The sequence below is a fragment of the Lysinibacillus sp. NPDC058147 genome, assembly GCF_042884205.1.
Lineage (GTDB): Bacteria > Bacillota > Bacilli > Bacillales_A > Planococcaceae > Lysinibacillus.
This window is the reverse complement of sequence record NZ_JBHVUJ010000003.1, coordinates 55930-171272: the sequence shown is the minus strand read 5'-3', so window position 1 is coordinate 171272 and position 115343 is coordinate 55930. Positions and strand designations below refer to the sequence as shown.

Annotated in this window: 117 protein-coding genes, 1 pseudogene and 3 riboswitches (1 of these 121 running past the window's edge); of the genes and pseudogenes, 79 read left to right on the top strand and 39 right to left on the bottom strand. The window is 36.3% G+C overall.

Annotation, left to right across the window (positions count from 1 at the left end; translation table 11 throughout):
- The 8 genes from mutS to ACFVT8_RS10335 form a co-directional block, all read left to right on the top strand.
- Positions 1-2139, top strand: partial view of a DNA mismatch repair protein MutS gene (gene mutS / locus ACFVT8_RS10370; protein ID WP_387080139.1) — the 3' portion only. 441 nt of this gene lie to the left of the window's left edge; only the last 2139 of its 2580 coding nucleotides appear in the window; its start codon lies beyond the left edge, outside the window; it ends in the stop codon at positions 2137-2139.
- Positions 2140-2153: 14 nt separating this feature from the next.
- On the top strand, positions 2154-4022 hold the full coding sequence (gene mutL / locus ACFVT8_RS10365) for a DNA mismatch repair endonuclease MutL (protein ID WP_387080141.1): 1869 nt from the start codon (positions 2154-2156) through the stop codon (positions 4020-4022).
- 196 nt (positions 4023-4218) lie between these two features.
- Positions 4219-5865: a glycerol-3-phosphate dehydrogenase/oxidase gene (locus ACFVT8_RS10360; RefSeq protein WP_387080142.1), complete on the top strand. Its 1647-nt coding sequence runs from the start codon at positions 4219-4221 to the stop codon at positions 5863-5865.
- 3 nt (positions 5866-5868) lie between these two features.
- Entirely contained in the window at positions 5869-6783 is a 915-nt protein-coding gene (locus ACFVT8_RS10355; protein ID WP_387080144.1) for an alpha/beta fold hydrolase, read from the top strand.
- Entirely contained in the window at positions 6770-7672 is a 903-nt protein-coding gene (gene miaA / locus ACFVT8_RS10350) for a tRNA (adenosine(37)-N6)-dimethylallyltransferase MiaA (protein ID WP_387080145.1), read from the top strand. The genes ACFVT8_RS10355 and miaA overlap by 14 nt, the downstream gene beginning before the upstream one ends.
- A gap of 90 nt (positions 7673-7762) precedes the next feature.
- A complete protein-coding gene (gene hfq, locus ACFVT8_RS10345) occupies positions 7763-7993 on the top strand; it encodes an RNA chaperone Hfq (protein WP_387080147.1) in 231 nt (76 codons plus the stop codon).
- A gap of 99 nt (positions 7994-8092) precedes the next feature.
- On the top strand, positions 8093-8395 hold the full coding sequence (locus tag ACFVT8_RS10340; RefSeq protein WP_387080149.1) for a rhodanese-like domain-containing protein: 303 nt from the start codon (positions 8093-8095) through the stop codon (positions 8393-8395).
- Between the two features lie 260 nt (positions 8396-8655).
- Positions 8656-9528 carry a DMT family transporter gene (locus ACFVT8_RS10335; RefSeq protein WP_387080151.1) on the top strand — a complete coding sequence of 291 codons (873 nt, stop codon included), beginning with the start codon at positions 8656-8658 and terminating at the stop codon, positions 9526-9528.
- Between the two features lie 211 nt (positions 9529-9739).
- Here ACFVT8_RS10335 and add read toward each other — a convergent pair whose 3' ends face one another.
- Positions 9740-10732: an adenosine deaminase gene (gene add / locus ACFVT8_RS10330; RefSeq protein ID WP_387080153.1), complete on the bottom strand. Its 993-nt coding sequence runs from the start codon at positions 10730-10732 to the stop codon at positions 9740-9742.
- Between the two features lie 65 nt (positions 10733-10797).
- Positions 10798-10896: riboswitch (purine riboswitch) on the bottom strand.
- A 288-nt stretch (positions 10897-11184) separates the two neighbouring features.
- Positions 11185-11362: riboswitch (cobalamin riboswitch) on the top strand.
- A gap of 113 nt (positions 11363-11475) precedes the next feature.
- Between add and cobT the strand changes: the two genes are divergently transcribed.
- Entirely contained in the window at positions 11476-12531 is a 1056-nt protein-coding gene (gene cobT, locus ACFVT8_RS10325) for a nicotinate-nucleotide--dimethylbenzimidazole phosphoribosyltransferase (protein WP_387080155.1), read from the top strand.
- Positions 12532-12638: 107 nt separating this feature from the next.
- On the opposite strand, the gene ACFVT8_RS10320 is transcribed toward cobT, so the two are convergent.
- Complete coding sequence (locus ACFVT8_RS10320; protein ID WP_387080157.1) at positions 12639-13244, bottom strand: trimeric intracellular cation channel family protein; 606 nt, start codon at positions 13242-13244, stop codon at positions 12639-12641.
- A gap of 268 nt (positions 13245-13512) precedes the next feature.
- Between ACFVT8_RS10320 and ACFVT8_RS10315 the strand changes: the two genes are divergently transcribed.
- The 3 genes from ACFVT8_RS10315 (at position 13513) to glnA (ACFVT8_RS10305) (ending at position 16891) form a co-directional block, all read left to right on the top strand.
- Positions 13513-14763, top strand: a complete 1251-nt coding sequence (locus ACFVT8_RS10315; protein WP_387080158.1) for a methionine gamma-lyase family protein — start codon at positions 13513-13515, stop codon at positions 14761-14763.
- Between the two features lie 334 nt (positions 14764-15097).
- On the top strand, positions 15098-15472 hold the full coding sequence (locus tag ACFVT8_RS10310) for a MerR family transcriptional regulator (protein ID WP_387080160.1): 375 nt from the start codon (positions 15098-15100) through the stop codon (positions 15470-15472).
- A gap of 84 nt (positions 15473-15556) precedes the next feature.
- A complete protein-coding gene (gene glnA, locus ACFVT8_RS10305) occupies positions 15557-16891 on the top strand; it encodes a type I glutamate--ammonia ligase (RefSeq protein ID WP_387080162.1) in 1335 nt (444 codons plus the stop codon).
- Positions 16892-17046: 155 nt separating this feature from the next.
- Here glnA (ACFVT8_RS10305) and ACFVT8_RS10300 read toward each other — a convergent pair whose 3' ends face one another.
- Entirely contained in the window at positions 17047-17451 is a 405-nt protein-coding gene (locus ACFVT8_RS10300; protein ID WP_387080164.1) for a CotD family spore coat protein, read from the bottom strand.
- A gap of 598 nt (positions 17452-18049) precedes the next feature.
- Here ACFVT8_RS10300 and ACFVT8_RS10295 point away from each other — a divergent pair.
- Both ACFVT8_RS10295 and ACFVT8_RS10290 read left to right on the top strand, forming a co-directional pair.
- Complete coding sequence (locus tag ACFVT8_RS10295) at positions 18050-19405, top strand: YjiH family protein (RefSeq protein WP_387081491.1); 1356 nt, start codon at positions 18050-18052, stop codon at positions 19403-19405.
- A gap of 184 nt (positions 19406-19589) precedes the next feature.
- Positions 19590-20147: a hypothetical protein gene (locus ACFVT8_RS10290; protein ID WP_387080165.1), complete on the top strand. Its 558-nt coding sequence runs from the start codon at positions 19590-19592 to the stop codon at positions 20145-20147.
- Positions 20148-20354: 207 nt separating this feature from the next.
- On the opposite strand, the gene ACFVT8_RS10285 is transcribed toward ACFVT8_RS10290, so the two are convergent.
- Genes ACFVT8_RS10285 through ACFVT8_RS10275 form a run of 3 tightly spaced genes read right to left on the bottom strand, consistent with a single transcriptional unit; the run spans position 20355 to position 22261 of the window.
- Positions 20355-21032, bottom strand: a complete 678-nt coding sequence (locus ACFVT8_RS10285; protein WP_387080166.1) for a hypothetical protein — start codon at positions 21030-21032, stop codon at positions 20355-20357.
- Positions 21029-21895 (bottom strand): ABC transporter ATP-binding protein, encoded by an 867-nt coding sequence (locus ACFVT8_RS10280; protein WP_387080168.1) that lies wholly within the window; start codon positions 21893-21895, stop codon positions 21029-21031. The genes ACFVT8_RS10285 and ACFVT8_RS10280 overlap by 4 nt, the downstream gene beginning before the upstream one ends.
- Positions 21896-21898: 3 nt before the next feature.
- On the bottom strand, positions 21899-22261 hold the full coding sequence (locus ACFVT8_RS10275; protein WP_387080169.1) for a GntR family transcriptional regulator: 363 nt from the start codon (positions 22259-22261) through the stop codon (positions 21899-21901).
- A 423-nt stretch (positions 22262-22684) separates the two neighbouring features.
- On the opposite strand from ACFVT8_RS10275, the gene queF reads away from it, so the two are divergent.
- The 4 genes from queF to ACFVT8_RS10255 all read left to right on the top strand — a co-directional run bounded on the left by queF (position 22685) and on the right by ACFVT8_RS10255 (position 26970).
- The gene (gene queF / locus ACFVT8_RS10270) at positions 22685-23185 is read left to right on the top strand and encodes a preQ(1) synthase (protein ID WP_049668571.1); all 501 of its coding nucleotides are present in this window, start codon (positions 22685-22687) and stop codon (positions 23183-23185) included.
- Positions 23185-23820, top strand: a complete 636-nt coding sequence (locus ACFVT8_RS10265) for a queuosine precursor transporter (protein WP_387080171.1) — start codon at positions 23185-23187, stop codon at positions 23818-23820. Before queF ends, ACFVT8_RS10265 begins: the two co-directional genes overlap by 1 nt.
- Before the next feature lie 699 nt (positions 23821-24519).
- Complete coding sequence (locus ACFVT8_RS10260) at positions 24520-24771, top strand: phage holin (protein WP_387080173.1); 252 nt, start codon at positions 24520-24522, stop codon at positions 24769-24771.
- Positions 24772-24864: 93 nt separating this feature from the next.
- Positions 24865-26970: a DUF2339 domain-containing protein gene (locus ACFVT8_RS10255; RefSeq protein WP_387080175.1), complete on the top strand. Its 2106-nt coding sequence runs from the start codon at positions 24865-24867 to the stop codon at positions 26968-26970.
- A 43-nt stretch (positions 26971-27013) separates the two neighbouring features.
- Here ACFVT8_RS10255 and ACFVT8_RS10250 read toward each other — a convergent pair whose 3' ends face one another.
- Genes ACFVT8_RS10250 through ACFVT8_RS10240 form a run of 3 tightly spaced genes read right to left on the bottom strand, consistent with a single transcriptional unit; the run spans position 27014 to position 29437 of the window.
- Positions 27014-28552 (bottom strand): DUF7305 domain-containing protein, encoded by a 1539-nt coding sequence (locus ACFVT8_RS10250; RefSeq protein ID WP_387080177.1) that lies wholly within the window; start codon positions 28550-28552, stop codon positions 27014-27016.
- Entirely contained in the window at positions 28552-28980 is a 429-nt protein-coding gene (locus tag ACFVT8_RS10245; RefSeq protein WP_387080179.1) for a PulJ/GspJ family protein, read from the bottom strand. Before ACFVT8_RS10245 ends, ACFVT8_RS10250 begins: the two co-directional genes overlap by 1 nt.
- Positions 28981-28984: 4 nt before the next feature.
- Positions 28985-29437: a prepilin-type N-terminal cleavage/methylation domain-containing protein gene (locus tag ACFVT8_RS10240; protein WP_387080181.1), complete on the bottom strand. Its 453-nt coding sequence runs from the start codon at positions 29435-29437 to the stop codon at positions 28985-28987.
- A 318-nt stretch (positions 29438-29755) separates the two neighbouring features.
- Between ACFVT8_RS10240 and ACFVT8_RS10235 the strand changes: the two genes are divergently transcribed.
- The 10 genes from ACFVT8_RS10235 to ACFVT8_RS10190 all read left to right on the top strand — a co-directional run bounded on the left by ACFVT8_RS10235 (position 29756) and on the right by ACFVT8_RS10190 (position 39581).
- Positions 29756-31078 carry a VanW family protein gene (locus tag ACFVT8_RS10235; protein ID WP_387080183.1) on the top strand — a complete coding sequence of 441 codons (1323 nt, stop codon included), beginning with the start codon at positions 29756-29758 and terminating at the stop codon, positions 31076-31078.
- Between the two features lie 18 nt (positions 31079-31096).
- Entirely contained in the window at positions 31097-32767 is a 1671-nt protein-coding gene (locus ACFVT8_RS10230) for a GspE/PulE family protein (protein ID WP_387080184.1), read from the top strand.
- Positions 32768-32779: 12 nt separating this feature from the next.
- Positions 32780-33826: a type IV pilus twitching motility protein PilT gene (locus ACFVT8_RS10225; protein WP_387080186.1), complete on the top strand. Its 1047-nt coding sequence runs from the start codon at positions 32780-32782 to the stop codon at positions 33824-33826.
- Entirely contained in the window at positions 33823-35028 is a 1206-nt protein-coding gene (locus ACFVT8_RS10220; RefSeq protein WP_387080188.1) for a type II secretion system F family protein, read from the top strand. The genes ACFVT8_RS10225 and ACFVT8_RS10220 overlap by 4 nt, the downstream gene beginning before the upstream one ends.
- 93 nt (positions 35029-35121) lie before the next feature.
- The gene (locus tag ACFVT8_RS10215) at positions 35122-35583 is read left to right on the top strand and encodes a prepilin-type N-terminal cleavage/methylation domain-containing protein (RefSeq protein WP_387080190.1); all 462 of its coding nucleotides are present in this window, start codon (positions 35122-35124) and stop codon (positions 35581-35583) included.
- A gap of 122 nt (positions 35584-35705) precedes the next feature.
- Positions 35706-36680 carry a type IV pilus biogenesis protein PilM gene (gene pilM / locus ACFVT8_RS10210; protein ID WP_387080192.1) on the top strand — a complete coding sequence of 325 codons (975 nt, stop codon included), beginning with the start codon at positions 35706-35708 and terminating at the stop codon, positions 36678-36680.
- Positions 36677-37276 (top strand): PilN domain-containing protein, encoded by a 600-nt coding sequence (locus tag ACFVT8_RS10205; protein ID WP_387080193.1) that lies wholly within the window; start codon positions 36677-36679, stop codon positions 37274-37276. Before pilM ends, ACFVT8_RS10205 begins: the two co-directional genes overlap by 4 nt.
- Positions 37269-37958: a hypothetical protein gene (locus ACFVT8_RS10200; protein ID WP_387080195.1), complete on the top strand. Its 690-nt coding sequence runs from the start codon at positions 37269-37271 to the stop codon at positions 37956-37958. Before ACFVT8_RS10205 ends, ACFVT8_RS10200 begins: the two co-directional genes overlap by 8 nt.
- A gap of 59 nt (positions 37959-38017) precedes the next feature.
- The gene (locus tag ACFVT8_RS10195; RefSeq protein ID WP_387080197.1) at positions 38018-38770 is read left to right on the top strand and encodes a prepilin peptidase; all 753 of its coding nucleotides are present in this window, start codon (positions 38018-38020) and stop codon (positions 38768-38770) included.
- 88 nt (positions 38771-38858) lie between these two features.
- Complete coding sequence (locus tag ACFVT8_RS10190) at positions 38859-39581, top strand: gamma-glutamyl-gamma-aminobutyrate hydrolase family protein (RefSeq protein WP_387080198.1); 723 nt, start codon at positions 38859-38861, stop codon at positions 39579-39581.
- A gap of 174 nt (positions 39582-39755) precedes the next feature.
- On the opposite strand, the gene lexA is transcribed toward ACFVT8_RS10190, so the two are convergent.
- Entirely contained in the window at positions 39756-40373 is a 618-nt protein-coding gene (gene lexA, locus ACFVT8_RS10185; RefSeq protein ID WP_053483178.1) for a transcriptional repressor LexA, read from the bottom strand.
- Positions 40374-40536: 163 nt separating this feature from the next.
- Between lexA and yneA the strand changes: the two genes are divergently transcribed.
- Together yneA and ACFVT8_RS10175 are read left to right on the top strand one after the other, a co-directional pair.
- Positions 40537-40851: a cell division suppressor protein YneA gene (gene yneA / locus ACFVT8_RS10180; RefSeq protein ID WP_387080200.1), complete on the top strand. Its 315-nt coding sequence runs from the start codon at positions 40537-40539 to the stop codon at positions 40849-40851.
- Positions 40848-41525: a YneB family resolvase-like protein gene (locus ACFVT8_RS10175; protein ID WP_387080202.1), complete on the top strand. Its 678-nt coding sequence runs from the start codon at positions 40848-40850 to the stop codon at positions 41523-41525. Before yneA ends, ACFVT8_RS10175 begins: the two co-directional genes overlap by 4 nt.
- A 375-nt stretch (positions 41526-41900) precedes the next feature.
- Here ACFVT8_RS10175 and ACFVT8_RS10170 read toward each other — a convergent pair whose 3' ends face one another.
- Positions 41901-42413 (bottom strand): GNAT family N-acetyltransferase, encoded by a 513-nt coding sequence (locus ACFVT8_RS10170; protein ID WP_387080204.1) that lies wholly within the window; start codon positions 42411-42413, stop codon positions 41901-41903.
- Between the two features lie 209 nt (positions 42414-42622).
- Here ACFVT8_RS10170 and ACFVT8_RS10165 point away from each other — a divergent pair, with 209 nt between their 5' ends.
- Together ACFVT8_RS10165 and tkt are read left to right on the top strand one after the other, a co-directional pair.
- Positions 42623-42856 carry a DUF896 domain-containing protein gene (locus ACFVT8_RS10165; RefSeq protein ID WP_387080206.1) on the top strand — a complete coding sequence of 78 codons (234 nt, stop codon included), beginning with the start codon at positions 42623-42625 and terminating at the stop codon, positions 42854-42856.
- Positions 42857-42982: 126 nt separating this feature from the next.
- Entirely contained in the window at positions 42983-44977 is a 1995-nt protein-coding gene (gene tkt, locus ACFVT8_RS10160; RefSeq protein ID WP_387080208.1) for a transketolase, read from the top strand.
- A gap of 30 nt (positions 44978-45007) precedes the next feature.
- On the opposite strand, the gene ACFVT8_RS10155 is transcribed toward tkt, so the two are convergent.
- Positions 45008-45355 carry a hypothetical protein gene (locus tag ACFVT8_RS10155; RefSeq protein ID WP_387080209.1) on the bottom strand — a complete coding sequence of 116 codons (348 nt, stop codon included), beginning with the start codon at positions 45353-45355 and terminating at the stop codon, positions 45008-45010.
- Between the two features lie 188 nt (positions 45356-45543).
- On the opposite strand from ACFVT8_RS10155, the gene ACFVT8_RS10150 reads away from it, so the two are divergent.
- The gene (locus tag ACFVT8_RS10150; RefSeq protein WP_387080211.1) at positions 45544-46203 is read left to right on the top strand and encodes an HAD family hydrolase; all 660 of its coding nucleotides are present in this window, start codon (positions 45544-45546) and stop codon (positions 46201-46203) included.
- Between the two features lie 138 nt (positions 46204-46341).
- On the opposite strand, the gene ACFVT8_RS10145 is transcribed toward ACFVT8_RS10150, so the two are convergent.
- The 6 genes from ACFVT8_RS10145 to ACFVT8_RS10120 all read right to left on the bottom strand — a co-directional run bounded on the left by ACFVT8_RS10145 (position 46342) and on the right by ACFVT8_RS10120 (position 51142).
- A complete protein-coding gene (locus tag ACFVT8_RS10145; protein WP_387080213.1) occupies positions 46342-46974 on the bottom strand; it encodes a response regulator transcription factor in 633 nt (210 codons plus the stop codon).
- Positions 46949-47986: a sensor histidine kinase gene (locus ACFVT8_RS10140; protein WP_387080215.1), complete on the bottom strand. Its 1038-nt coding sequence runs from the start codon at positions 47984-47986 to the stop codon at positions 46949-46951. Before ACFVT8_RS10140 ends, ACFVT8_RS10145 begins: the two co-directional genes overlap by 26 nt.
- A complete protein-coding gene (gene liaF / locus ACFVT8_RS10135; RefSeq protein ID WP_387080217.1) occupies positions 47983-48666 on the bottom strand; it encodes a cell wall-active antibiotics response protein LiaF in 684 nt (227 codons plus the stop codon). The genes ACFVT8_RS10140 and liaF overlap by 4 nt, the downstream gene beginning before the upstream one ends.
- A 603-nt stretch (positions 48667-49269) precedes the next feature.
- Complete coding sequence (locus ACFVT8_RS10130; RefSeq protein ID WP_387224269.1) at positions 49270-49455, bottom strand: alpha/beta fold hydrolase; 186 nt, start codon at positions 49453-49455, stop codon at positions 49270-49272.
- 679 nt (positions 49456-50134) lie between these two features.
- Positions 50135-50773, bottom strand: coding sequence for a PspA/IM30 family protein (locus ACFVT8_RS10125; protein ID WP_387080219.1), 639 nt, complete (start codon positions 50771-50773; stop codon positions 50135-50137).
- Positions 50774-50788: 15 nt separating this feature from the next.
- Entirely contained in the window at positions 50789-51142 is a 354-nt protein-coding gene (locus ACFVT8_RS10120) for a lmo0954 family membrane protein (protein ID WP_387080221.1), read from the bottom strand.
- A 284-nt stretch (positions 51143-51426) separates the two neighbouring features.
- Between ACFVT8_RS10120 and sirA the strand changes: the two genes are divergently transcribed.
- The 3 genes from sirA to ACFVT8_RS10105 all read left to right on the top strand — a co-directional run bounded on the left by sirA (position 51427) and on the right by ACFVT8_RS10105 (position 52865).
- Positions 51427-51852: a sporulation inhibitor of replication protein SirA gene (sirA, locus tag ACFVT8_RS10115; RefSeq protein ID WP_053483154.1), complete on the top strand. Its 426-nt coding sequence runs from the start codon at positions 51427-51429 to the stop codon at positions 51850-51852.
- 102 nt (positions 51853-51954) lie between these two features.
- A complete protein-coding gene (locus ACFVT8_RS10110; protein WP_387080223.1) occupies positions 51955-52173 on the top strand; it encodes a YneF family protein in 219 nt (72 codons plus the stop codon).
- A 188-nt stretch (positions 52174-52361) separates the two neighbouring features.
- Positions 52362-52865: an S-ribosylhomocysteine lyase gene (locus tag ACFVT8_RS10105; RefSeq protein ID WP_387080225.1), complete on the top strand. Its 504-nt coding sequence runs from the start codon at positions 52362-52364 to the stop codon at positions 52863-52865.
- 460 nt (positions 52866-53325) lie between these two features.
- Here ACFVT8_RS10105 and ACFVT8_RS10100 read toward each other — a convergent pair whose 3' ends face one another.
- On the bottom strand, positions 53326-54297 hold the full coding sequence (locus tag ACFVT8_RS10100) for an alpha/beta hydrolase (protein ID WP_387080227.1): 972 nt from the start codon (positions 54295-54297) through the stop codon (positions 53326-53328).
- A 247-nt stretch (positions 54298-54544) separates the two neighbouring features.
- On the opposite strand from ACFVT8_RS10100, the gene ACFVT8_RS10095 reads away from it, so the two are divergent.
- From ACFVT8_RS10095 to ACFVT8_RS10070, 6 genes are all read left to right on the top strand, one after another.
- Positions 54545-55729 carry an acetyl-CoA C-acetyltransferase gene (locus tag ACFVT8_RS10095; RefSeq protein WP_387080229.1) on the top strand — a complete coding sequence of 395 codons (1185 nt, stop codon included), beginning with the start codon at positions 54545-54547 and terminating at the stop codon, positions 55727-55729.
- A gap of 22 nt (positions 55730-55751) precedes the next feature.
- On the top strand, positions 55752-56018 hold the full coding sequence (locus ACFVT8_RS10090) for a YqkE family protein (RefSeq protein WP_132363177.1): 267 nt from the start codon (positions 55752-55754) through the stop codon (positions 56016-56018).
- 336 nt (positions 56019-56354) lie between these two features.
- Complete coding sequence (locus tag ACFVT8_RS10085) at positions 56355-56858, top strand: GNAT family N-acetyltransferase (RefSeq protein ID WP_387080231.1); 504 nt, start codon at positions 56355-56357, stop codon at positions 56856-56858.
- Between the two features lie 318 nt (positions 56859-57176).
- Positions 57177-57671, top strand: coding sequence for a DUF6584 family protein (locus tag ACFVT8_RS10080; protein WP_387081494.1), 495 nt, complete (start codon positions 57177-57179; stop codon positions 57669-57671).
- 170 nt (positions 57672-57841) lie between these two features.
- Positions 57842-58324 (top strand): SMI1/KNR4 family protein, encoded by a 483-nt coding sequence (locus ACFVT8_RS10075; RefSeq protein WP_387080233.1) that lies wholly within the window; start codon positions 57842-57844, stop codon positions 58322-58324.
- A 316-nt stretch (positions 58325-58640) separates the two neighbouring features.
- On the top strand, positions 58641-59312 hold the full coding sequence (locus tag ACFVT8_RS10070) for a hypothetical protein (protein WP_387080234.1): 672 nt from the start codon (positions 58641-58643) through the stop codon (positions 59310-59312).
- Positions 59313-59475: 163 nt separating this feature from the next.
- Here ACFVT8_RS10070 and ACFVT8_RS10065 read toward each other — a convergent pair whose 3' ends face one another.
- Both ACFVT8_RS10065 and ACFVT8_RS10060 read right to left on the bottom strand, forming a co-directional pair.
- The gene (locus ACFVT8_RS10065) at positions 59476-60258 is read right to left on the bottom strand and encodes an MBL fold metallo-hydrolase (RefSeq protein WP_387080236.1); all 783 of its coding nucleotides are present in this window, start codon (positions 60256-60258) and stop codon (positions 59476-59478) included.
- Positions 60259-60412: 154 nt separating this feature from the next.
- Positions 60413-61018 carry an aspartyl-tRNA synthetase gene (locus ACFVT8_RS10060; protein WP_387080238.1) on the bottom strand — a complete coding sequence of 202 codons (606 nt, stop codon included), beginning with the start codon at positions 61016-61018 and terminating at the stop codon, positions 60413-60415.
- Positions 61019-61021: 3 nt separating this feature from the next.
- Here ACFVT8_RS10060 and ACFVT8_RS10055 point away from each other — a divergent pair.
- Positions 61022-61279: pseudogene (locus tag ACFVT8_RS10055) on the top strand (anti sigma factor C-terminal domain-containing protein); the annotation flags it as partial.
- Positions 61280-61368: 89 nt separating this feature from the next.
- Here ACFVT8_RS10055 and ACFVT8_RS10050 read toward each other — a convergent pair.
- Together ACFVT8_RS10050 and ACFVT8_RS10045 are read right to left on the bottom strand one after the other, a co-directional pair.
- On the bottom strand, positions 61369-61839 hold the full coding sequence (locus ACFVT8_RS10050) for a VanZ family protein (protein ID WP_387080240.1): 471 nt from the start codon (positions 61837-61839) through the stop codon (positions 61369-61371).
- A complete protein-coding gene (locus ACFVT8_RS10045) occupies positions 61836-62735 on the bottom strand; it encodes an aldo/keto reductase (protein ID WP_387080241.1) in 900 nt (299 codons plus the stop codon). Before ACFVT8_RS10045 ends, ACFVT8_RS10050 begins: the two co-directional genes overlap by 4 nt.
- A 76-nt stretch (positions 62736-62811) precedes the next feature.
- Here ACFVT8_RS10045 and ACFVT8_RS10040 point away from each other — a divergent pair, with 76 nt between their 5' ends.
- Positions 62812-63348 carry an NUDIX domain-containing protein gene (locus ACFVT8_RS10040; RefSeq protein ID WP_387080243.1) on the top strand — a complete coding sequence of 179 codons (537 nt, stop codon included), beginning with the start codon at positions 62812-62814 and terminating at the stop codon, positions 63346-63348.
- A 73-nt stretch (positions 63349-63421) separates the two neighbouring features.
- A complete protein-coding gene (locus ACFVT8_RS10035; protein WP_387080245.1) occupies positions 63422-63934 on the top strand; it encodes a hypothetical protein in 513 nt (170 codons plus the stop codon).
- 20 nt (positions 63935-63954) lie between these two features.
- On the opposite strand, the gene ACFVT8_RS10030 is transcribed toward ACFVT8_RS10035, so the two are convergent.
- Complete coding sequence (locus tag ACFVT8_RS10030; RefSeq protein WP_387224263.1) at positions 63955-64185, bottom strand: hypothetical protein; 231 nt, start codon at positions 64183-64185, stop codon at positions 63955-63957.
- 137 nt (positions 64186-64322) lie between these two features.
- Between ACFVT8_RS10030 and fur the strand changes: the two genes are divergently transcribed.
- From fur to ACFVT8_RS09980, 10 genes are all read left to right on the top strand, one after another.
- The gene (gene fur / locus ACFVT8_RS10025; RefSeq protein WP_370046075.1) at positions 64323-64787 is read left to right on the top strand and encodes a ferric iron uptake transcriptional regulator; all 465 of its coding nucleotides are present in this window, start codon (positions 64323-64325) and stop codon (positions 64785-64787) included.
- A gap of 167 nt (positions 64788-64954) precedes the next feature.
- Positions 64955-65857, top strand: coding sequence for a site-specific tyrosine recombinase XerD (xerD, locus tag ACFVT8_RS10020; protein WP_387080248.1), 903 nt, complete (start codon positions 64955-64957; stop codon positions 65855-65857).
- An 82-nt stretch (positions 65858-65939) separates the two neighbouring features.
- Positions 65940-67121, top strand: a complete 1182-nt coding sequence (gene deoB, locus ACFVT8_RS10015) for a phosphopentomutase (RefSeq protein ID WP_387080249.1) — start codon at positions 65940-65942, stop codon at positions 67119-67121.
- A gap of 14 nt (positions 67122-67135) precedes the next feature.
- Positions 67136-68386, top strand: a complete 1251-nt coding sequence (locus ACFVT8_RS10010) for a thymidine phosphorylase (RefSeq protein WP_387080250.1) — start codon at positions 67136-67138, stop codon at positions 68384-68386.
- Positions 68387-68961: 575 nt separating this feature from the next.
- A complete protein-coding gene (gene spoIIAA / locus ACFVT8_RS10005) occupies positions 68962-69315 on the top strand; it encodes an anti-sigma F factor antagonist (RefSeq protein ID WP_387080252.1) in 354 nt (117 codons plus the stop codon).
- Entirely contained in the window at positions 69308-69748 is a 441-nt protein-coding gene (gene spoIIAB / locus ACFVT8_RS10000) for an anti-sigma F factor (protein ID WP_387080253.1), read from the top strand. The genes spoIIAA and spoIIAB overlap by 8 nt, the downstream gene beginning before the upstream one ends.
- A 10-nt stretch (positions 69749-69758) precedes the next feature.
- Positions 69759-70550, top strand: a complete 792-nt coding sequence (gene sigF / locus ACFVT8_RS09995) for an RNA polymerase sporulation sigma factor SigF (protein ID WP_053483127.1) — start codon at positions 69759-69761, stop codon at positions 70548-70550.
- Between the two features lie 15 nt (positions 70551-70565).
- On the top strand, positions 70566-72008 hold the full coding sequence (locus ACFVT8_RS09990) for a spore germination protein (RefSeq protein WP_387080255.1): 1443 nt from the start codon (positions 70566-70568) through the stop codon (positions 72006-72008).
- A 251-nt stretch (positions 72009-72259) separates the two neighbouring features.
- Positions 72260-73579 carry a diaminopimelate decarboxylase gene (gene lysA, locus ACFVT8_RS09985; RefSeq protein ID WP_387080257.1) on the top strand — a complete coding sequence of 440 codons (1320 nt, stop codon included), beginning with the start codon at positions 72260-72262 and terminating at the stop codon, positions 73577-73579.
- A 199-nt stretch (positions 73580-73778) separates the two neighbouring features.
- The gene (locus ACFVT8_RS09980; RefSeq protein WP_387080259.1) at positions 73779-74153 is read left to right on the top strand and encodes a GNAT family N-acetyltransferase; all 375 of its coding nucleotides are present in this window, start codon (positions 73779-73781) and stop codon (positions 74151-74153) included.
- On the opposite strand, the gene ACFVT8_RS09975 is transcribed toward ACFVT8_RS09980, so the two are convergent.
- The gene (locus ACFVT8_RS09975) at positions 74147-74653 is read right to left on the bottom strand and encodes a DUF309 domain-containing protein (protein ID WP_387080261.1); all 507 of its coding nucleotides are present in this window, start codon (positions 74651-74653) and stop codon (positions 74147-74149) included. The genes ACFVT8_RS09980 and ACFVT8_RS09975 overlap by 7 nt on opposite strands.
- 55 nt (positions 74654-74708) lie before the next feature.
- Between ACFVT8_RS09975 and ACFVT8_RS09970 the strand changes: the two genes are divergently transcribed.
- From ACFVT8_RS09970 to ccsB, 7 genes are all read left to right on the top strand, one after another.
- Complete coding sequence (locus tag ACFVT8_RS09970) at positions 74709-75488, top strand: segregation/condensation protein A (RefSeq protein ID WP_387080263.1); 780 nt, start codon at positions 74709-74711, stop codon at positions 75486-75488.
- Complete coding sequence (gene scpB / locus ACFVT8_RS09965; RefSeq protein ID WP_387081496.1) at positions 75460-76053, top strand: SMC-Scp complex subunit ScpB; 594 nt, start codon at positions 75460-75462, stop codon at positions 76051-76053. Before ACFVT8_RS09970 ends, scpB begins: the two co-directional genes overlap by 29 nt.
- 78 nt (positions 76054-76131) lie before the next feature.
- The gene (locus ACFVT8_RS09960) at positions 76132-77202 is read left to right on the top strand and encodes a D-alanyl-D-alanine carboxypeptidase family protein (RefSeq protein WP_387080265.1); all 1071 of its coding nucleotides are present in this window, start codon (positions 76132-76134) and stop codon (positions 77200-77202) included.
- Between the two features lie 479 nt (positions 77203-77681).
- A complete protein-coding gene (locus ACFVT8_RS09955) occupies positions 77682-78413 on the top strand; it encodes a pseudouridine synthase (protein WP_132363137.1) in 732 nt (243 codons plus the stop codon).
- A 349-nt stretch (positions 78414-78762) separates the two neighbouring features.
- Positions 78763-79296 carry a thiol-disulfide oxidoreductase ResA gene (gene resA, locus ACFVT8_RS09950; RefSeq protein WP_387080267.1) on the top strand — a complete coding sequence of 178 codons (534 nt, stop codon included), beginning with the start codon at positions 78763-78765 and terminating at the stop codon, positions 79294-79296.
- A 13-nt stretch (positions 79297-79309) separates the two neighbouring features.
- Positions 79310-80974 carry a cytochrome c biogenesis protein ResB gene (resB, locus tag ACFVT8_RS09945; RefSeq protein ID WP_387080269.1) on the top strand — a complete coding sequence of 555 codons (1665 nt, stop codon included), beginning with the start codon at positions 79310-79312 and terminating at the stop codon, positions 80972-80974.
- Complete coding sequence (gene ccsB / locus ACFVT8_RS09940) at positions 80971-82158, top strand: c-type cytochrome biogenesis protein CcsB (protein WP_387080270.1); 1188 nt, start codon at positions 80971-80973, stop codon at positions 82156-82158. The genes resB and ccsB overlap by 4 nt, the downstream gene beginning before the upstream one ends.
- Before the next feature lie 97 nt (positions 82159-82255).
- On the opposite strand, the gene ACFVT8_RS09935 is transcribed toward ccsB, so the two are convergent.
- Positions 82256-82414 (bottom strand): hypothetical protein, encoded by a 159-nt coding sequence (locus ACFVT8_RS09935; protein WP_387080272.1) that lies wholly within the window; start codon positions 82412-82414, stop codon positions 82256-82258.
- Between the two features lie 216 nt (positions 82415-82630).
- Here ACFVT8_RS09935 and ACFVT8_RS09930 point away from each other — a divergent pair, with 216 nt between their 5' ends.
- From ACFVT8_RS09930 to ACFVT8_RS09905, 6 genes are all read left to right on the top strand, one after another.
- Positions 82631-83347 carry a response regulator transcription factor gene (locus ACFVT8_RS09930; RefSeq protein ID WP_049668637.1) on the top strand — a complete coding sequence of 239 codons (717 nt, stop codon included), beginning with the start codon at positions 82631-82633 and terminating at the stop codon, positions 83345-83347.
- Positions 83340-85115, top strand: a complete 1776-nt coding sequence (locus ACFVT8_RS09925; RefSeq protein WP_387080273.1) for an ATP-binding protein — start codon at positions 83340-83342, stop codon at positions 85113-85115. The genes ACFVT8_RS09930 and ACFVT8_RS09925 overlap by 8 nt, the downstream gene beginning before the upstream one ends.
- 83 nt (positions 85116-85198) lie before the next feature.
- On the top strand, positions 85199-85732 hold the full coding sequence (gene sigX, locus ACFVT8_RS09920) for an RNA polymerase sigma factor SigX (protein WP_387080275.1): 534 nt from the start codon (positions 85199-85201) through the stop codon (positions 85730-85732).
- Positions 85729-87033, top strand: a complete 1305-nt coding sequence (locus tag ACFVT8_RS09915) for an RNA polymerase subunit sigma (RefSeq protein ID WP_387080277.1) — start codon at positions 85729-85731, stop codon at positions 87031-87033. The genes sigX and ACFVT8_RS09915 overlap by 4 nt, the downstream gene beginning before the upstream one ends.
- Positions 87034-87348: 315 nt before the next feature.
- Positions 87349-87546: riboswitch (FMN riboswitch) on the top strand.
- 220 nt (positions 87547-87766) lie between these two features.
- Positions 87767-88354: an ECF transporter S component gene (locus ACFVT8_RS09910; protein ID WP_387080279.1), complete on the top strand. Its 588-nt coding sequence runs from the start codon at positions 87767-87769 to the stop codon at positions 88352-88354.
- Between the two features lie 153 nt (positions 88355-88507).
- Positions 88508-89854: a sodium-dependent transporter gene (locus ACFVT8_RS09905; protein WP_387080281.1), complete on the top strand. Its 1347-nt coding sequence runs from the start codon at positions 88508-88510 to the stop codon at positions 89852-89854.
- Positions 89855-89919: 65 nt separating this feature from the next.
- Here the strand turns inward: ACFVT8_RS09905 and ACFVT8_RS09900 are convergent, their stop codons facing one another.
- The 4 genes from ACFVT8_RS09900 to ACFVT8_RS09885 form a co-directional block, all read right to left on the bottom strand.
- The gene (locus ACFVT8_RS09900; protein ID WP_387080283.1) at positions 89920-90306 is read right to left on the bottom strand and encodes an STAS domain-containing protein; all 387 of its coding nucleotides are present in this window, start codon (positions 90304-90306) and stop codon (positions 89920-89922) included.
- A gap of 210 nt (positions 90307-90516) precedes the next feature.
- Complete coding sequence (locus ACFVT8_RS09895; protein WP_387080285.1) at positions 90517-92211, bottom strand: methyl-accepting chemotaxis protein; 1695 nt, start codon at positions 92209-92211, stop codon at positions 90517-90519.
- A 27-nt stretch (positions 92212-92238) separates the two neighbouring features.
- Positions 92239-92661 (bottom strand): ATP-binding protein, encoded by a 423-nt coding sequence (locus ACFVT8_RS09890; protein ID WP_387080287.1) that lies wholly within the window; start codon positions 92659-92661, stop codon positions 92239-92241.
- Positions 92662-92664: 3 nt separating this feature from the next.
- Positions 92665-93795, bottom strand: a complete 1131-nt coding sequence (locus ACFVT8_RS09885; RefSeq protein ID WP_387080289.1) for a SpoIIE family protein phosphatase — start codon at positions 93793-93795, stop codon at positions 92665-92667.
- A gap of 459 nt (positions 93796-94254) precedes the next feature.
- Here ACFVT8_RS09885 and glnA (ACFVT8_RS09880) point away from each other — a divergent pair, with 459 nt between their 5' ends.
- Positions 94255-95589 (top strand): type I glutamate--ammonia ligase, encoded by a 1335-nt coding sequence (gene glnA / locus ACFVT8_RS09880; protein ID WP_387080290.1) that lies wholly within the window; start codon positions 94255-94257, stop codon positions 95587-95589.
- 108 nt (positions 95590-95697) lie between these two features.
- On the opposite strand, the gene ACFVT8_RS09875 is transcribed toward glnA (ACFVT8_RS09880), so the two are convergent.
- Positions 95698-96819 (bottom strand): hypothetical protein, encoded by a 1122-nt coding sequence (locus ACFVT8_RS09875; protein WP_387080292.1) that lies wholly within the window; start codon positions 96817-96819, stop codon positions 95698-95700.
- Positions 96820-96945: 126 nt separating this feature from the next.
- Positions 96946-97425: a hypothetical protein gene (locus ACFVT8_RS09870; protein WP_387080294.1), complete on the bottom strand. Its 480-nt coding sequence runs from the start codon at positions 97423-97425 to the stop codon at positions 96946-96948.
- A 403-nt stretch (positions 97426-97828) separates the two neighbouring features.
- On the opposite strand from ACFVT8_RS09870, the gene ACFVT8_RS09865 reads away from it, so the two are divergent.
- Entirely contained in the window at positions 97829-98005 is a 177-nt protein-coding gene (locus ACFVT8_RS09865; protein ID WP_387080296.1) for a sporulation protein Cse60, read from the top strand.
- 22 nt (positions 98006-98027) lie between these two features.
- The gene (locus ACFVT8_RS09860) at positions 98028-98237 is read left to right on the top strand and encodes a hypothetical protein (RefSeq protein ID WP_387080298.1); all 210 of its coding nucleotides are present in this window, start codon (positions 98028-98030) and stop codon (positions 98235-98237) included.
- Positions 98238-98376: 139 nt separating this feature from the next.
- On the opposite strand, the gene ACFVT8_RS09855 is transcribed toward ACFVT8_RS09860, so the two are convergent.
- Positions 98377-98763, bottom strand: a complete 387-nt coding sequence (locus ACFVT8_RS09855) for an NUDIX hydrolase (RefSeq protein ID WP_387080300.1) — start codon at positions 98761-98763, stop codon at positions 98377-98379.
- A 291-nt stretch (positions 98764-99054) separates the two neighbouring features.
- Here ACFVT8_RS09855 and ACFVT8_RS09850 point away from each other — a divergent pair, with 291 nt between their 5' ends.
- Positions 99055-99918, top strand: coding sequence for an AraC family transcriptional regulator (locus ACFVT8_RS09850; protein ID WP_387080302.1), 864 nt, complete (start codon positions 99055-99057; stop codon positions 99916-99918).
- A 173-nt stretch (positions 99919-100091) separates the two neighbouring features.
- Positions 100092-100715 (top strand): HAD family hydrolase, encoded by a 624-nt coding sequence (locus tag ACFVT8_RS09845; RefSeq protein ID WP_387080304.1) that lies wholly within the window; start codon positions 100092-100094, stop codon positions 100713-100715.
- A 189-nt stretch (positions 100716-100904) separates the two neighbouring features.
- On the opposite strand, the gene ACFVT8_RS09840 is transcribed toward ACFVT8_RS09845, so the two are convergent.
- A complete protein-coding gene (locus tag ACFVT8_RS09840) occupies positions 100905-101429 on the bottom strand; it encodes a GNAT family N-acetyltransferase (protein WP_387081498.1) in 525 nt (174 codons plus the stop codon).
- 473 nt (positions 101430-101902) lie between these two features.
- Here ACFVT8_RS09840 and ACFVT8_RS09835 point away from each other — a divergent pair, with 473 nt between their 5' ends.
- Both ACFVT8_RS09835 and ACFVT8_RS09830 read left to right on the top strand, forming a co-directional pair.
- On the top strand, positions 101903-102673 hold the full coding sequence (locus ACFVT8_RS09835) for a GNAT family N-acetyltransferase (protein WP_387080305.1): 771 nt from the start codon (positions 101903-101905) through the stop codon (positions 102671-102673).
- A gap of 418 nt (positions 102674-103091) precedes the next feature.
- Positions 103092-105446 (top strand): M13-type metalloendopeptidase, encoded by a 2355-nt coding sequence (locus ACFVT8_RS09830; RefSeq protein WP_387080307.1) that lies wholly within the window; start codon positions 103092-103094, stop codon positions 105444-105446.
- A gap of 223 nt (positions 105447-105669) precedes the next feature.
- Here ACFVT8_RS09830 and ACFVT8_RS09825 read toward each other — a convergent pair whose 3' ends face one another.
- Positions 105670-105933: a Parvovirus coat protein VP1-like protein gene (locus ACFVT8_RS09825; RefSeq protein ID WP_387224260.1), complete on the bottom strand. Its 264-nt coding sequence runs from the start codon at positions 105931-105933 to the stop codon at positions 105670-105672.
- Positions 105934-106153: 220 nt separating this feature from the next.
- Here ACFVT8_RS09825 and ACFVT8_RS09820 point away from each other — a divergent pair, with 220 nt between their 5' ends.
- Complete coding sequence (locus tag ACFVT8_RS09820) at positions 106154-107200, top strand: DUF418 domain-containing protein (protein WP_387080310.1); 1047 nt, start codon at positions 106154-106156, stop codon at positions 107198-107200.
- A 506-nt stretch (positions 107201-107706) separates the two neighbouring features.
- Here the strand turns inward: ACFVT8_RS09820 and ACFVT8_RS09815 are convergent.
- From ACFVT8_RS09815 to ACFVT8_RS09800, 4 genes are all read right to left on the bottom strand, one after another.
- Positions 107707-107931, bottom strand: coding sequence for a DUF3923 family protein (locus ACFVT8_RS09815; RefSeq protein WP_387080311.1), 225 nt, complete (start codon positions 107929-107931; stop codon positions 107707-107709).
- 197 nt (positions 107932-108128) lie between these two features.
- Positions 108129-109850, bottom strand: a complete 1722-nt coding sequence (locus ACFVT8_RS09810) for an ABC transporter ATP-binding protein (protein ID WP_387080312.1) — start codon at positions 109848-109850, stop codon at positions 108129-108131.
- Positions 109851-110047: 197 nt separating this feature from the next.
- Positions 110048-110167, bottom strand: coding sequence for a class III lanthipeptide (locus ACFVT8_RS09805; RefSeq protein WP_387080314.1), 120 nt, complete (start codon positions 110165-110167; stop codon positions 110048-110050).
- Between the two features lie 186 nt (positions 110168-110353).
- Positions 110354-110497, bottom strand: a complete 144-nt coding sequence (locus tag ACFVT8_RS09800) for a class III lanthipeptide (RefSeq protein WP_387080316.1) — start codon at positions 110495-110497, stop codon at positions 110354-110356.
- 1090 nt (positions 110498-111587) lie between these two features.
- Between ACFVT8_RS09800 and ACFVT8_RS09795 the strand changes: the two genes are divergently transcribed.
- The 3 genes from ACFVT8_RS09795 to ACFVT8_RS09785 all read left to right on the top strand — a co-directional run bounded on the left by ACFVT8_RS09795 (position 111588) and on the right by ACFVT8_RS09785 (position 115194).
- On the top strand, positions 111588-112244 hold the full coding sequence (locus ACFVT8_RS09795) for a trypsin-like serine peptidase (protein WP_387080317.1): 657 nt from the start codon (positions 111588-111590) through the stop codon (positions 112242-112244).
- A gap of 20 nt (positions 112245-112264) precedes the next feature.
- Positions 112265-114886: a class III lanthionine synthetase LanKC gene (gene lanKC / locus ACFVT8_RS09790; protein WP_387080319.1), complete on the top strand. Its 2622-nt coding sequence runs from the start codon at positions 112265-112267 to the stop codon at positions 114884-114886.
- A 185-nt stretch (positions 114887-115071) separates the two neighbouring features.
- Positions 115072-115194: a class III lanthipeptide gene (locus ACFVT8_RS09785; RefSeq protein ID WP_387080321.1), complete on the top strand. Its 123-nt coding sequence runs from the start codon at positions 115072-115074 to the stop codon at positions 115192-115194.
- Positions 115195-115343 lie beyond the last annotated feature (149 nt).

Here is a 115343-nt window from a genome sequence, read left to right as displayed (position 1 = left end):
GGTGAAGCAGTAGCCTCCTCGATTGAGGGCGACGGTAAAGCACTTTTATTACAAATGCAGGCATATGGTATTCGTGAATTAATTGTAACGGAAAGTTTGCAACTTCTATTAGCAGAGCATGCAGTAAACGCAGGTATCGTCCTTTCTATTGAAACAGATGGAATGACGTTGGATAAAGCTGCACACTATTTAGAAGCGGTGCCAAATGATTTACAGATTGCTTGCCTTCGTTTGCTAGCTTATATCGATAAAACACAGATGCGTTCATTATCACATATTCAAGCATTTACCTATAATGAAATGAAAAACTATTTACGCATTGACTCTAGCTCTAAACGTAATTTAGAACTTATTCAATCTATTCGCGGAGGCGATCAAAAGGGTACACTCTTATGGTTGTTAGATGATACTGTGACTGCAATGGGAGGGCGAAAGTTAAAGCAATGGTTACACCAACCTCTTGCTTCACGTTCTGCCATTGAAGAAAGACTAGCAAACGTCACTGATTTATTAGAAGAATACTTTGTAAGAACAGAGCTTCAATCCTCTTTAAAACAAGTATATGATTTAGAGCGTTTAGCTGGGCGAGTAGCTTTTGGTAATGTTGGTGGACGAGATTTGGCGCAGTTACGTGATTCATTACGTCAAGTACCTGCCATTCAGCAGCAATTACTTGGTTCCAATAAAGAAACTTTGAAAAAACTAGGCGCAGCACTTGATACGTGTGCGGATGTAGAGGCGCTATTAGCTCGTGCTATTACAGATAATCCGCCAATTACGATTAAAGAGGGCGACGTCATTCGCGATGGTTATGACGAGCGCTTAGATGAACTACGCTATGCTTCTCGTAATGGGAAGGATTGGATAGCACAGCTAGAGCAAGAGGAACGGACGAAAACAGGCATTAAAAACTTAAAAATCGGCTACAATCGAATTTTCGGTTATTATATTGAAATTACGAAATCGAATATCCATTTAGCTGATTTAACCCGCTATGAACGTAAACAAACTTTGGCCAATGCCGAGCGTTATATTACACAGGAGCTTAAAGAAAAAGAAGCATTAATTTTAAATGCTGAGGAAGAAAGTTTAACGTTAGAGTACAACTTATTTGTGGCAATACGTGATGAATTAAAGGTATTTATTCCACGTGTCCAAGCGTTAGCGGCAAGTATTAGTGAGCTAGATGTGCTAGTAAGCTTTGCAAGTGTTTCAGAGAAATATCGTTTTACAAAGCCGGAGTTCCATGCCGGACGTTCGCTAGAAATTATTGAAGGGCGCCATCCGGTTGTTGAAAAAATGCTTAATAAGCAAATGTATGTACCAAACGATTGTGTACTTGAGGAAAATAACAATATGATGCTTATTACAGGTCCGAATATGTCCGGTAAAAGTACGTATATGCGTCAAGTTGCACTAATTGTTGTCATGGCGCAAATGGGCTGTTATGTGCCTGCTGAAAAAGCTAGATTACCAATTACAGATCAGATCTTTACACGCATTGGTGCAGCGGATGATTTAGCTGCGGGGCAATCAACTTTTATGGTGGAGATGCTAGAATCTCAGCACGCGATTACGCATGCTACAAAAAATAGTTTAATGCTGTTTGACGAAATTGGTCGTGGGACATCTACTTATGATGGTATGAGTCTTGCTCAATCCATGATGGAATACATTCATGACAAAATTGGAGCAAATACACTGTTTTCAACTCACTATCATGAATTAACGGCACTTGAAACGGAGCTTCCTCGACTACAAAATGTACATGTATCTGCTACTGAAAAAAATGGCACAGTTGTCTTTTTGCATAAGGTGAAAAAGGGCGCTGCCGATAAATCTTACGGAATTCATGTAGCACAGCTTGCACAATTGCCAGAGGAAATTTTAACGAGAGCACAAGTGCTACTTGAAAACTTCGAGGCAGGAAAAGAAGACGGAAACAAAGTAGCAGTAGTACAAGAAGTTGTTGAAAAGCCTGTGCAAATGTCACTATTTACGGAGGAAGAACCAGTCTCTCCGGCAGAGTCAGAGGTACTTAAAAACCTAGAAAAAGTAAATATTCTGGGCACTTCACCAATGCAAGCGATGAATATTTTATACGAACTACAGCAGCAACTAGTAAACGCAAAAAAGTAAAGGAGTGATGCGCTATGGGAAAAATACAAATTATGGACGAGTGGCTGTCCAATAAAATCGCGGCAGGGGAAGTAGTTGAAAGACCAGCCTCTGTAGTTAAAGAGCTTGTTGAAAACGCCATTGATGCAGGAAGTACGTCCATTGATGTTTTTCTACTAGAAGCGGGCCTCACTTCAATTCAAGTCATTGATAATGGTAGTGGTATGGATGAAGAGGATGCATTAATATCATACTCTCGCCATGCGACAAGTAAAATTCATCAGGAGCATGATTTATTTCGAATTCGTACACTTGGCTTCCGTGGTGAGGCATTAGCTTCCATTGCATCAGTGTCAAAAATGACACTCATTACATCAAATGGAGAATCAGGAACGTATTTAGAGCTTGAGGGTGGGCATGTTGCAACACATAAACCTGGCCCTTTGCGCAAGGGAACGGATATTACAGTGGCACAGCTATTTTTCAATACACCTGCTCGATTAAAATATATGAAAACTATACAGACCGAGCTAGGACATACCATTGATTTGATGAACCGTCTTGCACTCGGAAATCCACAAATTGCGTTTAGATTACTGCATAACGGCCAGCAATTGTTACAAACAAATGGACGAGGTGACGTACAGCAAGTATTAGCTGCTATTTACGGTGTGCATAATGCTAAGAAAATGGTGGCATTCAATGGAGAGTCACATGATTATAAAATTTCCGGCTTCGTATCACTACCTGAGGTAACTCGTGCTTCCAAAAACTATATGTCGTTGTTTGTGAACGGTCGCTGGGTGAAGCATTATTTAGTACAAAAAGTGATTGTAGATGCTTATCATACGTATTTGCCTATTGAGCGTTTTCCAATTGTAGCGCTCTATATAGAGGGAGATCCTTATTTAACAGATGTCAATGTTCATCCTGCAAAGCATCAAGTACGTTTAAGTAAAGAGCCTGAGCTACTTAAGCTAATTGAGGAAACGATACGTGAGAAAATCCGCCATGTCATTCGAGTACCACAGATGGAAAAGAAGGAGAAAGTGGTAAAGCCTGCGACGGAGCAATTAAATATATGGAGACCAGCACCAAAGCTTGATGTGGAGAAAATGAATGCCATTGTAGAAAAGCTTTACGATGTGCAAACTGTTCAAGAGTCGAATACATTAGAGCCTATAATGCCAGAACCTGAATCCGTTCCTACTGCGATTGAAGAGAGCTGGCAACCGACACCGATGATAGAAGTAAATCCTCCTGAAGAAGTAACACAAGAGGAGCCGGTAGAAATTCTAGAGGATGAGCCAGCTAAAGAACCATTCCCTGCGCTTGAAGTGGTAGGGCAGATTCACGGGACGTATATTGTTGCACAAATGGAGGATGGCTTTTATTTAATCGATCAGCACGCAGCGCAGGAGCGTATTAAATATGAATTTTTCCGTGAAAAGGTTGGTCAGGTGAACCCAAATGAGCGTCAGGCTTTATTGCTTCCATTGACCTTCCATTATGCTGCTGACGAGGCTCTTATATTAAGAGAAAATAGACATGAATTAGAAGCTGTTGGCGTATTTTTAGAGGAATTTGGACAGGCTTCATTTGTCGTGAGAGAGCATCCTAGCTGGTTCCCTAAAGGGGAAGAACAGGAAATTATTGAGGACTTAATTGAACAGGTGCTGACAACCAAAAAAGCAGACGTCAAAAAATTACGTGAGGCGGCAGCGATTATGATGAGCTGTAAAAAGTCGATAAAGGCCAATCATTATTTAACGAAAGAACAAATGGATATATTACTGCGAGATTTACGTAATGCAGACAATCCATTTACGTGCCCACACGGACGTCCAGTACTTATTCATTTTACAACGTATGAAGTGGAAAAAATGTTTAAACGAGTAATGTAGTTGTAAAGACTAACAATTTATTATAAGAATTAAATCAAGAGCAACATGAACAGTCCATGCTGCATAAAAGGAAATTAGAACATAATACAAATGAAGTTAAAGTTTCTATGCATAAAGTTATTGTTAGTTATACAGGCTAGCATACGCAATAGAGGTTAAACGTATTTTCAAATTATAGTTAATGGGGGAGAAAGATATGTTTTCATTTGAGCATCGTCCTAAAATTATGCAGTTTTTAGAGCAATATAGCTTTGACGTTTTAGTCATTGGTGGTGGCATCACTGGTGCGGGTATTGCACTTGATGCAGCATCTAGAGGGCTATCAGTCGCTTTAATTGAGAAGCAGGATTTTTCTGCTGGCACATCAAGCCGTTCAACAAAGCTTATTCATGGGGGACTTCGTTATTTAAAGCAACTTGAAGTAGGTGTAGTAGCTGAGGTTGGGCGTGAGCGTGAAATTGTTTATGACAATGCTGTTCACGTGACAACGCCTGAAAAGATGCTACTACCATTATATAAGAAGGGCTCACTTGGACCATTTACAACATCAATGGCACTGAAGGTATATGATCGATTAGCAGGTGTTAAAAAGCATGAACGTAGAACAATGTTAAACGCTCAGGAAACGGCAGCGTTAGAGCCTTTACTCAATCGAGATGAGCTTATTGGTGGTGGCTATTACGTTGAATATCGTACAGATGATGCCCGTCTAACAATTGAAGTGCTGAAAAAAGCTGTGGAATATGGAGCGCTTTGTTTAAATTATGCGGAGATGACAGAATTTTTATATGAGAAAAAAAAGCTTGTTGGGGCACAAGTGAAGGATCATGTTACAGGGAAAACGATCGAAGTACAGGCTGCGCAAATCGTTAATGCAACTGGACCTTGGGTGGACGAGGTTCGCCAAAAGGATAAAGTAGTAGACAAAAAACAATTGCGTCTCACTAAAGGGGTCCATATTGTCCTTGACCAAAAGGATTTTCCATTACGGCAAGCAGTATACTTTGATATAGTGGATGGGCGTATGGCCTTTGCAATTCCACGTGATGGTAAAGCCTATATAGGGACAACAGATACAGTTTACGAGGGAGACCCTGTACATCCTGTCGCTACACAAGAGGACGTTGATTATTTAATTGCTGCTGCAAAAACTGTCTTTCCAACTGCAAATATTTCAAGAGATACGATTGAATCGTCGTGGGCAGGTGTGCGCCCACTTATTTTTGAAAAAGGGAAGGATCCATCAGAAATTTCACGTAAAGATGAGATTTGGACGGCTCCGAGTGGACTAATGACGATCGCTGGCGGCAAACTAACGGGTTACCGTCAAATGGCAGAAACAATCGTTGATAAAATTGTAAAAAACCATAAATATAAGCACGCAAGTCCATGTGTAACACGTGAGTTATCACTTTCTGGTGCAAAAGGCATTAATGCCATCAATTTCACTGATTATAGTACTTATAAAGCTAAAGAGGGCGTTCAGTATGGTCTTAATTATGATGAAGCAAAACAGCTTGTACAAAAATATGGTACGAATGTTGATGCATTATACAACCAGGTGAAATATTTGTATGAGCACGGAAGTACGATGCCCCTGGCCCTACATGCAATGCTGCTTTATGGCATAGAAGCGGAAATGGTGTACACACCAAGCGATTTCTTTATTCGTCGAACAGGCTTATTATACTTCGATATTGATGCGGTAAAACGATATAAACAGCAGGTCATTCAAGTTATGCAAAAACATTTTAACTATACAGAGTCACAAAGATATACTTATGTAACTCAACTAGAGCAAGCAATTTTAGATGCAACAAATTTTGCGGAGGAAGGAGTGTAGGCAATGCGTTATATTGAAATGTCAGATGGCCATTTTCTATTTACTCGAACATTAAAGCCATCGAATAAATGTATTGGTCATATTCATATTCTGCATGGTATGGCGGAGCATAGTGGACGTTATGTGAAATTTGCCAATAGCCTAAATGAAGCTGGCTATGCAGTGACAATGCATGATCATCGAGGGCATGGAGAAACAGCAGCATATAATGGTACACTAGGTTTTTTTGCTGAAGAAAATGGGTTTGATCGAGTTGTAGAGGATACACATGAAGTAGTTACAATATTGCATGAACAATTTTCAGATGTACCTTTGATTTTATTTGGTCATAGTATGGGATCGTTCATTACTAGAAGATATATTCAATTATACAGCGATAAAGTGGATAATGTGATTCTTTGTGGAACAGGAAACGTTACAGCATTGCACACGATGGGGAATTTAGTAGCAAAAGTATTGGCCAAACAGCTTGGTAAAGATACAGAGAGCAAGTTGTTAAATAAGCTGAGCTTTGGCAGCTTTAATAAACAGTTCCCAAATTCAAAGACTGCGTATGACTGGTTATGTTCAGTAGAGGATGAGGTGGAAAAATATATAGATGATCCATATTGCGGCTTTATCCCTACTAATCAATTTTTTGTGGATTTAACAACTGGTTTTATGTCGTTAAATCGTAAAACAGAGATAGCAAAAACAAAAAAAGACTTACCTATATTATTGATAAGTGGTAGCAAGGATCCAGTCGGAGAACAAGGCCAAGGTGTATACACTGTAGCACAACAATTGGCAGAAGCGGGTATACAGGATGTAACGGTCTACTTATTTGAGGATAAGCGCCATGAAATCCTAAACGAAGACAATCAAGAGGCAGTCTATCAAGTTTTATTACGGTGGTTAGAAAAATATGATACAAGATAAAATACAGCAAGCAGAGGTCGTAGCAATCGTAGGGCCAACTGCTTCTGGGAAAACGGCACTAAGTATTGAGTTAGCAAAAAAATATAATGGCGAAATCATCAACGGTGACTCGATGCAAATCTATCGAGGCTTAGATATTGGTACAGCCAAAATTACAGAAGAAGAGATGGAGAAGGTACCCCATCATTTACTGAGCTTCAAAGAGGCCACAGAGTCCTTTTCAGTAGCGGACTATCAAAAATTAGTGCGAGCAAAAATTGCAGAAATTCAAGCGCGTGGCAAGCTACCGATTATCGTAGGGGGCTCGGGTTTATATGTGCAGGCAGTACTCTTTGATTTTCAATTTACAGAGGAGCAGGTAGATGAGGGGGCACGAAAAGCCTATTATGAAGAACTGGAGAAATTAGGTCCAGAGGCAATGCATGCTAAGCTTAAAAAACTTGATCCACAAACAGCTGAGACAATTCATCCAAATAATACTCGCCGTGTTATACGCGCGTTAGAGATGATTGAGCTTAGTGGCGTTTCAAAGGCATCCGAAGCACACAATCGTGGAGAAGTTCCACTTTACAATCATGTGATTTTAGGGCTTGGGCAAAATATGTCACGCGAAATGCTATACGATCGTATTAATCTTCGTGTTGATATAATGATGGAAAAGGGGCTTTTAGAAGAGGTAAAAGGCTTATGGCAGCAAAATATACGAGGTGTGCAGTCAATTCAAGCAATCGGCTATAAAGAATTATATGATTACCTAGATGGAAAATGCTCTTTAGAAGAAGCCATTGACAGTTTAAAGCAAAATTCTCGCCGCTATGCGAAAAGACAACTAACATACTTCCGAAACAAAATGGATGTATATTTTGTTAATAATGGCGAAATACTTTAATTAATTTCTAAAAATTACTAATTGCCAAATTGGTAGAACATGCTACTATAGGAATGAAGAGGTAGAAAGAGAGTATAAGGAGGCATTTTGATGAAATCAATTAACTTGCAAGATACATTCTTAAACCATCTACGTAAAAACAATGTTTTTGTAACTGTGTTTTTATTAAATGGATTTCAGTTAAAAGGAACTGTGAAATCCTATGATAATTTTACAGTATTATTACTAGATGCTGATAGCAAGCAACACCTTATTTACAAACATGCTATTTCTACATTTGTTCCAGTAAAGCAAGTAGATTTTTTAGAGACAGAAGAATAGAAACATTAGAGTAAAACAGTTAGTGTTCATGACACTAGCTGTTTTTTTGCCGACAGGCTATAATGTAAGAGGAAATCGACATATTGGAGGACTACACATATGAAAACTATGGATACAACAGAAATATTAGAACTATTAGATGCGAACGAAGATCTATACATTATTGATGTTCGTGAAGATAATGAGGTAGCACAAGGCATGATCCCAGGCGCTCAACATATTGCTCTTGGGACAATCCCTGAGCGCGTAGGTGAATTAGATGCTTCTAAGCCTTACATTATCGTTTGTAAGGCAGGCGGTCGTTCAGCAAATGCTTGTGCATACCTTGAAGCTCAAGGTTTTGACGTAACAAACCTTGAAGGCGGCATGCTTGCTTATGATGGAGAGCTAGAATTTAAATAATTATCGATTAAAACCCTCGTTTAGGCGAGGGTTTTTCTTATACAATCGCGTTGATAGATTGATGCAATCATAATTAATTTGGTAGTATATGTTATAATCACAACGTACAAGGAGGGATTAGTATGTATCGAACAATAGCACCCCCAACAATGTCTTTACAGTAGAATCTGCTGTTTGGGCATTCAATAAAGACTTGCTAATTCTCAATAGATTCTACTGTATATCGAAGACTATATACATGTAGAAAGTAGGAATTAGAAATGAGCGGAAAATTATCTTTTATTTTATCAATGATTATTTTTGGAGCTGTCGGTGTTTTTGCAAAATACATTAAGTTGCCTTCAAGTGAAATTGCCTTTTGGATGAGTCTTATCGGCTCTTGTTTTTTACTTTTGATTTTCCTTTTTAAAAAAGAAAGATTCACAAAAGCAACTATTTTGCAAAATAAATGGCCATTGATACTTTCGAGTTTTACCTTATGTGGCAATTGGATTTTCCTTTTCCAAGCGTACAAGGAAACAACCATCGCAAATGCAGCTCTAAGCTACTATTTTGCTCCAGTACTAGTAATTTGTTTGTCACCTATAGTTTTGAAAGAGAAAATATTATTAAGAAAAATTTTTTATGTTTGTGTTGCTCTTGTAGGACTGTATTTTATCGTTCAAAGTCAAACTACCGAAACGAGCGAACATTATATCGGTATTGTCTACGGCCTTATTGCAGCTTGCTTCTATACAGTAGTAACATTCACCAATAAGTATATTCGTGGATTAAAAGAGCCTGATAATACAATCATTCAACTTACTTTAGCAGCGTTACTCCTTGCTCTTTATCTTTTAGGGACAAATGGATTCCAAGTAATGCAAATCGATATAAAATCAATTAGTTTACTTCTGGCATTGGGCATTGTCCATGCTGGGATCGGCTTCTATCTGTTCTTTTGGGGAATGCGTCATCTAAAAGGGCAAAGTATAGCTATTTTAAGCTATATTGATCCACTGACATCATTAGTGATTTCGACAATGATTATAGGTGAAAAAATGGCGACCCTACAAGTACTAGGCGCTATCCTTTTACTCGGCGCAACATTCCTGAGTGAAATAGATAAAACAAAATTGATATCACAGCAATAAACGGGCAGAAAGCTCCCGAAAGCCTTTTTGGCCTTTGGGAGCTTTTAGCAAAGGGGAATAGAATTAGTTTTATCGTCTAAAGTCCGTTTTAATATTTCATACGCTTTTGAAGAAAGCATTCTATTTATCTTATTTTCTTCAATTTTGGGAAACAGTTTGTAACCTGAATATACTAACGATAGGCATAATTTGTTGCTAAGTCTATTTTTCTTTAATATTGTGCCAAGCACCATTCTTTAGTTTCTTGGTCGGCAAAGGATGCTTCTACACTATTTAAATAAATTTGTCGATAATCTTCTTCACTTAGATTAAATTCATTGTTAACTAAATGGATTTCTTTTGCCATTGTAGTATCTGATACTGTTCTGTTATCCGTATTAAATGTCACTTTTATTCCATCTTTATGAAACTTATAAATAGGATGTTCAGAATAATGATGAACAGCTTTCGTTTGGACATTACTTGTTGGACACATTTCAAGCACTACCTGTCTTTCTTTTACAATCTTATATGCCTCGGCACAATCTTTAATAAATACTCCGTGTCCTATTCTTTCAGCACCCAACAGTTCAACAGCCTCTAGAACGTTTTTACCAATTCCTGTTTCACCGGCATGAATAGTGACTCTGTAGCCATATTCTTTGGCTAAAGCGATTGGATCTACAAATTTTTCACAAAAGCCTTCTTCTTCAGATGCACATAGGTCAATTGCCACTACACCTTCTCCAAGGAACTTTTTCCCCTTTTCAACCACCTCGAATGCACTTTCAACAGACATCGTCCTCATGCAAGACAGGATTATATTTCCCTTTATTTCGTAACGGCTTTCAGCGTCCCTCATACCATCTATAACAGCTTGAATAACTTCTTCAACACTAAGACCTTGTAGTGTGTGAAGTAACGGGGCAAATCTGACTTCTAAATATTTCACATTTTCTCTTGCTGCATTCTCAAATAGCTCAAAAGTAATTCTTCTTAAGTTCTCCTTAGACTGCATTACTAAATTAGGAAGAGAAAATCTTTTTAAATATTCATCAAGGGATTCACATTCTAACGGAGCAATCAGCTCCTTTTGTAGTTCATCCTTATCAAAAGTAGGTAACTGAATGCCTTCCTTCTGTGCAATATCGATAATAGTTTCAGCCCTAAGGCTTCCGTCCAAATGACAGTGTAGTTCAATTTTTGGCAATGCTAAAAAGTTCATTATTGACCTCCTGAAATAAATGTTTAGATTAAAATACAAAAAAATTCCTGACCACAAAGAAAATACAAGTATTGTACTTTCTTCGTAATCAGGAATTTCGGTTCCTGGTAGAGACCCCCAAACCATATTATTGGGGTTATACGAAATATTATTGTTTTCATTTACGATTTTTAATATGATAATAGAAAAATTTCGGGTTGTCAACATGATCTATAAGGATATTCAGGATGTCTTGTAATCTAACAATTTCTACTACCACTTCTCGAATGAAAATTTTTTAGATATAGAAATGATTGATATCCAAAATTCTCTTTGCCAGAAGATGTTTAAAATTAATTGTGGCAATAGATGTACTTCAGTTCCGTATCAGTTTATAACTCATATCATTGGAAAGAAATATACAATTTCACTAATATATTGACACAAAAAACACTTTGTCGTAGATTTAAAGTAATTGCATAAAAGCATTAGGTGCCCATTGCGGGAGAATAGGGAATAAAGTGAAAAGCTTTAGCGGTCCCACCACTGTAAAAAGGGAGTTTCATAGAGAATGCCACTAGCATCGTTCTGGGAAGGTTCTATGAAATGTTGAAATTGAGCCAGGAGACCTGCCTATCTGCTTCGGTTATATAGACGATGGAAAAGTCTGTAGTTTATTTGTTATGGAATAAACTACAGGCTTTTTATTTTTTCTCTAAATCATTCTTCGAGTAACAAGGGCAAAAAAGAAAGGGGAAATTTTCATGCAATTATTACAACAAACGATTCAAAACATTCAAAGTGCTGACAATAAAATGATGGAGAAGGCAAGGGAACGCATAGATGCACTTTGCAAACCTCCTGGAAGCTTGGGCAAACTGGAGGCACTTGCTGTACAACTATCCGGAATAACAGGAGACCTATTTCCTGCGATTGATAATAAAGCGATAATTGTCTGTGCAGCAGATCATGGTGTTTGTGATGAAGGGGTAACACCTAATCCACAAAATGTGACGGTCTTTCAAACATTAAATTTTCCTAGAGGAGGAACAGGAGTCTGTGCTATCGCAAAAATTACAGATGCTAAAATTGTCACAGTAGACGTTGGTGTAAAAGAAGATATTCCACATGATGCTGGTGTTATCATAAAAAAAATTAAATATGGAACGGACAATATGGCAAAAGGTCCTGCTATGTCAAGGGAAGAAGCCATTCAATCCATTGAAGTAGGAATTGAGGTAGCAACGGAAGAAATCAAAAAAGGAATCAATGTACTCGGGACAGGTGAAATGGGGATTGGTAATACGACTCCAAGTGCTGCAATATTATCGGTTCTTCACGAATGTCATCCAAATGAAGTGACAGGCTTTGGTGCAGGAGTAGGACCAGGGGGGATAGCACATAAAGTAGAAGTCATTTACAATGCTATTGCATTAAATAAACCAAATCGTGATGATGCTATTGATATTCTTGCAAAGGTCGGTGGATTAGAAATAGGCGCTATGGCTGGAGTGATACTTGCCGCAGCTGCACATCGTAAACCGGTTGTTATTGATGGCTTTATTTCTACTATTGCTGCACTTATTGCATACGAACTCGAACCCAACGTAAAAGACTATATCATTCCATCTCATGCCTCTGAAGAACCAGGTGCAAAAATTGCTGCTGAAATGCTCGGAGTTGAACCAATGCTACAGATGAATATGCGATTAGGAGAGGGCTCTGGTGCAGCTTTAGCCTTTCCTATTTTGGACGCAGCTTGCTCTATGATGAAAAATATGGCTACTTTAGAAGAAGCTATGTTGCTGTTGAAAAATTAACTTTAGTCGCTGCTGTGGATGCACGGAGTTTGAGATAAATAAGGAATTTATAAATTCGAAACAAGCCCAAATCTGATATTTGGGCTTGTTATTATGCAGCAGTATAGCTATGCTCGATTCAACCTCCGCAACGGTAAACGCCATTTCTTCATATATGAAAGTATTCTTAATACTGTGATCACACCAAATAATACATATAAAAAGAGATCCCCTGAAAATTGTTGAAGTCCGATGATAAGCCCGGCTAGTGCTGCCCAAACACCATAGACTTCATCACGGAGGACTAATGGTTGTCGTCTAGCTAATAAATCACGAACAATTCCACCACCAGATCCTGTTAAGACAGCAGCTACAATAACGGCACTAATAGGCATATCAAGCTTGACTGCATAAAGGGCACCCTGAATTGCAAATGCCGATAACCCAATAGCGTCAGTGAAATTGCCCCAGCGATGCCAATGCTGAATAAGTCGGTGTGGAAATAAGAAAAAAATTGTTATGGCTGCAATGGCAATTTGGAACATCATATCCTGCCCCCACAGTGTTGTTACAGGTAAACCTATAAGTAAGTTTCGTATAGCTCCACCACCGAAAGCAGTTACGATACCGAGTATATATACACCGAATATATCGTATTCTTCCTCCATTGCAATTATTGCCCCGGAAATAGCGAAGGCAATTGTTCCAATAATACTAAAAAACTCCCAAGCCAACCCTGTCACCCCTTATGTGAATAAATCATTTCATGTTGTTGGAGAATACATACTAGAAAACATTAAAGTCTCCTTTTTGTATCTAAAAGTTTTTACATAGTAAAGCATTGACTTGCGATTTTGAATTATCAGATATCAAATATCTTATTATAGCAGAATTAAATAGATTTTAGTTTGAATTAAGTTTAGCGCCTAATGCAATTTTTGCAGGCAAGCTCACAAATTGTTAAGATAAGATTTGAACAAATGTGAAATGGAGAAGAACATAATGACTTTTACAACCAATTTATCGGAAGAAACGCTAGCATTAGCTGCTAAAATAGAGGAAAAGGTACGCCCTTTTCATGCAAGGGTAGAAGAAATGGCGTTCTTCAATCAACAAAAAGTGCTTGCTGCTTTTCGAAAGAATCAAGTAAGTGACTATCATCTGCACCCGTCTAATGGTTATGGCTATGATGATGAGGGGCGTGACAACCTAGAACGAGTGTATGCAGAGGTCTTTGGAGCGGAGGCTGCTATTGTACGTCCGCAAATTATTTCCGGTACACATGCAATCACACTTAGCTTATTCGGAGTGCTTCGTCCTGGTGATGAGTTACTTTATATTTCAGGTCAGCCGTACGATACATTGCAATCAATAGTCGATGGTGGCGATAAGGATACTGGCTCGTTAAAAGATTATAAAATCGGTTATAGCCATGTGGATTTAATCGATAATCAAGCAATTGATTGGGAAGGTGTTGCAGCCGCAATTACACCAAACACTAAAATGATTGCTATTCAACGTTCGAAGGGTTATGCAACACGCCCATCATTTACTATTTCACAAATTACAGAAATGTGTATGAAAATTCGTGAATTAGCACCGAATGCAGTTATTTTCGTTGATAATTGCTACGGTGAATTTGTTGAGGCACAGGAACCGACAGAGGTTGGAGCTGATTTAATGGCAGGTTCACTCATTAAAAATCCTGGTGGAGGCTTAGCAAAAATTGGTGGTTATATTGCGGGGCGTGCAGATTTAGTAGAAAAATGTGCTTATCGTATGACATCACCAGGTATTGGTGCTGAAGCAGGAGCAACATTAAATACGCTTGGTGACTTCTATCAAGGATTTTTCCTTGCACCACATGTTGTATCGCAAGCGTTAAAAGGTGCCATTTTCACAGCTGCTATGCTAGAGGAAATTGGCATGAATACATCACCAAGCTTTGATGCTAATCGTACGGATTTAATCCAATCGGTTTCTTTCCAAACCGCGGAACAAATGATTGCTTTTTGTCGTGAAATTCAAGCGAACTCACCAATTAATGCGCATTATGCACCAGAGCCAGCGTATATGCCTGGTTATGAGGATGATGTCATCATGGCAGCCGGAACATTTATTCAAGGTTCAAGTATCGAGCTTACAGCAGACGGTCCTATTCGTCCGCCATTTACAGCATTTATTCAAGGTGGTTTAACATACGAGCACGTAAAATTTGCTATTTGTAGTGCTGTTCAAAAAATCCAAAAATAAATAAAGGAAAACTATTCAAAACTTCCATTTTGAATAGTTTTTTTATTTATGGATGAAAAATTGAAGATACATTTGTTAAAACGTATCCCATTTATATAAGTTGATTGGAGTGGAGACTTGGCGACTCCTTGGGGATTAGCGGCTCATCGGACGCCCCCAGGAAAGCGCCAAGTCGGAACGGAAATCAACCCCGCGTTAGGATCATAAACATAGTTTTTTACAATTTTTCGTCAGTTCAAAAAAATTATTTTCTTTCATGTTAGGAAACCTTACATGAGTGGTTGACAGTGTAATTTTTTCGTTATATTATTAGCAGGTATTGGAGGGGACTTAAATGAGTCGTGAAATTAGACGAACTATGCCGTTATTATCTATGAATATCGTAATGCAATTGACCGAGCTTTCGGCACGTCAGATTCGTTATTATGAAGAACACCATTTAATTGAGCCGCACCGAACAGAAGGCAACCGTCGAATGTTTTCGTTAAATGACGTCGATGCATTGCTGGAAATTAAAGATTACTTGGAACAGGGCATGAACATGGCAAAAATTAAAAAGCTGTTTGCTAAAAAGAATGAGCCTGTTTCATCAGATGAACCTAATTTAAGCGACTCAGAATTACGTCGCATCATGCGTGAGGAAATGCTTCAAGCGCAGCGCATGCAAAAATCATCCATCCGTCGTGGGGATTTATCTCGATTCTATTAATAAAAAGCAACATCATTAATTACTTAATTAATAGGGTAGGGTAATGATAAAAAAGCTAGACATTTTATAGGAGTGTGGAAAACTGTGGGTAAATACACAAAAGAGGACATTAAACGTCTAATCGAGGAAAAAAACGTAAGCTTTATACGTCTACAATTTACGGATATTCTTGGCACAATCAAAAATGTTGAGATTCCTGTAAGTCAATTGGACAAAGCTCTAGAAAATAAAATGATGTTTGATGGCTCATCTATTGAGGGCTTCGTACGTATCGAAGAATCAGATATGTATTTATATCCTGACTTGGATACTTTCGTAGTGTTCCCTTGGACTTCTGAAAAAGGGAAAGTAGCACGTTTCATCTGTGATGTATTCACTGCTAAAGGCGAGCCGTTTGCTGGTGACCCACGAAACAATTTAAAACGTATCCTAAAGAAAATGGAAGACATGGGCTTCACAAGCTTCAATTTAGGGCCTGAGCCAGAATTCTTCTTATTTAAATTAGATGCAAAAGGTGAACCGACACTAGAAGTAAATGACCACGGTGGTTACTTCGACTTAGCACCAACTGATCTTGGCGAAAACTGCCGTCGTGATATCGTATTAGAGCTAGAAGAAATGGGCTTCGAAATTGAAGCATCTCACCATGAGGTAGCTCCTGGACAACACGAAATTGACTTTAAATATGCAGACGCAATCACAGCTTGTGACAATATTCAAACGTTCAAATTAGTTGTTAAAACAATTGCTCGTAAACACGGTCTACATGCTACATTTATGCCAAAACCATTATTCGGTGAAGCTGGCTCTGGTATGCACTTCAACGTTTCATTATTTAAAGGTAAAGAAAATGCATTCTACGATGAATCTACTGAACTAGGACTTTCTGAAACAGCAATGCAATTCATGGCAGGTGTACTTGCACACGTTCAAGGCTTCACAGCTGTGACAAACCCAACAGTTAACTCTTATAAACGTCTTGTACCGGGTTATGAAGCACCATGTTATGTTGCGTGGTCAGCTCAAAACCGTTCACCACTTATCCGTATCCCATCAGCACGTGGTCTTTCAACTCGTGTAGAAGTACGTTCTGTGGACCCATCTGCTAATCCGTATTTAGCGATGGCTGTTATTTTAGAAGCTGGACTTGAAGGTATTCGCCGCGACTTAACACCACCAGCTGCTATTAACCGTAACATCTATGTGATGTCTGATGAAGAGCGTAAAGCGAATGGAATCGCAAACTTACCAGCAGCACTTGATGATGCTTTAGTATTACTTGCTCAAGATGAAGTAGCGCAAGCAGCTTTAGGTGAGCATATCTATGCAAACTTTAAAGAGGCAAAAGAAATCGAGTTTGACATGTATCGTACAACGGTACACCAATGGGAACGCGATCAATATTTGAAAATGTACTAAAAATATTAACCGAGCACCTAGTAAAGGTGCTCGGTTTTTCTTTTGAAATTAAGAGTTTAATAGCAAATGATAGAAATTAGACATTTTCATAAGAAAGTGCTTTTAAATATAAAAAATAGAAGCGATGAGGCATTTTTAACCTCATCGCATATTTTTTAATAGCCCATATGATGATGACCCATATGATGATGGTCCATGTGATGGTGATGGTGTCCCATATGGTGGTGATGATGATGCGGCATATGGCAAGGATCAGGTGGCATTTCACAAAGTGTGTGAGTTTCGCAACATTCATTCACTACACACTCAGTGCAAGGGAAATGATACTGATGATCAATTATATGTTTATTAACTGTTGTTACATGTGCTGGCTGTACATGTGGTACAACTGTATGGATGTAGTTAGTGCGTACATATTCCTCTGGCGGACAACAATGTGGTGGCTCAAATTGAGTTGGACAATGTTGTGGTGGACAACAATGTGGACCTTTTGCATGATGATGGTGATGCATATGCTGCATGTGATGCATATGCTGCATATGATGCATATGTCTTTCCATGATAAAACCTCCTGTTTTGATAAGTTGTGGTTCATAATTAACATATGAGATAAAAGACAATCTGGTCTATTTGTATGCCTATTAAGGGCTGGTTAAATCTCTTAGGCAATCAAAATAGGTATGATTCATGGAGAGTTTCACCAAATTTCAACTTCTTTTAGACTTCAGCAACTGTAAAATTGAGCTTTGTTGAAAGGGAATGGTGCAAAGAAGAAATGCAGATAATATTAGCAGAGAATAATAATATTATTAAAATTTTTGATTGAATAAAAATACATTTTGTTGTAGAATTAATCGGTATGTTGTTGGTTTACGATAGTTTTTAAATTCATAAAAATGAATGATAGTGATTATTCTAAAAGATTTAATGCATAGAATTTTGCATTGCGGATGTTAATGATAAAAAGTAGTGTTTGGGCATTCCTTTATTACTTTTTTAAGGGATGTTTTTTATTTTGTCCTTCATTAACTGCTCGTAAATGCCAGATTGATGAATGAAACTCTTTATACTGATATACATTTCTTGGTGGTTTTACAGTACCTAACAAGCTTGATGTATAAAACTTCGAAAAAACCTAAAGAAATGAGGCTTTAAATGATGAAAAAATATCCTTCTTCTACATACTTTTTCTTCATAATTCCGTCTCTTATTGGTGTCCTATTATTCATGACACCGGTCTTAACGGAAGATGGATGGAAAGTTCCAATAGCTATTTTAGCAAATTTGTTAGCAGGCTTAGTTGCTCCTATTATTAGTTATTTTACTATAATCATGTTTGCGATTTCGGCAATTGGTTCACTCATTGCCAAATTTATTCCGCGAAATAATACAAAAGAGCCTAGTATTTTAGATACATTATTTTATGTAAATTGGTTCTGGACAATTATAAGAGTCATTGGTTTAGTATTTGCCTCAATGGTTGTCTTTAATTTTGGACCATCTGCGATTAATAATGAAAATACTGGTGGATTATTAATGAATCCAGACGGTGGTTTAGTAACATTTTTATTTACGATTTTCTTATTTGCAGGCTTGTTATTACCATTTTTAACAAACTTCGGGTTACTTGAATTTTTCGGAACGATGATGGTAAAAATCATGCGTCCTCTTTTTAAAAGCCCAGGTCGTTCGTCGGTTGATGCACTTACATCGTGGGTTGGCGATGGAACAATTGGTGTTCTTATGACGAGTAAGCAATATGAAATGGGGAACTACACGAAAAAAGAGTCTGCCATTATTGCAACGAGTTTCTCTGTAGTATCCATTACATTCTGTATCGTAGTATTAGATACAGTGCATTTATCACGCTATTTTATTCCATATTATTTAACGGTTGTCCTTTGTGGTCTTGTGTTAGCGGTTATTATGCCACGGATTTTTCCACTTGCTAACAAAGAAGATACTTATATCGACGGTACACCAGTAGATTTATCACGTGAGGAATTACCAGAAGGCTATAATTCGGTGTCCCACGGCTTAGAAAATGCTTTAGCTGTTGCGCATGCCAATCGTGATCCACGTCAATTTTTGAAGGATGGATTTAGAAATGTCTTGGATTTATGGGTTGGTGTAGCACCGGTCGTTATGGCATTTGGTACGGTTGCTTTAATGCTTGCTGAATTCACTAATATTTTTGCATTTTTAGGAAAGCCATTTGAACCAATTTTAGCTGTGCTTGGTTTACCAGAAGCAGCTGAGGCAGCGCAAACGATGGTTGTTGGCTTTGCGGACATGTTCTTACCTTCAATTTTAGGAGCAGGAATTGAAGCTGAAACGACGCGATTTGTGATTGCAGTTGTTTCTGTGACACAGCTTATTTATATGTCTGAGGTCGGTGGGCTTATTTTAGGTACAAAAATTCCACTGAAATTTTTAGATCTAGTTGTTATTTTCTTAATTCGTACGATTATTTCACTCCCAATCGCAGCATTAGTTGCACATTTACTATTTTAGAACTTATAAAGCGATTGTTCGTATTTATTAATGCGACAATTGCTTTTTTCTTTATCTAAATTCGTATGTTATAAGAGAATATCCATTGCAAAAATGCTAATTGACTTTCCTTATGATGAAAAAATGATACATAAATTCATTGAGTTGGGAAAAACTACACTTAAAGTGATACTGAGGTGATAAAATGGATAGAATTTTTTCTCTCTGCTTAAGTTCCTGTTATTTGTTATTTTCTCAACCAAGTGATGCCTATATCAATGATTCGCCCAGTTCTTATGAAGAAATTTATCCTGAAATAGGCTATAAAACGGTTGAAACAGCTGCCTCCGATTTTGAACGGCACTATCATCAAGGGCTAAAGCTACCACTTCGAGTACCGCCTATTAGTTTTACACATCATTTTGGTCGGTTTAATAATCTTGATGGTGACATGAATGATTTTTTTGAAGTTACATTTATTAATAATCAACTTCCTGAGCATCATTATAAAATAACGGTTCGGCCTGTTCAATTTAAATACCCATCTAAAAAGGAAAATATAGTAAAGATATTCGAATTGAAAAATGGAACGACTTCAATTTATATGGAAATATCAGGTTTCAATGTACTTGCTTTTGAAAGAGAAGAATGGCAATATATGTTGTGGATTGACAAGAGAGTTTCAAATAAGGTGACACCTGAAGTTTTAGTCGACATTGCCAATTCCATTGATTATACAATGCAAGAGGATGAACGTGGATAATAAAAAATGCCAAGACCTTTAACTTCTTTCAGCGGGTGTCCAAACCCCGCTGAAAGAAGTTAAAGCCTCCGGCGGGTGTCACGGAATCGGAAAGGAGCGCTTTGTGCAAGCACGAAGCCTATTCCGGACGCAATTATGCCAAGGCATAATTGATTGAGATCTTGGCATCAATTTTTTAGAAAGCACCCCAAATATCCATAGCTTGAATTAGGCGGGATTGACCGAAGCATTTCGAATTGCCATTGTTATGATAGAGTAAAGTAATACACTGAAAACAAATAAACTACTTAATAGAGTAAAGGTAGATATATTTGATAGTAGGTCAAACAAAGAAGAATACCACTTGAAGATGATTGTAACAATTGGAATTAAGCCAAGTAACCCTATAAAACTGTATCCGCCAATAGTTCCTAAGCGATAAAAGACAACATTCAATAAAAGGCCAGCTGTTAGGAAGAAGAGCAGTATAACAGTATCTAAAGTCATCATTTGTAAAAATGATGGGGAATTATTAATAAGTAAAATAGGATGGATAATGAATATGTTAGAAATGTAAGTCATTATTTTATGTGCACTAGCAATAATGAATGCCCCTACTAAGCTCCAACAGATGAAAAAGAGCCCCACATTAAACATATATTGCAAGCGACTTAAACCAAGCTTTAAAAAATAGGGTAAGGTTTTATTTAGTAGTTTTGCCGCCATATTACCGTAAAAAATATAGACAGGTATTGAAACAGAGAGTGCAATGAACATATTTTGTCCAAAGAAATTATCTAAGAATACCGTAAATAGGATGATTGAAAATAAAATACACCAAAAAGTTATAATTCGTTTTTTATAGCTTTGAATTAATACATAAAAGCTTCCTTGTATTGTATTCATTTTATAGTCCTCGCTTTCTGTTGTTTACTTAAATACACCAACATCTCCTGTAACGACACACCTTCAAGTGTAATATTCTGTCCTTTAATAGGTTGACCATTAGAGTAGACAATTGCAGTTAACTCCTGCATAAATATATGTTTATAGATAACCTCTAGGTCAGTAATTGCCTGCTCAACATCGGAAGCACTACCTTTTACTGCAACAATATGCTTATGCCATTCATCAGCCGTTTTTTGGAGTAGCAATTGTCCCTCATGTAGAATAAGTATCTCCTCGAACAGATCACTTGCCTCATCAATTAGGTGTGTTGATAAAATAAACAATCTCGGATTGTCAGTTTGCTGTTCAATTAATAAATCATAAAATGTATTTCGAGCAGCAACATCAAGTCCAATGTAAGGCTCATCAAAAATCGTAATCGCTGTATTACTCGCAAAGCCTGTGATAATACCTAACGCAGACACCATACCTTTTGATAAACTACGAACTTTATCTTTTGGATTTAGAGCAAAAACTTCTAATAGCTCCATTGCAAGATTCTCATCCCATTTAGGATAAAAGAAGCTATTCGCCTTTAACGTTTGTGCAATGGTCATTTCCTCTTGAAAGTTTCCGCTCTCTGCAACAAAACAAATGTCACGTAAAGTGGCAGGTTCATTGAAAACATTTTCTCCATTCACAGAGATGTTCCCATTGGTTGTAGAGATTAGTCCGGATAATAAATTTAAGAATGTTGTTTTGCCAGCGCCATTATGTCCCAGAAAACCAACGATCTTTGGTCCTTCAATGGTAAATGTGATATTTTTTAAAGCTTCCTTGTGTTTATATGATTTACTAACATTTTTCACTTCAATTTTCATACGTTAACCCCTTTGTAACATATTTTGTAATTCTACATCTGAAATACCTAATCTTATTGCTTCTTTCTTCAATGGCTCTATATGTTGTTGGAAAAAAGCTTCCTTGCGCTCTGCAATTAATATCCCACGCGCATCAGTACTGACAAACATCCCGACGCCGCGTTTTTTATAAATTACGCCTTTGTCCACTAATTCGTTCACACCCTTCCCAGCTGTTGCAGGATTAATTTGATATTCTTTTGCAAATTCATTTGTGGATGGAATGCGATCTTCGGGTTGTAGCTGTCCATCTAGAATTGCATCCTCTATTCGTTCACGAATTTGCTGGAAAATGGGCTTTTCATTATTTAAAGAATGGATCGTCATCCACCTCCTTGGTCAATTGGTTAATTACTCATGTAACTAACTATATAACGACAGGATTTTTTTGTCAATTATTTTGATGTGAAAAAATTAGTGTACAGAACAAATAAAGTTGTAGGGGATATTATTTCATCCGAAGCTTTAGCGCGTGGGAACCGTAAATTTTAAGGTATTTCAAACCCTTTTCAAAAGCAATAAAAGGTGCATAATGTTTTTAATTCCAGCTCTATATAAAAAATAGTTGACTGAATGTATTCATTAAGTTAGTATAACTAACGAATAAGAAAGAGGTTCATAGCGCATACCCTCTATAAAAAACTATGGATGACGTCATTTACGCCATATCCCCAAAAATGCGGATATGGCTATTTTTTTTTATTAGGTTTAATGCGTAATGGACTTCTCTCAACTTGAGGAGGAAATTTTATGGCAGGAAGAAATGAAGAACAAGGCTTGCAGGATTTAACACTCCTTGGCAACCAAAATACAAAATATTTATTTGAATACTCACCAGAGATACTTGAAGCGGTCGATAACTTACATACGAAAAATGACTTTTTTGTAAAATTTAATTGCCCAGAATTCACAAGTCTATGCCCAATGACAGGGCAGCCTGATTTTGCGACAATGTATATTTCTTTTATTCCGGATAAAAAGCTAGTAGAGAGTAAATCTTTAAAGCTCTATCTATTTAGCTTCCGTAATCACGGGGACTTTCATGAGGATTGTGTCAACATCATCATGAATGATTTGATTAAGCTGATCGAGCCACGCTATATTGAAGTATGGGGCAAGTTTACACCGCGTGGAGGCTTATCCATTGATCCTTGGTGTAATTATGGTCGCCCAGGCACGAAATATGAAAAAATGGCAGAGCATCGTTTGATGAACCATGATATGTATCCCGAAAAGGTGGATAATCGCTGATGCTTTACTATTTAAATGGATTGTTTGTTGGCTTTTTAATTTTAGCGAATGTTTTAGCTGTTAAAGTGTTTAGTATAGGTGAATGGATGATGCTTCCGGCTGCTGCGATTTTAATTATTTTCACGTATCCTCTTATTGATGTAATTTGTGAAGTATATGGCAAAGAAGCGGGTGGCCGCACGGTAAGAACAGGGCTTATTGCACAAGTGTTTGCGGCATGCTTTATTGCAATTGCCATTGCACTACCACCTGCACAAGCATTTGTTCATCAGCAGGAATTTGAGACAATTCTCGGCGGCAGTATGCGTGTCATTATTGCAAGTCTTGTAGCCTATACGGTCAGTGTTAATTTGGATGTAGTGATATTTAATAAATTTAAGGAAAAGCATGGGAGCGGTAAGCTTTGGCTTCGAAACAATGCTTCTACGATGTTAAGCCAACTCATCGATACTGCCTTATTTATTTCAATAGCCTTTTATGGAATAATGCCAATTAAAGTGTTATTGACATTATTTATAACACAGTATTTATTTAAATTTTTTGCGTCCATTATAGCAACTCCACTTGTTTACGGGCTAGTTTTCGTTGCGCGAAGATTTGATAAACGTAAAGGCTTTGAACCATCTCATTACTGAGATGATTCAAAGTGATGAAAAATAAAAATGGGGATATTAGAAATGTTGTGGCCTTACTTTTCTTTGTTGTTGCTTATGCTTAGCAACTCTCCGCTTTGCTTTCGCAGGAAAGTAACCAGTCGGAACGAACTCCCTAGTTTTGCCAAAGAGCTATACTTTATTTCATTAACATAATAGATTTTCAACAACACGAAGCCATCTCATTGGAGATGGCTTTTTAATACGTGCTTTCCCAATCAAATACGCTCTATAAGGTAAGAACGAAATGATTTTTATAAAGAACATACAGATAATCAAGCTCGAAATAGCGTGAGTACTTGAAAAAGGTAGAAGGAATTTGCGCTGTATATGGGACTAGATATTCTTGAAAAAGTCAATGAACAAATATACCGAATGAGCTAGCATCGCCCTCAAAACATTCCACTCATACACCATCTCAATCACCCATTTATACTCAAGTTTGAAGGCATCAATCAACAAGATACATTCTAACTATTTATGAGTAAAGCACTCGTAGTAAAACCTATTGATATATAGATTTTGGGAGAGATGCCCATGGCTCTTCTACGGAAGTTGATGGAACTCTCACAATGCGAATATAGGAATCTCTCTTATTCCACGTTAATTGCTCCATTTTTGCATATGTGCCATGTAACGGCGAGCATATACTGTGGATGAGAAGGGAGGAGGTGAACATTTATGAGAATTAACTGGATGATCCGTTTTCAGCATAAACCATTTTTATTTGCGCTATTTTCGTTGATTTTGTTACTCGCACAGCAAGTAGCAACTATGTTTGGCTATGACATAACGAGTGCAATGAGTGAGCAGGCAACGCACATCTTAAATACCGTATTATCCATTTTCGTTTTAATAGGGGTTGTAGTAGATCCAACTACACGGGGAACCAGTGATAGTGAACGTGCTTTAATGTATCGAAGACCTAGATAAACGGTGGGTAAAAATAAATCAAAAGTGTAATTTTACAATAAGGATAAATATGTTATAATGTTAAAAAATTGATAATGTAGGGAGGATGATTGGATGTCGCTTGAAATGGAGCGGAGGGTTGCCATGCTCGAGCAGGAAATGATGGATTTACGGCATGAGTTAGAGGGCTTAAAGCGTCAACAATCTGTTGATAAAACAAGTACATTGAACGCCAGAAAATCCATTATTGAACAATCAACGCCAAAACTAGCGCAAAACCTAAAGCCAGATTCAAACTTGGAACCAAAGCCAAAAACAATGCCAGCTCCAGAAAAAAAGAAGGAGCCACAGCGAACATTGGAAGAGCGTATTATGTGGGCACTTCCAAAATTATTTATGGTAATTTTAGTGATGGGGGTGCTTTGGGGTCTTAAACTTGTTAGTGATTATGGCTATTTATCGAATGAGGTTAAAATCATCCTCGCCTTTGCATTGTCGCTAGCCTTAGCAGCAATAGCTTATGTGCTGGAGCGTAAAAAAATAGGGTCATCAGCCATCACAATTTCATTATACGGTGGGGCATTTATTGTTGGGATATTAACAACAGCCGCAGGTGCGATATTGTATGAAGTTATAGGTTTAACGATGGCGCTTGTTATTGCCGTCGTTTATATCGGATACGGTATTGCTATTAGCTATTTAAAGAAAAACGAAGTACTAACAATATTCGTAGCGTTTACCTCATTATTACTACCTTATTTACTAGAATATATGGATTTTAGTCCAATAATTATTTTAATATATGTTGTAGTTCTATTTACGATGCTACAATTTGTCATTCATCAACACAAGCAGAAATTAGCTCTCTATATAGCAACCTTTTTCTCAGAGCTAGCTGTCAGCATTATAGCGTTTATGAACCATGACAATCGAGTTGTTTTTGCGATAGGTTTCCTAGTTGTTCTAACTATTTTTTACACGAGTTGGTGCCGTTTATATAATGCAGAGTCTAAACTGAAATATATTCATGTCGGACTCCAATTTAGCCTAGGAGCTTTTAGTTTATTGCTCTTGAACTTTATTATTAGTCCAATTGAATATAGCGAAGCACTATTACTCATATTAGTTTGCTTGTTTGCAGCTTTAGCGGGTTATGGCTATAAGCAAAAATGGCAGGAGGCATTTGATAGTGCCGTAACACTCGCATTTATTACACTATGTAATACGCTATTAGTTATGAACTTTCCAGAGAAAGTGGATCATTTGCTAATCCCGTTCATCACCTTTGCAGGCGTTATGATGAGTTTACGTTTACGAATTAGTTTGATGAAGGTTGTCAGCTCATTTTCCTTTATGATCACACTCGCGTTAAGTTTTATCATTCATGAGCCAACACCACTTTTCAGCATAGATCATGCTAGTTTGATCATGCCGGGAATATATCTCCTGATTATATATCTATACGCAAGACGTCCAAAAGAGACACTGACTGTATTTGAAAAGTTAATGAAAGATCTATATGTGATTGACTTTTTAGCAGTAATAACAACTGGTTATTTCTTAGCCTATATCGGAAAGCTGGATGGAACATACTTTGCAGGTGCTGGTAATATTCTACATCTAATGTGCATCATCCTCGCTTTACTTTTCGCGGGATCACTTTTAGTACCGACAAAATATAAAGGGCGTGCATTAACGCCGGTCCTTAGTGTCTTTTTCATTCTTTTCACACTAATGATTGAAATTATTCCGTATAATATGCAAGGTGACGACTGGTTAAATATAGTAACGAGAATAGTATATATCGCTGTTATCGTAGCAATTGTGATTGATTTACTGATGAATGGGCGCATTTATCAAATCTATCAAGAACAAATAGAGAAACTTTTGAACCCGATTGTAAGTGCAGGCATTGTTCTTACTATGATCTCTGTTTGGGGTCTCATATCCCAACTTTCCTATAATAGTTTGCTTGATTGGAAACTAAGCATTGCCTTCTCAACAATTACACTATTCCTAACAGCGAGTATTTCACTGTGGATTAGCACTGTACGCAACTTACGAACAGTACGCTTGACAGGTTTTATCATCTTAGTCATTGCGTTTATTAAACTTATATTCTTTGATTTGTCAGCACTAGACTTATTAATACGAGCAGTCTTGTTTATCACGATTGGTGGAATAGGGTTGCTGTTGTCGGGTAGGTTGTTGAGGAAATGATAGAAAAGAGATTCCAATGTAGTGTTGGAATCTCTTTTTATTATTATTGTTCTAATAACTCATTTTCTTTAATTAATTTATTTGCATCTCCGATTACTGTATGACCTGAAGAAGGCGGGGTAATAGTGCTTTCGGTAAATGTAACTGAGGTACCCCCATTAGCTTTTAAATTATCGCAAATAATAGCTCCTTTAATGTGAGCACCTTCCTCTAATGTTACTTTAGCATTGGGTGCAACTATGTGTTGACCATTTGCATTAGTACCTCCTTTAAATGTTACTTTATTTGCACCAGTATAAATATTGCCGGTTATCCCAACACCACCAGTAAAAGTTAAGTCAGCTTGTTTAGAATACAATGAAGCTGCAGTTTGGGTTTCATTAGCGATAGTAATGGGGAAGGAACCATTGTAAAAGAAATTTATTTGATTAGCATCTCCATTTTTATTTAAGGATCCCTTTAAATTAAACGTATTATTTATATATATATTTAGTTTTCCAGTCCCGATAATTTTTATATGACCTTGCAAAATATTTAAATCCTCAATATAAAGATTTTTATCGGTATCACCAACATTTATTGTTAGTGTATTGTTCTGATCAACTTTGAATTGTTTAAAATGAGTGTCTTCTGTTAATTGCAATGTATAGTTATTAGTCAGCCAATTATCAGCTAAAAAGTTCCCGTTATTTATAATTAAAGTTTTATTCCCTTGGCTATTGGAAATTTCTTTATTTGGCGGTGTCGGTATTTCAGATAATTGTTGAAACTTTTCCTCGGGAAATGGAGGAAGGATTGTTGTCCCTGGATAGCTACTGCTATGAGTTAGCTTTTCATTTAGATTTCCCATCCAAGAAGGGTACTGAAAATTCCCACTTGGGGCACCAACAGTACCTGTAATAGAAGAACCACCATCTAATGATATTATTCCGATATCAGTCGCCACATTACCGTTAATCGTTGCACTTCCTGTTAATGTTATGTCACCTTTTGTTTGCACAGCGAATTCAGGTGTGAAAGTACCAATATTATCATCATCATTGTTGTTGGTCGTTTTTTCAATATCAAGTATGAAATCAATAGTTTGTTTTAACTCTCTGTTTTGAGAAGGAGATTCTTCAAAATATCCAATTGAGCTAATAGAATAACGTAAATATTCTTTAGGGTCTTTTTGCAAAGTCACTTTTGCAATAGGTATTTTACCAAGCTGCTTTTCAAAATTATTAAAAATGGTGGGCTTTGGTTTTAAAAGTTGATCCATAAGAGTTAAAACATTTGTCTCATATAACTCTTTAAACTTTTCGTATGTTTTTTCCTTTATAGGTAAACTATTATATTGTTCTTTCGCTAATTGATAAGCTTCATTTGCCTTTTCTAACAATATAGCTTTTTCGTAATTAATACCTGCTTCAGCAATATAAAAAATTGATTGATCTTCTCGTTCATGTTTAGAGATTTTAAGGGTATTTGTTGATACTACAAGCAAACCCAACCCTAAAATTGTTACTAAAATAATCGCTAAGAATACCAATGGGAATGTAAAACCATCTTCATTTAAACATTTATCTTTTAATTTCTGCATTAATCACCACTCCTAAAGAATAACTGTGTAGAAATTCTGTGGCCGTTTTTGTTCTCTATATTAAAAGTGATTGAATTAGAATTATCAATTAGGGTGAAAACCTTAATATTTGTTGCAATCACTTCGTTGTTACGGCTCACGGTATTGTTTTCATTATTGAATGAATAGGTATATTGAACGGAGTTGTCTTCGTTTTTAAATGTTGAAATTTTTGAATCGTATGTAATCGTTCTTCTCATATCTTTCGTAAGGAGCTTTAAAACGTAGGACAATTCTTTAAGCTGTTCATTATTGGAAAGCTGTTTGTTGTTTGTTTCGCTACTAGATACAAGAATGTTCATAAGAATTGTGGAAACGATGCCTAAAATAACAATAACGGCAAGTACTTCAACAAGTGTTAAACCACGATTATTGATTATTATCCTCATTAGCTCACTCCCTACTGTAAATATTCTCCATTGTACTTTTTAAAACATCACCCTTATAAACATTAATGATTATGCTATCTAGTAATTCAAATTGGCAATGGCGTTTAATAGTTAACTCAAAACGTACATCATTTTGCTGTTTTTCAAAAGTCCAAATTGTAGAAAATCCAATATCATCTTTGTTTCCGCAGGAAGCGGTTTGAGGTGGGCCATCACTTTTATAATTTAAGCTTGAGGCTAATTGTTCCTCAGTTTTCCCCTTTATTTTTTTAAATACATTTTCCATTTCAGTTTGGGCTAGATAAGTAGAATCGATTATTGTACTTGAGGTTTTGGAAGTTTTGTTTGATTGAATAAAGAGACCATAGAATGACAGCAGTATTATTGTAATTAAAATAAGGGAAGCGAATACTTCAATTAATGTAAATCCTTTGTCGTTTTTTATTGTTTTTTTCAATAATATTGCTCCTTTCAATATGTTTTTTCATATTTAAAGTAACGAATTATTATTTCCACCTATTATATAGTGAAAATGGTGTAATTCATATTACCTATTAAAGAGTATATATATTGATGATACTACATTATAACTATTGAAAAGTAGTCTATTTTTCGAATATTTTCCAAAAAACAGGGAAAGTTTTTATTTATATTGGGATAAAAGTAGTGTAAAAAAATATAAAATGTAGTATCCTGTATTTCAAGGTGAGTACATAGTTATAATTCATTGATTCATTTGAAATTATTTAGATTTAGAAAAGGGAGGGGCAGGCTTGTGAAAAGATTCATAACATTAGCGATTTTATTGATTGGTACTGTAATAATTGTTGCGGTCTGTCTGCCGAATTTTATATTAAATGGCACCGTTTTTGCTAAGGGAGAGATAGAGGGTTCGACGATTGGTGGAATCGAAATTGAAGGTATAAAACTTGCGAGTTTAGAATTGACCTTACAATCAGCGGTTACAGATTGGCAAGAGACAGAAATGGAAGTTAGTGGTGAAGGAAATGTTACAACCATTGATTCTAAGCAAATTACTTTTGATATTGAGGCTGCGATTGCTCAATTTGAAAGCCAGACAAAAAAGCCTTGGTATGCATTTTGGCAAAAGGAAAAAATCGTACATATTCCAATCCCAGTAACTCTTAGTGATTCAGTTACTCAAAAAATTGAGTCTGTTGCTGTTTGGGAAACAGATAAAACGCTGAATAATATAACAATGCAGGCTAGTTACTTGAGAAATCATGAAGTTGAAGCAGTCATTAATAATGAGTTTGAGGCAACAGAAGAAAGAATCGCTTTTCAAATTGCTGATATACCATCAGAAGTACAAGGGATTTCTAAAATAATATCGTCATTAAATGAAGTAATGATAGGTCCTGATCAATCTATGTCGATGCTTACTTTATTGGGAGAAAACGCAGATGAAGTAAATAAAGATGGCTTAGATTTTGTAGCATCGATGCTGTATAGTGTACTACTTCAAACAGATTATGAAATTCTAGAAAGGCACTCACAGCAAGTCATACCTTCGTACTTACAACAAGGTATTGAAGCAGATGTAAACCCTTTATTAGGAAAAGATCTCCAGTTTATTAATAAGTCAAATAAACCTGGGAAACTGAAAACAACGCTTGAGGGAAATAAATTAAAAATAGAAATCTTTGCACCGACAAAGGACAAGGATATTACAGTTCGTGTAAGCAAAGATAAAATTGTTAAACCTCGTATTATTTATCGCTATACGGATGATTTAAAGGTAGGTCGAGAGCGTGTAGAGCAAGAAGGTCAAGAAGGTGTTCGTATTGAGGTTTACCGTTCAATTGTAGAGAATGGTGCAACGAAAGAACAATTAGTAAGCAAAGATTACTATGCACCGCAAAATCGGATAGTGACTCGCTCGTCGAAAGAGCCTGTTCCTGTGACGGCTCCAACACCAAAAGACGGGACATCAGATCCAGATTTACAAATGGATTTAAATGGCGATGGTTTACCCGATACTGAAACATCTTCGGTCAATTCTACACAAAAAGATGGACCTGAAATTGTCTATGGCTACTATGACAAGGGTGGTAATTTCGTACAAACAAGTCCTTAATGAATGGGGGGATAACATATGGTAGCGAAGGCAGGACGTAAACGTTTAGGAGATTTACTTGTTGAATCAGGCGTAATTACAGTAGAACAATTGGATTACGCATTAAAAACAAAAATGAAAAATGAGAAGTTAGGGGATTTTCTTATTAAAGAAAATTTCTTAACAGAGCAACAACTTATTGAAGTACTAGAATTTCAGCTTGGTATTCCACATATTAGCTTAAATCAATTTTCTATAAGTCCTGAATTATTGCAATTAATTCCAGCAGAGCTTGCGAAGCGGACAAATATTATGCCAATTCGTAAAGAGAAAAATAAATTATTTATCGCAATGGAAGATCCTATGGATTATTTTGCAATAGAGGAAGTACGAATGACGACCGGCTGTCAAATAGAGACGAGTATCGCAGCTAAAGATGATTTATATCGCACGATTACAAAATACTATGATTTACAGGAATCTATGGATGCAGCGCTGTTAGATATAGGCGCAACGGTGGCTGATACCCAGGAAGAAATCGAAAATGAAGATTCTCCGATTGTTCGATTAGTGAATCAGATCATAGCGAATGGCGTTGCACAGCGAGCAAGTGATATTCATTTTGACCCACAAGAAACGGAACTACGTGTTCGTTATCGAGTAGACGGTGTCCTTCGTACGGAACGATCATTGCCAAAGCATATGCAAAATGTTGTGCTTGCTCGTATAAAAATTATGGGTAACTTAAACATTACTGAAAACCGTATTCCACAGGATGGTCGTATTAAGACTAATGTTAATTTCAGACCTGTAGATATTCGATTAGCAACATTGCCAACCGTCTATGGGGAAAAGGTCGTTATGCGGATTTTAGATTTAACTAATGCGGCAAATGATATTGAAAAACTAGGCTTAAGTGTGTGCAATGAAACTCTTTTCCGCAAAATGATTGCTCATCCAAATGGCATTATGCTTATCACGGGCCCAACAGGCTCAGGGAAATCCTCCACTTTATACGCTGCTCTTACTCATCTAAATGAGGAGGGCGTTAACATTATTACAGTAGAGGACCCTGTTGAGTATCAATTAGATGGCATCAATCAGATCCAAGTAAAGGAAGAGGTTGGTTTAACTTTTGCAGTCGGATTACGTTCGATTTTACGACAGGATCCTGACATTGTAATGATTGGAGAAATTCGTGATCTTGAAACGGCACAAATTGCGGTTCGAGCTTCATTAACAGGACATTTGGTATTAAGTACATTACATACAAATAATGCAGTAGAATCCATTTCACGCTTACATGATATGGGGATTGAACCCTTTCTTTTGTCCTCATCACTCATAGGAATTATGGCACAACGACTAGTACGAAAAGTCTGTCGAGATTGTGCAGAACCATATGTATTTACTACACGTGAACTTGAAATACTAGAGGAGAATGGTATAGAGGGTGTAACTCATGGTAGGAAAGGGCGCGGATGCCCCGCTTGTAATCATACTGGTTATCGTGGACGTATGGCTATTCATGAAATTTTACCGGTCGATCGACAAGTAAAAGATATGATTTTAAGCCGCATGGGGGATATGGTTTTACAAGATTATATGAAGCAAAAGGGTTATCACACATTATTAGTAGATGGTCTTTTAAAGGTCGTAGCTGGACAAACGACCACATCAGAAATTTTACGCGTGGCAAGCGCAGACTAGGATGTGACAAGGATGACAGCATATTCAATTATAGAATTATTAACACGAGCATTTGAAGAAAAAGCATCAGATTTGCATTTAACAAAAGGCATTCCACCTGTCTATCGCATTCATGGAAAGCTCGAACAATATGGATCGATTCCATTAGAAACAGAAGACTTGAAAGACATGGTAAAAGATATTCTTCCAGCTCATAAAAAGCAAGAATTTGAAGAAAAAGGTGAAATTGATTTTAACTTTTCATTACCCGGAAAATGTCGATTTCGTGTGAATTCATATCATCAACGCAATGAGGTAACGATTGCAGCTCGCTTAATTGAAGCACAAATACCATCAATAGAATCACTAAATATGCCACAGGTTCTATATAAGCTTGCTGAAAAACCACAAGGATTGATTTTAGTAACAGGTCCTACCGGTTCCGGTAAATCGACTACGTTAGCAGCAATGATCGATCATATAAACGAGACACGTTCGAAGCATATTATTACGTTGGAGGATCCAATCGAATATTTGCATAAGCATAAAAAATCAATGATTAATCAACGTGAAGTTGGTGTAGATACAATGAGCTTTACAAATGGTCTCCGTGCTTCTTTACGTCAGGATCCCGATATTATTTTAGTAGGTGAGATGCGAGACTATGAAACGATTTCAACAGCCATAACTGCTGCTGAAACGGGACATTTAGTGATGGCAACACTTCATACAAGCAGTGCAGCAACAACAATTGATCGCATTATTGATGTATTTCCACCACATCAGCAAAATCAAATTCGTGTGCAACTTGCGAATGTACTACAAGGTATTATTTCACAGCGATTATTTGTACGTAAAGATGTAAAAGGGCGAATCGCTGCAACAGAAATTTTAGTACAAGCACCTTCTATTTCAAACTTGATTCGTAACGAAAAAATTCATCAGATCCCAAGCGTTATGCAGACGAGTAAAGCGCTTGGTATGCACACATTAGAGTCATCAATGCAGCATTTAATCGCAACAGGCAAAATTGCTCTAGATGATGCAAGACCATATATGAACGCTGGTGATTATAGTTGACGGTATTTCGTTATAGCGGCCGTACAAAAACAGGTGCTCCAAAAAAGGGCATAATAGATGCACCAAATAGAAAGGTCGCCATTGAGAAACTTCGTACACAGGGCATTAATGCACGAGAACTTCAGAAATCCAACAGTATTTTACATAAGGATGTATCTTTCGGAAAAAAGGTGAAACACCAAGATTTCGTTATTTACTGTCGACAATATGCGACTTTAATTCGTGCAGGCGTATCAGTTGTTGAGGCTACACACATTTTGGGTGAACAAACAAAAAGTAAACTATTAAAACGAGCATTAAGGCAGGTAGAAGAAGATATACGTAATGGTACATCATTTTCAGATGCAGCAGCTAAGCATCCGAAAGTATTTCCAGTACTATTTGTGAACATGATGCGTGCTGGTGAGGCGACAGGAAGTATTGATGATACATTAGATCGCTTAGCTGGGACACTTGAAAAACAGTACAAAATCAAGAAAAAAATACAATCAACTATGATTTATCCAGCATTATTATCATTTTTAACAGTAGTTGTTGGGATGTTTTTAATGGTTTTTATCGTACCAACATTTATGGAAGCTTTTAAAGATATGGATTTGGAAATGCCGTTAATTACAGTCATTGTTGTGGGGATTAGTGATTGGCTCATCGAATTTTGGTACTTTGTTATTTTAGCATTTATTGTGATAGTAGTTGGGTTTCACTTTTTCTATAAGAAAAATAAAGAGTTTCATTTTACAGTTAATGTGTTTCTACTGAGAATGCCGATATTTGGCCAGCTTTTACAAAAAGATGTGATAGCCCGAATGACTCGGACATTATCAACGCTTTTTAGTAGCTCTGTGCCAATTCTACAGGCACTTACCATTGTTGAAAAAGTTGCTGGTAATCCTGTTATTGGAAAAATTGTTTTAGAGGCTCGTGATAATTTGGAAAAGGGTGGCACATTATCTGAGCCACTCGAAAAAAGCTGGCTCTTTCCACCACTTGTGACTCAGATGACCTCCATAGGTGAGAAAACAGGTTCACTAGATTATATGCTAGAGAAAATCGCTGACTTTTATGAGGAAGAAGTAGATCGTGCAGTCGATACACTGAAATCTTTAGTCGAGCCCCTTATGATCATCGTGCTCGCTTTTGTTGTCGGTATTATCGTAGCGGCTATTTTCCTGCCTATGTTCCAATTATATGAAAATATGTAATTTTATAATTATTAATATTAGTAGATTTATTTAAGTCTTAAGGAAGTTCGTGTTATTACACTTCAAATAAAAAATATAAGGGGGAAACCTACTATGTTTAAAAAATTAGTAAACAAAAAACGACTAAACAATGAGAAAGGTTTAACATTAATCGAGCTTTTAGCGGTAATTGTAATTCTTGCAATTATAGCAGCGATCGCAATTCCTGCGATTGGTAATATCATTAATAAATCTAAAGACCGAGCTATTCTAGCAGAAGCTTCAAACATTCTTGCAGGAGCGAAAATTGCTTATGCTGATGGGGTTTGTGATGGTGATAAAAAAGCGTGTAATCAAACAACATTAAAAGATTTTGTAGAAGGTATTAAATTGCCAGATGGAACTTTAGTGACTTATAGCGAAACAAACAAAGTATGGACAATCGCTTATCCAAGATTTTTAGAATTAAAATTAAAAGAGTTTAAAATTGATGGATCAATAACTGAAAACGATTTAAATAAAAAATTAACAAAAGCAGGAGGAAGTGAAGAAGGAAGTGAAGGAGGAAGTAATTAAAGAATCTGCAGATTAATCAGTCCTCCCAACCCATTCAGAAACGTTAAAATCTAACGTTTCTGGCTGGGAAATGGATGACTAATTAAGAAGATTCTTTGAATAAGATAAGGAGGTCTTTTCACATGTTTAGGAGAAAGAAAAAATCGCATGTTTCAATTGAATTAAAGGATTATGTGCTCCGTGCGATTGTGGCGAAAGGACCAGAGCCTAGTCAGTGGGAGGGGTTTGAATATCCTCTAGTGGCGGGCATCGTTGAAAATGCGACAATTATGGATGAAGTAGCACTTTTTGAAATTATAAAAGAACAGGTAGTGAAATGGACGGGGAAAAAACAGCCTGTACGTATGTTTGTACCTGATACGACGGTGCTTTTAAAAAATTTTGAGCATCCGAAAGATATTGAGGCAACTGAATTGCGTGGTTATGCAGAAATGGAGTTAGGACATTCCATTCATTTACCTTTCCAAGAACCACTGATTGATGTTTATGATTCTGATCCTGAGGATGGCAAAGCAATACTATTTGCAGCACCTTCGGAGGAAATAACGAAAATGGTTGGCATGGTGCTAGATGTTTCTTTAGATCCTGAAGCTGTAGACATTCGGGCATTATGTAATATTCGACTATTAGAGCATATGGCATTATTAGCTCAGGACAAAACCTATTTAATTGCTGATTGGTCAATAAATGAACTCTCCATTAGTATATTTTCGCAAGGACAGGTTGAATTTTTACGTTATCAATCGATTGAAACTAATTTATCGCAATGGCAGGGCAAACAAGAAGATGAATTTAGCTATCGATTTGAATATAGTGACAAAGCCGATGATTATCATATGGTGGTAATGGACCAAGTTTTAGAAATTGATCGGATGATGAATTTCTTTAAGTTTTCTTTACATAAAGGTGAAAAGTCAGTAGATGAAATCATCATTCTGGGTGATAACCCACAGTTAACACCCATTGGTAATTTATTAGCCTCTAATTTAGCGACACCTTTGACAATTGTTGATGGCGCAAAAATAGCGAAGTTTTTTCCGGCTTTTAAAAAGGAATTTTCAACGCTACTTGGCTTAGCTTTAAAGGAGGTTAAATGATGGTACCAGATATTAACCTTTTACCACAGCTAGAAAAAAGAGCAGATGCTCCAAAGCTCATCTATAGTTTGCTAATCCTAGTAGTTGGTATTGTCGTTACATATTTTGTATTTTTATTTTTTACGGCGAAAAGTGATCTCTCAATGCTACTTACTGAAGAAGAGTCTTTAACGACACAGGTTGACCAATTACAGCAAGAGCTGGATGCAAAACAAAGTGTCAATCAAGGGTCATTGGAGGAGTCGATGCATTTTGTGCAGAATGTTTCATATCCAGTTACACCATTAATGGAAGAAGCGCAAAAATTATTACCAGCCTATTCGTATCTACGTAGCTATGAATTTGGGCCAGATATAATTAACATTACGGTTGACTTTGAATCAATGCCTGACATTTCAAAATATGTAGAAAAGCTTTTAGCTAGTCATTACTTTACAGATACACAAATCAACTCGATTTCTAACTTTTATGTGCAAGTTGGTGAACAAAAGGAGCTAACACCGAAGCAAAAGTTTAAAGAAATTCCTCGTTACTCGGTGTCAATTACAGCGACCATTAATCAAATGTACTTGGCAGGAGGTAGCGCTCGTGAATAAGTTAACAAGTAGTAAAAAATCATCTATTATGCTATTAATAGCTTTAATAGCTGCTATTTTATTTGCTTTATATTACTATTTACTTTTACCTAAAATGAATGAAGTCGAATCGAAAGAAAGCAATGTGAAACAACTTCAACAACAAATTACTAGTTTAAAAGGGCAGCTAGCCAAGGTAGATAAAAAGCAAGGAGTACCAACCTCAAATCTTTTAGCGATGAGACAGAAACTACCGGAAACAAGAGCGGTTGAAAAGATTGTTTTAGATTTGGCTGAGATGGAAGAAGTAACAGGGACACGTATTGAATCAATGGAATTTAACAATGATGATACATCTGTAGCACAATCAGATGTATCTGATCCGAACATGCTTGAAAAAGCTGATGCAGAAGTAAATGGAAAGCAAGAGAATGAGGAGAAGAAACCTCCCATTTCTTCTATTGCGAAGGAATCTCTCCCTGATAATTTAAAATTAATTACCTTTAACTTGGATGTCGCTGCTTTAGATAATAAGTCTCTAGAAAGCTTTTTAAAAGAAATTGAACAATTAGAGCGCGTGATGAAAACTGATGCCATTAATTTAACTAAACCAGGTGAACAGGATCAGTTAGAGAAGGACGCCGATTTAACTTTAAAAGCTACCATACAAATAACGACGTTCTATTATGAAGGACAACAATAATCTAAATGGCGCGCATACTTCAAATGTATGGGCGTCTATTAGTATAGGAGGACATAAAAATGGAAATCGCTTATACAATTACAGTTTTAATAGTTGGTCTCGTTCTTGGCTCTTTTTATAATGTAGTTGGCCTACGTGTACCACTGAAAGAATCCATTGTTCATCCGCCCTCGCATTGCACTTCTTGTAAGCGACAGTTGAGGGCGCTTGATTTGGTGCCTGTTTTGTCTTATGTATTTTTAGGTGGAAAATGCCGTAGCTGTGGACAAAAAATTTCTTGGATTTATCCACTGATGGAACTTATAACAGGTGTATTATTTGCCTTTGCCTATTGGAAATTAGGCTTTAGTGCAGAATTTTTCGTAGCGCTATTATTAATTTCATTATTAGTCATTATTGTTGTATCGGATTTTGCGTATATGCTTATTCCCGATAAGGTGCTATTATTCTTTTTACCATTGCTAGTTTTTGGACGCGTGATATCTCCCTTGTCTCCGTGGTGGGATAGTATAGTAGGTGCTGTCGCAGGCTTTGGCATATTATATTGTATAGCTGTTCTATCAAGAGGTGGAATGGGTGGTGGCGATATTAAATTATTCTTTTTACTTGGTCTCGTACTCGGCACAATACATGCCATTTTGACGCTATTTTTAGCTGCTGTGATTGGTATGATTGTTGGGATCGTTGTGTTAAAGGTACGCGAGCAGGGAAGAAAAACGCCTATACCATTCGGACCATTTATTGCTTTAGCAGCTATTATTATCTATTTCTATGGGGATGCGTTGATGGATTGGTATTTCGGGTTTTGGTAATTAATCATTTAAGGAGTCCTTTAATGATTAATAGTTTTCTGGCTTTTACAGGCAGTTAATGCAAGATAAAGATCATGGAGGGGATAAGATGAAACCAATTATCGGTATAACGGCTTTTGCAGAGGATGATTTGTCCTCAAGACTAAATGCTGCTTATAGCAAAAGTATAATTGAAGCAGGGGGTGTTCCACTTATAATTCCACTTGGAGTTGAAGAAGATGTAGCACAAATTTTATCGTTGACGGACGGATTATTACTATCGGGTGGCTACGATGTACATCCGTTCCTCTTTGACGCAGAACCTACACCCAAATTAGGGAAGGTTCATCCTGAACGAGATTCAGTGGAGCTTGCTTTAATTAACGCGGCCTATATTCGGAAAATGCCGATTCTTGGAATTTGTCGTGGGCTTCAAATACTAAATGTTGCGTTTGGAGGCACAGTGTATCAGGATATTGAGAGCGAGTACCATAGTAAAAAATTAATAAAGCATGTGCAACAAGCGGCAAGAGGAGTTACTACACATCATGTTAATCTAACACCTGATACATTATTAAAAACAATTATTGAGGAAGAAAAAATTGCTGTGAATTCATTTCATCATCAGGCAATAAACGTAGTAGCAGAAAAGTTGAAAGTGATAGCAAAATCAAACGATGGTATCATTGAAGCTGTAGTGCATGATGATTTACCATTTTGTCTAGCAGTACAATGGCATCCTGAAGAGCTAGCCATCGCAGGAGATGAAGTGTCAAAGAAACTATTTGCTGCATTTATAAATGCAAGTTTGAAATTTAAGGTAGAGACATAAAATTTTATAAGCTTAGATTTTTTTAACCGAGGGCAAGTGCTAAATGTTAAGAATCCATTATAAAGTGGGTTCTTTTTTAGTGAATAAAATGGAACTTAAAAGATAAGAAAAAAGAGGGATATGCTCCTTTGTGAACATAATATCCTCTTTTTATATTTTAATATTAAGATACTTTTAATGTACACGACGATAAAGACCTACAACTTGCCCCAAAATAGAAACTTGGTCTACGATAATTGGCTCCATTGTTGAGTTTTCAGGCTGTAAACGGAAATGATTTTTTTCCTTGAAGAAACGCTTTACCGTTGCTTCATCTTCTTCAGTCATTGCTACGACAATATCACCATTATCAGCAGTTGCTTTTTGTTTAACAATAACTAAATCTCCGTCTAAAATACCAGCTTCAATCATTGACTCACCCATAATTTCTAGCATAAATAATTGATCTTCACTAGTACCATAAGTATCTGGTAGTGGGAAATATTCATCGATATTTTCAATAGCAGTTATCGGAGAACCTGCAGTAACCTTTCCGACAAGTGGGACATGTATAACATGTTGCTTTTGAATAGAATCCTCTGGCTCTAGAATTTCAATGGCACGTGGTTTAGTTGGATCGCGTCGAATTAAGCCTTTTTGCTCTAAACGAGATAAATGTCCATGAACTGTTGAGCTTGAAGCAAGTCCAACTGCTTCACCAATCTCACGTACAGATGGTGGATACCCCTTTGCGCGCACTTCTTCTTTAATGAATTCTAATATGGCCTCTTGTCTTTTCGAAACTTTTTTCATGATTGCTCACCTCTTTTTTTCTAATGATTCTACTTATTAGTAGTATAACAGAATGCGAACACTTAAGCAAACATAGGTTCGAAAAGTGTTTGACAAAAACATTTGTTCGCACTATGATAAGAACATATATTCCGAACAAACATTCTAAAAAGGGGTTTTAAACATGAACTGGTTAAAGAAAAATCCACATATTACAATTTTATTGGGAGCTTGTTTACTTTTTGCAGCATACCTTTTTATAACAGATCCAGGCGATGTAACATACACAGAAATTGAAATCGCACATGGTGATAGCTTATGGTCGTTAGCTGATCAATACCGTGGTAAAATGAAAACGGATGAATGGATTAAGCTAGTAAAAACAGAAAATGAATTATCGAACGTACAAATTATTGCAGGTAGATCCCTAGTTATTCCAGTAGTGGGTGGCCAACCTAATTCTATAAATTCAATTGAAATTGCGAGAAACGAAAAATGATAATTAAACAACAATCGGCTGTTGTCTATTGCCGTGTGAGTACAGAAAAAGAGACACAAAGTTCCTCATTAGAGCGTCAACAGGAGGAGTTGATGCGCTATGCTAAAGAACAGGGCTATGAAGTCAAAAATGTTTTTAAGGACAAGCATAGTGGCTATGATGTGGAACGTGAAGGTTTACTAGAAATGCTCGATTTCATAAAAGAAAAAGAAATAGAAGCATTATTCGTGCAGGATGAAACACGTTTAGGACGCGGAAATGCTCGAATGGCAGTATTGCATTTATTGCAGAAAACTGAAACTGATGTTTTTTCTATGCGAGACGAGGGACCTTTACAATTAAATGAAATGGATACGATGTTGCTAGAAATTTTAGCAATTGTTGAGGAGTACCAGCGCAGAATTCATAATGCTAAAATACGCCGTGGAATGCGTCGTGCCGTTGAAAATGGCTATCGTCCTGAAAATAATTTATCCAATCGTGGGAATCCAAACGGTCAAGAACGTAAAGATGTACCTGTAGAAGAAATTGTAAAGCTACGTAATCGAGGCTTCACCTTTGAGGAAATTGCCATGACTCTAAGAGGTCTAGGCTTTGATGTAAGCAAAGCTACTGTCCATAGGAGATATCGGGAACATCAAGAGAGAAGCGAACAAAATAAAGTGACGTTTTAATCAGTGGGAGTTTTGCCGGCCCGCTGATTTTTTATTTTAATGGATCTTGAAGTATTGTCGAAGTGACGGATAGAACCTGATCGATGAAAAGAATGAATAACAAAATCCATTTACCATGTTGCTTGGATATAGCACTGTATCCAGTGGAAAATAAAAAATAAGAGAAGTAGCGAATTCTACCTCTCTTCCTCATAAATTCTCTATATGTTAAAAAACATTTATATCATCTATAACTGTTACTATGTTTTCATATTAATTAGAGCTAATTCGTTATCCCTGGTATATTGATAATGCTACACCCAATTCATATTCACTAAATTGGAGATACAATAATACAGCGGTCTTTTTCATATGAATCTCTCCTCTGAAAGTATCCTATGCCCATTCTTCTTCTAAGACAGAATAGTAGTATTCATCCCACCACTCATCTCCATGGGGTATACATTTTTTGAAATAACCCTCGCGTCTCATGCCGATTTTCTCCATCACTCGATAGGATGGGATATTTTCTGGTTGGCATGTTGCAATAATTCTATGAAGTTTCATTTCTTTAAATCCGTAGTCCAGTACAGCCCTAGCTGCTTCAGAGGCATATCCATTATTGAAATAGTTCGGATTTAACACCCAACCAATCTCATACGTATGGTCACCAAAATATTGGTGGAAAACAATATGACCAATAACAATATTTTCACTTTGTAAAATAATAGGGAAGTATTTTGCTTTTTCATCGCTATTTTCTGAAACAAACTTTTTTGCTTGCTCCTCATTAAAAACGTCCTCTGGAAGATACTTCATCACATTTGGATTTGAAGTATATTCATAGATAGCTTGCCAATCTTGAACCTCGAATTTTCTTATTAATAGTCTGTTCGTTTTGATAAACAATTCATTTTCCTCCAAGCATAAATCGATTGTAGTTTTGGAACCCTATAAATCAGTTATACACTTCTAGCATCTGAAAGTCATGTAATTTATGGTATTTATTTCAAAAATATTTGATTACTAGAAAGGTTGGTATAACTGCATTATTAGGGAATACATGCTATACTTTGCATACCATATTCATTAAGATATGTATTGAAAGGTGTGTAATTATGTTATCAAAAGAAAAAATTAACCGAATCAATGAACTTTCTGCTAAGGCTAAAAGTGGTTCATTAACAGAGGCAGAAGCTAAGGAGCGATCAGCGCTTCGTAAAGAATATCTAGATACATTTAGAGCGACGATGCGAGATACAATTGAAAACGTAAAAGTGATAGATGCTGAAGGAAATGATGTAACACCAGACAAGGTTAAACAAGCGAAAAAAAATAAATTTCTCAATTAATGTGACACATTTCTATAAAGTATGTTATTAATCGTAAATAGTATAACAAAACCATTGTTTTCTGAAGCAATGTTGACTAAACTGTAAAAGAAGAATATATAGGACGAGAAAGGATGTCACAAAATAATGACTCAACATGCGGATCAACTAGCGATTAATGCTATCCGAACTTTGTCAATCGATGCAATTGAAAAAGCAAACTCAGGTCACCCAGGTTTACCGATGGGGGCGGCGCCAATGGCTTATACGCTTTGGACAAAACAACTTCGCCATAATCCGGCTAATCCAAAATGGTATAACCGCGACCGTTTTGTACTTTCTGCAGGTCATGGCTCTATGCTTCTATACAGCCTACTTCATCTAGGTGGCTACGGCTTACCAATGGAGGAAATTCAAAACTTCCGTCAATGGGATTCATTAACTCCAGGACATCCTGAATATGGTCATACAGTTGGGGTAGAGGCAACAACAGGTCCTCTAGGTCAAGGTATTGCTATGACAGTTGGTATGGCAATGGCTGAACGCCATTTAGCAGCTACTTACAATAAACCAGGACATGACATCGTTGATCACTATACGTTTGCACTTTGTGGCGATGGCGATTTAATGGAAGGTGTGGCAGCTGAAGCTATTTCTTTAGCAGGTCATTTAAAACTTGAAAAGTTAATCGTTTTATACGATTCAAACGATATTTCTTTAGATGGTGATTTAGAAAAATCATTCTCGGAAAATGTTCAAAAACGTTTCGAATCTTATGGCTGGAACTATTTAAAAGTTGCAGATGGTACAGATGTTGCAGCAATTAACGTAGCTATCGAAGAAGCTAAAAAATCAACTGGCAAACCAACACTTATCGAAGTGAAAACTGTTATCGGTTTTGGTTCACCAAACAAATCAGGTAAAGCAGCTTCTCACGGTGCACCACTTGGTCAAGATGAGGTTGTTTTAACTAAAGCATCTTATGAATGGGCACACGAGCCATTCCAAATTCCTGCTGAAGTGTATGATACATTTGCTGCAGCAGCTAATATTCAAGGGGCACAGCCTGAAGAAGCTTGGAATGCTAAGTTTGAAGCATATAAGAAAGAGTTCCCAGAATTAGCAGCACAATTTGAAAATGCGATGAATGGTCAATTACCAGAGGATTTCGCTTCAGAATTACCAGTTTATGAAGTAGGTAAATCAGTAGCTACTCGTTCTTCTTCTGGAGATGCAATCAATGCAATTGCGAAGAAAACACCTTCATTCTTCGGTGGTTCAGCTGACCTTGCTGGCTCAAATAAAACAACAATGAAAGACGCTGGAGATTTCTCTGCAGACGATTATGCTGGACGTAATATTTGGTTCGGTGTACGTGAGTTTGCAATGGGTGCTGCTATGAACGGTATGGCACTTCACGGTGGTCTTAACGTATTCGGTGGTACATTCTTCGTATTCTCTGATTATGTTCGTCCAGCTGTACGTCTTTCTGCACTAATGGGTCTTCCTGTTACTTATGTATTTACACATGATTCTATTGCTGTAGGTGAAGATGGTCCAACACATGAACCAATCGAACACCTTGCATCTTTACGTGCAATGCCAAATTTATCGGTTGTTCGACCAGCTGATGCAAATGAATCAGCAGTTGCATGGGAGCTAGCAGTAGCATCTGAAAAAACACCAACTGTTTTAGTATTATCTCGTCAAAACTTACCTGTGCTTGACGCATCTATTGATACAGTACGTGAAGGTGTTACTAAAGGTGCTTATACAGTATCTCCTGCTACAAAAGAAGTGGCAGATGCCATTTTAATTGCAACAGGTTCTGAGGTTTCACTTGCAGTTGAAGCACAAAAAGCATTAAAAGCAGATGGTGTGGATGTGGCAGTTGTTTCAATGCCTTCTATGGATCGCTTTGAAAAACAAGACGCAGCTTACAAAGAATCTGTTCTTCCAAAAGCTGTAACAAAACGTCTTGCAATCGAAATGGGTGCATCATTCGGCTGGCATAAATACACTGGTTTTGAAGGGGACGTTCTTGCGATTGACAAGTTCGGCGCTTCTGCACCAGGTGAATTAGTGATGGAAAAATACGGATTCACAGTAGAAAATGTTGTAGCGAAGGTTAAAGCTCTATAATTTATTAAATACCGCAATACTCAGTGGGGGTTAAATCCCCTCCGAGTGTTGCGGTATTTTTTCGCGTTTTGAGGACTTCACTAAAGAAATCCAAACAGCTATACAATGAATGAGCAGCATAATGACAAAACAGTAAAAGCCCTTAGTACTTCCTTCAATGTTTAGCTCATCAGCTATAATGCCACTAAACCAAAGAAGCTGACCTGTGATAAGTACTGAGAGGCTAGCAAAAAGTAAACAAAACCAAATAGATACTTTTTTTACAATCACAATAATGAGTAGTAAAACAGCAAAAAGTAGGGTAGCTTCAAAAATAGGATCAAGAAGTGAAAACGTATTTTCATTTGCGAAATGCTTATAAGTAAATTGAGTATCCACACAACCCCTCCTTAAAAATAATAACGTTTTTGGTAATAAAAGGTTTCTTTAGGATTTACTTAGTATTAATTTCCATTTGGTATACAATGATAAGTGTAGGCATTGAATTAGAAATGTTGAGGGGTATTTTGGTTCTGTAGTAAATCAATCAAATCTATAAAGGAATAACAGTAAAAGGAGTGCAAGTAATGAAAAAATATAGCGTAGTTTTATTTGATTTAGACGGCACATTATCCGATCCTAAAATGGGGATAACGAAATCTGTTCAATATGCTTTACAAAAAATTGGCATAGTTGAGGAAGATCTAGATCAGCTTGAAACGTTTATTGGGCCGCCACTGCAAGTATCATTTCGAGAAATATATGGATTGAATGATGTTCAAATACAGCAAGCGATTGCCTATTATCGTGAACGTTTTATCCAAAGTGGCATGTATGAGAATAAATTGTATCAAAATATATCTTCATTATTAGAATGTTTACAGAAGGATGGATATCAGTTAGCGATAGCTACATCGAAGCCCACTGTATTTGCAGAACAAATTTTACAATATTTCAACCTTGAGCATTTTTTTGACTTTGTAGCAGGTAGTAATTTAGATGGTACTCGGTCAGCTAAAGGAGAAGTTATTACATTTGCACGTGAACACTTTAGGGAAGTGAATATTGATCAATTTATAATGATAGGAGATCGTAAATACGATATTATTGGGGCACATGAAAATCAAATTGATTCTATAGGTGTTACTTATGGCTATGGCTCACTAGAAGAATTAACGGAAGCACAAGCAACATACATAGTGAACAGTGTAAACGAGCTGCAAGAATTTTTTAATAGATTAGATTAAAAAATACGAAACTGCATTGGAAAATGCAGTTTCGTATTTTTGGGAAAACAGGTAGAATCGCTGATAAGCCGGGTAGAATCGCTGATAAAAGGGCGAAAATCGCTGATAACCCGGATAAAATCACTGATAAATCAAATCTTACTTCGCAAGCCCGTTTTGAAAAGCGTAGACAACGGCTTGTGTGCGATCTTGAACATCGAGCTTCGCTAAAATATTGCTGACATGTGTTTTTACGGTTTTTAATGCAATGTATAAGTCATCGGCAATTTCCTGATTGGCTTTACCTTTAGCCATGAGCAATAATACTTCCATTTCACGCTCAGTGAGTTGCTCATAAAGTGGGGTACTATTGCCGTGGCGCATGCGATGCATCATTTTTGATGTTACTTCTGGCTCTAAAACAGTTTCGCCACCCATTGTTTTACGAATGGCATCGGCAATTTGCTTCGCATTGGACGTTTTTAAAATATAGCTGACTGCACCAGCCTCTAATGCGGGGTAAACTTTATCATCATCTAAAAAACTTGTTACCATCATAATTTTTGCTTCTGGCCATGCTGTTAAAATTTCAGCTGTCGCTTCAGCTCCTGTCATGACTGGCATTACATTGTCCATTAAAATAATGTCAGGACGCAGCTCAAGAGCACGTTCCACTGCCTCTTTACCATTTTCAGCTTCACCTACAACAGTGATATCTGGTTGTGCTGACAAATAGGCAGAAACACCGATTCGCACCATTTCGTGATCATCCACTATTAACACTTGAATCATTTACTTCAACCTCCTTTTGTAGCGGAATTTTAACCTCTACAATTGTACCTTCTCCAGGTACTGACACAATTTTATACGTACAGCCAATCTCTACAGCGCGTTCGGCAATATTTTGTAAGCCATAAGAAGTAGATTTATCTGCTTCGACATCAAAGCCGAGACCATTGTCCTGAATACGTAAAATAGCTAAATCATCGCGCGCAACGAGCAGTAATTCAACTTCACTCGCTTTGGCATGGCGTAGCGTATTCGATAACGCCTCTTGTGCAATACGGAATAAATGATCCTCCTCCGCTTTGGATAACGCCATTTCCTCAAGCTCATATTCAATATGAAAAAATACTTTTTGCTGCAGCTCAATAATTAACTCCTCAAGACCTTGTGCCAACGTTTTATTATGCAGAGCTACTGGACGTAAATGCAATAATAATGCGCGCATTTCAAGCTGTGCCTGTTGCACAATTTTTTCGACCTGCTTTAAGCTTGTAGCATTTTCATCGGTTTCCGTTAATGCGGAAAGTAACATCGAAGCGGCGAATAATTGCTGCGATACAGAGTCATGGAGCTCACGAGCAAGGCGTTGACGTTCAGCAATAATTCGCTCTTGAATAATTTTATCGTTAGCTTCAGCACGTTCATTGGATAAGCGCTGTAAGCTTTTTCGTTGAGTATCAATTAGCTCACTAGTTTGAACTAAAGCTTTTTTCAAAGGCTTTGGTAAAGGCTGTTTTTTTGGTAATACAAAATCAGGTTCAACTAACTGTTTCACGATGCGGGTTGCCTGAGCTTCCCTTGCACGGGCAGTCATACTAATCCAACTTGCAATCAGTAAACTAATTGCAAAAAGAGTGATAACAATAAAACCACCGAGTGGGATATTATTATAATTCTGCTGCCATAATGGCTCCCATGTTTTCTCGTTTGGCTCGCCCCAAACAGCGACAAGGAGACCGAATGTAGCACTCATCAACATAAAAAGTAAAGTAAATATTCTTGAGATAAAGGCAATCATTTACGTAGCACCTCCAAGTCCCCAAGCCATGTTGCAACATGTATGACAAGTGTACGCTTGGCATCCTCGGGGTTTCCATCTGAGAAACTTACACTTTCATTGAGTAAACGTTGTGGCCCAACATGCAGGCATTTTAATTCACCGAACAATGTCGTATAGTGTAAGCGGAAAGGAATTTCATATGGGATATAAATTTGTACCTTACCAATGCCTTGTCGAATCGTAATGAGACTTGTGCCGGCAGGTAAAATTGTTTGTGTTGTGTCAATCGTAATGTCGCCTGCAAGTCGCTGAATTTGTACATCTTGCCATTTATAGGCTTCTAATGGTGCGGGCATTGTACCGATTAATTCGTTTTTCGTAGTAGGAAGCTTTTCGAAAAGTTCCAAACCAACAACTTTGGCTTGGTTTTCTCTTTGCAAGTATTGATAAAGCATATATAAGAGAATGATGACGATAAATAAGCGTAAACTCCACATCGTAAAGAGTGCGATCGAGATAAAGAAAATTCCTGTCCATTTAAAGAAACGATTTTTTTTCGAGAAACTTAAATAAAGAAGTCCTGCCCCAATCAATAGACAAAAGGCGCCACCGTTATTAAAAATTGTAAGCTCCACAAAAACGAGTAAAAAGAAGCACAGTACCCCAAAAGTGAGCTTATTAGTTGTGAAATTTTGCATGAGGGTCACCCTTCTTTCTACAAATTGATGAGAGAAGACGAACTTCTCCTAAAATAAAAGTGTTTAATTATCTTCAAGCATTTTTTTGATTGTGTCATTCATTACCGTTGAATCCAGTGCATTTGGATAGTGAGCAGAGTGCTCAGTGATAAATTCCTTACCATTTGGAGCATCAAATAGCTAATAATATTGCTTTGCTAATTCATAATTCGTCTGTTTATCATATTTACCTTGTATAAAATAAACGGGTATATCTATACTTTTTACAGAATCAAAAAAATTAGTAAGAATGATTTCTTTTTTTAGCTCTTGGCTTTTAATAAGGCTAAATTGTGGCCCTGAAATAAATGCTTTATACAGATCCTGTAAAGAGTAATCAGGGGAAGTGAAACCCCCTTTTATCAATTCAAAGAGATTTACTTTCTTAATCGTATCATCAAAATAATTCATGCTTTTATATTGATTGATAAGATCGCTAAATTGATCCTCATCTTTTGCTAAATAAGGTCCTTTTCCTATATCTTCTAAAATTCGAAGTGTTTTTTTATCTCCATAGCTATAGCTTCACTCTGTAACCAATTGTATCCAAGTTCTTGGCCTTTACTAGTATTGGTTAATTGAGAAATTCCTAGGTAGGCATGGAACTTTCTTAGGATAATTAGAAACTAATTGAGTTCCAATGACTGTACCGAAGGACTGACCAATGACAAATATTTTTTCCTGTTGATAGTGTTCTCTAATATAATCCACTATTATATTAGCATCTTCTGTAAATTGAGAAAGGGTCAGTATAGTATTCGTTATTTTTTTGATCCGGAGGCTTTAACTTCTTTCAGCGGATGTTTGGACACCCGTTGAAAAGTGATTTAAAATCGCATTCATCTCACCACCTATTGAGGTGGGAGACTTCTGTACCTGTCGCTACGCTTTCGGTACAAAAGAGATTTGCTGAAAGAAGTTAAAACTTTTTCAGGAACCTCTTTGATCATAATAAACTGCTACGCAATTCTGGGTTACTTCAGGATACAATGTTCGCGCACTTATGCCGTAGGGAAATGGTGACCCCAGCCCACCATGTAAGAATAAACAAAATGGTTTCTCCTTATCTTTTCCTTCCACTAATATATATTGTTTATCTCCATTTACATTGATTTCCTTTAACTCGCTAATACCACCATTTTCGATGATTTCAGCACTTTTTTGTTTTATTTTGTGCTATGAAGCGATAACCTAATAACATGAATATAAGTAATGTTAGAATAATCAAAGCAAAAAGACATATTTAATCATAGGATTAAACCACTTTCTGTTTACTATTATTTTCATTATTACAATTTCCTTTATCTCTTTTTGGTCACCTTCAATAAGTGCAAAGTTTTTTCTTCAAAGAAATGGGATGCTTCAATAATTGAGGCATCCCTTATTTCCTTTATTATAACATGTTATTTTTTTCAATTAGCAGTTACTATTATTTATTTTCAATTAGCAGTGGTGCGTTATCTTCTGCTGCATTTTTTTCTAGTTGTGCAAGACGAGACTCGAAAGATGTTACTTCATGGTCTTTGTCGATTTGGTAAGCCAGCTTATCGATATACGATTCTAAATCTTCAAAGTTGGTTTTATTGTTTTTAGCAATCATACCGTCCATTTGATGGTGAGCGCGTGTGACGTTTTCTTTACCCATAAGTTGTAATTGACGCACTTTCATATCTTTAATTTTGTGTTTCATCGTTTCAAATTTGCGTTCAAGCTCGAAGTATTCACGTGTACTAGCTTCGATACTAGCTTGTAATGTATTGTTACGTGCTGTGTAAGCAGCAACTTCATCAGAAGCAAAATCGATTAAATCTTGCTCACCGCTAGTAGTAGCTAATGTTAGTTGTGCCTCACGTTTAGCTAGTAATTCTGCATTTTGTTTAAATTCCTGCTCTAGTTTTTCTTTTAACTGACCTTGACGCTCTAATAATTTTCCAGTTTGCTCTGTTTGTTTTTCTGCTTCACGAATGTATTGGTTTAACATCGCAATTGGATTTTTTTGTTCCTTCTTATCAAATAACTGATGTAAATCTGCCTCTATTGTATATTTAAAACGTTGAAATAAGTTCATGTAAATTCGCTCCTTTTATTTTGTTAAGTTTGACCATTCTTTTTCAAAGTTTGTAAATGGATCTTCTTCTTTAGCCTCAATTGTTGGGATTTTTACATCTTCGCCATTCCATTTTTTATAGATAACATAGATGACAGCGATTGCTGCTAAACCAACCATTGCTGGGACATTAGATATTGCTGATAGAACACCAATCAGACCCACTGTAAACCAAAAGATTTTGCCAAATGACGATTTACTTGAAGTGTAGAAGTGCATTCCGAGTGCTACAAACAACCCAGAAAATAGTAGACCTGCTAGCGGTCCTGTTAAAGCAAGTGCAACACACCCTGCGATAAAGCCTCCTATTAGTAGAAAAAATTTTCTCATATGTTTTAGCTCCTTTCGTTGATACCTTTATATTACCTATTAGAAAGCTTTGCTAAAACGGACTGGAAATTGATTTTACTCTAGGTCTTGAGGCTGAGGATATTCTAAGTACTATAAAAGAAGCTCAAAGTTGTAAAAACTTAATTAGTCATAAAGCATTTGATAGAACCGAAAGTAGAAAGTTTTCGACAAAAATAGAAGATGAATACTTCCTTCGTTTGACAAATTAAAGAGTTTGGATGAGCTATACTTATGAAAAAGAAATGAGCGAAGGAGGATTTCTAGTGAGAACCTATTCCATATATAAAATAAAAGAAGAGCATTTAACGTTTATTTTCGGCAGAGAGCGTAAGTTATTAGAAATGATGCAGGGCTGTGAAGACGCTAACGAGAAATCCTTAAAAGAGCTTGCATATATATGTGAAACCGTACGCTTCGATGAGATTGCTACGATGCTTGAGGCGCAACTAGATTCCAAATATGCACATTTAGAGAGAGCTCGTAATGCTTTATTTTTAGAACATCCGATAAAAGGAAAAATGGCTATTTATTTAGTGGAACGCAAAATTTGTGTCTATTGTGAGGGATCACGAATGCTTGATTTGGATCTATTCCAAATGCTTGCAAAGATGAGCGAGCGCTTTATTGCATTTAATAAACAAGATAATGAGTGTGGATGGCTAAAACCTATGAAGTATACAATGCATTAGGAAATTTCACTACAATATATAGTAACACGCTAATATTTGGTGTATAATGGAGCGTGGAGAGTTTTTTTCTCGGTATATATTGTAGTGGAGGAGGTTGGTTGTATGCCTACATGGGGCTGGATTATTATTGTAATTATCGCATTAGCAGCGGGCGCAGCACTTGGTTTCTTTTTAGCTCGTCAAGCTATGATGAAATATTTAAAAGAAAACCCACCAATTAACGAACAAATGATTCGTATGATGATGGCGCAAATGGGTCGTACGCCGTCTGAAAAGCAAGTACGTCAAATGATGACACAAATGAATAAATTCCAAAAATAATTGGAATTTTTAAAGAGCAACTAGTCCAAGCCAGGGCTAGTTGTTTTTTATTTTTTGCAAACATTAACTGAAATAAGTTATAGCCTCCGGTGCAATTTACGCCAAGGCAAAATTGGTCGTTGTTGATTTTTTAGAATTATTTAAATATTTTTTAAAAATCATATAATTCTATCGGAAAACTCGTTATAATGGAAATATTCAATATAAAGGAGTTGTGTGCATTGCAGAAAGAAAAAACAAATGTTGAAAGCTTTGATTTAGATCATACGAAAGTAAAAGCGCCATATGTACGTTTAGCAGGTGTTAAAACAGGAAAAAATGGCGATGAAGTGTACAAATACGATATTCGTTTTAAACAGCCAAATAAAGAGCATATGGAAATGCCTGCATTACATTCCTTAGAGCATTTATCGGCAGACATTATTCGCAATTACTCTGATCATATTGTTGATTTCAGTCCAATGGGATGCCAAACTGGCTTCTATGTATCGCTAATAAATCACAATGATTATGAAGACTTATTAAATATTTTGGAAAATACATTTACAGATGTAACAAAGGCCACTGCAGTACCTGCGTGCAATGAGGTACAATGCGGCTGGGCAGCTAGCCATAGTCTAGAAGGTGCACAAGCGTTAGCTAAAGAATTTTTAGCAAAACGTGATGAATGGCATATCGTTTTTGCAGAATAAAAGTTTTAATAAACCTTGCGTGAATGAACTGCACTCCAATTGTTAGACACCTTCTAACAATGGAGTGCAGTTCAGTTCAGTTCAGTATTGCAAGGTTTTTCATTGTGTCTATGATTTTAATATGACACCTTTATTTCATTGAAAAATAAAATGGTTAAGGAAATTATTTTGAAGCTATGGAGCTTAAAATGAGGGTGAATTCCATCCTAGGCTACTCGCTTTCCTTCTTTTACTTATGATGCCGCTAACATGTCAGAAGGTACATGTTATGTGAATTGGTTGATTGGAGTGGAAACTGGGCGGCTCATCTGTGACGCCCCCAGGAAGTTTTGCTCTGTGCAAAGCGAAGCGACAGCAACAACAAAACGCCTAGTCGGAACGGAAATCAACCCCTCGTTTGCAGAAGAACTATATTTTATTTAAATGACACTTATTGACACATTAGGGTTTTTCATTTGCTCTAAAAATGAAAAGGAATGACATTAGACGAAGAAGAATCACGATTAATTTTTTGATAAATGAAATTTTCTAAAAAGTCATGGATTAAATCCTCATATTCAGCCATATTTTCATTAAAGGACTGTGCATGAGCACCTTTATCAAATAGCTTCAGCTTCTTAGGGCCGGTTTTTTTATTGTATAAATCCAGTGACATAGAAGCAGGGATAAATGTGTCAGGAATACTATGGATAAAGAGCACAGGCTTTTCAATATTTGTTACAGCCTCAGAAGGTGTTACACTTTTAAAGGAATACCCGTCTCGTAAGCGGACAAAAAAATCTGCAAAACGAATTGGGATAATTGAGCCGTATTTAAATTCTGTCTTCGCAATTTGTTTCAGCAGCATTGAAAAATCAGAAAACGCACAATCAGAAATATAGAAATCTGCACCATCCTCTACAGTTCCTGCATATAGTAGCATTGTTGCGGCACCCATCGATTCACCGTGAATACCAAGAATGGCGTCTTCCCCAATCATTGCCTTTATAGTTTTGACTACTGCGTCAAGATCATTTTTTTCATAATAGCCGTAGCTAGTCGTTTTTCCACCTGTCTCCCCATGTCTACGATGATCAAAAATAACTGAATTGTAGCCAAGTCGTTCAAAAAGTCGGGCATATTTGACGGAGTTGATTTTATTTTCTGTTACGCCATGGCAAATAATGATGGTATTATTTGTTTCCAATGGCTGAAACATAATGCCGCGGATCGTATAGTCATTAGGAGAGTCAATATTTAATTCACATTTTAAATTTTTATTGTACCAAGCTTCGTCAAAACGTTTAGCAGTTGTTTCGCGTTCACGAACAAATTCGGGATCCTTTTGCTTAATGTACATTAATTTATTGGAGAGCGCGAAGCCGAATAGACCAGTTGCTGCTGCGGCAATCGTCGTTGTTATACCTGAAAATAAAAGCATTTTCTTTTTCATTATTAGCACCTCCACGTCCTGTTTCTTTTGTTGTCTAGGCATACGATTCGTATGTATGCACTTTTCTTATTTGTAATGTTCCCAACTGAGATTGTTTAAAACACGTCAACATTTTACAATATCTTTGGCAAAACCGCGATTATTTCTATTATCGAAAATCGTCAAAATATTTGTTAAAATAGATATATCTGCTAGTAGCATATGCATGCAGTGTTCATTTTTGAACGGTGAAAAGGGGAGAATGTTTATGAAGAAAGAGGTAGTAATAGTAAGTGCTGTACGAACAGCTATTGGTTCATTCCAAGGAACTTTAAAGGACGTACCAGCGACAAAATTAGGGAGTATTGTTATAAAAGATGCATTAGCACGTGCTGGTGTAGCAGGTGAACAAGTCGACGAAGTCATTATGGGGAATGTCTTATCGGCTGGACTTGGTCAAAATCCAGCTCGTCAAGCAGCAATTGCAGCAGGCTTACCACATGAAGTATCTGCGTTAACGATTAATAAAGTTTGTGGCTCAGGTCTAAAAGCAGTTCACTTAGCGACACAAGCTATTTTAGCAGGTGATGCGGATATTATCGTTGCAGGTGGCTTTGAAAATATGAGCCAAGCTCCGTATGTCTTAAAAAATGCACGTGAAGGCTTCCGCATGGGGGATCAAAAAGTAGTCGATACGATGATTCATGACGGATTATGGTGTGCATTCAATGACTATCATATGGGCGTAACAGCTGAAAATTTATGTGATGCCTATGAGATTTCCCGAGAGGAACAAGATGCCTTTGCAGCACGTTCACAACAACGTGCAGAAGCGGCAATGGCAACAGGGAAGTTTAACGAGGAAATCGTAGCGGTGGAAATTCCTCAACGCAAGGGAGATCCTATTATTTTTGATAAAGATGAATTCCCGCGTCAAGGCGTTACAGCAGAGTCACTATCAAAACTACGTCCTGCCTTTAAAAAGGATGGCTCCGTAACAGCAGCAAACGCATCAGGCATTAACGATGGCGCAGCGGCTGTCGTTGTCATGTCGAAAGAAAAAGCGGACGAGTTAGGCATTCGACCAATGGCACTCATTGCAGCGAATGCAAGTGCGGGTGTTGACCCAGCTATTATGGGAACTGGCCCAGTAACGGCCGTAAAGAAAGCATTGGCAAAGGCTGATGTGACGTTAGATAATATAGATTTAATTGAAGCAAATGAAGCTTTTGCAGCTCAATCTATTGCTGTAGATCGCGAACTAGGCTTTAATCATGATAAACTAAATGTGAACGGGGGCGCAATTGCTCTTGGTCACCCAATTGGTGCAAGTGGAGCACGTATTTTAGTAACGCTTTTACATGAGATGGAAAAGCTTGATGCAAAAACAGGTCTCGCAACATTATGTATCGGTGGTGGGCAAGGCGTAGCAACAGTGGTCAAGCGCCCTTGAAGTGAATAAGAAGGTGAATGCAATGGGAAAGAAACGAAAACAACAGCAACGCGTGGATAGTAGCGTTACAGCTAGTCTACCAAAGCAGGAGGCAGTTACATTAGCCGATCAGCTAGGCGGTGACGTGCTTGCCAAATTAAAAGCTGCCAAGCAAGATTTAACAGCGAAAGAGCAGGCCGCAGAAGAAGAGCGCCAAGCAAAGCTGGCCTTTGAGCGCAAACAACGCGAAAAAAACAAATCGTTTGAAGAACTACTAAACGAATACGGCGACAAAGGCTCAAAATTCTAAAGAGAAACAGTGAATCCAAATGCGGATTCACTGTTTTTATGTTTTATTGGAAAGATTTCGAGATTTATCGGAACAATTTTATGTTTTATCGGAAAGATTCTAAGATTCATCGGAATGATATTTGTTTTTGTTGGAAAAATAGTTGTGAAGGAATTTATTTACATTATATTCCTCTAATGATAAAATTAATCACCTTTAAATACAAGGATAAAATTAATCACCTTTAAATACAAGGATAAAAGTGGCTATCCTTTATTTAAAAATAAAAAACGGGAGACGCTGCCAATACATATATCTCTTAATAGTTTAGTTATAATCTATGATAGGAGAGAAAAAATGATTGAATTAAGTACTAAAAGATTAAGATTAATCCCATTACATGCAAAGTATTTAGACTTACTAATTCATGAAGAGAAAACATTGGAAATAGAGTTGTCAGTAAGTAGTAAAGAAGTTTATCTTGATGAGGAACTAAGACAAGCTTTGAAGTTTAGACTAGCAAAAGTATTAGATGATGAACAAAATTATTTTTGGCATACAAATTGGTTAATCGTATCGAAAGAAACAAATAGTATTGTTGGTGGCATAATGCTAAAAGGTCTACCGAATGAGCAGGGCGATGTCGTAATCGGGTACTATACATTTCCACTATATCAGGGAAAGGGATACATGACGGAAGCTGTTAGGATGATGAAAGATTGGTTACTACGTCAATCTAACGTTAAGTATGTAATGGCCGATACTGATAAAAATAATATTGCCTCACATAAAGTATTACAAAAAGCAGGGGCAATTTTATATTCAGAATCTGAAGAACTATATTTTTGGAGATTCGAATAAGATGATAAAAAAACAAAGGGAACACTTTAAATTTTTTTAAAAATCAAGAGTCAAAGTAAGACACTTAATAGATGAGTGTCCTATATATGATAATAAGTAATTTTTAAGCTGAACTAATTTTAATATAGTTCAGCTTTTATTTGTGTTTATTGAATGAGGAAAAAATTACATATATAAAACAAGACCATACATTGTTAAGATTTGATAGGTCAAGTATTCTATGGAAAAAATAGAGCGGGAGCGTTTCTCCAACTAACCAAGCAGTATACTATTGAAAAAAATAAGAGTAAAGAATTAGGACATAAGGGGGTGTTTATTATTGAAGAGAAAATTTCAAAGACTTTAAAACGCATAGAAGAGGATATTAAAAATGATGATTTGGGGAAAGCGAGGGATAGATTACACGGGTTAATATCAACCTTTCCAAATGAAATAGAACTCCGTAAAAAGTTGGGAGACATTTATTTCGAGTTAAAATATCCTGCAATGGCTGGTCGATACTGGTATTTAGAAGAGAATAAGACTCCAATAATGGTACATGCATGTATTGAATTTGAAAAATCTATGGGAAATGACATTGATAATATAGCAAGAGCATTAAAGTATAAAGGTGATATTGAACTTTTAAAAGGACTTGAATTAGATCCAGCACTTTTATTTATCAATAAAGTAAAAGAAAAATTAGTAGAGGAACCAGATGCTTCAATAGAGGGTGAACATAAATGGATTATTTTTGGTTGTCTTTCAATAATAATTTTAATAGTTATTTTTGCAGTAGTTGGAGTTTATACATTTTTTAAATGGATATTTTAAATTAAAATAATTTTTCATTATAGGATAATAGAAAGAAATTTTTTCTCACAAGGTGTAATAGCTGAAAAGTGAGGCAGTATTTGACGAACTTTTTAAAAGGATAATGAAAAAGAAATTTAATTATAGTGTTAGTTAAAGAAAAATATTTCTAATTGTATGGAGGAGTCATGTTGGTTAACGTAGTAATTACAAATGCTAAAGAAATGATTCAAAGGTCTGGAACATCCACTAGGATAGCGACAGTTGGAGAAATAAATGACCTAAATGAAAAACTAGATATTAAACTTCCGGAATGGTTGATAGAATTAATGACTATGGTAGAAGTGTGTGATAGTGAATTGGTAGTTCCTTTAGATGAAGAAGCTGAATTACGAATAGAATTCTTGAATCCAAAGTGTATTATTCAAGAATGTTTATTAGCTGTTCCTGGATGTGAAGTACATAAAAATGGTTATATTTGTATTGGATTAGAAATAGGTATGGGAAATCCTTACGCAATAAATATACATGAAGGAAATAATCCTCCTGTCTATTTATTAAATCATGAATATGGTGAAGAGACTGAGATGATAATTGAAAATAAACTAACTATAGTAGAGAAATTATCCGACCTTTTCCTAGTTGCGACCATAAAAAGTAAAATTGTTGAATAGCACTTTTAAGACTTTTTAATTTATGTGATGACGAGCGAGGATAGGTATGGAGTAATACATCAAGAAGTATGCCCAGGGTTATGATTTGATAGGTAAAGTTTTTATGGAATGAAATTGGAAGTTTCCCTCCAACAATTGAAGAATTTTTTTACTGACTGAGCAGGTTAGTGATAGAATTACTCTTTACTTATTGGCTATGTTATTCAAAACTGTTGTTATTTGAATTTAACGAACGAATTTTCTACAGTAATCTTAGATGAAGAAGTATAACTGCTTATTATTCAATTAAAGGGCGGCTTTTTCGTGGGAGGATAAAATGATGATTTTAAGGGATATGGATTTATGTAATGCTGACAACAGGGCCTATATAAAGAAAGGACTGTTTTTTAGTTTTCAATGTCGAGGAATTGTGAAATTATTTTTACTGAATCTCTCGAAATATGTAACAGAAGATGTGAAAAAAATTAATTTTTATTGTGATGAGAACGCCTCACAATATAAAATCACTTTTCACGTCGACGGATTTTTAGACGTAACAGTTCCTTATGATGTACCAGCATTTTTTAAGTTACAGGAACAACAGAAAAAGGAAGAAGCGCTCGAGCTTTTATTGCAATCTCTTCTATTTGTTGCTAGTGAAAAACAGTGGAATCCGCAGCCATTTTATCAAGCATATGAAGAAGTTAAAAAGCAGAATTATCGTTGTTTATATACGTGGAAAAAGACGAAAGCAAGTCCAAATCGAAAATACAAGGCGAAGGTCGAATGTGAACTTACAACAACAGAGGCGGTTGTAAAATTAATTGTTTTAAACAAGGAGCAGACTTTAAAAGAAGTTATTGTCACGACTACTGAATCAGATGAAGCCCTATTTGATATGTATTTAGGTGAAATAAAGTGGGTGAGTTCCTCTGAAGTACGATTATATCGAAAATATACGCGCAATCCAGAATCGAATTATGCGTATATTCAATTATCACAAGAATAAAACGACGCGATTATTTAATAAATTCAAGTCCCCTTGGATTTTTATATTAAAATTTCTATATAATAATAAGGGAATTCCCATCTTTCTGCGTCGGTTAATCCGATACGATTCTACACATGCTTGCTACTTAAGCTTGCCTGCCCCTTTCGTTCAATAAGAACCGTTAAAACTGTACGCTAAAGCCATCAAATTTATGGATTCCTGTACCAAATTTAGTAAGTTTATTTTCATTCAAAAACTTAACTGCAATTTTTACTTCGTTTAAAATTTTTGGTTCAAGTCCTAAAGTATTATGTGAACCGTAAACCATTGAAACGTTTGGTATCTCTGCAATTTTTTTTAATGAATTAACTAAATCAACAGGGCTTGTTGAAGGATAAAAAGCATAGATAGGGGTTTCATCATATAGTAAATCCCCTGTAAACAAATAACCGTTTGTTTCATCAAAAACACAAATATGACCAGGAGAATGTCCAGGAGTATGATAGATGACTAATTTTCTATTACCCAACTCAATTACATCGCCATCAACTAACAAATCTGTAGGTTCCCCTTGAAATGGTTGATATGTGTCTGGATTAAATGTATTTGGAGTAGGTAATATTATATCTCTACTAATATCTTTTCGAATTTGCTCTATTGACAAACCTTTTATTCCATTCACTAACCAATCTTTATCTCCCTCATGAACATAGATCCTTTCAAATTCTCCATGACTTCCGATATGATCTGCGTGGACATGAGTAGTGATGACCTCAATCGGAAAGGTAGTCAATTGGTCAGTAATTCTCTTAATATTATCAATTCCAAGACCAGTATCAATTAGTACCGCTTTTTGATTACCCAATAATAAAAATGAATGTACCTTCTCCCAATGTCCATATTCACTAATTGAGTAAGTATTCCCATCAATCTGTTGCACAGTAAACCACGAATCTTTAATCATTCATTACCTCCAAAAAATTATTTTACTTCCTTATAGTATAACCCAGTATCCTTTTGCCACTTTAAGAGCTGCTTATGCAACTCAAGCCTCTGCTAGTTACAATGAACGCCCTCTGTATATCTAGAGCGGATAAACATCTATATTCAAAAGTTATTTATAAATCAATTTCATCTAGCACTTCTTTGGTGGTTTTATTAATTAATTTGATTGTTCCTTCTTCTAGAGCAGTGCCACTTTCAAAGTACCAAATATACAATCCTTTCAATTGATATTCTTCTACGACTTTAGTAGGTAACATTTCTAAATTTAGTATTGTAGCATTTTTATCATCAAGTTGAAGAAGTCGGTCATCGCCATCTTTAATTAATCCAAATATTAGATTTTCACCATGTCCTTTATAACCGTTTAATTTTTCATAATTTCTGTTATGATCCATAGGCCCCCAAGTAAGGAATTCCGCTTTCCATCCCCAAAGTCCTTTTCGTACATACGTAGCTCCTAGATTATTTTTATCTTTTATGAAAAAGAAAAGAGCATTACTGTTTATTTTATAGGCTGGAATTAACGCTAAATCTTTTTCAACGGCAAATATAGCTTCTTGAGGTACTGAATAGGAACTAGATTTTTCGGAAACTAACCATATAACAGTAATAAAAATTACGATTACTGCAAATGCGATACCTGTTTTTTTGTTTAAAGTCACTTGAACACCTCGCTTATTTACCATTATTTTACCACGAAAGTCTATTCCTCTCTTCAACTACCATCTTCTTCACCAAAGGATACATATAATGGATTTATTGATGCGCTCAAAAAATATGATGATAGAGGTAGTAATGAAACTATTCAAGAGTTTTTAAATTCGAATAAAAATAAAAAGTGGGATGAAGTGGAAATGTTAGGGGTAATGCTGACGGGCCAAACGCAAAATTTTAAAGCCTTATAAATTCAAAGTTTTGTTCGTGGAGCTTCAGTAGGCGCCACTACACAAATCGTACCTTATATTAAGCCAGAAAAATAACGAGTAGAGATTTTAGAATTACACAAATAAAGCTGAACTAATATCAAAATTAGTTCAGCTTAAAAATAATGCAATTATAATGTTGCACATTAAAGCGCCCTTTGTCTTTTAAAAATTTTCCTCATCAACACGACAATCCCAATAAAAACAATCGCTCCAGCTGTATCCAAAATAACATCCTGTCCGCTCATCGTACGTCCGGGTGTAAAGCTTTGACGAAACTCATCAAGCATTGCAATAAGAGCTGTTCCGGCAATAGCGACACCTGCGGCGAATCGACGTTTTCCCCATGCAAAGAAAATACCAAGTGCGATACAGCCGAATCCAACAAAATGTGTTAATTTCCGAATTAAAAATTCTACAAACTTAAAGTAACCACGTTCTTCCACAGAAACAACTGTGTCCCAATAAGGAATTTTTAAAACAGATAATTGCTTTTCAAACGGTTTATTTGCTAATACTTGCTCCAATTCAGGAATAAGAGATTGTTGTTCATAGGTCATACTAGAGGAGATTGCAAGTACTATTAAAAATGTTATTAAGATAATCCATTTTTTCATCGGTGCTCCATATATTGATCGGCTCTTGTTAGCTCTTTTACTGCTTTAAAATCTGTTAACGAATCCATTTTTTCATAGGCAGCGAGTGTTTGCGCAAGCTGTTCCTGTGAGCTTGCACCAATCACTGTTGAGGCTATAGTAGATTCCTTTAAATTAAAGGCGATTGCTAGTGCATGTAAATCGTCATAATGTGAAGATAAGCCTGTTAATACTGCTGTTAATTCGTCTACTGTATATGTGTTATAGCCATTGACACGCTGTAAACGTTCTTTCCAGTTATTTGTTAGAAAACCCTTTGAAACAGTCCCACGGGTTACTACGGAAGCCCCTTCATTGGTAATAAAGTCGAACCATTCTTCTGGACGACGGTCTAAAGCACTATATTGCATCATGACACTTTTTGCAGAGCTTGCTGGTAAAAAACGCTTTAGTACATTTGGTCGAATAGAGGAAATACCATATTCTCGAATCAATCCATCCTTTTTCAAATCTTCAAAAGTGTCGATAATGCCATCCCAATCGTCCTCAATAGTCCCACCGTGTAACTGATAAACATCAATATAGTCAGTTCCTAGTCGTTTTAAGCTAGCGTGTAGAGCTTTCTTTATATAAGACGGAGATGCATCCCAATGCCAACCTTCTATACCCTCTGTCCATCGATTTCCAACTTTTGTAGCGACTATAACATCCTGACGTCGCTTCCCTAAAATAGCACCAATAATTTCTTCGTTTGCCCCATAATCATATAAATCTGCTGTATCGATGTAATTAATACCAGCATCTAATGCCATATCGACGATCTCAGCAGCTTTTTTCTTATCTGTCGAAAGAGACATGCCCCCTAAACTAATTTCTGAAATAAACAATTCACTTGAGCCAAGCTGTCTTTTTTTCATGCCAATGTCCTCCTTCGATTTCTCTACTTGTAATGGTACAATGAACATATCTGAAGAACAAGCGAGGTTATAGTCAATGAAAAAGTTTGAAGAAAAAACGACAAAGACTACATCCATTTATGACGGGAAAATTGTAAAACTACAGGTTGATGATGTCACTTTACCGAATGGTAATGTTGCAAAACGAGAAATTATAAAGCATCCAGGCGCAGTTGCAGTTATTGCTGTTACCGATGAAGGCAAGTTAGTATTAGTAGAGCAATATCGCAAAGCTTTAGAACGTTCAATTATTGAAATTCCAGCTGGTAAGCTTGAACCTGGTGAGGAGCCAATAGTGACGGCGCGCCGAGAATTAGAGGAAGAAACAGGTTACGGTGCGCAAAGCTTAACTTATTTACAAGCGTTTGCAACATCTCCGGGCTTCGCAGATGAGATCATCCATCTATTTGTGGCAAAAGATTTATATAAAATAGAAAACAAAGCTGATCTAGATGAGGATGAATTTGTCGAATTATTAGAAGTTTCGTTGGAAGAAGCGGGGCAAATGGTTGCAGATGAGCGTATATTTGACGCCAAGACAGCGTTTGCAGTACTTTGGCTTGCGGCACAATAAGAAAATAATCTTTAGCATAATAGAAGCGGACGAGCATAAGCTGTACAAACCTTGATAGAAAAGGAGCATGTTTATGTCTCGTACGGTGTCTATATTTTATCACGCTTCCATAATTGCTGTTAGTTTCGTTTGTGGCGTTATCTTATTTCATATTATCGGTGGGCCGAATGCAGAGCCTTTTATTTCATTTATAGAGCCTCGTTTAACAAATGGGGACAGGCATTCTCTATTTCGTTTAGTATTACCTGTTGCTGTTTCAATAGCTCTTGTACTATTGCTGGCAACACATAGTGTCTTGAAAGTTATAGTACGTGTAACAGTAGCGATACGTGCTACCTTTTTTGGCTTTAGCTCGGTTTTTTTATTACAAAAGCTTGAAGCTTTCTGGGTTTATACGATTTGGTGGTTTCCATTTCAGCTCATCTATTGTATATTGTTGCTAAACCTATGCAATTTACTCGTACCAGCTTGGTCAAAGAGAAAAATCGGGAAAATGATAGATGGTCGGACAATTTTGTTGAATTTTATCGCATTTTTCATCATAATAGTGGCTGAGTTTATTGTGATTTCTTATGTATTAAATTGATTGAAACAATTCATGGAAATTTAAATTCTTTCAGCGGGTGTCCAAACATCTGTACCTGTAGCTACGCTTTCGGTACAAAAAACATCCGCTGAAATAGAGGAACTCAGTCTAAGAACGCCACGTCCTGTGGCAACGACTGAGTGACCAACATCATGCTGTGTTGCTGTCGCTTCGCTTTCGCACAGACAAAAACACGTTGCTGACGCTGCGTTAGCACTACGCTTTCGCGCAAAAAACATCTGTTGGCCCAAAGCCTCCGGACGCAATTATGCCGAGGCATAATTGATCATCAGGTAAAAACATACAAAAGCATATTCGAAATCTATTCATTATCTTGTAATAGGATTTACTCCTTTGGTATAATGGAAAGAGTTTAGGGGGGCGTCACATGGAAAGCCGAATTGATCGTATAAAAAAACAGTTGCATAGTGCTAGTTATAAGCTGACGCCGCAGCGAGAAGCAACAGTTGCTGTACTGCTTGAGCACGAGGAAGACCACCTAAGTGCAGAAGATGTTTACCTTTTAGTAAAAGAAAAGGCACCAGAAATTGGTCTTGCTACTGTCTATAGAACATTAGAGTTACTAACTGAGCTCAAAATTGTCGACAAAATCAACTTTGGCGATGGCGTTTCGCGCTATGATCTACGCCAAGAAGGAGCTGCGCATTTCCACCATCATCTTGTTTGTATCGAATGTGGTGCGGTTGATGAAATTCAGGAAGATTTACTTGAAGATGTGGAAGCCGTTGTTGAAAGACGTTGGAACTTTATCATAAAGGATCACCGACTAACTTTCCACGGCATTTGCTGGCGCTGTCATGATAAAAACGACGAATTGAATGAAGAAAAATAACAAGAAGCTGTCTGTTTTAATCTTAAGTATAGATTGAATCGGGCAGTTTTTTGTTTTATACAAAATTAGTATTTTAGTGTAATAGCTAAACGAATAGGGGGGCGTTTTAGCACAATTCCAATAGCCGTGATAAAATAGAGAATAATTGACAGTAAGGGGGCGCTGTGATGAATGAATTTCAATATGCAATAGAGGATTATATCCATTTTATCCAAGTAGAACGACAATTATCTGATAATACATTAGCATCTTATCGCCGAGACTTAGAAAATTACGTGAATTTTTTGCGGGAAGTGGAGGGAATGTCTGATTTTCGTAAAGTGGAAAGGACAACCATTTTACGTCATTTAGAGCAGTTACGTATGCAAGGAAAGACAAGTCGTACTGTTGCCCGCCATATTTCCTCCATTCGTAGTTTCCATCAATTTTTACTCCGAGAAAAGCGAGCAGAAACAGATCCGACAGTTCATTTAGAAATGCCGATCATTGAGCAGAAGTTACCAAATGTCCTCTCTATTGAAGAAATTGAAGCTTTATTAGCGGCACCAAACCGCAGCAAACCACAGGGTATTCGGGATGTGGCAATGCTAGAGCTATTATATGGGTCAGGGATGCGTATTAGTGAGCTGATTGCATTGGATTTAGCAGATATTCACCTAACAATGGGCTTTGTACGGGTTTTTGGTAAGGGAGGCAAGGAGCGTATTATTCCTCTTGGAAAAAGCGCCCTTTCTGCATTAAGTACTTATTTAGATGGCGCACGGTGTCAATTACAAGGAAAATATCCAAAAACAGAAGCATTTTTTATCAATCAAAGAGGAAAACGTTTAACAAGGCAAGGATGTTGGAAATTAATGAAGGAGCACGCTTTAAAAGCAGGCATTCAACATGAATTAACGCCACATACATTACGTCATTCCTTTGCAACACATTTAGTGGAGAACGGTGCGGACTTACGAGCAGTACAGGAGATGCTTGGACATGCCGATATTTCCACAACACAAATTTATACCCATATTAGTAAATCTCGACTATCAGAGGTTTATAAGCAATTTCATCCACGTGCTTAAAATTATTTGTTAGTCGGAGGTCTGACCTTTATTTTTCGCTGTTTTTTGGTAAAATAGAGACATGAGATTAGGAGGCAAAATTATGAATAAACCATTTAATAAAATCCATGTAGTAGTATTGGACTCAGTTGGAATTGGTGAAGCTCCAGATGCAGCGAATTTTGGAGATGTAGGTTCACATACTCTTGGACATATCGCTGAAAAAATGAATGGGCTTACAATGCCACATATGGAGTCTTTCGGCTTAGCAAACATTGAATCATTACAAGGTATGAAGGCTACTGACGAACCAAAAGCATACTACGGAAAAATGCAAGAAGCATCTGTTGGTAAAGATACTATGACAGGGCACTGGGAAATCATGGGTTTGAATATCGATAAACCGTTTAAGGTGTATCCAGAGGGATTCCCTGCTGAGCTTATTGCCGAGCTTGAAAAACGTACAGGTCGCAAAGTCCTTTGCAATAAACCTGCAAGTGGAACACAAGTAATTGAGGATTTTGGCAAGGAGCATATGGAGACAGGAGCGATTATTGTCTATACATCTGCTGACCCTGTTTTGCAAATTGCTGCACATGAGGAAATTATTCCATTAGACGAATTATATAAAATTTGTGAAATTGCTCGTGAGCTAACATTACAACCAGAATATTTAGTTGGCCGTGTTATTGCTCGACCATTTATCGGTACGCCAGGTAACTTCACACGTACATCTAATCGTCATGACTATGCGTTAAAGCCATTTGGTCGTACAACGATGAATGTCTTAAAGGATGCAGGCTTAGATGTTATCGCAATCGGAAAAATCTCTGATATTTTCAACGGTGAAGGCGTTACAGATGCAGTACGTACGAAAAATAATAAGGATGGTATGGATAAGTTTGCAGAGGTAGTGCGTCGTGATTTCCATGGTATAAGCTTCTTAAACTTAGTGGACTTTGATGCGAATTTTGGACACCGTCGTGACCCTCTAGGTTATGGTAACGCACTTCAAGAATTTGATACACGTTTACCTGAAATTACTGAGGCAATGACAGAAGAGGATCTACTAATCATTACAGCGGACCACGGTAACGACCCAACATTCCCAGGGACAGACCATACACGTGAATATGTACCGTTAATTGTCTATTCACCACGTTTTAACGGTGGTAGTGAACTAGCACTTCGTGAAACTTTTGCAGATATTGCAGCGACAGTTGCTGAAAACTTCAAAGTAGAAGCACCAGAGTTTGGTAAAAGCTTCTTAAATGATCTAAAGTAAGGGGGATTTTCGATATGAATATGGCGCAGCTATTTGAAAAGAAGAAGCAAGGCAAGGAGCTAACACAGGCTGAAATTCAGTATTTTGTAGAGGGTTACACTACTGGTGCAATTCCTGATTATCAAGCAAGCTCCCTACTAATGGCAATCCGTTTATTGGGTATGACATACGATGAAACATTTTATTTAACAAAAGCAATGATAGAATCTGGAGATGTTATTGATTTATCTTCTATCGAAGGTTTTAAAATTGATAAACACTCAACAGGCGGTGTAGGCGATAAAGTTACACTAATTGTTACTCCGATAATCGCTGCACTAGATATTCCAGTGGCGAAATTTAGTGGTAAGGGTCTAGGCATTACAGGTGGTACAATTGATAAATTAGAATCGATTCGTGGCTTTAAAACAGAGCTTTCATCACAAGAATTTATCGACAATGTCAATAAATATAAAATTGCAGTTGCTGGTCAAACAGGCAATCTTGTACCAGCTGACAAAAAATTATATGCATTGCGAGATGTGACGGGTACTGTCGATTCTACACCTCTTATTGCCGCGTCTATCATGAGTAAGAAAATAGCAAGTGGTGCAGATGGCATTGTACTTGATGTCAAATGTGGCTCAGGTGCATTTATGAAAACAGAAGAAGAAGCGCAAGTTTTAGCTGATACGATGACTGCAATCGGTGAAAAGCTAGGGCGTAAAGTAGTTGCGCATATTAGTGATATGGATAATCCACTTGGGAAAATGATTGGTAATAAGCTTGAAGTAGTAGAAGCATTTGCTCTATTAAGTGGACGTATGGACGAAACGCATGAGGATCTTCTAGAGGAATGTATTATTATCTCTTCACTTATGTACCAAGTTGCAGCAGGAGTAAATGAGACTGAAGCAACAGCAGCTGTTAAACGAGTATTAGAGGATGGTTCGGCTGCAACAAAATTTGAGGAATTTATCGTAGCGCAGGGTGGCGATGTAGCAGATATCCTACAAAAAGACACAGCTAATAAAGTTGCTGTCAAAGCACCAATGGAAGGCACTGTAGGGACGATTAATGCATTATTAATCGGAGAAGCAAGCGTTGGTCTTGGGGCAGGTCGATTAACAAAAGAATCTGAGCTTGATTATGATGCTGGTATTCAATTGATTGCTAAAAAAGGCGACCATGTTCGTGCTGACGAGACGATTGCTTATTTATATTCAAATCGTCAAATCGATGAGGAAACAATCGAAAAAGTACAAAAGGCTTATACAATTGCCTAAATTATACGAAGCGAGAACTCTCTTTAACAAAGAGGGTTCTCGCTTTTTTTAGTTCTATGGAAAGGCGGAGAGTCTAAGTGGCGGAAGGAGGGGTCAGAGCGACGCGACGGAAAGAAGTCAGAGTGACGGAAGGAAGAGTCAGAACGACAGAAAGAAGGGTCAGAGCGACGGAAGGAAGAGTCAGAACGACAGAAAGAAGGGTCAAAGCGACGGAAGGAAAAGCCAGAGCGACGGAAAGAAGTCGATGCGACGGATTGAAGGGTCAAAACGACGGATAGAAAAGCCAAATCGACGGATAGAACCGACAAAGTCGCGGATAGAGCAGCCAAAATCGTGGATAGAACCGTCAAATTGACGGAACGAAGAGCCAAAGTTTTGCCGGCCTTTAGCATAATAATTATTGTGAAAAGTGCCAGTCGTGTTTAAAAAATGTTGATTTATCCCATACTGAATTTAACCTAAAAAGCTATAAGTATGTCGATTTGCCACTATTTCGGAAGACTTTGCACTAGTTCTGTCAGGCGCAAGGAATCACCACATTGAATGTGGAATTGCACGAGGAGGAGGCGATATTCATGCATTTTCAATTAGAGATGGTAACAAGAGAGACAGTAGTTATACGTTTGTTTGGGGAGCTCGATCATCATGCAGTAGAGCAAATTCGAGCTAAAATTTCTACAGCAATTTTTCAAGGCACTGTATCGACCATCATTTGGAACTTAGAGGGGCTTTCTTTTATGGATAGCTCAGGTGTAGGTTTAGTGCTTGGTCGGATGCGTGAGTTAGAGGCAGTCGCTGGACGAACAATTTTATTGAATCCATCGCCGACAATGCGAAAAGTATTTCAATTTTCAGGTTTAGGGCCGTGGATGATGGATGCAACTGAAGAAGAAGCGATTGATCGAGTTAGGGGGATTGTAAATGGATAACGAAATGACATTAACTTTTTTAGCACTTAGTGAAAATGAGGCCTTAGCGCGTGTAGCGGTGACAGGTTTTATCGCACAATTAGATCCAACAATTGATGAGCTATCCGAATTTAAAACGGTTGTCTCAGAGGCTGTTTCTAATGCCATTATTCACGGTTATGAAGAGGATGGTAAAGGCGTTGTTACAGTTCATGCAAAACGTGAAGATGATATTGTAACGGTGTCTGTTATGGATAAAGGTATTGGTATCGAGGATGTAAGCCAGGCAATGGAGCCGTTATTTACGACGAAAAGTGCAATGGAACGTTCAGGTATGGGCTTTACTATTATGGATAGTTTTTCAGATCAATTGACCGTAATGTCCAAATGGCAACAAGGTACAACTGTCACGTTTACGAAGAAATTTTACTCGGTTCGCACACCGGTAATGTGAGGCTGCAATTTTGAAGCCACTAGAACAGTCGTCCGATAAGCTATTGTCACAGGGAGAAATGCGAGATTTAATTGCACGTGCACAGCAGGGCGATCATGAGGCTCGTAAACGAATGATTGAAGGGAATACGAGGCTTGTGTGGTCTATCGTCCAACGCTTTACAAGCAGGGGCGTGGAGCTCGAGGATTTATTTCAAATTGGCTGCATAGGGCTCATGAAGTCTGTGGATAAATTCGATCTTACGTATGATGTTAAATTTTCGACATATGCGGTACCAATGATCATTGGAGAAATTCAACGATTTCTAAGGGATGATGGTATGGTGAAGGTTAGCCGATCTATTCGTGAGCTTAATTTTAAAATTCGTCATGCAACTGATGAATTCATTAAAAAAAATGAGCATCCACCAACCATTCATGAATTAGCACAGGTTCTTGGAGTCACGTCTGAGGAAATTGTAACTGCTTCTGATGCATTAAGAGATCCTGCTTCCTTGCATGAACAATTGTATGAGAGTGAAGGGGATTCTATTACTTTAATGGATCAGATGAAGGACGAAAAATCTGAACAGCCATTTGACTATATACCATTAAAAGAAGTGCTCACAAGACTTGAGCCAAGAGAGCAATCAATTATTTATTTACGATATTTCTCAGATTGTACCCAAACTGAAATTGCCAACAGGTTAGGCATATCACAAGTTCAGGTATCACGATTAGAGAAAAAAATTCTTGCCCAATTAAAAAATTGGATGGCAACAAGTGCCACAGTAGAAGAGGAAGAAGTAAAAAAAGACATTTAAGAAAATGGTGACAGCATGACAGAAAAACTATTTAACAGCTTAGAAGAAGCCGAAAATTTTCTTAAAGAACAATTTGGTGACGGCGAATCATTTGACGTTAGTATTAAGCATGTATTTGTCAAAGATTTGCCGGTTCTTTGCGCATATATAAGCGGACTTGTTGATGGCATAGTATTAACTCAATTACTCTCTAACATGTTGCCTGATGAGGACATTGATATTGATGATGAAAAGGAGTATTTTGAAGCCTATTTCAATTACCAAGGCCGTTCAGAGGAAACCAAACGTGAAGCCATTTTATTATCAATATTAAGTGGACAAGTAGCCTTTATAACTAAAAGTGGTTATGGCTATGTTGCTGAGATTCGAAGTTATCCAGGACGTACCCCTGCGGAGCCTGACAATGAAAAGGTTATTCGTGGATCCAGGGACGGTTTTATAGAAGGTATTTCACAAAATGTTGCTTTGATTCGTCGGCGAATTCGCAATAGTAATTTACGTTTCGAGCTACATAAAATATCCGAAATCGGTCAAACGGATGTCGCGCTAGCGTTTATAAAGGGTATTGCGAGTGAGGAAACGCTCGATAAATTGCGACAGCGCATTAAAGAAATTAATCATGATGGCTTGACTATGACAGATAAATCACTAGAGGAATGGCTGTTTAAACAGAAGTTTCATCCAGTTCCTTTTGTACGTTATACGGAACGACCAGATATTACCGCAGCGCATTTACTTGAGGGACATATAGCCATTGTTGTCGATACGTCTCCTTCTGTCATTATTGTGCCAGCAACGGCCTTTCATTTACTGCAGCATGCTGAGGAGTATAGACAGGCCCCAATGGTCGGAACGTTCGTTCGTTTTATGCGCTATTTTGGAGCGATTATGGGTTTGTTATTATTGCCATTGTGGTATTTATTTGCAACTCATGGGATACATTTACCGGATGAGTTATCTTTTTTAGGGGCGAAGAAAAAATCGCATATCCCACTTTTACTACAAGTACTTATTGGAGATGTAGGGATAGAGTTTTTGAGGATGGCCGCCATTCATACCCCATCTCCATTATCCACTGCGATGGGGTTAGTTGCCGGTGTAATTATTGGTCAAATTGCTATTGATGTTGGGGTATTCTCGCCAGAAGTAGTGTTATATACAGCCATTTCAGCTATTCTGACCTTTATTATTCCTTCTTATGAGCTGGGTATCTCCATTAAAATCTTTAGACTACTATTGTTAATAATGACTGGAATTTGGGGAGTTAATGGGTTATTTATCGGGATTTTTATATTATTTACGTATTTATGTTCATTACGTCCGATGCAAGCGCCATATTTATGGCCACTTATTCCGTTCTTTCCAACAGCGATGCTTCGCGTACTTATCCGTTTCCCAATGACAGCAGATGCATTAAGACCTTATGTAGTCGATTCTGAACATCGAAAAAGATCATAAGAGCCGTTGCACTCGTTTTTTTCATGTGATAAAGTTCACATATAGTATTTTGTGATTTTTGCGAAAATTGTCTTCATTCATCAAAAGGTTCACCACGATAAGTGGGCATATATGTGATATTAGCCCTCGTGTATTGTTCGAACCCTTGTTGAATGAAGCAATACCTTTAAAAATAGTAGCAATACTACATTTTATAATTGAGGTGCAATTTTTATCACAAGATGGAACGATGTGAAAAGGGAGAGATGCACATGCATTTATATGGAACACAAGCGATTTCTGAAGATGGTCATTTAACGATTGGACAGGTAGATACATTAGAGCTTGCAAAAGAGTATGGTACACCCTTATTTGTGTATGATACGGCGCTTATTCGTAAGCGTGCACGCGGCTTTATTGATACGTTTAAAAAACTAGGTGTAAAAGCAGAAGTAGCTTATGCTTCTAAAGCATTTGCATGTGTAGCTGTGTACCAATTAGCGGCAGAAGAAAATCTATCTTTAGACGTTGTCTCTGGTGGAGAATTATTTACAGCTTTAAAAGCTGGATTCCCTGCTGAGCGTATTCATTTCCATGGTAATAATAAGAGCATTGCTGAATTAGAATTAGCCTTTGACTCGAAAATCGGTTGTATTGTTGTAGATAACTTCTATGAAATTCAACTTTTACAAGAAATCTCTGAACGCCGTCAACAAAAAATGCGTATTTTACTACGTGTCACACCAGGTGTCGAGGCACATACGCATGATTTTATTACGACCGGTCAAGCGGATTCTAAATTTGGCTTCGACTTAAATAATGGTCAAGCAGATGAAGCTTTCCTACAAACTTTTAACCATGAATTCCTAGATCTTCTAGGATTACACTGCCATATTGGCTCTCAAATTTTTGACACAGCGGGCTTTGGCTTAGCAGGAGAAAAACTAATTGATAAAATTTCTGATTGGAACAAGACTCACGATTTTACGTGTACTGTGTTAAACTTAGGAGGGGGCTTCGGAATTCGTTATACTGAGGAAGATGCACCGCTTGAGCCACAAGTATATGTAGAGGATATGATTACAGTTGTAAAGAACAAAGCGACTGTACTTGGACTAACAATGCCAGAAATTTGGATTGAACCAGGGCGTTCACTTGTAGGCGATGCAGGGACATCACTTTATACTATTGGTTCACAAAAAACAGTGCCTAATGTTCGTAAATATATTGCTGTCGATGGTGGAATGAGTGATAATATCCGTCCGGCATTGTATGATGCGAAGTACGAGGCGGTCATTGCGAGTAAAGCAAATGAATCAAAAAATGAAACATATACAGTGGCTGGTAAACTTTGTGAATCGGGCGATAAATTAATTATTGATGCTAAGCTTCAAGAAGCAGCTTCTGGTGATGTGCTTGCAATCTTCTGTACTGGTGCGTATGGATATTCTATGGCGAGTAACTATAATCGTGTACCACGACCAGCAGTTGTATTTATAGAAAATGGCAAACATCAATTAGCAATTCGACGCGAAAGTTATGAAGATATTGTACAAAACGATCTCCCGCTAACGTTAAAAAAGGGTGAGTAAATATGAGAAAAAACAAATGGGTATTACTGGCGTCCATTTCAACTTTTGTTTTGTTGTGGGGCGTTTTATATTGGGTATTGGCGTCTAAAGGTATTCTCGGACCTGGTTCGTAAGACAGAAATTGACTTGCGGTAAAAGTACAAATCGTGTAGGATAGTCAAAGATTATGTACAGCTAGAAAAAGAGGGAATAGACAAATATGTTAATTCGATATAAGAAAGCTTTCGAGAAAATAGCAATGGGGCTACTCTCGTTTATGCCTAACGAAAAAGACATAAAAAAGCTCACAGAGACAATCAACTCCTATGAAAATAATGATAATTGGGTTTTATATTTATGGAAAAAGAACGATGAGTATGTTGGCATTGTTGGACTTGTAACAGACAGTAATAATATAGCTACGATTCAACATGTTTCCGTTGTCCCATCTTATAGAGGTGAAGGTGTTGCGAAGGAAATGCTACAGGAAGTAGCAGAACTTGGCCGGTACGAAAGTGTGCGTGCAACGGAGGAAACGCGTAATTTTGTTCAGAAATGTATAAATTGTATCGATGAAGAAGCAGACGATCATTGACGTCTGCTTTTTCTTTGTTTGCTTTCTTGACGTTCTGCAAGAATATGTGAGCGATCTCGAAGCATATGTTTATGAAGAAGATAGTTAGAGCTACTTGATGGTAAAAGCTGAATGCGAGCAAATACTAATTCCTCCAATTTGGGTGAAAGAGAAAGTTGAAATGCTTGAAAGGACTTGCCTATTTGGATAGCAGAAAGTGTATCTGTTAGTTGTGTTAATAGTATTTTATAGTCGATTTCGTCAAAAAAAATGTGCCCTTTATTATATTGAAAATTATGGAGTGCTTTTTCTAAGATTCGCGTAGCGCCAATATAATTGTCACGTCGATAATGATATAAACCTGTTGCGAGCTGTACGTATCCAACGAGAGGGTGCTTTTTATCACCTGGAGCAATATCCTTCCAGTATTCCTCAAGGACTTCATGGCATTCAAAAAAATCTTGATTACCATTGAAAAAAGCACAGTAGTCGATAAATAAAGTATGATGCTGTGGATGCATTTTGGGCTCCTTTCTACTATACTAAAAGAACATAGAATCTCAGGGTGGTAAAACAATGTCTTATGAAGTAAAATTAGAAGCCTTTTCAGGGCCTCTTGATTTATTATTGCATTTAATTCACAGATTGGAAATTGATATTTATGATATCCCAATGGCTGAAATTACTCAACAATATATCGACCATATACATGCTATGCAGGTACTGGAGTTAAATGAGGCTAGTGAATATTTAGTGATGGCTGCAACATTATTGGCCATTAAAAGTCGTATGCTCCTGCCAATTCATGAAGGTGAGCTTGAAGATGCCGAATTAGAAGTCGACGGTCCAGACCCTCGTGAAGAACTGGTGCAACGTTTAATAGAGTATAAGAAATATAAAGAAGCAGCAAGTAGCCTACAAGAGCTTGAAACAGATCGGGCACAGGTATTTTCACGGCCACCAGCCGATTTATCTGAGTTAGCATCAGATGAGCAAATGGCGTTATTTGATTTGAATGTCAACATCTATGACATGCTGGGGGCCTTTCAAAAACTGATGCGTCGAAAAAAATTAAAAAAACCATTAAAGACAACTGTAGCGAGACAGGAACGCTCAGTGAAAGATCAAATGCGTTCGGTTGTCGATTCATTACTATCTACAGGTGGACGTGCATCATTTTCCGAGCTTTTTCCCTATGAAGATAAGCCAACGCTTATTCTGACGTTTTTATCCATTCTGGAATTGATGAAACGTCAGATAGTCATCGTAGAGCAAGATGGTAACTTTGAAGAATTAACAGTTACATTACAGAAGGAGGAATGGGATGATGACGAAAACAATGATGCTACAGAGTAGAATAGAAGCCTTATTATTTGTCGTTGGAGACGACGGCTTAACTATTAAACAATTGTCACAACTTTTAGCTGAACCTGAAGAGTTAATCGTACAGAAAATGGAAGTATTGAAAACAACATATGAAGAAGATTTAGCTAGAGGCCTTACTATAAAAGAAATAGCAGGAGTTTATCAGCTAATAACAAAATCTGAACTAGCAGATACTATTCAAAGATTAGTAGAAAATCCAACTGTTCAATCATTATCGCAAGCCTCGCTTGAGGTATTGGCTATTGTGGCATACAAACAGCCAATTACACGTGTAGCAATTGAAGATTTACGCGGTGTGAAATGTGAAAGACCTATACAAACACTCGCTTCGAGAGGATTAATTAAGGAAGTTGGTCGCTCAGAAGGGACAGGACGTGCAATCTTATATGGTACAACAAAAGAATTTTTAAACTACTTTGGTTTAAATAATATAGAAGAAATGCCGCCTCTACCTGAAGATGAACTAATTGAAACAGAGCAAGAAACAGATTTATTTATGACGAAATTCCAAGAAACCTTTAGTGGAGTAAAGTAAATAAGTAAGGCATAATGCTTTGCTTTAAACATAAATATATTCTATATTTTCCTATTACTTTTAATAAGGAGTGGCTCGTTGCTTCGGTTAGTACGTTTAATATTGTTCATGATAGTTGTGGTAATGTTAATGCTTCCTCAAACCAGTTTAGCACGTGGTGGTAGCGGATATGCTGTTTTAGATGGTGATACAGGCCGTGTTTTATTCGAATCGAATAGTGATGCACGGTTACCAATTGCTAGCTTAACAAAAATTTGGACAGCACTCGTTGCAATCGAAAATAGCAATCTTCAAGATGAAGTGGTTATTTCACCGAGAGCTGCGACGGCTGAGGGCTCATCAATTTACTTGCAGGCAGGGGAAAAAGTTACGGTAGAAACACTGTTATATGGTTTGATGCTACGGTCAGGAAACGATGCAGCAACAGCTTTAGCAGAGCATGCTGGTGGATCGGTTGAAGGGTTTGTCAAGTTAATGAATGAGCGGGCTGTTGTTGCTGGTCTCACAAATACAGTATTTATGAACCCGTCTGGCTTGCACCATGATGAGCATTTATCGTCAGCAAGGGATACTGCTGAAATGTTGAGGATTGCTCTTCAAAATAAAACTTTCAAGAAGATTGCCTCCACAGTTCTATATCGTGCCAATACTGAAAACGGGATGTTATGGGAAAATAAGCACCGCTTATTACGAGAAGGGTCAGAGGTTGCCATCGAAATAGGTGATGAGTCCCGACTACCAGTTAATGCATTAAAATCAGCAAAAGGTTCAGCATTCGCTGGAAAAACAGGCTTTACAAAGGTGGCTGGTCGGACACTTGCAACTGCCTTCCAAAAGGACGGGCAAACATGTATTGTCGTCACTTTGAATGAATCCGATGACTGGAATGTACATCGGGGGTTAGCGAACAAGGTTTGGCAAGATTATAGTCTTGAAACTGTAGTAAAAGAAGGTAAATACAAGGTCAATAAAAATCTATCCATTCGTTTAGAGCAACCAATTCGTTTGCAATTAAATAAAGAAGAAAAAGAAAGTGTAAGGCAAGTTTTGCATGTTTCTCGAAAACGTAAGGAAGGTGTACTATCCCTCTTTATCGGTGAAGAGCGTATCTATGCAGTGCCAGTAAAAGTTGAATCAGCGGATCGTTAAAAGCGATTCGCTGATTTTTTGCATTTTGAAAGGTGGATGTCGATATAATTCAGAAGTTGGGCGATAAAACATGAAAGTTTATCTATAAAAATTAAAGTTGGGTGATAAAACGTAAAATTGTTTCGATAAAATTTAAAAGTTGGAAGATATTTTGTTAATACGTATGTCACACCTTCGTGACTAACGACGTGTCGCTGCCCTATCCGGACGCTCCCAGTAAAGCTCCCAACCGGAACAGAAATCAACCTCACGATCTAGAGAGGATCTTTAAAATTCAAGTGCGAATTATCCAGAAACTAGTTGATGAAACTATTTCAAATCATTTAATTATTTATCCATAATTAGTTTTTCTTTAATAATGTATAAAAGTATGACATAATTTTCACAGATTAGCGGGAAAAATAACCTTATTCATAATGTGCGAATGAGGTTTAATACTTGGTGTCAAACCAAGGTGAATGAAAATTAGAGGTGAAAGAATGGAAAGATTACAAAAGGTCATTGCGTATGCTGGTGTGGCGTCTAGACGTAAGGCAGAACAATTGATTGTAGAAGGTAAAGTTAAAGTAAACGGTGTCGTAGTACGTGAGTTAGGTACAAAGGTTTCCAATTCAGATACGATAGAAGTAGAAGGCGTGAAGCTTGAGAAAGAGGATAAGGTTTATTATTTACTATATAAACCACGTGGAACAATTTCAGCTGTAACAGACGACAAAGGACGCAAAACTGTCACAGATTTGTTTAAGCATATCCCGCAACGAATTTTCCCAGTTGGCCGTCTAGACTACGATACATCTGGCTTATTGCTATTGACAAATGATGGTGAATTTTCTTATATGCTGACGCATCCGAAGTTTAAAATCGATAAAACATATATTGCTCGTGTTAAAGGTGTTCCAACGATTGAAGGTTTAAAAAAGCTTCAACGAGGAATTAAATTAGAAGATGGCAAAACAGCTCCTGCAATGGTTAGCATGACTTCATTTGATGAAAAAGCAGGTAAGGCAATCTGTGAAATTACGATCCACGAAGGGAGAAATCGTCAAGTGCGTCGCATGTTCGAGGCGATCGGTACTCCTGTTGTTAAACTAAAACGTGAACGCTTTGCCTTTTTAGATTTATTCGGACTAGCTCCTGGGGAATATCGTGAACTAACGAAGCATGAAGTGAAGCAATTGCGAGTGTTAGCGGAGACAGGAAAAATCGGATAAATGAGCATTTTCTAATAGAAAGTGAAATACTTCTATGTGCAATAGTAATGTATTCACTTTCTTATTAGTGAAATCGTTCATAAATCATTCATAATTATTAGCTAAGCCTTTGTGTATCATTTTGCTATAATAGGTAAGAATGACTCACCTAGATTAGTTTCAACCGGATGAAATCGGTTTCATCATTTATCAGGTGGTGTTTGACGCATAAGTGAATGACAAATATAAAATTTGACAATCATAAATGTTGTAAATCAAATGGTAAATTCTATACATATGAATGTTTGTATGAAAAGCCTTAGCGTCAATAGGAGTAACTCTAAGCCGTAATTGATAGGGGGATATTAACTTGGAAAAAAAGAAAAAACGTCTTGTCATTCGTACCATTATTTTGGCAGTCTTAGTCTTAGCTATTGGTTACACGGTATACGGAACAGCGACAAAGGATAAGGTAGAGTTATTAGCAGTAGGCTCTCAAGCACCAGACTTCACGTTAGTAGATTTAAACGGCGAGAAACATAAGTTATCTGATTATAAAGGGCAGGGAGTGTTTTTGAACTTCTGGGGAACTTGGTGTAAGCCGTGTGAAAAGGAAATGCCTGCAATGGACCGTCAGTATAAAGTTTTTAAAGATCAGGGTGTACAAACATTGGCGGTTAATATTGCACAAACAGATTTTGAAGTACAGAATTTTGTCGATAGACACGAATTAACGTTCCCAGTAGTTATTGACAAAACGAAAAGTGTAATGACTGCTTACAATGTAGGTAATTTACCTGCAACTCTCCTTATTGACCCAGATGGTAAAGTAGCCAAAATTATTACTGGTGAATTGACGGAGGGAAAAATTGCTTCGTACATGGAAATAGTGAAACCGAAATAAGGAGTAAATGACTATGGAAAACATCATTTGTGCTTGTGGTCATAGTAACCCATATGGCACGAAGCTTTGTGAGAAATGTGGTCGTCCTTTAACTGAGGAAGGTAAACAAACAAAAGTTGTTGATATGCGTTACGATGGTACGGCGATTCGATCAAAAACGTATAATAAAACAGTTATCGATAAAATTTGGAATTTCTTCTCGAATGTAAAAGTGGGTATTGCCCTAATTATTATCACGTTGGTCTCTGCGTCAATCGGAACAATATTACCGCAAGAGATGTATGTTAATGCCCCGGAACCTAGTAAAGCGGAGTATTATGAGAAAGTGTATGGATTCTTTGGCAAACTCTATAATAGTTTAGGACTTTCAGATTTGTATAGCACTTGGTGGTTCCAAATTTTAGTGGGTATGCTTGCGATATCCATTATTGTTGCGAGTTTAGACCGTGGGTTACCGTTGCATAAGTCTCTAAAAAATCAACGCGTTAAACGTCATGAAAGTTTCATGAAGCGTCAACGTATCGTTGCGGAAGGACAAGTGTCAAACCCTGATGAAACGCTAGATAAAGTTGAGCAAAAAATGACTGAATTAAAATATCACGTTCGTCGTGATGGAAGTGCGCTGTTAGCAGAGCGCGGTCGTTTTGCTCGGTACGGCCCATACATAAACCATGTCGGTCTCATTATCTTTTTAGCAGGTGTTATGTTGCGCTTAGTACCTGGTTTTTATGTAGATGAGACAATTTGGATCCGCGAAGGTGAGACACGAGCTATACCGGGGATGGATGGCTATTTTATTAAAAATAATAAATTCATTTTGGAAACCCATGGCGATAAGCCTCAGGACCAGCAAACAAACCAAGGTGTAAATGTTATGGCGAAAAACTATCAAACAGACATCACACTATACAAACAACCTGAGGGAGCTCTTCCTGGGGATATAGACAATCTTGAAAAATTGAGAGATTACTCTATTCGTGTCAATCACCCGTTAAAAGAAAGCGGTTTTGCGCTTTATCAAATGAATTATCGTCTTAATGAATTGAGACAGATGAATTTTGACTTAGTAAATAAAGCAACGGAAGATGATTCACTAGGTCAAATTGAAATTGATTTAACGAATCCTAAAAAAGAATATGATTTAGGAAATGGTTCTTCCGTACAGATTCTTGTTTATACACCGGATTTTTCTGGTTTTGAAAATGGTGAACCGCAGACAAAAACATCAATACCGAATAATCCAGCATTTTTATTTAGAATGACAACACCAGAAACGCCAAAAGGTGAAGTAAGCTTTGTAGAAATCAGGAAGCCACCACTTGAACCACTTGGTGAAAACAAATATAGAATGAAATTCGCAGCAGCAGAGATGCGTAATTCATCAAACTTTACAATTCGTAAGGATAGTACGGTACCAATTTTATTTGTAGGCGGTATTATTTTCATGATTGGTGTAGTAATTGGCTCGTATTGGAACCACCGCCGTTTATGGTTACAGGTGGAGCCGGATGGTCGAGTATTGCTTGCAGCCCATGTGAATAAAAATATGTTCAGTATGAAAAAGGATTTAGATATAGTTACTACATTTGCTGGTCTACCACCATATGAAGATCAGTTAGATAAGTCAGAGGATGTCAAGAATCCCGCAAAGGAAAAGGAAGGTGACAACACCTTATGAGTTTGATTGACATAAGTGGAAACCTATTATTTGTAGCATTCGTAGCCTACCTAGTTGCAACTTTATTATTTGGTGGTTCAATAAAGCAATCGAATGCAACAGGCAAAAATACCGAGAAATGGGGCAAAGTGGCGATTATTGTAACGATTATTGGCCTACTTTCACAGCTTGGTTATTTTATCACTCGTTGGATTTATGCAGGGCATGCACCTGTTAGTAATATGTTTGAATTTACGACTGCGTTCGGAATGTTCATTGTTGGGGCATTCGTTTTAATTTATTTTATTTATCGCGTGACAGCTCTAGGCTTAGTGGCATTACCTGTGGCGTTATTAATAATTGCCTATGCATCGATGTTCCCGAAAGAGGTTAGTCCTTTAGTGCCGTCTTTACAAAGTTACTGGTTAACAATTCATGTTATTACAGCTGCTTTAGGGCAATCAATTTTAGCGATTAGTGCGGTAGCAGGACTAATTTATTTATTAAAAGTAGTTGATTTAAAGAAGCCTTCTAAACAACGTTTCTGGTTAGAAGCAGTAATGTTTTTCCTTGTAGTAGTCGTTGGTTTCGTAGTTGCTACATCCGTATTTAATTTGATGGATTACGATTCAACATATACTTATGTTGATAAAGAGGGTAATGAACGTCAAATTGAATACAATATGCCGCCATTATTTGGTATGAATGAATATAAGGCAGTGGAAGAGCATGGCATGTCTCCGTTAGTAGAGATGCCAGCACTCATTAATGCGAAGAAATTAACAACCGTTGTGTGGTCATTATTAATAGGGTCTGTTTTATACTTATTAATTCGATTAATTGCACGACGTCGAATTAGTGCAATTTTCCAACCTTTTGTCAAACGAGTAAATTTACAATTAGTTGATGAAATTGGTTATCGCTCAGTAATAATTGGTTTCCCAGTATTTACGTTAGGTGCTCTAATCTTTGCAATGATTTGGGCACAACTTGCGTGGAGTCGTTTCTGGGGATGGGATCCAAAGGAAGTGTGGGCACTTATTACATGGTTATTCTATGCAGCATTCCTACACTTACGTTTATCAAAAGGCTGGGAAGGCGAAAAATCTGCATGGTTAGCATTAATTGGTTTTGGAATAATATTATTTAACTTAATTGCTGTTAACTTGATTCTTGCAGGTTTACACTCATACGCATCAGCGTAAACTAATTAACTTCTTTCAGCAAATGTCTTTTGTAGCGAAAGCAAAGCGTCAGCTACAGAAGTCTCCCACCTTTATAGGTGGTTAGCTGAATGCGAATTTAAGTTGCAATTTCAGGGAATGTCCAAACACCTGTACCTGTCGCTACGCTTTTGGTATAGAAAAAAATTGCTGAAATAAAGGAACTCAGTCTAAGAACGCCACGTCCTGTGGCAACGACTGAGTGACCAACATCCTGTTGCTGCCGCTGCGTTAACACTACGCTTTCGCACAGAAAACATTTGTTGGCCTAAAGCCTCCAGACGCAATTATGCCTCGGCATAATTGATTTTGAGCACATATGAGATTTTTACGTCGCTAGTATTGGAAAGAAGAGCCTTCTTGCTGTGGCAAGAAGGCTTTCTTTTCTTTTCAATATGTGCTGTACCATGTACAATGGTAGGTAGAGAAAGATTAGAAGAGAGGGATCGTTAAAGTGTCAGAAAATATTTCAGTATTAGTTGTAGATGACGAGGATCGTATTCGACGCTTATTAAAAATGTATTTGGAGCGAGAAGGGTACCTTGTTGACGAAGCAGAAAATGGTGAACAAGCGATCGAAAAATCTTTAGAAAAAGAGTATCACTGTATTTTATTAGATATTATGATGCCTGAAAAAGACGGGCTTGAAGTTTGTGCGGAAATCCGTGAACGAGCAGCAACACCAATTATTTTATTAACTGCAAAAGGCGAGGAAGCGAATCGCGTACAAGGCTTTGAGCTTGGAGCAGATGATTATATTGTAAAACCATTTAGTCCTCGTGAGGTTGTGTTACGTGTGAAGGCTATATTACGCCGTTCACAAGCATTCTCACCTTCGACAAATGCTTCTTCTTCAAAAGATTTAGTTGTTTTCCAACATCTAATGATCGATCATGATGCGCACCGTGTAACAGCAGAAGGGATTGAAGTTAATTTAACGCCTAAAGAGTATGAATTGCTTTATTTCCTAGCTAAATCACCAGACAAAGTATTTGACCGTGAACAATTACTAAAAGAAGTTTGGCATTATGATTTCTTTGGTGACTTACGTACAGTTGACACACATGTTAAACGTTTACGTGAAAAGCTCAATCGTGTCTCTGAAAACGCTGCAAAAATGATTGTTACTGTATGGGGCGTTGGCTACAAATTTGAGGTTGTCAATGAATAGAATATGGAATAGTGTTGTCGGGAAGCTATGGGTAACCATATTGCTTCTCGTTTCATTTGTATTATTTGTTTTCACGGTTTTAATGCTTGAGTTTCTTCAGAATTACCATATGCAACAAGCAGAAAGCTCTTTGCGTCAAACCGCAGCAACGGTTGCAAGTATAGTAGATGATAATGAAACAGCAGAGTCGACTTTGGAATTATTAAAAGATATTTTACCTGAAAGTACAAATGCACTTATTGCTATTAACCATGACAGAGTTTCTTTTGCTATGCAGGAAGGTGTTAATAAAACAGAAATCCAGGATATGATTTTAGCTAATAAATCGCTCCAAGAAGTTTTTCAATCAGATGAACCGATTATTAAGGAAATGATGATGCCGTCTTCCACAGACGAAGAAAAAATGGAGTCGTATGTTGTTCTAGGTTTCCCACTAAATGTGGAAAATGCAGTACACGGGGCTGTCTTTATTTATCAAAGCCCAGATGCGGTGCATAAAACATCGAAAGAAACAACGAAAATTGTCTTTTTATCTGCATTCATTGCCTTTGTGCTGACGACATTTTTTGCGTTTTTCCTTTCTTCACGTATTACCTCACCATTACGTAAAATGCGAGAGTTAGCGTTTGAAATTTCTAAAGGGAATTTTGAAGCGAAGATGCCGACTACACAAAATGATGAAATAGGCCAGCTTGCAGTTGCCTTTAATCAAATGGGCCGTCAATTGAAGCACAATCTAGAAGTAATTAATCAAGAAAATGAACAGCTTTCAAATATTTTAACATCGATGACAGATGCGGTTATTACGTTTAATCGTGATCGTACAATATTATTAAGTAATCCTCCAGCGGACCGTTTAATGCAAAAATGGTTCGTCAATAAAGGCTCACAAAGTGCAAAACCAATTCCGCCAGAACTTTATCATATGCTTGATCATGTACTGATGTTTGAGGATAAGCTTGAAGAAGAAATTGAGATGGATGGAAATTACTATACGTTTACGATTAGCCCTCTTTATAGTGAGGAATCAATACGTGGAGCGGTTGCGGTTATTCGTGATATGACGGAGCAGCATCGCTTAGAAAAACTGCGTTCAGACTTTATTGCCAATGTGTCTCATGAGCTTCGAACGCCAATTTCGATGCTCCAAGGTTATTCAGAGGCATTAATGGATGATGATTTTATTCAGGATCAAGAAGAACGTAATGAGATTACAAAAATTATTTATGATGAATCGAAGCGTATGGGACGCCTCGTAACAGATTTATTAGACCTTGCGCGTATGGAATCGGGGCATATGACACTTTACAAGGATGAACTCCCAATCAATTCAACATTTGAACGTATTACGCAAAAATTTGCACAGGTTGCAAAAGAGAAACATGTTCGTCTGATATTTGACAGTGAATTTAATGACGAAGCTACGATTAGTATAGATGAGGATCGGATTGAACAAGTACTAACGAATTTAGTTGATAATGCTCTCCGTCATACTGATAAAGGCTCAGTAACAGTGAAGGTTGAGCAGGAGCCAACCTTTGCTAAGATATCTGTTCAGGATACAGGGCATGGTATTCCGCATGAGGACTTACCATATGTTTTTGAACGTTTCTATAAAGCAGATAAGGCACGTACGCGTTCTAAGGGCGGAACTGGCCTAGGTTTAGCTATTGCTAGAAACATTGTCAAGGCACATTCAGGTAATATTATGGTAGATAGTGTGCTGAAAGAGGGGACTACCTTCACGTTTTATTTACCATTCGATTAATACTATTAAATAGTGGTATTAATTGGATGTAACTTCTGTATACATTTAGACGACAAATATAAATAGAACGGGGGTGGAGTGCTTTGAATGACTCCGTGTTCCATCGTTTATACGATGCATATCATCAAGACGTGTTCCAGTTTCTTATTTATTTAGTAAAAAACCGTACACTTGCTGAGGATTTAGCGCATGAGGTTTATGTTCGCGTATTGCGCTCATATGATCAGTTCGCAGGAAATAGCAGTGAAAAGACATGGCTTTTTGCTATTGCTAAAAATGTCGCTATTGATCATTTTAGAAAGCAGGCTGTACGCCAAAAACATTCACTTGATTTTTTTGACTGGGAAACGGAACAGTTACATTCAACCACACCATCACCGGAAGATGTATTGCAGGCCAGTGATGAATTTATGCAGGTGCAAACAGCACTTGAACACTGTACAGGTGACCAAAAAATGGTCATTATTATGCGTTACTTTCAAGATTTATCGATTGCAGAAACAGCGCAAATACTAGATTGGACAGAAGCGAAGGTAAAAACCACTCAGCATCGAGCCATTAAATTTTTAAGGCAACAGCTACAACAGGTTAGAGAACAGGAGGCGAAACGGCAATGACACATAATCAATTTGATGATGACCAACTTGAACATGTATTGAATAATGCCCCTAAGCTTTCTGACCGCCGTTCGAAAGAAGATATATTAAATCGATTATTGGCAGATGCTCGCTTGCAGGATAATGTCCATCTTCAAGAAGCTATACAACAACCAATAGATGGTGAAATAACACCGCAAGAGCAACAACACAGTATGTATACGCAGCAAGAAAGTACCGAGACAGCAACAACAAAAAAGAAAGTTCGTAAATGGCCAATCTTTATGAGTGTTGCAGCTGTTTTTGCTTTAACAGTACTTACTGGCTCTATGTTCATGAATCATAATGATGTAAAAATAGACCAGGCTAATGCTCCTGAACGTTCTCAATATTCAACATTGCAGGATGATCGTGCAGCAAAAAGCTCAGTCGAACATGATAAAATTATGGAATCCAACATAGTAGCAGACCATTCCCAGATCATGTCTCTACGATCATCTGTTTATGAGGAAGATTTAACAGATGCAGTAGTGTTCCATATTGGTTTGGCCAATCGTGATAAGAAAAGCATACCGATGACGTATATCATTCCTAATGAACGAGTTGCTACTGATTTTGCGAAGAAAAAGCCCACAACACTACAGATGTATGAAAAGTATGCGCCAAAAATTGATGAGGAAGCCAATGGTTTTACTAACTTTCATCCATATGAAGGAGAATTAAAGGAAAAGGGCGATAAACTAGTTCATGTATTGCCAAAGAAAAATGACTATGATGTCGCTTCTGCAGATACTGACGAATATTTAGGGACGTTACAGGATACATTCTCAGACACGGAGTATAAGGATATTGAGTTCGAAAATCCTGATGGTACCGCCTACGAGTTTTCCAAGGAAGAAGATCCAAGTAAGCCTATGGCATTAACAAGCTCAAATCATTTTAATTATTATTTATATAGAGATGAGAATGGGATCGAATATTTATCACCTGATTCTCGTAAATCTTTTTCTACTGTAACAGAAGCTCTTTCTGTTATGCGAAATAATAATGATGGTGCATACGTTCCTGTCGTACCGGAAAATATAACATACACTGTAAAAGAGGTAGCAGAAGGCGTTATTGTTACATTTGATGAACCACTTGATTTAACAACTATGGATGCAGTTCGTGCAACTCAATTAATTGAAGCTATGATGCTCACTGCTGCTAGCTTTGATAAACAAGTACGTCTAGACAATGTTGTACAGGAGAGCTGGGAAGGATTTGATTTAAAAAATTTCTTGCCAAAGCCTGTAGGAGCCAATAAACGATATATGCCGTAAAAAAGCATAACAACAAATAGACAAACGAAACTTATAGAATATTTTGGAGCATTCTCGCCGATGTATGTGCGTGAATGCTCTTGACATTTTATAACACCAATAACAAAGAAGTTAAGGGAAGGTTAAATTGTCTGATTGGTGAACACTAATATGCAGTCAGATTGCGGAAAACCTCTACTGATTACACTTTCATATTATAAAGAAGTTAATCGAGTATCTGTAAAACATACGAGTTTAATCGGATTTTTTTAAGCAAAGCTATTTACTTTTCTCTAATAATTCATTATAGTAAGGCTATGAAATAAAAAAATATTGATTCATCTTCGGGGCAGGGTGAAAATCCCGACCGGCGGTAATAGAGTTGTAAATCGCTAATGTTTCCTTTAAGTCATATTAGCTCGTATGATTTACTAAATGCTCTTCAGCCCGCGACCTGTGCAAATATTTTTTTGCATGGCTGACTTGGTGCGATTCCAAGGCCGACAGTTAAAGTCTGGATGGGAGAAGATGGAGGTACGATCGTCATTTATTGTTATGAATTTAGCTATGCACGAGCGTTTTTCGCTGTGGCTTCACACAGCGTATGCTCAAAAATAGTTAATTAATGGCGTTCTTTAATCATGCCTATTCTCCCTTGTGCTCTTTTGCATAAGGGTTTTTTCATGATAATAATTGATTTGGTCGTAACCTTTCTTCTTGCGAGATTGAATCAGCAAAGAGGAGAGAGTTTTCTATGAAGAAAAATGTTAAACTTCAATCGTTTATTACGATTGGTATGCTGAGCAGTATTTCGTTTTTATTAATGCTTTTTAATTTCCCTATTCCGCCGTTTCCAGCGTTTTTGGAAGTGGACTTCAGTGATATGCCAGCATTACTTGCGGCAATCACAATGGGACCTGTAGCCGGTATTTTAGTAGAGTTCTTTAAAAATGTGTTGGACTGGATTTTCTCAGGTACGCCAACGGGAGTACCAGTAGGGCATATCGCAAACTTTGTAACAGGTATTTTATTTATTTTACCAGTGAGCTTTGTTTTTAATCGTGTCAAAACAGTTAAAGGCCTTATCGGAGGTTTAGCTGCTGGAACAATCATAATGGCAGTAGGTATGAGCGTTCTTAACTATGCAGTATTTTTACCTATGTACACTTACTTTTTAGGTATGGAGCCTGTTGTAGGTGATTCACTATATAAAATGATCGTAGCTGGTATATTGCCATTTAACATTGTGAAAGGTATTTTAATTACTATCATCATGGCATTACTGTTCACAACAATGCGTAAATGGATTAATCATCAGCGTTCCATGTATTTAACAAAATAATTGAAATGAAACCTCGAGCTGTTAAATGCTCGAGGTTTTTTGATATAAGTTGGATAATATTGTGCAAAAGTAACATATAGAATTAATCTAGTCGGGTTTACTATTTTAATGTAGAATAAGGAAGAGCTTAGAATGTTAGAGGAGTTTGAAGAGATGAGTGAAAAAAAGAGTCAGTGGTCTAGTAAACTAGGCTTTATTTTAGCGTCGGCAGGAGCGGCGATCGGTCTAGGGGCAATTTGGAAGCTTCCATATGTTACTGGACAAAGTGGTGGGGGAGCGTTTTTCCTTATTTTTGTTCTATTTACATTGTTGATTGGTTTACCGATGTTATTATCAGAATATGTTTTAGGTCGTGGTACACAGTCTGAAGCTGTGACTGCCTATAAAAAAATTGCACCTACGAAAACAGGCTGGGCTTGGGTTGGTCGTATGGGTGTACTCGGTTGTTTTTTATTGTTAAGTTTTTATAGTGTTGTGGGAGGTTGGATTTTTATCTATAGTGGCCTTGGTGTGACTGGGGCTGTTATTGATCCTGCCGTTGATCCTAGTGAACTATTTGGAAAGATTGTAGGAAAACCTTGGATTACATTGCTAGGTTTAGGATTGTTTACGCTAGTAAATGTACTAGTCATTTCACTTGGTGTGCAAAATGGTATAGAAAAGGCTAATAAGTGGATGATGCCTTTATTATTTATAATGTTTATTGTGCTTGTTGTGCGGGCTTTAACATTAGATGGAGCAATGGAGGGGGTTAAATTCTTCTTGTGGCCGGACTTCTCCAATATAACTGGAAAGGCTATATTAGAAGCGTTGGGGCAGTCCTTCTTTGGCTTAGCGGTAGGATTTTCTTGTCTTGTGACGTACAGCTCTTATTTAAAGAAAGATGTGAGCTTACCGAATTCTGCGGGCTCCGTTGTTCTTCTCACTGTGCTTGTATCGTTCTTAGCAGGATTGGCAATTTTCCCTGTTGTATTTGCTTTTAATTTAGAACCTGCATCTGGACCAGGCTTACTATTCATGGTTCTGCCAACAGCATTTAGCCAAATGCCCTTTGGTGAAATTTTCTTAGCGATGTTTTTAATATTATTTTTATTTGCAACGCTAACCTCTTCGTTTAGTTTATATGAAATTATTGTAGCGGCATTTATGGAGAAAGGGCATATGTCTCGTCCAGCATTGACAATGCTACTAGGCGTAGTAGTATTTGTAGCGGCGATTCCTGCGGCTCTTTCATCTAGTACATTAGCGGACGTATCAATCTTTGGAAAAACAATTTTTGATGCAACTGACTTTTTAGTATCTAATTTAATGCTTCCGTTAGGTAATTTATTGATTGCTATCTTTATTGCGTATGTAGTTGATAAAGAATTTGTGAAGAGGGAATTATTGATAGGAAGTCAAATGGGGCAGGGGTTCTATTCAACATATCATCTATTGATGTTAATAGTAGTACCACTTGTCATTATCGTTGTGTTCGTAAATATGCTTTTACAATATTAAAAAGAGAAGGTTGCGTTCCGTTTTATAGGAATGCAACCTATTTTAATGATGGGGGCAACAATAGGTTAATATTCGCTAAGCGATAGCTCACCTAGCCAGCCTTCTTTAATGATTTGTCTCGCTTTTTCTTCGCTTTTTGTAATAGGGAATACTTTATCGACTTGAGAAATAGCAAACAAGTTGCGAATGAAATCATCGACGACAATAATGGCGATTTTCTTTTCTTTTACAGATACTTTCTTTGCGAAATTGACAATCATGCCAAAGCCGGTACTATCAATGTTTGTAACCTTTTGCATATCGATAATGTATCCATGCTTTGTTTCCAGGCTTAATGATTGAAGCTCTTTTTTTATCTCTTCAATCATCCCATATTCTAAATCGCCAGTAAACGCAATCAAAATATAATCAGCCTTTGTGTCAATATCCATCGCAATTTTTTTTTGATTCATACTATAGTGCCTCCATTTTCTTTTTCGTGTTAGGGGATTCTAATTGTTAAGAGAAAATCAAACAAAAAACATTTGTACCTGCCGCTTCACTTACGGTACATAAAACATTTGTACCTGCCGTTTCACTTACGGTACATAAAACATTTGTACCTGCCGCTTCACTTACGGTACATAAAACATTTGTATCTGCCGTTTTGCTATTGATAGAAGTTAAAACTTGAATTTATTTACTTCATTTTGTAATTTATCAGCAATTGATGCTAATTCCTCTGAACTTTGTGTAATTTCTGCAACTGTTGCATATTGTTCCTCTGATGTTGCGGCGATTTCCTCTGTTGCTGCGGCGGAATCTTCAATGATATGAGAAATATCTTTAATGGCTTGTTGAACACCTAAGGAGTTGTTGTTTACATGCGTAAATGCAGCCTTCATTTGCTCAACGCCTTTTTCTGTTTCTTCAACCTTTTCAACAATTTCCTTTAAAGCCGTTCCTCCTTTATTGATAATTGTTACTTGCTCCTCTACAGCTAGTAAATTACTTTCCATTGTGCGAACTGTCACAGAGGTTTCAGCCTGAATATCTTTAATGAGATTTGTGATTTGTCCTGATGCTAAGCTTGATTGTTCGGCTAGCTGGCGTACCTCTGATGCAACAACGGCAAACCCTTTTCCTTGTTCACCTGCCCGTGCTGCTTCGATTGCTGCATTGAGGGCGAGTAGATTTGTTTGCTCCGCAATACCCGTAATAACAGTAATGATGCCACCGATTTCTTCAGAGCGTTTACCTAGTTTTTGGATAGAATCTGTCGCATAAGACACTGTTTGCGTGACGTCGCTTAAATGTTTAATAGCCTCATTAATGGCCTCTTCACCTTTACGTGCAATTTGGGTTGATTCTATAGCGCTATTCAACGTACCCTCGGCCTTTTGTAAACTGCTCGATACTTCTTCGAGCGTTTTTTGCATCATGGACACTATTTGTTCGGCCTGATCAGATTGAGTCGTAGTGCCGACTGCAATTTCATTCATCGTAAGTGCGATTTGGCTAGAAGCCTCGCTTGTTTGGTGCGATGATTCTGCTAATGAGTGTGATGAGTTAGCTATTTGGTTAGCGCTACCGGCTACGATTGTCATCGTCTCTGTTAAACGATTTTTCATATCACTAAAGGCATTTGCTAAAACAGCAATCTCATCTTTACCTTTTGGGTTTAATAACTTTACATTTAAATTTAAATCTGCTAATTCTTTAGCATTTGTACTTAAAATATTAATAGGTCTGATGATTTGTCGCTGTAAAAACCAACTAATTCCAGCGATTATTAATATGGCAATTCCTAAGGAAATCACTACATTTTCTAATGCAGACTTTGAAGCAATGCTTATATATGGAGCGGTAGGTACAGCTGTTGCCCATACGCCAATAACATCTCCTTGGCTATTTAAAATTGGGTCATAGGCTCCTTGATGCATACTCCCCAAGACATTTGCTGATCCGATAAAACGTTTTTTTTCTCCTAATACAACTTTCGCAACTTCGTCAGAAACCTTTGTATTTAATGCACGTTCTCCATTCTCGACTATATTTGTACTAATGCGAGTATCGTTTTGGAAGATAGAAACGACATTTCCGTTTGTTAGCTCTCCGACTTTATCAGCTACCTCGAAATTGTCTACCATTTTGACGTCACCTTTATACAATTGATTGTTTTTAATGGACCATTCTCCAGGGAATTTAGCATCTAAATATTCATAGCCCAATTGAATATCAGATAAAAGCTTCGTATCTGCGCTTTCTAAAAGATTTTTTTTGGCAACATAAAAATTTATTCCTGCTAAAAGTGTAGTAAGTAGCAAAATACACCCGAATATTAACAGGCTCATTTTTTTTCGGATTGACACCTTCATGAAAACTCCTCCAATTTTACGTTAACTTTATACATGAATCTTTTTTGAAATACCAACTAAAAATTTCGTTTCAGAAATATTTTCAAACCAAATATGGTCTACCATATTTTTAATAAAAAATAAACCTCGTCCCCGATCTGAATAATCCAGTTCATTTAAATCAAATTGTAGAGCTTTATTCCAATCCTTTTCAGCGATTCCTTTCGCTTCATCAGTAACTGTTATTTTTACTTCTTCATTAGAATGGGATACTTGTACTTGAATAGCCTTTTCGGAATATGGATCATTCTTCTTCACGGCTTCCACAGCATTTATAACTAATTCATGTACGACAAATCGTATTTCTTTTTTAAAAGGTAAATTATATACATTTGTAAAATTCTCTATAACTTGATCTACATAAGCTATAGCTTGTGTATCAGGATTTACATTGAGCATGAATTCCATCATCAATCACCGACCCTGTAATGTAATTGTTATTGAAACTACTGTTATATCATCGTTGTGATAATTATCGGATAAATCGTATTTTTGGGAAAATTTTTGCAAGGCATAGCCATTACCGTGTGATGCATAGGAATGGAAAAAATCCATATCAACAACTTGTTGATCATTTATTGTCAATAACCCATCCGTATAAAGTATTATGCGATGCCATCCAGATAAAGATATCGTTTTTTTATTGATAGGAATGGTCGGGAATAGCCCTAATATTGGTGTATTTGCTTGGAGGAACACCGTCTCTCCGTATTTTCCAAATAAGAAACCAGATGGATGAGCTGCATTAACATAGTGTATAGTGCCGTTTTTCGTATCTATTAGTATGTAGATAGCTGTCATTAAAAAACGGTCCATATCTTCATCAGAAAATAACTCGTAAATTTGGCGGTTAAGTTCTTGGATTACGAAAACTGGATCAATTAATTTCGTAATCATTCCTTTTAACAAAGATCTAATGGACATTGTGACGAGCGATGCGGCAATGCCATGCCCCATTGCGTCGTAAAGAAGAATGGCAGTTAAATGTTCATTAATCTTAAACCAGCAGTACATGTCACCTCCTAATGTGTTGGAAGTAACATAAAGTCCATCGATCTGAATATGCTCAAGATTCAATGGAGCAGATAGTGCATTTTTTTGAAATTTCTTCGCGACAATTAAATCTTTTTGAATAATACTTTCTTGCTGCTTTCGTAGCTTGGTTTCCTTTTGGTATTTAAGGGCCACCTGAATCCGAGTTTTAAATTGAGTGAAATCAAATGGTTTTAAAATAAAGTCGAAAATCCCGGCTTCAAAAACCCTATCAATTGTAATGCTTTTTTCGTAAGTAGTAGAAAGGAGGATAGGGGCATCGATCCAGTTTTTTAGTTCGTCAATTTGTTGACAAATGTTCTCGCAATTTTTAAGCGTCATTTTTGCATCGAGAATAATTAATTCCAGTTCTTCTTTCAAAGAATCTGATAAATATTTCATTGCTGCGTCAGTTGTTGTAAAGCAATGAATATTTTTGATGTCGATACGATGAAAATATTTTTGCAGACGTAATACATCATTACTTACGCTGCCAATAATTAATACTGACATGCTTCTTACATTCACCGCCTTATGTATCTTTAACAGAAGATAAAGCCTCGGTCGCAATTACGCCAAGGTAAAATTGTTATAATAATTTCCGACTATTATATATACGCCCTATTTACTTATCTGATGAATAAAATAGAAATTCTAATTTGCTATAAATTTACCAATAAATATGACATTATACAAGACTAATGTGATATAAAATATGGAAATAAAGTTCTTGCTTTATGCAATAAAGTCAAAAAATTTTTAGTTAAACTACCGTGTAATGAGTCTAAAGACCTTAACTGATGGATGGAAAGGAAGAAGAGGCTCTATCCATCTGAAAAAAAGAATAATATATTCTAAAAAATGCATGTAATAAAAGCTTACATAGATATTGTGTTTTGCATCCGTTTAATGTATTTTAAAAACAGTTACAAAAGAATTGTGTTAATTAAAATGACATTGGAGTGGTGAAAAATGAAACGTTATTCAAAAGAAGATATTAATCGCCGTGTTAAGGAAGAAAATGTGAAATTTATTCGCCTACAATTTACTGATATATTAGGAACGATAAAAAACGTTGAAGTACCAGTTAGCCAATTAGAAAAAGCATTGGACAATAAAATTATGTTCGATGGTTCATCAATTGAAGGTTTTGTACGCATTGAGGAATCAGATATGTACTTGAGCCCTGACCGTGATACTTTCGTCATTTTCCCTTGGACTGCTGAAAAAGGTAAAGTGGCTCGTTTTATCTGTGATATTGTTAGACCAGATGGTACACCATTTGAAGGTGATCCACGCTCCAATCTGAAGAGGGTATTAAAGGAGATGGAGGAATTAGGTTTTAGCTCATTTAATTTAGGACCAGAGCCAGAATTTTTCTTATTTAAGTTAGATGAAAAGGGGCATCCGACACTTGAGTTAAATGATAGTGGAGGGTATTTTGATTTAGCCCCAACTGACTTAGGAGAGAACTGTCGACGTGATATCGTATTAGAGTTAGAAGAAATGGGCTTTGAAATTGAGGCATCACATCATGAGGTTGCACCTGGTCAACATGAAATCGACTTTAAGTATGCAAGTGCGGTCGAAGCATGTGATAATATTCAAACGTTTAAGCTTGTTGTAAGAACGATAGCTGCACAGCATGGGCTGCACGCTACCTTCATGCCAAAGCCACTATTTGGTGTTAACGGTTCTGGCATGCATTTCAACTTATCATTATTTGAAGGGGATAAAAATGCGTTTTATGATGAGCGTGCAGAATTGCAATTAAGCCAAACAGCGCGTAGCTTTATGGCAGGAATATTAAAACATGTACACGGTTTTACTGCTGTCACGAACCCACTTGTTAATTCCTATAAACGATTAGTGCCTGGCTATGAGGCTCCTTGCTATGTAGCATGGTCTGCACAAAACCGATCGCCACTTATTCGAATTCCAGCTTCAAGAGGGTTATCAACACGTATTGAGCTACGTTCTGTCGATCCAGCAGCGAATCCTTATTTAGCGATGGCAGTTATTTTAGCATCTGGGCTCGATGGCATTCGCAAAGATCTCACACCGCCAGATGCTGTAGATCGCAATATTTATAAAATGTCACGAGCGGAACGTGAATTGAATAATATCGATAGCCTACCATCGTCATTGGAATACGCACTCCTTGAATTAGAAATGGATCCTATCGTTCGTGAAGCGCTTGGAGATCATATCGTTGAAAAATTTAGAGCTGCTAAAGAAATAGAATGGAATAAATACCGTACACGTGTCCATAACTGGGAGCGGGAAGAATATTTGAAAATGTATTAGAAGGGGAGTGTTGGGGCTTTAGTGCTCCGACACTTTTTTGATCTAAAATGCGAGGAATTGAGTGTCAAAAAGAAGGCTATCCCTATTTTTCATTGATAGGGATAGCCATTAATTTGTTAGCTCACTTTGGATAATTAATTTGCTTTTACGTTTTTCATCTGAAAAGTCCTGATTAATAATATAGATATTATTATAAGCTGAAAGCCTATAAAAGTTAGGAGTTTTGAATTCTCCATTTATTTCCCTGTCTTCAACTAGTAAATTATTCTTTACCTTAAATTTTCTCATACCTTCATCATTATAAGAAAAAAACACTTGATTATTAAAATCTGTATAATGAGAATGTACAGTTAACACATCCGAAAGAACTTCTTGGGTATGTTTATTAGAAATATTATAAAAAAGAAGCTTTTGGTCATCCTTTGAAGATACATTAGGGTCATTAAAGGTTAGATAAATAAATTGTTGGTCATTTAGCAAACTTGCCCAACCAATGTATTCATAGTTAGTTTTTATTTCTTCTATTTCTTTACTTTCTACATCATATAAATACAGGTAACCATAATTATTTTTTCTATCAGTAAATAATATTTTTCCATCCTTTGAAGATAAATGCATATTCATAAATGTATAGGTATTTAAATCAAATATACTTTCGGTTTCATTTGTTTTTAAATTCTTTAGCATAACTTCCGCTTTTTCAACTTTTCTATCCGATTTAATCCAAGCTGCATAGTCCCCAATTAGGACAGGAAAGTCATTAAAAACATTTTCTTCATTTTCTTTTGTCAACGGTTGAATTTTTTTCGTCTTTAAATTCATAAAGTATGGGTTCAACTGCCATCCACTTTCGTCGGCATCTACCCAAATTAACCAATTATCATTTAATTCAATACCTTGAACAGAGGGCATTTTAAACTTACTGTTAAATATGGTTGTGTATTTTTGGGTCTTTCGATTGTATTGAAAAATTTTATTATCGAGACGAGAAGGGCTCTCATGATCTACACTCATATAAATATAGTCAGCATTCCCCCTAAAGGAGGTAATATCAGTAAAAGGTACGTCTACTGTTTTATTGAAATCCTTATCGATTATTTGGTAATAATCCGAACTTTTAGGTTTAGTTATGTAACTATTAGTAGGTACATTATTATATACGGCTTTAAAAACAATGAATAGGAGTATAGCGGCACATGATAGTATTATTGTTCTCTCTATTATTTTCAAGTGAATCTCTCCATTTGAACTACGATATTTTTATAGACTGTGTTCATGTTTAATGTTGTTTTTTTATAATTTTTAGAGAAAGGGTTTCCTGATCATATTTCAACTTAATGTAGTTCATAAATGTCGCTATATGGATAAATATTTAGCATAATCATTAAACTGAGATAAATAATTCTTTAAATTATTACCCACTTCTTTCAAATCACCATATATTTTTTGGTCTGCTAAATAGAAAGCATCCGATAAGTAATGCATTTCAACCTCTATCCACTTATTATTTTCCTCTAACTGTAAATGTTCAATTAATCGAAATAACATTGAAAAAACGTCTGATACGTTTTTAGTTGAAAGAAAATATTCGTTTAGCAGTCCGAGTAATATCTTAGTAGGAAGGTCGTTAGTATATAAACCTCCATTGAACACTTTTAATTTCGAACAGACATCAATGGTTTTTTCCTGTGAAGACAATGATATTTCAATTACTTCATACGGTGGATTATCAAGGCGTTCAATAACATTATCCGCCCATTTAATTACATCCTGAACAGTATAAAGACCTATTAAAACCCCTAATCTATATACTTCCGCCGTTACTTTTATATCCATACTAAAACTCCTTCTTTAGCAGAACCAGCTAAACATTAAATTTAGAGACAGACGAAGAATTTCAAAGGTATCTGTCATCTTGAACACAATAGTAGTAAGCAAAAACTCTTTAATATTGTGTTTTGTACTTTCGTTTCTACGACTATCAACAAATAATAACCAAGTAAGATACTTAGTTGCAACACCTCAAGGGTTTCATCTTAATGCTGAACCTAAGAATTTGCTTAGCTTTCCTCCAATCATCTCATGTTTAAAAAGGGATTTGAAGTATATATTTCCAAATATTATTGTATAATTTTCGCGTGGTCTAACCTACTTCTATTGCGTTCTCAGCCACTACCGAAAATATTTTGTGACAAATACTTCCTATTAATCTATGATTAGAAGAAAAGGAGGAAAATGTATGACGCAAGCAACTCAAGTAGTGACAATCCAAAATAATGATATTGTACAATTTGAAAATGATATTAATAACGCTCTATTAGATTTAAGCGAGTATTTAATAGTGGATATTAAATACAATACGTTATATATAGGGGAGCATACAGTTATACATTCCGCTTTAATTATTTATAAATGATTGATTCTGAGGGGGAAATAACTTGTCAAAAATATATTGGGTATCAATTGCTAAAAGAACGGATGAATCTGAAGTAGAGCAGAATGTCATTGAAAAAATATTTGCGAAGAAATCTGAACTAAAGGATTTTTTAGAACAAGAAGGCTATTGTAAGGCAGCCAAAAATCAATATATTAAAATCGATGATCAATTGATATACGAAGCAGCCGTTGAAAAAGTAAAAATGAAATAATTAATATTTATTTTAAGAGTTTACCCGCGGGTGAAAGGGAAATACCCGCGGTTATAGATATATGCGAGAGGTTATGCCAAGTACTAAGCTTCTGATAGGATCTTTCTAACCCCATCCATCCGAATTCATGATGATTCTATTATTGAAATAATGATAATAGAAATTGTCTATCTTCAGGAAAGGTTAATGTTATACCTAATAAATCCTCCTTTGATTTCCACGCAACTTCATAAATTAATTCATCGGGATCATGAATCGTCATTTGTCCACCTTTAATGATTGTTTCGAAATAACGAACTTCTACTACATCATTATTTTTATGTAACACTTCACTGACGATGTCTACTACAAATCCTGTTTCTTCAAACACTTCGCGGATACAACATGCCTCAAAATTTTCAGTAGCTTCTATTCCGCCTGATGGTACTGCCCATGTTTTTACTTCCTCTTTAGTACCTTGCAAAACCATCAATAATTGATTGTCTTCGTTTAAGCAAATTCCAGCGGCCCCTTGCCATTTAACCAATATAAAACCTCCAATCTAACTTTTTATTTATACTAATTTTAACCTATAATATCCCAAAGACGGTATGACGTTTGTCGATTCTATGTATATAGCGTTTCTACTTGGCGCTTTGCTCTGCACGAAAGCGAAGCGTCAGCACAAAGCGCGCTCAGTCGGAACGGAAATCAACCCCGCGCTATGGTGATGGGTCAATAAAAATAAGTCTTTCTTTTTAACCAGTCCAAAGTTAGCATAAAAAGACAGGAATAACTAATTCTGATGTTTTAATCTATAAACAAGGAGTGAGAGCAATTGAGTTGGGTTGAGTCGATTCAAAAAGCAATAAATTATATTGAAGAGAATTTATTAGATGACATCACAATGGAGCAAATTTCACGAGAGGTAAATTCTTCGGTCTTTCATTTTCAACGGACTTTCTCGATATTAACGGATATGTCTATTGCAGATTATATAAGACGTAGAAGGCTAACATTAGCTGCACAGGAGTTAATAAATACAGAGCAAAAAGTAATCGATCTCGCCTACAAATATGGCTACGACTCTCCTGAAGCTTTTACCAAGGCGTTTCGGAAGCAACATAACCTAACGCCTAGTGAAGCAAGAAAGAAGCAAGGACAACTACAATCATACAATCGCCTGGTCATCCAGGTAAGTCTGAAGGGAGCAGAACCAATGAAGTATAAAATCGTAGAAAAAGAAAAGTTTCAAGTGGTAGGGGTAAAAAGAACATATAATTGTCAAAATGGTGAGAACTTACAAGACATTCCTCACTTTTGGAATGAGATGAATTCGAAAAACTTCGATCATCAACTTATCCAATTAAATAACGGAAGCATCAAAGGGACGCTAGGTGTTTGCGTACCAAATACAGAACAAGGACAAAGTGGTTTCATTGATTACTGGATTGCTACGGATCATGTAGGGGAAGTGGGAGAAAATCTATTAGCGTTGGAGATACCTGCATCGAAGTGGGTTGTCTTTGAGGTGCATGGTCCTATGCCAGATGCGATGCAAAATACTTGGAAACAAATTTATTCAGAGTGGTTCCCATCCAATCCATATAAAGCAGCAGGAACAGCTGAACTAGAGGTTTACCCTGATGAGGATGCATATAGCCCTGATTCATATTCTGAAATTTGGATTCCAATTCAATAAAGATAAAATGGATTTGGTAAACGATTAGTTTGCCAAATCCATTTTTGTAGTGAGGATATTTTATATAGTGTAGTCCAACTTAGTAAACATTGTATCTTGTAACTAAAATTCTCCTTAATTTTCGCTCTTCTCAATATCCTTATTCTGTATAATATTAATAAAGGAGGTTGCATATGTACATAGATAGTATTATTTTCGATTTGGATGGGACACTTTGGGATTCAAGAAAAACAGTAGCGCAATCATGGACGCAGGTAGTTCAGGGGTCTCCTTACGGTAAAGGGAAGATATCGGGAGAGGATCTATCTAAAACGATGGGGTTACAAATTAAAGAAATAGCCGCTGTATTATTTGATTATCTTGATGAAGAAAAGCAGATGGAGCTTATTTTAGCATGCTGCCAGCAAGAGCAAGAAGATTTATTACGCAATGGCGGTAATTTATATCCGCAGTTAGAAGAAACTTTACTAGCTCTTTCAAAAAAATTCCGCTTGTTTATTGTGAGCAATTGTCAGGAGGGCTACATAGAAACATTTTATGCTTATCATAAACTAGACAAATATTTTCTAGACTTTGAAAATCCAGGACGTACAGGCTTGTCAAAGGGAGAAAATATTCAATTAATTATGGAAAGAAATCACATAAAAAACGCTGTATATGTAGGAGATACACAAGGAGATATGCTTTCTGCAAAGTTTGCAGGGATTCCTTTTGTTTTTGCTTCATATGGTTTTGGTAAGCCAGAGGCGTATGACTATATCATCGAAAAACCAATAGATTTATTGACTATATTTTAAATAGGGTATAGAGATGTTTTTTCTGAAGGTCTCTATACTCTTATTTTTATAAAAAAAGAATGGGATTTTAACATCCTACTTATTTGGACATACGTACTCTGACAATAGATTCCGATTAAGTAACAGAAATGAAAATAGCCAAGAATGTTCATAGGTAACATTCTTGGCTATTTTCATTTTTACATCAATTTATTTTAATAATGCATAAACATTAATGTCATAAAAAGATTCTTTTGATTCTTCATTTTCCTGAAATGTTCCTTCAAAAGTAAAATTTAATTTCTCTACTACTTTTATAGAATTTATATTACCAGGCTCAATTTTTGCTTCGATTCTATTTATGTTTAAAGTGGTGAAAGCATAATCAATCAAAGCTGAAATACTTTCTGGCGCATAGCCTTTCCCCCAATAAGCTTTAGCTAGATCATAGCCAATTTCTGCTGAGGCGTTAACTTCGTCAAATGAATTGAATCCACAAGAGCCGATGATCTCATTTGATTCCTTCTCAATAATGGTAAAGCGAATAGCCTTGCGCTCCGCAGTTAATACATCAAAAAGCTCAATCATTTCCTTTGCTTGTTCTTCATGAGTGAAATTGGTGATATTCATAAATTTTGTAACTTCCGGGTCTGACCAAATATTAAATAAACTATGAGCATCAGCCATCTTCATTATTCTTAAATATAATCTTTTTGTGTAAATTTGTTTTATCAATACTTTTACCTCCAAGTTAAAGCCTCCGCGGATGGTCACGGGTCGGAAAGGAGTTCTTAGGGGATATTAGCCTAGAACCATCGCATTCATGCGATAACAGTTAATTGACCTGCATCGGTGCTACTGACGCTACGTTAGCACTACGCTTTCGCGCAAAAAACATCTGTTGCTGACGCTACGTTAGCACTACGCTTTCGCGCAAAAAACATCTGTTGCTGACGCTACGTTAGCACTACGCTTTCGCACAAAAAAATATCTGCTGGCCTAAGCACAAAGCCGATTCAGGACGCAATCATGCCGAGGCATATTTGATTTAATAAGTTTGGATGAAAAATATTGCTATCTGCGCATAATTCAGTCCCTTCAAATTTTATGTAACCATTATACAATATTTAAATATTAAACAATAACACCATAATTTTCTATTAATGATATAATGTATGAAGATATATCAAAAGAATAGGGGGATGATAATGATCGAGGTTACAGCCGAGAATTATTCGATTATCAAAAAAACTATAGAAAGGGCGCCAACATTTGTCTATAGCATACTAGATCAAGTAATACAAGGCACTGTCTACGCTGACAATGAAAGTTTCCATTCATTACTATTTCAAACCAAATCGGGAATATACTATGTTTATGGCGATTCGTCCAGCGACCAAATTGTAAATAAACTGGGATCTTTACTACAAAAAACTATTGAACAAAGTAAACGTTTTACATTGTTTTCTTACTCAGATGATTGGAACACAAAAATTGAACATCGATTAGATGGACATATAAAAAAGCTAGAAAGGTATACTTTTACCTTTGCTGAAAATGCTTATAACGATAGAGAAAAACGTGAGCTACTTGAATACGAATTCATTAAAATCAAGCGACCTCAAATTGAGCATTGTTTAGAATTCGACAATAAATATTATGAGGAATACTGGGATTCTACTAATAATTTTCTTGAAAATGGCTTTGGTTTTTGTCTGCAGCATGGAGATAAAATTATTAGTGAAGCTGTCACTATTTTTAAATCACATCAATTTGCAGGGGTTGATATAGTAACTGAGCCGAATTATAGAGGTAAAGGATTAGCAAGTTTCATTGCAGAGAAATTTATTGATTTTTGTATTTTAAATGATATACAGCCTTGTTGGGATTGCGATATTCATAACCAAGCTTCTTATCATTTAGGAACTAAGCTTGGCTTTAGTAATCCGCAAAAATATGTTATTTATATAAAGTCTTAATACATAAAAAATGCTTATGGTGAAAAAATATTTTATTAAAAGCCAAGGCTAAAGTTATTTTAAATAGTGAATTCTTATTTAATCTCAGACACATTATATGTATGAAAAGATAGAAGAGCCTAAATAATTTCGCTCTATCTATCCTCTTTTATACAGAAATAACCCTATATACTACACCAACTAATTTGTTCGTAAATCAATCTAATGTTGCGGTAATTCAAAAGGAGCTCTCAAAGATTGTTGCTTCTAGTTTGGTTATCTTCCTCAAGTCTCAGTTTATTTAAGTGTGAGAATGAAAAAGCTTCTTACATATTTTCAAACTGAAAAAAATCAACTACAATGGTTTATAAATGGTATAAATTCTAAATTTTATACATTTATCTTTATTTATACAAATTTACTATAGAGGAGCCCCAAGATGAAAAAGAAGTTTTTATCCTTACTCATGTCCATAATTATGGTCCTGTCAATTAGCGTATCGGTGTATGCTGATGAAACGTCGCCACCAGCGACAAGAGGGGAGATCGTTAAAACCTTGTTGAAGGCAGCAGACGCTTATCAACCAGGAATTAAAAAAGAAGCCATTATGCAAGGCTCTAAAAACGGAGATTTAAGAGAGAATGAGCCCGCTAAGAAGATTGAAGCTTTAGTCATGTTGAGCAGGGCATTCGGCGAATTGCCGGAGCCTGTCGGGAATGATCTGCGCAGTGGAACATTTGGCGTCAAGTTTACAGATGTGCCTACTTGGGCTAAGAAAGATATCGATAAACTAGCGAAAGCAGGCGTACTGACGGGCAACCCCGACGGCACATTAGGCGCAAATGACACTATTACAATCGATGAGTTCCAAAATATTATCGCCAGAATTTGGTCGCTTAAAGGCTCTCATTTAAATGACGATTTTTATGAAGCAATCAATAAGGAATGGTTAAATAAATCGACTATTCCTGCAGGAGAAATCTCGGGCGGCGTATTTCCCGAGCTGTACAAGCAAAATAACGATAAAATAGAAAAAATAATAGATGAGCTCACTGGCAAACAGTTCGCAGAAGGAACAAAAGAGCAAAAAATTGCCGACTTCTATATGACAGCGTTGGATTCAAAAAATAGAAATAAACAAGGGATTGAACCCATCCAAAAATATGTAAAGGCAATTGACGGGGCTAAAACGCTTGATGAACTAATTCAAGCAGATCTTATCCTGGAAAAAGAATTGGGTCTAACTTCATTATTCAACTTTTTAATCATGAACGATGCAAAGAACAGCAGTGAAAACGCTTTGTATTACTCTGGATTAACTACTGGTCTGGATAAGAACAGCTTTGTAACGGAAGACTCGAAAGCGAAAAAAGCCTATATTCAATATATGTCCAGACTTCTTGTAGCATCGGGCGAGGAAAAGTCTGCTGCGAATGCACATGCCGAAAAAGTATATGATATGGAGAAAAGCTTAGCTTCCGTATCACTTGAACCTCATGAACAAGGCGACGTTAATAAATTCTATAATCCGTATACAATCGAACAATTCGATGACATGTTCAAAACAGTAGATATGAAACAAGTCTTGAAATCGATGAAAGTCGACAGCGTTGATAAAGTGATCATAACCGATGTGAAGCTGGCGCAAAAAGGTGCGGATCTCTTGACTGAGACTAATCTTAACGTACTAAAAGCTTACTCCAAAGTGCAATTGCTTATGGCAACAAGTGGTTCGTTGTCAGATGACTTCAGAGAAGCTGCTATTGAGTTTGACGCAACGTTATTAGGCGTTACAGGTGAAAAAACAGCTCAAGAAATCGCAGTAGCCAAGACAACAGGCACAATGGGCGGATATTTGGAGCAAATGTTTGCCGAGAAACATTTTTCATCAGAAGCTAAAAAAGATGTTGAGCAAATGGTAGAGAAGTTAATTGCTACGTATGAGGAAAGAATCAAATCTCTTGATTGGATGTCAGAAGCTACAAAAGCTAAAGCAATTAAAAAGTTGGATACGATGATTGTTAAGATCGGTTACCCAGATAAATGGGATACGACTTTAGATAAAGTAGCAATCAAGACATATGACGAAGGCGGTTCGCTATTCTCTAATACCGTCACAGTAAACAAAGCATACATTGATGACATGAAAGCCAAGCTAGGAAAACCGGTGGACAGAACGAAATGGACAACGAGTGTATATACCGTAAATGCTTTCTACAATACTTTTAATAACGATATTACTTTCCCTGCCGGTATTCTCCAAGCGCCTTTCTATGATATTAACGCTAAACCTGAAGCAAACTATGGTGCCATTGGAATGGTCATTGGCCATGAAATCAGCCATGCATTTGATAACAACGGATCTGCATACGACGAAAATGGAAATGCAAATAACTGGTGGACAGAAGAGGACTTTAAGAAATTCGAAGAGAAAAACCAGAAACTAATTGAGTTCTATAATGGAATTGAGATTATTCCGGGTGTGTTGAACGACGGTCAGCTTACACTAAGTGAGAATGTCGCTGATTTAGGTGGGATGGCGGCTTCCCTGCAAGTTGTATCTCAAATGAATAATCCAGATTATAAAGCATATTTCGATAGCAATGCGGAAATATGGAAATCCACAACTACAAAAGAATTTGCAGCGATTCTGAGCAAAAACGATGTACATTCAGCCGCTAAAATTCGAGTAAACCGCACGATTGTGAACTTCCAGCAATTCTATGATACCTATGGAATTAAGCTTGGAGATGGCATGTACGTAGCTCCGGAAGATCGAGTTTCTATCTGGTGAAAATTAGAGGAGATAGAGCTAATTCCGATAGTTTTTACATCACTATATAACCTGGTGTGTTAAATTAACGTACAAATAAGTTGTTGTAGTAAATATATTCATTTTTTAAAAAAAGAGGATAGATAGAGCGAATTTATTTAGCTCTTCTATCCTCCTTTTTATTTCAATACATATAATGTGTGAAAATTGTTTCTGCCTATAACTTTATTTGCATTCATATTGTTTAAAAGAACCGATTACGCGCTTCGAAGATATTGTAAAATAATTTGGCATCTCTTGCCATTTTATTATTAGCGTTCATTTGTGGTCGTAAGCAGTTTTGGAACATTTCATCACAATATTTTGATCTACCATATCGAGCATAACATTCGTCGTGTAATTTGCAGCATGAATCTACAGCGTTGATAGGTCTACCTGGTCCTGAACATCCTGGTCCACAGTATTTATAACCAGGGTAGCAAAAACCAAATCTGCGGTGTCTGAACATCATCTATTCTCCTTTTTTAAAAGAAATAATTATTACTATAAAATATGAAATTTTTGTTTTAAGAAGGGGATTAAAAACTAATGTAAGTGAAAAAAGGTAATAACTGATGGCTAATCTATAAATGTAAGGTTCCTGTAAGCTTTTCAAAAAACTACTGTAAGGATGGGAGGCTATGATAGCCATAGCGCAGTAAAGTATGAAAGATAAGGAGTTTTTAAGAATGAATCCATCTGTTACTCAAAAAGAAAGAATTGTGTCCTTAGATATTATTCGAGGGCTTGCGTTATTTGGCATTTTGTTCATAAATGTAGCGGCCTACCAGGTTATAGTAGAAGGAGGACCGATGCCTGACTATAGTGGAGTTAATGGTATTATTGATACGCTTATTGATATTTTTATTCAGAAGAAATTCTTTTCAATTTTTTCATTCCTCTTTGGTGTAGGTTTTTATATTTTTGCTTCACGTGCAGAAGCGCGTGGCGATAAGCCAAGATGGCGTTTTGCAAGACGTTTACTAGCTTTATTATTAATTGGCATTGTTCATTATTTTGTTTTCTGGGGTTCAATCCTTGCTATTTATGCAGTAATAGGTTTCTTACTGATACCTTTTTATCATGCAAAGATTTCAACAATTAGTAAATGGCTATTTGCTATCATTACCGTTCATGTCCTTAGCATTCTTGGGCAACTATTTATGTCAGATCAAGGAGCATTATCAACTGTTTTTGGGATATTAGGAAATGATGCAGTGACGATTTTCATCATGTTTTTAACTGGTTTTTTAGCGGCAAAAGCTGATTGGATTAGTCGTATTAGTGAATACTCAAAACAAATAAAGTGGCTACAATTTGTGACGTTCCCACTTTTTGTTGGCATTTCAATATGGATTTGGTTTGCAGCTCAAGGTGGATACGAAAATCTAAATTCCGTTATTAGTTTAGGGGTAATTCCGACAACGTATTTTTACTTAGCTTGTCTATTTGTTTTGTTAGAAAATAAGAAAATTGCGAAGCTGCTTAAGCCAATTGGACGAGTTGGGCAAATGGCATTTACAAACTATTTAGCTCAAAGCTTTATTGCCTTAGCTATTATTTCTGCAATGGGACTTGAAGTTGTTTCTCCTTCTGATGCAGTGATCATTGCACCCCTCACTTATGTCATTCAAATTATCTATAGTGTCATCTGGTTCAAATTCTTTAAAATGGGACCATTTGAAAAGCTATGGCGCTTTATGACATACGGAAGAAAAGTAGTGCCAAATAAATAATTTTGTGTGAAACTCCCTGATGGTGAATGATTCTAATCCATCAGGGAGTTTTAAGTGCCATAATAACATGTATGAATTTGTAAAAAAAGAAACCTAAAGAAGTAAACATCCGTAAATTAGGTTCAATAAAAAAGGAGGCAATAGCGATGGAACAAACGATTTCAATAGAAAAGCATATTCAAGATGTACTAGCTAATGATCCGTTATTTCAAGAAATCCAAGAAATACCAGCTTAGTAGCAAGTTGGTTTGAGGTAACAGATGCTCAGCTGCGTTTATGATAAAAAGCCATTTTAAGATTACCTATTTGATTGGGCAGCAACAGTAGATCACGAATCAATAAAATAATAAAAAAAACAAGGCATCATCAATCTCTGCCTTGTTTATTATTTAATTACTATGTCTCTATTGATATTTAATGACTAGTTCTTCACCCAATACATTAAATCCATCTAAACAGACGATTTAATATATTACTGATGTTTTTATTTGTTTCCTAAATAACGTTCAATGAGTGGAATTTACTTTAACTTGTCGTGCAATATAGAGGAATACTAATTGACATACTAAAATAAAAACAAATACTACTCCCAATACTATAAATGAAACTGCCCTTAATTCGGGAGTTTGCTCTAATCCCGAGCCATCCACTTTCCTAATACCAATAAATATTGCTAGAGCACCAAACAACACTAGCCATAAAAGGCTTGTTGCCCACCATATTTTCATCATAATATTACCTCCATAAAGTTCCGTTAAATATATTTATATCCAAAATTTCGAAAGTTAAAAATTGAAAATAAAAAATCTGCAGAAAAAGACAATTCGTTCGAAGTTGCTCGTTAAAAGACAATAAATACAAATGTACATAGATTTTATTGCATCTGCTTTCCAATCGGTACAATCAAATAATAAAGTATCTGTATCTATTATAGTTTTTGCGTTTCTACAAATCTTTTATATTTTTCATGTTCCTTCATTAACATTTCATGAGAACCTTCACCAGTTATTTCGCCTTGATCTAAAAATAAAATCTTATCTGCCTCTTTTATAGTAGACAATCTATGAGCAACTATAATAGTGGTCCTTCCGTTTATTAAACCATCTAAAGATTTTTGAATTTCCTTTTCACTTTCACTATCTAAACTTGCTGTTGCCTCATCCAACAATAATACTTGGGGATTTTTAATAAAATTACGAGCAATATTTATACGTTGTTTTTGCCCGCCTGACAGTTTTAAACCTCTTTCTCCAACTATAGAATCATAACCCAGTTCTAGATTTTCAATAAATGAATGGCAATTTGCTAACTTCGAATATTTTATCAATTCTGCGTCTGTAAATTCTTCATTAGTGCTATATAAGAGATTATCTCTAATAGTTCCATTTATCATAGGATTATTTTGCGATGCATAACCTATATTTCCTCTCCATTGTTTTAGAGATATGTCGTGTATATTAGTAGAATTTATTAAAATTTCTCCTTCTATATTTTCGTATAATCTTGCAATTAGATTTAAAATAGTTGTTTTTCCAGATCCCGATGGGCCAACAATTGCAGTAGTGGTACCTTTTTCTATAGTAAAGTTTAAACTTTTTAAAATATCTTTTTGTGAATACTTAAATATTACATTTTTAAAGTGAATGTCTCCATTCTTAAAAGATAATACGCTATTATTTTCTTTATTATTTTGCTCTTCTGGTTGTTCCAATAAAATTTCTTTAATTCTTCTACTTGCCCCGATTGCTTTTTGATAATCAGTAAATAATGTAGATATATTAATCAGAGGTACGGATAATTGTATTACATAGAAAATCATAGAAACTAAAGTTCCAGCAGTAATAGTACCATCAGAAACTCTTAGTCCTCCAACTGCTAATATTATGCCGATAGTAAGCAAAGTAAAAATACTCGACAGAGGTTGAATGATAGAAAAGATTTTTGCATCTTTTAACCCTAATAAGTATATTTCAAATAAATTTTCTTTTGCATTTTTTATCTCTTTATCTTCCGCGGTAGATAGTTTTACTAAACGTATTTCACTTAATACCCTTCCTAATAAACCTGTAAAATGGGCAATTTCATTTTGAGTCTCATTAGAAATCCGTTTAACTATTTTCCCTAAAGGAATCATAATTAAAATATATACAGGCAAAGAGACTAAAGATATTAATGTGATTTTCCAGTCTAAGATAAAAAGTATAACTATTGATCCAATTAAAGTAATTATATAAGGAAAAACATTGGGGAATTTTTCTGCTACAAAGGAATTTATTATTTTAGTATCATCTGTTATTCTACTTATTAATTCTCCGCTTTCATTCTTATCAAAAAAAGAGACTTTTAAAGAAATTATGTGATTCCACAACATCTCTCTAATTGAGAAGATAATTTTTTCTCCAATTTTGCTCATCAGATAAATCCCTAGACCGCTTAAAATGGCATTTGAAAGAAAAGCAATAAGAAATATTAAAAAGAAGATGGGAGAGATATTATCTGCACTAAAATTATCTACTGCTTTTCCAGTAAATAAGGGAATTACCAAACCAGTAATGCTACCTGCAGATATTATTAATATAGATACAGTAATCAATTTCCGAGGCAAAGAAATTTTTCCTAACAAGAATAATATTGTATTATTGTTTTTCAAAATATTACCACCTTAAAAGTCAATTTACTTAGAATATAAAGTATGTAAGTTATTTAATTTAATTTATATATTATTATGTTAGAAATGATATTACTTAAAATACAAATAGAACCAATACACGGTGAGTATCGGTTCTAAATGAATGTTGAATAAATTATCGAACTAAAGACATCCATAAATGCCGATATTATAATAAATTAACAAAAATACCAACTCAAGTTACTGCGATTTAAACAGCCAATACTTAAATTTGATTGTACTTTATTTCTATCAATACTATATTGGTCAGATTTTTGAAGATTAAGAATTTTCTCCATTAAAATACCTCCTTCTTAACATACAAATAATGAATTTAGACTCCAAGTAGGCAAAGTACTGCATATTCCAACACTTAATGTCGATAAGTTTCTATCAAGCGAAGGTGAAACCTCGCTTTCTATTTTCTGAAGTTTTAGGATTTTAGACATTTTATAATACAACTCCATTTTCATTATTTAATATCATTAAAAATTTCCCATCGAATTGCAAAAATGCAAACTTAAAGTACTCCCTGTACCGTGATCACATACAATACTTAAATTTGATTTATTAGTGTTTCTTTCGGATATATTAGTATCTAATTGTTGTAAAGCTAATAATTTTGTCATATTATCCCACCCCCTTTCAGAAGTTAAAAAGTAAAAAAACATTTAATTTAATCGTAACTTAGGGTTGCCATATAAATTGAAATTTCCACATGTTCAATTGCGAAGACTTACCTATCCGTAATTTGTCCAGACAACTATCAATTTCGTTTATCACTATAGCAATTCATTTCCCCTCGAGTAATTCTAAATCTATCATTTGTATAACCGACAATACAACCGACAATTTCAGCGTCGGTTGTATTGTCGGTATATCTCTAAATTCAGATTATATTTACTGTATAATGTTGAAATTAAATGTATATTTATAACAAAATAGGAGCTTTAACAGAAGAATTATCTAATCAATATATTTGGATATTTCACATTAGATAATCCATTAATTGAGGGAAGCCATAGTCGTCATGGGAAATGAAGGTGAGGAGAATGTTAACCGTTTTGGGCACAAGAATGAAAGAAAAAACACGAATCAATTTTAAGTTTTGATCCTCTAGTATTTATCATCTTCGCACCGAAATATAGGAGGTAAGTAAAGATATCTAACGTTCATAGGCTATTTTAAAAGGTAGGGTAGCTTAATGATTTTCGACCGGCATACCAATTTATAGTATCAACATGACTATTCGTTAAATTTGGTGTTGAGGATAAATCGAAAAGTGATTAAAGAGTATATCAAGTAATAATTACAATACAATAGCAGATTAAATGACATTTAGAGAATTTATTGATTTGTTCACAAGAGAAAAAAACAAGAGTAAGAAAGTATACACAATCTTAATTTTGTGATACCGACAGTACAACCGACGTAGAAATTGTCGGTTGTATTGTCGGATATACAAGTGATAGATTTAGAATTGTTCGAGGGTAAATAACTGCTAGTAATAAACAGAATTGTTAGTTTATTTAGATGATAATTGTAATTAGGTAAGTTTTTGCTACTAAACTAACATGGAATTTATATGGTCAACCCTAAGTTGATTTTTATTTTTATTAAACTTAAGATAACTAATCTTATTTAATAAAGATCAGCAGTATATTTTGTTTATAACAAAATACTGATCATGCATCTTAATTATTGGAGGTGTTTTATACCATGGAATCTATAGTAAGACTGCATTTTTATTTAGGATCTTCAAATAAAAAACAATCCGCCAGTGCTTCAATTATTAAATATAATGACGAACTCTATGTTGCTACAGCAGCTCATTGTATATATGATGTGTTACATCAAGAAAAGGCAAGAGATATTTATATTGAAGTACAGGGTACAAAGAGAATTTACATTAAGATTCCAGTTATTATACTTCCTAAAGAATGGTCTAATACTGGAGATTTATCCTTTGATTATGCTTTTGGAAAAATTCCTCCCATGAAGGAAAAGGAAAATATAGAATATTTCGAACCTTTGTTTGAACATAAAGAAAATATTACAAAGGAGACAGAACTATATTTAGGAGGATATCCTATCAGTTTTCTAAATACTAAGTTAAAAATTACACAAGGAAAATTAAACTTAATGTTTTTAAAGAAAGAAGGATTAATAGGAATTCACTCTGCTGTGAAACCAGGGGTTTCTGGAGGACCCTGTTTTTTAAAAAAACAGGATAAATATTATCAATTGGGGGTTACTTCTTTTAAATTAAGAAAATTTAAGAAGATAGTATGGGCTACATCATGGGATTATTGCGCGCTAGAAATTTTAGAAAATTTGGATAAATCAAATATTAAAGAGGGTTATATTTTTATTTAAAGGAAGGATGGGAATTTAAAATGGATGTTAGATATCTTGATTTTTTAAAAAATGGAGCTTTATTTTATGAATCAATACCTATTGAAAAACGAAAAAATTATAACGTTCCAAATTTAGATGTTAATGAATGGAAGCAAGAGGAAGATAGACATTGGAGTTACTGCATAAATTTAAGTAATAAAATGCCTAAACAAGGATGGAAAATTCATATTTCCACAGAATTAGATTGTGCACAAAAAACTTTAAATATAGTAGTACCTTATTTAATAGATAATAAAATCTCTTTTAAATATGTTCCGAATAAAAAAGAACTGCTTTCTAAAAACTCTAAATACGGAGATAGATCTTCTTCAGGTAAATTTATAACTATTTATCCTAATGATACGAATCAATTTTTAAAGATTTTACCCGAGGTTGAAAATTTAATTTCTGAGCTACCTAAAGGTCCATATATTTTAAATGATAAACGTTGGAAAGATACAAATCTCTTCTTCCGATATGGTGGCTTCGTTTCAATGTATGTTAATAAAGATGGTATAAATGTACCTGCAATCGAAAATCCAAATGGTGATTTAATTCCTGATATTAGAGCTCCTTATTATGAAGTACCTGAGTTTATTAAAGAACCTGCTGAAATACAATTAATGACAGAAAATATGGATAAAGAATTAGAAAAAGAAGATACTTCCAAATTTGATGCATATGAAATTATTTCAGCTTTACATTTTAGTAATGGCGGGGGAGTATATAAGGTTAAAAAAGACGGTAAATTTTATGTTATGAAAGAAGGGCGTCCAGGCTCTGGCTTAGATGGGTTAAAAACTGACGGATTTAATCGTCTTAAAACGGAAGCCAAAGTTCTAAACGAATTAAAAAATGAAAAGAATGTTGTTGATATATATGATTATTTTGAAATTTGGGAAAATAATTATATAATTGAAGATTTTTTAGAAGGAAAAGATATAGCTGATTACGTAGCTCAACATTTCCCATTTTCTCGTGAGCAAGATAAAATTCTTTACGCAGAAAAGATGTTAAAAGTAATTGAGCAAATTGAAGCTCTGATTGAAACAGTTCATAAAAAAGGGATAGCAATTGGTGATTTGCAGCCCAATAACATAGTTATATTAGAGGACGGAACTATTAAACTAATAGATTTGGAAACAGCCACAACACCAAATCAAAAATATCAACCAGGATTAATGACACCAGGTTTTATTTCAAAAAATGCACAAAATTTTGAGCAAGCTGATTGGTTTGCATTAATGAGAATTTCTAGATTTTTATTTTTACCTATTGAACCTGTGGCAGATTTAACAAATGAAATTGAAATGAATCAAGATCAATGGATTAAAGAATACTTTGGAAATCATGTAATAACTAAACTACAAGAAATAAAAGAACGTACGGAATCAATTATAAAATTGAACAATAATATGCATAATTTATCAGTTCCTCCTATGGATATCTCAGTAGAAAATAAAGATTCGCTTATTAATGAATTAAGAAAAGGTATTATAAATTACTTGGATATTGAATCTGAAATTTTAATAAACGGGGACATTAGACAATTTATAGAAAAAATCGGTGGTTTATCCGTAGCTACAGGTGGGTTTGGGGGAATAATGGCACTCGATAGAACTGGAGAGGTACCTAAAGAAATTTTCACCTGGGTAGAAAAAATATTAGAAGATTATCTGGATCCTCAAAAAACGGACTTTAAAAATATTCCATTAGGTCTCTTTAACGGTTTATCTGGAATCACTACTGTATTATTCGACATTGGTTATAAAGAAAAAGCTATAAATATATTGAAAAATATACAGTTAGACGAAATTAATCATACAGATTTAACTTTATATTCTGGTCTTTCAGGGATTGGCCTGAATTATCTATCCTTCTATTCTATAACGGAAGAAATCGACTTTTTGGAAAAATCTAAAAAAATAGGAAATATATTAATCGATGCATACAAGAATAATGGGGCTATTAGTGTATTAGATCCGTTTGCAATGCCTCATGGTTTATTAAATGGTTGGACAGGTATTAGCCTATTCATCCTCCAATTGGGTATTGTTTGTAAAGATGATTATTTATTAAACATTTCTAAAGAAATATTAGAAAAAGAACTTAACGAAAATATACAAATTGATGAAGATTTGGATTTAGCTCAAATTTTTGATACATCTATTGGCAAAGGAAGATTAGTTCCTTATTTAGGAGAAGGATCTGCCGGTGTAGCTTTAGCATTAATGGAATTTAATAAACAATTCCCAGATTTTATCAAAGATGAAAAGCTAAAGTTATTACACCAATTAACTAATGTTGCAGAACTTTTCTGTACTTACGCAGCTGGAATATTACGTGGTGCGGGAGGAATGATTATCTTATCTAATGCTAAAGAAAGCTATGGTTATAGTAAAGAATCATTAGATCATTCTGTTGGAATGCTTAAAAATTATCTTTTATATGAAACAGATAAAGGCATAATAAGTCCTGGGGATTATGGTTATCGATGTTCTTTAGATTTTCAAACTGGAAATAGCGGGATCTTATTAGCTCTTTCAGATATTAATAAAGATAAATGGGATAACTGGATTCCTTTATCTAAATATAATAATTTAAACCTTTTCAAAAAATAAACCGTTTCACTACTAACGTTGGAGAAAACGGAGAAATCACTGTCATTACAACATACTGCACTTGATAAAGGGAAATCATCAGTGAGCCTAAGCTGTGATACTATCAATACCTATTAGTTTATACTTCTGCAGCAACTAATGTAACATGGATTGAATATTTCTCACTCTGGAAGGAGGTGAAATACATGAAAAAGTTACTATCATTACAACATACTGCATTTGATAAAGAAGTTATTTTACTAAAAGGGAACTCATCAGTGAGCTTAGGCTGCGGTGGTATGAGTACTGTTAGTGTATTTCTGTGCTAATGCATGGATTGAATATTTCTCACTTTGGAAGGAGGTGAAATACATGAAAAAGTTACTATCATTACAGCACACTGCACTTGATAAAGAAGTTGTTTTACTAAAAGGGAAATCATCAGTGAGCTTAGGCTGTGATAATATCAGTACTGTCA

Bases quoted from the DNA above. Each gene is read 5' to 3' on its own strand.
- mutL (WP_387080141.1), top strand. From the start codon at position 2,154: ATGGGAAAAATACAAATTATGGACGAGTGGCTGTCCAATAAAATCGCG.
- ACFVT8_RS10360 (WP_387080142.1), top strand. From the start codon at position 4,219: ATGTTTTCATTTGAGCATCGTCCTAAAATTATGCAGTTTTTAGAGCAA.
- ACFVT8_RS10355 (WP_387080144.1), top strand. From the start codon at position 5,869: ATGCGTTATATTGAAATGTCAGATGGCCATTTTCTATTTACTCGAACA.
- miaA (WP_387080145.1), top strand. From the start codon at position 6,770: ATGATACAAGATAAAATACAGCAAGCAGAGGTCGTAGCAATCGTAGGG.
- hfq (WP_387080147.1), top strand. From the start codon at position 7,763: ATGAAATCAATTAACTTGCAAGATACATTCTTAAACCATCTACGTAAA.
- ACFVT8_RS10340 (WP_387080149.1), top strand. From the start codon at position 8,093: ATGAAAACTATGGATACAACAGAAATATTAGAACTATTAGATGCGAAC.
- ACFVT8_RS10335 (WP_387080151.1), top strand. From the start codon at position 8,656: ATGAGCGGAAAATTATCTTTTATTTTATCAATGATTATTTTTGGAGCT.
- add (WP_387080153.1), bottom strand. From the start codon at position 10,732: ATGAACTTTTTAGCATTGCCAAAAATTGAACTACACTGTCATTTGGAC.
- cobT (WP_387080155.1), top strand. From the start codon at position 11,476: ATGCAATTATTACAACAAACGATTCAAAACATTCAAAGTGCTGACAAT.
- ACFVT8_RS10315 (WP_387080158.1), top strand. From the start codon at position 13,513: ATGACTTTTACAACCAATTTATCGGAAGAAACGCTAGCATTAGCTGCT.
- ACFVT8_RS10310 (WP_387080160.1), top strand. From the start codon at position 15,098: ATGAGTCGTGAAATTAGACGAACTATGCCGTTATTATCTATGAATATC.
- ACFVT8_RS10300 (WP_387080164.1), bottom strand. From the start codon at position 17,451: ATGGAAAGACATATGCATCATATGCAGCATATGCATCACATGCAGCAT.
- ACFVT8_RS10295 (WP_387081491.1), top strand. From the start codon at position 18,050: ATGAAAAAATATCCTTCTTCTACATACTTTTTCTTCATAATTCCGTCT.
- ACFVT8_RS10290 (WP_387080165.1), top strand. From the start codon at position 19,590: ATGGATAGAATTTTTTCTCTCTGCTTAAGTTCCTGTTATTTGTTATTT.
- ACFVT8_RS10285 (WP_387080166.1), bottom strand. From the start codon at position 21,032: ATGAATACAATACAAGGAAGCTTTTATGTATTAATTCAAAGCTATAAA.
- ACFVT8_RS10280 (WP_387080168.1), bottom strand. From the start codon at position 21,895: ATGAAAATTGAAGTGAAAAATGTTAGTAAATCATATAAACACAAGGAA.
- ACFVT8_RS10275 (WP_387080169.1), bottom strand. From the start codon at position 22,261: ATGACGATCCATTCTTTAAATAATGAAAAGCCCATTTTCCAGCAAATT.
- queF (WP_049668571.1), top strand. From the start codon at position 22,685: ATGGCAGGAAGAAATGAAGAACAAGGCTTGCAGGATTTAACACTCCTT.
- ACFVT8_RS10265 (WP_387080171.1), top strand. From the start codon at position 23,185: ATGCTTTACTATTTAAATGGATTGTTTGTTGGCTTTTTAATTTTAGCG.
- ACFVT8_RS10260 (WP_387080173.1), top strand. From the start codon at position 24,520: ATGAGAATTAACTGGATGATCCGTTTTCAGCATAAACCATTTTTATTT.
- ACFVT8_RS10255 (WP_387080175.1), top strand. From the start codon at position 24,865: ATGTCGCTTGAAATGGAGCGGAGGGTTGCCATGCTCGAGCAGGAAATG.
- ACFVT8_RS10250 (WP_387080177.1), bottom strand. From the start codon at position 28,552: ATGCAGAAATTAAAAGATAAATGTTTAAATGAAGATGGTTTTACATTC.
- ACFVT8_RS10245 (WP_387080179.1), bottom strand. From the start codon at position 28,980: ATGAGGATAATAATCAATAATCGTGGTTTAACACTTGTTGAAGTACTT.
- ACFVT8_RS10230 (WP_387080184.1), top strand. From the start codon at position 31,097: ATGGTAGCGAAGGCAGGACGTAAACGTTTAGGAGATTTACTTGTTGAA.
- ACFVT8_RS10225 (WP_387080186.1), top strand. From the start codon at position 32,780: ATGACAGCATATTCAATTATAGAATTATTAACACGAGCATTTGAAGAA.
- ACFVT8_RS10215 (WP_387080190.1), top strand. From the start codon at position 35,122: ATGTTTAAAAAATTAGTAAACAAAAAACGACTAAACAATGAGAAAGGT.
- pilM (WP_387080192.1), top strand. From the start codon at position 35,706: ATGTTTAGGAGAAAGAAAAAATCGCATGTTTCAATTGAATTAAAGGAT.
- ACFVT8_RS10205 (WP_387080193.1), top strand. From the start codon at position 36,677: ATGATGGTACCAGATATTAACCTTTTACCACAGCTAGAAAAAAGAGCA.
- ACFVT8_RS10195 (WP_387080197.1), top strand. From the start codon at position 38,018: ATGGAAATCGCTTATACAATTACAGTTTTAATAGTTGGTCTCGTTCTT.
- ACFVT8_RS10190 (WP_387080198.1), top strand. From the start codon at position 38,859: ATGAAACCAATTATCGGTATAACGGCTTTTGCAGAGGATGATTTGTCC.
- lexA (WP_053483178.1), bottom strand. From the start codon at position 40,373: ATGAAAAAAGTTTCGAAAAGACAAGAGGCCATATTAGAATTCATTAAA.
- yneA (WP_387080200.1), top strand. From the start codon at position 40,537: ATGAACTGGTTAAAGAAAAATCCACATATTACAATTTTATTGGGAGCT.
- ACFVT8_RS10175 (WP_387080202.1), top strand. From the start codon at position 40,848: ATGATAATTAAACAACAATCGGCTGTTGTCTATTGCCGTGTGAGTACA.
- ACFVT8_RS10165 (WP_387080206.1), top strand. From the start codon at position 42,623: ATGTTATCAAAAGAAAAAATTAACCGAATCAATGAACTTTCTGCTAAG.
- tkt (WP_387080208.1), top strand. From the start codon at position 42,983: ATGACTCAACATGCGGATCAACTAGCGATTAATGCTATCCGAACTTTG.
- ACFVT8_RS10150 (WP_387080211.1), top strand. From the start codon at position 45,544: ATGAAAAAATATAGCGTAGTTTTATTTGATTTAGACGGCACATTATCC.
- ACFVT8_RS10145 (WP_387080213.1), bottom strand. From the start codon at position 46,974: ATGATTCAAGTGTTAATAGTGGATGATCACGAAATGGTGCGAATCGGT.
- ACFVT8_RS10140 (WP_387080215.1), bottom strand. From the start codon at position 47,986: ATGATTGCCTTTATCTCAAGAATATTTACTTTACTTTTTATGTTGATG.
- liaF (WP_387080217.1), bottom strand. From the start codon at position 48,666: ATGCAAAATTTCACAACTAATAAGCTCACTTTTGGGGTACTGTGCTTC.
- ACFVT8_RS10125 (WP_387080219.1), bottom strand. From the start codon at position 50,773: ATGAACTTATTTCAACGTTTTAAATATACAATAGAGGCAGATTTACAT.
- ACFVT8_RS10120 (WP_387080221.1), bottom strand. From the start codon at position 51,142: ATGAGAAAATTTTTTCTACTAATAGGAGGCTTTATCGCAGGGTGTGTT.
- ACFVT8_RS10110 (WP_387080223.1), top strand. From the start codon at position 51,955: ATGCCTACATGGGGCTGGATTATTATTGTAATTATCGCATTAGCAGCG.
- ACFVT8_RS10105 (WP_387080225.1), top strand. From the start codon at position 52,362: ATGGAAATATTCAATATAAAGGAGTTGTGTGCATTGCAGAAAGAAAAA.
- ACFVT8_RS10100 (WP_387080227.1), bottom strand. From the start codon at position 54,297: ATGAAAAAGAAAATGCTTTTATTTTCAGGTATAACAACGACGATTGCC.
- ACFVT8_RS10095 (WP_387080229.1), top strand. From the start codon at position 54,545: ATGAAGAAAGAGGTAGTAATAGTAAGTGCTGTACGAACAGCTATTGGT.
- ACFVT8_RS10090 (WP_132363177.1), top strand. From the start codon at position 55,752: ATGGGAAAGAAACGAAAACAACAGCAACGCGTGGATAGTAGCGTTACA.
- ACFVT8_RS10085 (WP_387080231.1), top strand. From the start codon at position 56,355: ATGATTGAATTAAGTACTAAAAGATTAAGATTAATCCCATTACATGCA.
- ACFVT8_RS10070 (WP_387080234.1), top strand. From the start codon at position 58,641: ATGATGATTTTAAGGGATATGGATTTATGTAATGCTGACAACAGGGCC.
- ACFVT8_RS10065 (WP_387080236.1), bottom strand. From the start codon at position 60,258: ATGATTAAAGATTCGTGGTTTACTGTGCAACAGATTGATGGGAATACT.
- ACFVT8_RS10050 (WP_387080240.1), bottom strand. From the start codon at position 61,839: ATGAAAAAATGGATTATCTTAATAACATTTTTAATAGTACTTGCAATC.
- ACFVT8_RS10045 (WP_387080241.1), bottom strand. From the start codon at position 62,735: ATGAAAAAAAGACAGCTTGGCTCAAGTGAATTGTTTATTTCAGAAATT.
- ACFVT8_RS10040 (WP_387080243.1), top strand. From the start codon at position 62,812: ATGAAAAAGTTTGAAGAAAAAACGACAAAGACTACATCCATTTATGAC.
- ACFVT8_RS10035 (WP_387080245.1), top strand. From the start codon at position 63,422: ATGTCTCGTACGGTGTCTATATTTTATCACGCTTCCATAATTGCTGTT.
- fur (WP_370046075.1), top strand. From the start codon at position 64,323: ATGGAAAGCCGAATTGATCGTATAAAAAAACAGTTGCATAGTGCTAGT.
- xerD (WP_387080248.1), top strand. From the start codon at position 64,955: ATGAATGAATTTCAATATGCAATAGAGGATTATATCCATTTTATCCAA.
- deoB (WP_387080249.1), top strand. From the start codon at position 65,940: ATGAATAAACCATTTAATAAAATCCATGTAGTAGTATTGGACTCAGTT.
- ACFVT8_RS10010 (WP_387080250.1), top strand. From the start codon at position 67,136: ATGAATATGGCGCAGCTATTTGAAAAGAAGAAGCAAGGCAAGGAGCTA.
- spoIIAA (WP_387080252.1), top strand. From the start codon at position 68,962: ATGCATTTTCAATTAGAGATGGTAACAAGAGAGACAGTAGTTATACGT.
- spoIIAB (WP_387080253.1), top strand. From the start codon at position 69,308: ATGGATAACGAAATGACATTAACTTTTTTAGCACTTAGTGAAAATGAG.
- ACFVT8_RS09990 (WP_387080255.1), top strand. From the start codon at position 70,566: ATGACAGAAAAACTATTTAACAGCTTAGAAGAAGCCGAAAATTTTCTT.
- lysA (WP_387080257.1), top strand. From the start codon at position 72,260: ATGCATTTATATGGAACACAAGCGATTTCTGAAGATGGTCATTTAACG.
- ACFVT8_RS09980 (WP_387080259.1), top strand. From the start codon at position 73,779: ATGTTAATTCGATATAAGAAAGCTTTCGAGAAAATAGCAATGGGGCTA.
- ACFVT8_RS09975 (WP_387080261.1), bottom strand. From the start codon at position 74,653: ATGCATCCACAGCATCATACTTTATTTATCGACTACTGTGCTTTTTTC.
- ACFVT8_RS09970 (WP_387080263.1), top strand. From the start codon at position 74,709: ATGTCTTATGAAGTAAAATTAGAAGCCTTTTCAGGGCCTCTTGATTTA.
- scpB (WP_387081496.1), top strand. From the start codon at position 75,460: ATGACGAAAACAATGATGCTACAGAGTAGAATAGAAGCCTTATTATTT.
- ACFVT8_RS09955 (WP_132363137.1), top strand. From the start codon at position 77,682: ATGGAAAGATTACAAAAGGTCATTGCGTATGCTGGTGTGGCGTCTAGA.
- resB (WP_387080269.1), top strand. From the start codon at position 79,310: ATGGAAAACATCATTTGTGCTTGTGGTCATAGTAACCCATATGGCACG.
- ccsB (WP_387080270.1), top strand. From the start codon at position 80,971: ATGAGTTTGATTGACATAAGTGGAAACCTATTATTTGTAGCATTCGTA.
- ACFVT8_RS09925 (WP_387080273.1), top strand. From the start codon at position 83,340: ATGAATAGAATATGGAATAGTGTTGTCGGGAAGCTATGGGTAACCATA.
- ACFVT8_RS09915 (WP_387080277.1), top strand. From the start codon at position 85,729: ATGACACATAATCAATTTGATGATGACCAACTTGAACATGTATTGAAT.
- ACFVT8_RS09910 (WP_387080279.1), top strand. From the start codon at position 87,767: ATGAAGAAAAATGTTAAACTTCAATCGTTTATTACGATTGGTATGCTG.
- ACFVT8_RS09905 (WP_387080281.1), top strand. From the start codon at position 88,508: ATGAGTGAAAAAAAGAGTCAGTGGTCTAGTAAACTAGGCTTTATTTTA.
- ACFVT8_RS09900 (WP_387080283.1), bottom strand. From the start codon at position 90,306: ATGAATCAAAAAAAAATTGCGATGGATATTGACACAAAGGCTGATTAT.
- ACFVT8_RS09895 (WP_387080285.1), bottom strand. From the start codon at position 92,211: ATGAAGGTGTCAATCCGAAAAAAAATGAGCCTGTTAATATTCGGGTGT.
- ACFVT8_RS09890 (WP_387080287.1), bottom strand. From the start codon at position 92,661: ATGATGGAATTCATGCTCAATGTAAATCCTGATACACAAGCTATAGCT.
- ACFVT8_RS09885 (WP_387080289.1), bottom strand. From the start codon at position 93,795: ATGTCAGTATTAATTATTGGCAGCGTAAGTAATGATGTATTACGTCTG.
- glnA (WP_387080290.1), top strand. From the start codon at position 94,255: ATGAAACGTTATTCAAAAGAAGATATTAATCGCCGTGTTAAGGAAGAA.
- ACFVT8_RS09870 (WP_387080294.1), bottom strand. From the start codon at position 97,425: ATGGATATAAAAGTAACGGCGGAAGTATATAGATTAGGGGTTTTAATA.
- ACFVT8_RS09865 (WP_387080296.1), top strand. From the start codon at position 97,829: ATGACGCAAGCAACTCAAGTAGTGACAATCCAAAATAATGATATTGTA.
- ACFVT8_RS09845 (WP_387080304.1), top strand. From the start codon at position 100,092: ATGTACATAGATAGTATTATTTTCGATTTGGATGGGACACTTTGGGAT.
- ACFVT8_RS09835 (WP_387080305.1), top strand. From the start codon at position 101,903: ATGATCGAGGTTACAGCCGAGAATTATTCGATTATCAAAAAAACTATA.
- ACFVT8_RS09830 (WP_387080307.1), top strand. From the start codon at position 103,092: ATGAAAAAGAAGTTTTTATCCTTACTCATGTCCATAATTATGGTCCTG.
- ACFVT8_RS09825 (WP_387224260.1), bottom strand. From the start codon at position 105,933: ATGTTCAGACACCGCAGATTTGGTTTTTGCTACCCTGGTTATAAATAC.
- ACFVT8_RS09820 (WP_387080310.1), top strand. From the start codon at position 106,154: ATGAATCCATCTGTTACTCAAAAAGAAAGAATTGTGTCCTTAGATATT.
- ACFVT8_RS09815 (WP_387080311.1), bottom strand. From the start codon at position 107,931: ATGATGAAAATATGGTGGGCAACAAGCCTTTTATGGCTAGTGTTGTTT.
- ACFVT8_RS09805 (WP_387080314.1), bottom strand. From the start codon at position 110,167: ATGGAGAAAATTCTTAATCTTCAAAAATCTGACCAATATAGTATTGAT.
- ACFVT8_RS09800 (WP_387080316.1), bottom strand. From the start codon at position 110,497: ATGACAAAATTATTAGCTTTACAACAATTAGATACTAATATATCCGAA.
- ACFVT8_RS09795 (WP_387080317.1), top strand. From the start codon at position 111,588: ATGGAATCTATAGTAAGACTGCATTTTTATTTAGGATCTTCAAATAAA.
- lanKC (WP_387080319.1), top strand. From the start codon at position 112,265: ATGGATGTTAGATATCTTGATTTTTTAAAAAATGGAGCTTTATTTTAT.
- ACFVT8_RS09785 (WP_387080321.1), top strand. From the start codon at position 115,072: ATGAAAAAGTTACTATCATTACAACATACTGCATTTGATAAAGAAGTT.